111 protein-coding genes, 3 tRNA genes and 2 pseudogenes (2 of these 116 only partly in view) are annotated in these 110456 nt (G+C 67.4%); 42 read left to right on the forward strand and 74 right to left on the reverse strand.

What is annotated here, in order from left to right; translation table 11 throughout:
• The 6 genes from cydB to exaC all read left to right on the forward strand — a co-directional run.
• Positions 1-328, forward strand: the final stretch of a protein-coding gene (gene cydB / locus HF680_RS03915) for a cytochrome d ubiquinol oxidase subunit II (protein ID WP_185224116.1). 821 nt of this gene lie to the left of the window's left edge; 328 of the gene's 1149 nt are visible here — the last part of the coding sequence; its start codon lies off the left edge, out of view; its stop codon occupies positions 326-328.
• Between the two features lie 19 nt (positions 329-347).
• Complete coding sequence (gene cydX, locus HF680_RS03920; RefSeq protein WP_017504187.1) at positions 348-497, forward strand: cytochrome bd-I oxidase subunit CydX; 150 nt, start codon at positions 348-350, stop codon at positions 495-497.
• A complete protein-coding gene (gene hemN, locus HF680_RS03925) occupies positions 484-1860 on the forward strand; it encodes an oxygen-independent coproporphyrinogen III oxidase (protein ID WP_185224117.1) in 1377 nt (458 codons plus the stop codon). Before cydX ends, hemN begins: the two co-directional genes overlap by 14 nt.
• A gap of 129 nt (positions 1861-1989) precedes the next feature.
• On the forward strand, positions 1990-2646 hold the full coding sequence (locus HF680_RS03930) for an OmpW/AlkL family protein (RefSeq protein WP_185224118.1): 657 nt from the start codon (positions 1990-1992) through the stop codon (positions 2644-2646).
• Positions 2647-2840: 194 nt separating this feature from the next.
• Positions 2841-3707: a helix-turn-helix domain-containing protein gene (locus tag HF680_RS03935; protein ID WP_235968820.1), complete on the forward strand. Its 867-nt coding sequence runs from the start codon at positions 2841-2843 to the stop codon at positions 3705-3707.
• Positions 3708-3844: 137 nt separating this feature from the next.
• Positions 3845-5362 (forward strand): acetaldehyde dehydrogenase ExaC, encoded by a 1518-nt coding sequence (exaC, locus tag HF680_RS03940; protein WP_185224120.1) that lies wholly within the window; start codon positions 3845-3847, stop codon positions 5360-5362.
• A 418-nt stretch (positions 5363-5780) separates the two neighbouring features.
• Here the strand turns inward: exaC and HF680_RS15940 are convergent, their stop codons facing one another.
• On the reverse strand, positions 5781-5945 hold the full coding sequence (locus tag HF680_RS15940) for a methyltransferase family protein (protein WP_231576625.1): 165 nt from the start codon (positions 5943-5945) through the stop codon (positions 5781-5783).
• Positions 5946-6024: 79 nt separating this feature from the next.
• A pseudogene (locus tag HF680_RS15945) lies at positions 6025-6213 on the reverse strand (MBL fold metallo-hydrolase); the annotation flags it as partial.
• Between the two features lie 56 nt (positions 6214-6269).
• On the opposite strand from HF680_RS15945, the gene HF680_RS15950 reads away from it, so the two are divergent.
• The gene (locus HF680_RS15950) at positions 6270-6782 is read left to right on the forward strand and encodes an ArsR/SmtB family transcription factor (protein WP_231576626.1); all 513 of its coding nucleotides are present in this window, start codon (positions 6270-6272) and stop codon (positions 6780-6782) included.
• Between the two features lie 566 nt (positions 6783-7348).
• Here HF680_RS15950 and HF680_RS03960 read toward each other — a convergent pair.
• Both HF680_RS03960 and HF680_RS03965 read right to left on the reverse strand, forming a co-directional pair.
• The gene (locus tag HF680_RS03960) at positions 7349-8071 is read right to left on the reverse strand and encodes a DUF1365 domain-containing protein (protein WP_205195909.1); all 723 of its coding nucleotides are present in this window, start codon (positions 8069-8071) and stop codon (positions 7349-7351) included.
• Between the two features lie 32 nt (positions 8072-8103).
• A complete protein-coding gene (locus tag HF680_RS03965; protein WP_185224122.1) occupies positions 8104-9441 on the reverse strand; it encodes an NAD(P)/FAD-dependent oxidoreductase in 1338 nt (445 codons plus the stop codon).
• A gap of 166 nt (positions 9442-9607) precedes the next feature.
• Between HF680_RS03965 and HF680_RS03970 the strand changes: the two genes are divergently transcribed.
• Genes HF680_RS03970 through HF680_RS03980 form a run of 3 tightly spaced genes read left to right on the forward strand, consistent with a single transcriptional unit; the run spans position 9608 to position 11624 of the window.
• Positions 9608-10186 carry a sigma-70 family RNA polymerase sigma factor gene (locus HF680_RS03970; protein ID WP_039245158.1) on the forward strand — a complete coding sequence of 193 codons (579 nt, stop codon included), beginning with the start codon at positions 9608-9610 and terminating at the stop codon, positions 10184-10186.
• Positions 10183-10821 (forward strand): cadmium/peroxide/UV radiation responsive anti-sigma factor ChrR, encoded by a 639-nt coding sequence (gene chrR / locus HF680_RS03975; RefSeq protein WP_045811717.1) that lies wholly within the window; start codon positions 10183-10185, stop codon positions 10819-10821. The genes HF680_RS03970 and chrR overlap by 4 nt, the downstream gene beginning before the upstream one ends.
• 50 nt (positions 10822-10871) lie before the next feature.
• Entirely contained in the window at positions 10872-11624 is a 753-nt protein-coding gene (locus HF680_RS03980) for a DUF1295 domain-containing protein (protein ID WP_045811763.1), read from the forward strand.
• 7 nt (positions 11625-11631) lie between these two features.
• Here the strand turns inward: HF680_RS03980 and trhO are convergent, their stop codons facing one another.
• The 9 genes from trhO to HF680_RS04025 all read right to left on the reverse strand — a co-directional run bounded on the left by trhO (position 11632) and on the right by HF680_RS04025 (position 16935).
• On the reverse strand, positions 11632-12594 hold the full coding sequence (trhO, locus tag HF680_RS03985) for an oxygen-dependent tRNA uridine(34) hydroxylase TrhO (protein WP_185224123.1): 963 nt from the start codon (positions 12592-12594) through the stop codon (positions 11632-11634).
• A gap of 27 nt (positions 12595-12621) precedes the next feature.
• Positions 12622-12698: transfer RNA gene (locus tag HF680_RS03990), tRNA-Arg, on the reverse strand.
• A gap of 19 nt (positions 12699-12717) precedes the next feature.
• The gene (locus HF680_RS03995; protein WP_082064508.1) at positions 12718-13080 is read right to left on the reverse strand and encodes an ETC complex I subunit; all 363 of its coding nucleotides are present in this window, start codon (positions 13078-13080) and stop codon (positions 12718-12720) included.
• A gap of 20 nt (positions 13081-13100) precedes the next feature.
• Positions 13101-13177 (reverse strand) — tRNA-Pro (locus tag HF680_RS04000).
• A gap of 45 nt (positions 13178-13222) precedes the next feature.
• Positions 13223-13702, reverse strand: coding sequence for a DUF192 domain-containing protein (locus tag HF680_RS04005; RefSeq protein WP_052689615.1), 480 nt, complete (start codon positions 13700-13702; stop codon positions 13223-13225).
• A 21-nt stretch (positions 13703-13723) separates the two neighbouring features.
• Positions 13724-14263 (reverse strand): cold-shock protein, encoded by a 540-nt coding sequence (locus HF680_RS04010; protein ID WP_045811719.1) that lies wholly within the window; start codon positions 14261-14263, stop codon positions 13724-13726.
• Between the two features lie 218 nt (positions 14264-14481).
• Positions 14482-14556: transfer RNA gene (locus HF680_RS04015), tRNA-Glu, on the reverse strand.
• 78 nt (positions 14557-14634) lie between these two features.
• Positions 14635-16446, reverse strand: coding sequence for a single-stranded-DNA-specific exonuclease RecJ (gene recJ / locus HF680_RS04020; RefSeq protein WP_045811720.1), 1812 nt, complete (start codon positions 16444-16446; stop codon positions 14635-14637).
• 39 nt (positions 16447-16485) lie between these two features.
• Positions 16486-16935: a hypothetical protein gene (locus HF680_RS04025; RefSeq protein ID WP_045811721.1), complete on the reverse strand. Its 450-nt coding sequence runs from the start codon at positions 16933-16935 to the stop codon at positions 16486-16488.
• Positions 16936-17019: 84 nt separating this feature from the next.
• Between HF680_RS04025 and phaC the strand changes: the two genes are divergently transcribed.
• On the forward strand, positions 17020-18960 hold the full coding sequence (gene phaC / locus HF680_RS04030) for a class I poly(R)-hydroxyalkanoic acid synthase (protein ID WP_156146848.1): 1941 nt from the start codon (positions 17020-17022) through the stop codon (positions 18958-18960).
• Entirely contained in the window at positions 18957-19334 is a 378-nt protein-coding gene (locus HF680_RS04035) for a hypothetical protein (protein WP_045811722.1), read from the forward strand. The genes phaC and HF680_RS04035 overlap by 4 nt, the downstream gene beginning before the upstream one ends.
• On the opposite strand, the gene msrB is transcribed toward HF680_RS04035, so the two are convergent.
• From msrB to rplM, 4 genes are all read right to left on the reverse strand, one after another.
• Positions 19331-19834 carry a peptide-methionine (R)-S-oxide reductase MsrB gene (msrB, locus tag HF680_RS04040; RefSeq protein WP_045811723.1) on the reverse strand — a complete coding sequence of 168 codons (504 nt, stop codon included), beginning with the start codon at positions 19832-19834 and terminating at the stop codon, positions 19331-19333. The genes HF680_RS04035 and msrB overlap by 4 nt on opposite strands.
• A gap of 39 nt (positions 19835-19873) precedes the next feature.
• A complete protein-coding gene (gene argC / locus HF680_RS04045) occupies positions 19874-20824 on the reverse strand; it encodes an N-acetyl-gamma-glutamyl-phosphate reductase (protein WP_185224124.1) in 951 nt (316 codons plus the stop codon).
• 102 nt (positions 20825-20926) lie between these two features.
• Positions 20927-21421, reverse strand: coding sequence for a 30S ribosomal protein S9 (gene rpsI, locus HF680_RS04050; protein WP_017503896.1), 495 nt, complete (start codon positions 21419-21421; stop codon positions 20927-20929).
• Between the two features lie 2 nt (positions 21422-21423).
• Positions 21424-21900, reverse strand: coding sequence for a 50S ribosomal protein L13 (gene rplM / locus HF680_RS04055; protein WP_017503897.1), 477 nt, complete (start codon positions 21898-21900; stop codon positions 21424-21426).
• Between the two features lie 262 nt (positions 21901-22162).
• Between rplM and HF680_RS04060 the strand changes: the two genes are divergently transcribed.
• The gene (locus HF680_RS04060) at positions 22163-23548 is read left to right on the forward strand and encodes an alkaline phosphatase PhoX (RefSeq protein WP_185224125.1); all 1386 of its coding nucleotides are present in this window, start codon (positions 22163-22165) and stop codon (positions 23546-23548) included.
• Here HF680_RS04060 and HF680_RS04065 read toward each other — a convergent pair.
• On the reverse strand, positions 23517-24617 hold the full coding sequence (locus HF680_RS04065; protein WP_045811726.1) for a COX15/CtaA family protein: 1101 nt from the start codon (positions 24615-24617) through the stop codon (positions 23517-23519). The genes HF680_RS04060 and HF680_RS04065 overlap by 32 nt on opposite strands.
• 134 nt (positions 24618-24751) lie before the next feature.
• On the opposite strand from HF680_RS04065, the gene HF680_RS04070 reads away from it, so the two are divergent.
• The 4 genes from HF680_RS04070 to HF680_RS04085 all read left to right on the forward strand — a co-directional run bounded on the left by HF680_RS04070 (position 24752) and on the right by HF680_RS04085 (position 28479).
• Positions 24752-25003, forward strand: coding sequence for a hypothetical protein (locus tag HF680_RS04070; protein ID WP_017503900.1), 252 nt, complete (start codon positions 24752-24754; stop codon positions 25001-25003).
• Positions 25003-25197: a DUF2842 domain-containing protein gene (locus HF680_RS04075; RefSeq protein WP_045811727.1), complete on the forward strand. Its 195-nt coding sequence runs from the start codon at positions 25003-25005 to the stop codon at positions 25195-25197. Before HF680_RS04070 ends, HF680_RS04075 begins: the two co-directional genes overlap by 1 nt.
• Positions 25198-25476: 279 nt before the next feature.
• Positions 25477-26880, forward strand: coding sequence for a tyrosine-type recombinase/integrase (locus tag HF680_RS04080; RefSeq protein ID WP_185224126.1), 1404 nt, complete (start codon positions 25477-25479; stop codon positions 26878-26880).
• A gap of 228 nt (positions 26881-27108) precedes the next feature.
• A complete protein-coding gene (locus tag HF680_RS04085; RefSeq protein WP_185224127.1) occupies positions 27109-28479 on the forward strand; it encodes a hypothetical protein in 1371 nt (456 codons plus the stop codon).
• A gap of 47 nt (positions 28480-28526) precedes the next feature.
• On the opposite strand, the gene HF680_RS04090 is transcribed toward HF680_RS04085, so the two are convergent.
• Positions 28527-30989, reverse strand: a complete 2463-nt coding sequence (locus HF680_RS04090; RefSeq protein WP_185224128.1) for an ATP-binding protein — start codon at positions 30987-30989, stop codon at positions 28527-28529.
• Positions 30986-31189: a hypothetical protein gene (locus tag HF680_RS04095; RefSeq protein WP_156146849.1), complete on the reverse strand. Its 204-nt coding sequence runs from the start codon at positions 31187-31189 to the stop codon at positions 30986-30988. Before HF680_RS04095 ends, HF680_RS04090 begins: the two co-directional genes overlap by 4 nt.
• A gap of 250 nt (positions 31190-31439) precedes the next feature.
• On the opposite strand from HF680_RS04095, the gene HF680_RS04100 reads away from it, so the two are divergent.
• Entirely contained in the window at positions 31440-32126 is a 687-nt protein-coding gene (locus HF680_RS04100) for a Fic family protein (protein WP_045811734.1), read from the forward strand.
• 392 nt (positions 32127-32518) lie between these two features.
• Here the strand turns inward: HF680_RS04100 and HF680_RS04105 are convergent, their stop codons facing one another.
• From HF680_RS04105 to HF680_RS04150, 11 genes are all read right to left on the reverse strand, one after another.
• A complete protein-coding gene (locus HF680_RS04105) occupies positions 32519-33643 on the reverse strand; it encodes an acyltransferase family protein (RefSeq protein WP_045811735.1) in 1125 nt (374 codons plus the stop codon).
• The gene (locus HF680_RS04110) at positions 33640-33918 is read right to left on the reverse strand and encodes a hypothetical protein (RefSeq protein WP_156146850.1); all 279 of its coding nucleotides are present in this window, start codon (positions 33916-33918) and stop codon (positions 33640-33642) included. The genes HF680_RS04105 and HF680_RS04110 overlap by 4 nt, the downstream gene beginning before the upstream one ends.
• Positions 33919-34069: 151 nt before the next feature.
• A complete protein-coding gene (gene copM, locus HF680_RS04115) occupies positions 34070-34495 on the reverse strand; it encodes a CopM family metallochaperone (protein ID WP_185224129.1) in 426 nt (141 codons plus the stop codon).
• A gap of 31 nt (positions 34496-34526) precedes the next feature.
• Positions 34527-37082, reverse strand: coding sequence for a heavy metal translocating P-type ATPase (locus tag HF680_RS04120; RefSeq protein ID WP_185224130.1), 2556 nt, complete (start codon positions 37080-37082; stop codon positions 34527-34529).
• Between the two features lie 9 nt (positions 37083-37091).
• Positions 37092-37223 carry a hypothetical protein gene (locus HF680_RS16145; protein WP_255360440.1) on the reverse strand — a complete coding sequence of 44 codons (132 nt, stop codon included), beginning with the start codon at positions 37221-37223 and terminating at the stop codon, positions 37092-37094.
• Positions 37224-37234: 11 nt separating this feature from the next.
• Positions 37235-37846: a methyltransferase gene (locus tag HF680_RS04125; protein ID WP_185224131.1), complete on the reverse strand. Its 612-nt coding sequence runs from the start codon at positions 37844-37846 to the stop codon at positions 37235-37237.
• Entirely contained in the window at positions 37843-38448 is a 606-nt protein-coding gene (locus HF680_RS04130) for a cation transporter (RefSeq protein ID WP_185224132.1), read from the reverse strand. The genes HF680_RS04125 and HF680_RS04130 overlap by 4 nt, the downstream gene beginning before the upstream one ends.
• Positions 38445-41669, reverse strand: a complete 3225-nt coding sequence (locus HF680_RS04135; protein WP_185224133.1) for an efflux RND transporter permease subunit — start codon at positions 41667-41669, stop codon at positions 38445-38447. Before HF680_RS04135 ends, HF680_RS04130 begins: the two co-directional genes overlap by 4 nt.
• 12 nt (positions 41670-41681) lie before the next feature.
• Positions 41682-42902 (reverse strand): efflux RND transporter periplasmic adaptor subunit, encoded by a 1221-nt coding sequence (locus HF680_RS04140; RefSeq protein WP_185224134.1) that lies wholly within the window; start codon positions 42900-42902, stop codon positions 41682-41684.
• Entirely contained in the window at positions 42902-44155 is a 1254-nt protein-coding gene (locus HF680_RS04145) for a TolC family protein (protein WP_185224135.1), read from the reverse strand. The genes HF680_RS04140 and HF680_RS04145 overlap by 1 nt, the downstream gene beginning before the upstream one ends.
• A 57-nt stretch (positions 44156-44212) precedes the next feature.
• Positions 44213-44557: a hypothetical protein gene (locus tag HF680_RS04150; RefSeq protein ID WP_185224136.1), complete on the reverse strand. Its 345-nt coding sequence runs from the start codon at positions 44555-44557 to the stop codon at positions 44213-44215.
• 140 nt (positions 44558-44697) lie between these two features.
• Here HF680_RS04150 and HF680_RS04155 point away from each other — a divergent pair, with 140 nt between their 5' ends.
• Positions 44698-45174, forward strand: a complete 477-nt coding sequence (locus HF680_RS04155) for a DUF411 domain-containing protein (protein WP_185224137.1) — start codon at positions 44698-44700, stop codon at positions 45172-45174.
• A gap of 44 nt (positions 45175-45218) precedes the next feature.
• On the opposite strand, the gene HF680_RS04160 is transcribed toward HF680_RS04155, so the two are convergent.
• A complete protein-coding gene (locus HF680_RS04160; RefSeq protein WP_185224335.1) occupies positions 45219-45662 on the reverse strand; it encodes a MerR family transcriptional regulator in 444 nt (147 codons plus the stop codon).
• Positions 45663-45732: 70 nt separating this feature from the next.
• Here HF680_RS04160 and HF680_RS04165 point away from each other — a divergent pair, with 70 nt between their 5' ends.
• Positions 45733-46560 (forward strand): cation transporter, encoded by an 828-nt coding sequence (locus HF680_RS04165; RefSeq protein ID WP_185224138.1) that lies wholly within the window; start codon positions 45733-45735, stop codon positions 46558-46560.
• 73 nt (positions 46561-46633) lie between these two features.
• Here HF680_RS04165 and HF680_RS04170 read toward each other — a convergent pair whose 3' ends face one another.
• The 19 genes from HF680_RS04170 to HF680_RS04260 form a co-directional block, all read right to left on the reverse strand.
• Positions 46634-48607: an ATP-binding protein gene (locus HF680_RS04170; protein WP_185224139.1), complete on the reverse strand. Its 1974-nt coding sequence runs from the start codon at positions 48605-48607 to the stop codon at positions 46634-46636.
• Positions 48607-49662 carry a type II toxin-antitoxin system antitoxin DNA ADP-ribosyl glycohydrolase DarG gene (gene darG, locus HF680_RS04175; RefSeq protein ID WP_185224140.1) on the reverse strand — a complete coding sequence of 352 codons (1056 nt, stop codon included), beginning with the start codon at positions 49660-49662 and terminating at the stop codon, positions 48607-48609. The genes HF680_RS04170 and darG overlap by 1 nt, the downstream gene beginning before the upstream one ends.
• A 9-nt stretch (positions 49663-49671) precedes the next feature.
• Positions 49672-50316, reverse strand: coding sequence for a type II toxin-antitoxin system toxin DNA ADP-ribosyl transferase DarT (gene darT, locus HF680_RS04180; protein WP_185224141.1), 645 nt, complete (start codon positions 50314-50316; stop codon positions 49672-49674).
• Between the two features lie 183 nt (positions 50317-50499).
• Entirely contained in the window at positions 50500-50901 is a 402-nt protein-coding gene (locus tag HF680_RS04185; protein WP_045811749.1) for a helix-turn-helix transcriptional regulator, read from the reverse strand.
• Between the two features lie 170 nt (positions 50902-51071).
• Positions 51072-51353, reverse strand: coding sequence for a hypothetical protein (locus HF680_RS04190; RefSeq protein ID WP_045811751.1), 282 nt, complete (start codon positions 51351-51353; stop codon positions 51072-51074).
• Positions 51350-51955: a lytic transglycosylase domain-containing protein gene (locus HF680_RS04195; RefSeq protein WP_185224142.1), complete on the reverse strand. Its 606-nt coding sequence runs from the start codon at positions 51953-51955 to the stop codon at positions 51350-51352. The genes HF680_RS04190 and HF680_RS04195 overlap by 4 nt, the downstream gene beginning before the upstream one ends.
• Positions 51949-52458, reverse strand: coding sequence for a S26 family signal peptidase (locus tag HF680_RS04200; protein WP_185224143.1), 510 nt, complete (start codon positions 52456-52458; stop codon positions 51949-51951). The genes HF680_RS04195 and HF680_RS04200 overlap by 7 nt, the downstream gene beginning before the upstream one ends.
• On the reverse strand, positions 52455-53636 hold the full coding sequence (locus HF680_RS04205; protein WP_185224144.1) for a TrbI/VirB10 family protein: 1182 nt from the start codon (positions 53634-53636) through the stop codon (positions 52455-52457). Before HF680_RS04205 ends, HF680_RS04200 begins: the two co-directional genes overlap by 4 nt.
• Entirely contained in the window at positions 53633-54691 is a 1059-nt protein-coding gene (locus tag HF680_RS04210) for a TrbG/VirB9 family P-type conjugative transfer protein (protein WP_185224145.1), read from the reverse strand. Before HF680_RS04210 ends, HF680_RS04205 begins: the two co-directional genes overlap by 4 nt.
• Entirely contained in the window at positions 54670-55353 is a 684-nt protein-coding gene (gene trbF, locus HF680_RS04215; protein ID WP_185224146.1) for a conjugal transfer protein TrbF, read from the reverse strand. Before trbF ends, HF680_RS04210 begins: the two co-directional genes overlap by 22 nt.
• A gap of 1 nt (position 55354) precedes the next feature.
• Entirely contained in the window at positions 55355-56779 is a 1425-nt protein-coding gene (gene trbL / locus HF680_RS04220; RefSeq protein WP_235968821.1) for a P-type conjugative transfer protein TrbL, read from the reverse strand.
• A 5-nt stretch (positions 56780-56784) separates the two neighbouring features.
• Positions 56785-57525, reverse strand: coding sequence for a conjugal transfer protein TrbJ (locus tag HF680_RS04225; protein ID WP_185224147.1), 741 nt, complete (start codon positions 57523-57525; stop codon positions 56785-56787).
• Positions 57476-59899, reverse strand: a complete 2424-nt coding sequence (gene trbE / locus HF680_RS04230; protein ID WP_185224148.1) for a conjugal transfer protein TrbE — start codon at positions 59897-59899, stop codon at positions 57476-57478. Before trbE ends, HF680_RS04225 begins: the two co-directional genes overlap by 50 nt.
• Before the next feature lie 6 nt (positions 59900-59905).
• Positions 59906-60181 carry a VirB3 family type IV secretion system protein gene (locus tag HF680_RS04235; RefSeq protein ID WP_045811757.1) on the reverse strand — a complete coding sequence of 92 codons (276 nt, stop codon included), beginning with the start codon at positions 60179-60181 and terminating at the stop codon, positions 59906-59908.
• On the reverse strand, positions 60181-60501 hold the full coding sequence (locus HF680_RS04240; protein ID WP_185224149.1) for a TrbC/VirB2 family protein: 321 nt from the start codon (positions 60499-60501) through the stop codon (positions 60181-60183). Before HF680_RS04240 ends, HF680_RS04235 begins: the two co-directional genes overlap by 1 nt.
• A 269-nt stretch (positions 60502-60770) precedes the next feature.
• Positions 60771-61727, reverse strand: a complete 957-nt coding sequence (gene trbB, locus HF680_RS04245; protein ID WP_185224150.1) for a P-type conjugative transfer ATPase TrbB — start codon at positions 61725-61727, stop codon at positions 60771-60773.
• A gap of 1 nt (position 61728) precedes the next feature.
• The gene (locus HF680_RS04250) at positions 61729-62160 is read right to left on the reverse strand and encodes a hypothetical protein (protein WP_235968822.1); all 432 of its coding nucleotides are present in this window, start codon (positions 62158-62160) and stop codon (positions 61729-61731) included.
• Between the two features lie 10 nt (positions 62161-62170).
• Complete coding sequence (locus HF680_RS04255; protein ID WP_185224151.1) at positions 62171-64045, reverse strand: type IV secretory system conjugative DNA transfer family protein; 1875 nt, start codon at positions 64043-64045, stop codon at positions 62171-62173.
• Positions 64042-64677, reverse strand: a complete 636-nt coding sequence (locus HF680_RS04260; protein WP_185224152.1) for a GntR family transcriptional regulator — start codon at positions 64675-64677, stop codon at positions 64042-64044. The genes HF680_RS04255 and HF680_RS04260 overlap by 4 nt, the downstream gene beginning before the upstream one ends.
• A 197-nt stretch (positions 64678-64874) precedes the next feature.
• Between HF680_RS04260 and HF680_RS04265 the strand changes: the two genes are divergently transcribed.
• The 3 genes from HF680_RS04265 to HF680_RS04275 all read left to right on the forward strand — a co-directional run bounded on the left by HF680_RS04265 (position 64875) and on the right by HF680_RS04275 (position 68026).
• Positions 64875-65360, forward strand: a complete 486-nt coding sequence (locus tag HF680_RS04265; protein ID WP_205195915.1) for a helix-turn-helix domain-containing protein — start codon at positions 64875-64877, stop codon at positions 65358-65360.
• A 214-nt stretch (positions 65361-65574) separates the two neighbouring features.
• Complete coding sequence (locus HF680_RS04270; protein ID WP_185224153.1) at positions 65575-66273, forward strand: lasso peptide biosynthesis B2 protein; 699 nt, start codon at positions 65575-65577, stop codon at positions 66271-66273.
• A gap of 1 nt (position 66274) precedes the next feature.
• On the forward strand, positions 66275-68026 hold the full coding sequence (locus HF680_RS04275; protein ID WP_185224154.1) for an asparagine synthase C-terminal domain-containing protein: 1752 nt from the start codon (positions 66275-66277) through the stop codon (positions 68024-68026).
• Here HF680_RS04275 and HF680_RS04280 read toward each other — a convergent pair.
• The 4 genes from HF680_RS04280 to HF680_RS04295 form a co-directional block, all read right to left on the reverse strand.
• Positions 67959-70436: an alpha/beta hydrolase family protein gene (locus tag HF680_RS04280; RefSeq protein ID WP_185224155.1), complete on the reverse strand. Its 2478-nt coding sequence runs from the start codon at positions 70434-70436 to the stop codon at positions 67959-67961. The two genes, HF680_RS04275 and HF680_RS04280, sit on opposite strands and share 68 nt — an antisense overlap.
• Before the next feature lie 9 nt (positions 70437-70445).
• A complete protein-coding gene (locus tag HF680_RS04285) occupies positions 70446-73379 on the reverse strand; it encodes a TonB-dependent receptor (protein WP_185224156.1) in 2934 nt (977 codons plus the stop codon).
• 82 nt (positions 73380-73461) lie between these two features.
• Complete coding sequence (locus tag HF680_RS04290) at positions 73462-74436, reverse strand: FecR family protein (protein WP_185224157.1); 975 nt, start codon at positions 74434-74436, stop codon at positions 73462-73464.
• Positions 74437-74449: 13 nt separating this feature from the next.
• A complete protein-coding gene (locus tag HF680_RS04295) occupies positions 74450-74941 on the reverse strand; it encodes an RNA polymerase sigma factor (RefSeq protein WP_185224158.1) in 492 nt (163 codons plus the stop codon).
• Between the two features lie 100 nt (positions 74942-75041).
• Between HF680_RS04295 and HF680_RS04300 the strand changes: the two genes are divergently transcribed.
• The 4 genes from HF680_RS04300 (at position 75042) to HF680_RS04320 (ending at position 77589) form a co-directional block, all read left to right on the forward strand.
• Positions 75042-75248: a helix-turn-helix domain-containing protein gene (locus HF680_RS04300; protein ID WP_185224159.1), complete on the forward strand. Its 207-nt coding sequence runs from the start codon at positions 75042-75044 to the stop codon at positions 75246-75248.
• Positions 75249-75354: 106 nt separating this feature from the next.
• Positions 75355-75558 carry a helix-turn-helix domain-containing protein gene (locus tag HF680_RS04305; protein ID WP_185224160.1) on the forward strand — a complete coding sequence of 68 codons (204 nt, stop codon included), beginning with the start codon at positions 75355-75357 and terminating at the stop codon, positions 75556-75558.
• Positions 75559-75597: 39 nt separating this feature from the next.
• Entirely contained in the window at positions 75598-76299 is a 702-nt protein-coding gene (locus HF680_RS04310; RefSeq protein ID WP_185224161.1) for a DUF5710 domain-containing protein, read from the forward strand.
• Between the two features lie 345 nt (positions 76300-76644).
• Positions 76645-77589 carry a hypothetical protein gene (locus HF680_RS04320; RefSeq protein WP_185224163.1) on the forward strand — a complete coding sequence of 315 codons (945 nt, stop codon included), beginning with the start codon at positions 76645-76647 and terminating at the stop codon, positions 77587-77589.
• A gap of 150 nt (positions 77590-77739) precedes the next feature.
• Here HF680_RS04320 and HF680_RS04325 read toward each other — a convergent pair whose 3' ends face one another.
• The 10 genes from HF680_RS04325 to HF680_RS04370 all read right to left on the reverse strand — a co-directional run bounded on the left by HF680_RS04325 (position 77740) and on the right by HF680_RS04370 (position 91148).
• Positions 77740-78981 carry a DUF3363 domain-containing protein gene (locus HF680_RS04325; RefSeq protein ID WP_185224164.1) on the reverse strand — a complete coding sequence of 414 codons (1242 nt, stop codon included), beginning with the start codon at positions 78979-78981 and terminating at the stop codon, positions 77740-77742.
• Between the two features lie 281 nt (positions 78982-79262).
• Positions 79263-80207 carry a DUF2493 domain-containing protein gene (locus HF680_RS04330; protein WP_394353517.1) on the reverse strand — a complete coding sequence of 315 codons (945 nt, stop codon included), beginning with the start codon at positions 80205-80207 and terminating at the stop codon, positions 79263-79265.
• Between the two features lie 300 nt (positions 80208-80507).
• Positions 80508-80984: a GcrA family cell cycle regulator gene (locus tag HF680_RS04335; protein ID WP_185224166.1), complete on the reverse strand. Its 477-nt coding sequence runs from the start codon at positions 80982-80984 to the stop codon at positions 80508-80510.
• A gap of 131 nt (positions 80985-81115) precedes the next feature.
• Positions 81116-81535 (reverse strand): single-stranded DNA-binding protein, encoded by a 420-nt coding sequence (locus HF680_RS04340; protein ID WP_185224167.1) that lies wholly within the window; start codon positions 81533-81535, stop codon positions 81116-81118.
• A gap of 43 nt (positions 81536-81578) precedes the next feature.
• A complete protein-coding gene (locus HF680_RS04345) occupies positions 81579-81932 on the reverse strand; it encodes a single-stranded DNA-binding protein (RefSeq protein ID WP_185224168.1) in 354 nt (117 codons plus the stop codon).
• 119 nt (positions 81933-82051) lie between these two features.
• Positions 82052-86314 (reverse strand): strawberry notch-like NTP hydrolase domain-containing protein, encoded by a 4263-nt coding sequence (locus tag HF680_RS04350; protein ID WP_185224169.1) that lies wholly within the window; start codon positions 86312-86314, stop codon positions 82052-82054.
• 152 nt (positions 86315-86466) lie between these two features.
• Positions 86467-88566 carry a ParB/RepB/Spo0J family partition protein gene (locus HF680_RS04355; RefSeq protein ID WP_185224170.1) on the reverse strand — a complete coding sequence of 700 codons (2100 nt, stop codon included), beginning with the start codon at positions 88564-88566 and terminating at the stop codon, positions 86467-86469.
• 26 nt (positions 88567-88592) lie between these two features.
• Complete coding sequence (locus tag HF680_RS04360) at positions 88593-89522, reverse strand: toprim domain-containing protein (protein ID WP_185224171.1); 930 nt, start codon at positions 89520-89522, stop codon at positions 88593-88595.
• A complete protein-coding gene (locus tag HF680_RS04365; RefSeq protein ID WP_082064454.1) occupies positions 89519-90193 on the reverse strand; it encodes a JAB domain-containing protein in 675 nt (224 codons plus the stop codon). Before HF680_RS04365 ends, HF680_RS04360 begins: the two co-directional genes overlap by 4 nt.
• Before the next feature lie 202 nt (positions 90194-90395).
• The gene (locus HF680_RS04370; RefSeq protein WP_235968823.1) at positions 90396-91148 is read right to left on the reverse strand and encodes an SOS response-associated peptidase; all 753 of its coding nucleotides are present in this window, start codon (positions 91146-91148) and stop codon (positions 90396-90398) included.
• Here HF680_RS04370 and HF680_RS04375 point away from each other — a divergent pair.
• Together HF680_RS04375 and HF680_RS04380 are read left to right on the forward strand one after the other, a co-directional pair.
• The gene (locus tag HF680_RS04375; protein WP_185224172.1) at positions 91126-91884 is read left to right on the forward strand and encodes an ImuA family protein; all 759 of its coding nucleotides are present in this window, start codon (positions 91126-91128) and stop codon (positions 91882-91884) included. The two genes, HF680_RS04370 and HF680_RS04375, sit on opposite strands and share 23 nt — an antisense overlap.
• Positions 91799-93319, forward strand: a complete 1521-nt coding sequence (locus HF680_RS04380) for a Y-family DNA polymerase (protein ID WP_045811151.1) — start codon at positions 91799-91801, stop codon at positions 93317-93319. Before HF680_RS04375 ends, HF680_RS04380 begins: the two co-directional genes overlap by 86 nt.
• Positions 93320-93324: 5 nt before the next feature.
• On the opposite strand, the gene HF680_RS04385 is transcribed toward HF680_RS04380, so the two are convergent.
• Both HF680_RS04385 and HF680_RS04390 read right to left on the reverse strand, forming a co-directional pair.
• On the reverse strand, positions 93325-93534 hold the full coding sequence (locus tag HF680_RS04385) for a hypothetical protein (RefSeq protein ID WP_185224173.1): 210 nt from the start codon (positions 93532-93534) through the stop codon (positions 93325-93327).
• A 32-nt stretch (positions 93535-93566) separates the two neighbouring features.
• Positions 93567-93812, reverse strand: a complete 246-nt coding sequence (locus tag HF680_RS04390; RefSeq protein ID WP_185224174.1) for a hypothetical protein — start codon at positions 93810-93812, stop codon at positions 93567-93569.
• A gap of 259 nt (positions 93813-94071) precedes the next feature.
• Between HF680_RS04390 and HF680_RS04395 the strand changes: the two genes are divergently transcribed.
• Together HF680_RS04395 and HF680_RS04400 are read left to right on the forward strand one after the other, a co-directional pair.
• On the forward strand, positions 94072-94644 hold the full coding sequence (locus tag HF680_RS04395) for an alpha-ketoglutarate-dependent dioxygenase AlkB (RefSeq protein WP_185224175.1): 573 nt from the start codon (positions 94072-94074) through the stop codon (positions 94642-94644).
• A gap of 36 nt (positions 94645-94680) precedes the next feature.
• A pseudogene (locus HF680_RS04400) lies at positions 94681-97934 on the forward strand (error-prone DNA polymerase).
• A gap of 78 nt (positions 97935-98012) precedes the next feature.
• Here the strand turns inward: HF680_RS04400 and HF680_RS04405 are convergent.
• A complete protein-coding gene (locus HF680_RS04405; RefSeq protein ID WP_185224176.1) occupies positions 98013-98558 on the reverse strand; it encodes a hypothetical protein in 546 nt (181 codons plus the stop codon).
• Here HF680_RS04405 and HF680_RS04410 point away from each other — a divergent pair.
• A complete protein-coding gene (locus HF680_RS04410; protein ID WP_185224177.1) occupies positions 98508-100211 on the forward strand; it encodes a hypothetical protein in 1704 nt (567 codons plus the stop codon). The genes HF680_RS04405 and HF680_RS04410 overlap by 51 nt on opposite strands.
• Positions 100212-100813: 602 nt before the next feature.
• A complete protein-coding gene (locus HF680_RS04415; RefSeq protein WP_185224178.1) occupies positions 100814-101167 on the forward strand; it encodes a hypothetical protein in 354 nt (117 codons plus the stop codon).
• A gap of 183 nt (positions 101168-101350) precedes the next feature.
• Here HF680_RS04415 and HF680_RS04420 read toward each other — a convergent pair whose 3' ends face one another.
• Positions 101351-101680 (reverse strand): hypothetical protein, encoded by a 330-nt coding sequence (locus tag HF680_RS04420; protein ID WP_235968824.1) that lies wholly within the window; start codon positions 101678-101680, stop codon positions 101351-101353.
• Positions 101681-101748: 68 nt separating this feature from the next.
• On the opposite strand from HF680_RS04420, the gene HF680_RS04425 reads away from it, so the two are divergent.
• Complete coding sequence (locus HF680_RS04425; protein ID WP_185224179.1) at positions 101749-101937, forward strand: hypothetical protein; 189 nt, start codon at positions 101749-101751, stop codon at positions 101935-101937.
• Between the two features lie 268 nt (positions 101938-102205).
• On the opposite strand, the gene HF680_RS04430 is transcribed toward HF680_RS04425, so the two are convergent.
• Together HF680_RS04430 and HF680_RS04435 are read right to left on the reverse strand one after the other, a co-directional pair.
• Complete coding sequence (locus HF680_RS04430; protein ID WP_185224180.1) at positions 102206-102511, reverse strand: hypothetical protein; 306 nt, start codon at positions 102509-102511, stop codon at positions 102206-102208.
• Entirely contained in the window at positions 102508-103005 is a 498-nt protein-coding gene (locus HF680_RS04435; protein ID WP_317133988.1) for a response regulator, read from the reverse strand. The genes HF680_RS04430 and HF680_RS04435 overlap by 4 nt, the downstream gene beginning before the upstream one ends.
• 25 nt (positions 103006-103030) lie before the next feature.
• On the opposite strand from HF680_RS04435, the gene HF680_RS04440 reads away from it, so the two are divergent.
• Positions 103031-104071, forward strand: coding sequence for a PAS domain S-box protein (locus HF680_RS04440; protein ID WP_205195917.1), 1041 nt, complete (start codon positions 103031-103033; stop codon positions 104069-104071).
• Positions 104072-104121: 50 nt separating this feature from the next.
• Here HF680_RS04440 and HF680_RS04445 read toward each other — a convergent pair whose 3' ends face one another.
• On the reverse strand, positions 104122-104523 hold the full coding sequence (locus HF680_RS04445; RefSeq protein WP_185224181.1) for a hypothetical protein: 402 nt from the start codon (positions 104521-104523) through the stop codon (positions 104122-104124).
• 117 nt (positions 104524-104640) lie between these two features.
• On the opposite strand from HF680_RS04445, the gene HF680_RS04450 reads away from it, so the two are divergent.
• Genes HF680_RS04450 through HF680_RS04460 form a run of 3 tightly spaced genes read left to right on the forward strand, consistent with a single transcriptional unit; the run spans position 104641 to position 106571 of the window.
• The gene (locus HF680_RS04450) at positions 104641-104922 is read left to right on the forward strand and encodes a metalloregulator ArsR/SmtB family transcription factor (RefSeq protein ID WP_185224182.1); all 282 of its coding nucleotides are present in this window, start codon (positions 104641-104643) and stop codon (positions 104920-104922) included.
• Positions 104919-105602: an SdpI family protein gene (locus tag HF680_RS04455; protein ID WP_185224183.1), complete on the forward strand. Its 684-nt coding sequence runs from the start codon at positions 104919-104921 to the stop codon at positions 105600-105602. Before HF680_RS04450 ends, HF680_RS04455 begins: the two co-directional genes overlap by 4 nt.
• A 39-nt stretch (positions 105603-105641) precedes the next feature.
• Positions 105642-106571: an alpha/beta hydrolase gene (locus HF680_RS04460; RefSeq protein WP_185224184.1), complete on the forward strand. Its 930-nt coding sequence runs from the start codon at positions 105642-105644 to the stop codon at positions 106569-106571.
• A gap of 115 nt (positions 106572-106686) precedes the next feature.
• On the opposite strand, the gene HF680_RS04465 is transcribed toward HF680_RS04460, so the two are convergent.
• Positions 106687-107907, reverse strand: a complete 1221-nt coding sequence (locus HF680_RS04465) for a type II toxin-antitoxin system HipA family toxin (RefSeq protein ID WP_185224185.1) — start codon at positions 107905-107907, stop codon at positions 106687-106689.
• Positions 107908-107909: 2 nt separating this feature from the next.
• The gene (locus HF680_RS04470) at positions 107910-108500 is read right to left on the reverse strand and encodes a helix-turn-helix domain-containing protein (protein ID WP_205195919.1); all 591 of its coding nucleotides are present in this window, start codon (positions 108498-108500) and stop codon (positions 107910-107912) included.
• A 46-nt stretch (positions 108501-108546) separates the two neighbouring features.
• Between HF680_RS04470 and HF680_RS04475 the strand changes: the two genes are divergently transcribed.
• From HF680_RS04475 to HF680_RS04490, 4 genes are all read left to right on the forward strand, one after another.
• Positions 108547-108972 carry a hypothetical protein gene (locus HF680_RS04475; protein ID WP_185224187.1) on the forward strand — a complete coding sequence of 142 codons (426 nt, stop codon included), beginning with the start codon at positions 108547-108549 and terminating at the stop codon, positions 108970-108972.
• 2 nt (positions 108973-108974) lie between these two features.
• Positions 108975-109328 (forward strand): helix-turn-helix domain-containing protein, encoded by a 354-nt coding sequence (locus HF680_RS04480; RefSeq protein WP_235968825.1) that lies wholly within the window; start codon positions 108975-108977, stop codon positions 109326-109328.
• 114 nt (positions 109329-109442) lie between these two features.
• The gene (locus HF680_RS04485; protein WP_317133989.1) at positions 109443-110357 is read left to right on the forward strand and encodes an ImmA/IrrE family metallo-endopeptidase; all 915 of its coding nucleotides are present in this window, start codon (positions 109443-109445) and stop codon (positions 110355-110357) included.
• Positions 110354-110456: the 5' portion of a C1 family peptidase gene (locus HF680_RS04490; RefSeq protein ID WP_185224190.1), read on the forward strand. It continues 575 nt past the right edge of the window; 103 of the gene's 678 nt are visible here — the first part of the coding sequence; its start codon is at positions 110354-110356; its stop codon lies beyond the right edge, outside the window. Before HF680_RS04485 ends, HF680_RS04490 begins: the two co-directional genes overlap by 4 nt.

The raw sequence follows: 110456 nt of genomic DNA on the forward strand, positions 1-110456 counted from the left end.
CCTAGGCTTCCTGGGCGCGCTGGTGGGCCTGGTGGGGATGTGGCGGCGGTCCGCGACGCTGGCGTTCGGCGGATCGTCACTGTCGGCCGTGGGCATCATTTCCACCGTCGGCTTGTCGATGTTCCCGTTTATCCTGCCCAGCTCGGTCAATCCGCAGTCCAGCCTGACGGTGTGGAACGCCTCGTCCAGCCATTTGACCCTGTTCATCATGCTGATCTGCACGCTGATCTTCCTGCCTCTGGTGCTGCTCTACACCGCCTGGGTCTATCGCGTGCTGTGGGGCCGGACATCGACCGCCGCCCTCAAGACCAACCCCGACCTGTACTAACCCTTAGGAGCGCAGAACTATGTGGTATTTTTCCTGGATCCTGGGGCTTGGCCTGGCCGTCGGGTTCGGCGTGCTGAACGGCCTGTGGCACGAGTTCCATCTGTTTGACGAAGGGGACGCCGGCCTGTCCACGCCCGACGCATCGAAAGAGGGCGATGTCCCTCTCTAGCCCCGCGGGCCTGTCCGTTCGCGACCTGATCGCGCGCTATGACGCCCATGCGCCGCGTTATACCTCCTATCCGACGGCGGCCCAGTTCACGCCCGCCGTCGGACCTGGCGAATGGGCCGACTGGCTGGGGCGCTTGCCCTTCGATCAGCCGGTCTCGCTGTATCTGCATCTGCCGTTCTGCAAGCGGCTGTGCTGGTACTGCGGCTGCAACACCCGGGCGGTGAACCGGGCGGGCGTCATCTCCAGCTATGTCGATCTGCTGCTGCGCGAGGCCGATCTGGTTCTGGCCCAAATCGGTCGCCCGGTCCGAGTCGGTTCGATCCATCTGGGCGGCGGCACCCCGAACATGCTGTCGCCGGACGATCTGGAAAGACTGTTCGCCGGTCTGTCGGCGCGGTTCGATCTGGGCGACTGTTTCGAGGTCGCCGCCGAGTTGGATCCCGAAGTTCTGACGCAGGAGTGGGTTGAGGCGGCGGGCCGCATCGGCCTGAGCCGCGCCAGTCTGGGGGTGCAGGACCTGTCGCCACGCGTTCAGGCGGCGGTCAACCGGCCCGAACGGTTCGAGACCATCCGCTGGGCGGCCGAAGCCCTGCGGTGGCAGGACGTGACCTCCCTCAACCTGGATCTGATGTACGGCCTTCCGCTTCAGGCCGTCGAGAACGTCATCACCACCCTCGGCCAGGTCACGACGCTGAGGCCGGAACGGATCGCCCTGTTCGGCTATGCCCATGTGCCGTGGATGAAGCCGCATCAGCGGTTGATCAACGACGCCGACCTGCCGGACGCCGAGGCGCGCTTCGCCCAAAGCCAGGCGGCGGGGCGCTATCTGGTCGGCAAGGGATGGCAGGCGATCGGGCTGGATCATTTCGCCCTGCCGCACGACGGGCTGGCGGCGGCGGACCGGGCCGGACGGCTGCATCGCAACTTCCAGGGCTACACCACCGACGCCGCAGAGGTGCTGATCGGCCTCGGCGCCTCGTCGATCAGCCGCACGCCCAAGGGCTATGTTCAGAACCACGCGCAGGGACGCGACTGGCGCCGCGCTGTCGAGACCGGCGACCTGCCGGTCGCTCGAGGCGTCGCCCTGACCGAACGCGACACGTTCGTCAGCGAGATCATCGAGCGGCTGATGTGCGATTTCGTCGTTGATCTGGCGCCCATCGTTCGACGTCGCGGTCGGGACCTGTCGGACGTCGCTGGCGCTTGGTCGCTATTGGAGCGCTTCGTCAACGATGGTCTGGTGCGGATCGAGGGCAGCGTGGTGGCGGTGACGGACCTGGGCCGTCCGTTCGTCAGGGCGGTTTGCGCCGCCTTCGATCCCAATGCGGCGACTCTTCAGCAAAGGCATGCGCGGGTCGTGTGACTGGACAGATTGTCCACCCCCTGAGCGATTTGCGCTGGATCAAGGCCGAGGTTTCCGCCGCGGCGCACATCCCCGACCAGACGCCTGACGAAGGCCGCACGACGCGGCCAGGGTGTCGGGGATCAGAAGATGAAGACCAAGACCCTGCTGCTTGCCGCTGTCGCCTTCACCGCCTGCGCGGCGCCGGCCTTTGCACAGACATCCGTTGCCTGGGAGACCCCCAAAAAGGGCGACTTCCTGGTGAGCGGGCGCGTCACCGACGTCTTCTCCGAGGCCGATGACGCCATCACTACGGCGGCGGGCGCGGACACCGGCCTGAAGGTGGATGTGGGCGACAGCGTCATGCCGACCCTGGGCTTCACCTACTTCCTGACCAATCACCTCGCGGTCGAGGCGATCCTGGGCACGACCCAGCACGAGATTCGCGCCCAAGGCGGCGCGACGGACGTGGCCGTGCATGAGACCTGGGTCCTGCCGCCGGTGGTCACCTTGCAGTACCGTCCACTGAGCCAGGGGAGCTTCAGCCCCTATGTCGGCGCGGGCGTGAACTACATGCTGTTCTACAGCGGCAAGGACAAGAACGGCTTCACCGTCGATCTGGACGACGGTTTCGGCTACGCGCTTCAAGCGGGCGCGGACGTCGGGATTCAGGGGCCCTGGAGCCTGAACCTCGACGTCAAGAAGATCTGGTTCGAAACCGACGCCAAGATCAACGACGGCGCCCTGAAGTCCAGCGTGAACCTCGATCCATGGGTCGTGTCTCTGGGCGTCAGCCGCAAGTTCTAGCCGAAGCCTCTACGGGTCAGCGACCTTTGTCCCATTGACTGGAGCGCCGATGCGGCGCTTGTTTTCCGAAGGAGCGCCAGGGAAAATCAATGGTCGCGCAAACGGGAAACGGCCACGGCAAGCTGATCAAACAGGCGCTGGACGCCGCCGGAGGTGAGGCGCGTTCGGCCTTGGCGGCGTCATGGCGACGGTCGATGTCGCTTTATGGGCTCGATCCTGAGGATGAAGGCCGACCGAACACCCTGACAGACCAAGAGTTGCGCGAAGCCCGTGACGCCCTAGAGCCGATGACAACGGCGGCTCAGGACTCGCTTGACCGACTGTTCCTCGCCGTCGGCGACACCGGATGCTGTGTTCTTCTCACCAACGCTGAAGGGGTGACCCTGGAACGGCGAGGCGCAGCGGCGGATGATGAAATCTTCCGCCGCTGGGGCTTATGGCCCGGCGCGGTCTGGTCTGAGGCGGTTGAGGGTACAAACGGCATCGGCACGGCTTTGGCCGAGCGTCGGCCGCTGACCATCCATCGCGATCAGCATTTTCACACCCGTAACACGGCGCTGAGTTGCACCAGCCATCCCATCTACGGTCCAACCGGGCGGCTGGCGGGATTGTTGGACGTCTCGTCGTGCCGGGCCGATGCGACGCAGGGCGTATTGGGCTTGATCGCGGCGGCGGTGGCGGACGCTGCGAGAGCGATCGAGGCGCAAACCTTCCGGCACGCTTTTCCCCAAGCGCGCATCGTCCTGACTGGCGATACGGCCGGACGAAACACGGCGGCCCTGCTGGCGGTGGATCAGGACGATCTGGTGGTCGGAGCGACGCGCGCCGCACGCCTTGCGCTCGCGATCACCGACGACCGGATCGCGAACCAGCTAGCGGCGTCGGAGGTGCTGGGCGTCGGCGCAGTAGAAGCCGATCTTCTGAACGCCGAACGCGGCGCGGTGCGTCGCGCGCTAGCGTTGAGTGGCGGCAATGTCTCTGCGGCCGCGCGCGCGCTCGGGGTCAGCCGCGCGACCCTGCACCGCAAGCTGCACCGGCTCGGCCTTTCTAACGCACCTTAATAAGCGATCTGTCGCAGTTCTGCGACAGGTTTGCGCCGCAGCATGGCAGCGGCGTATGGCGCCACGCGATCCGCAGGATGACCTTCTGATCCAAAGACGTCGACAATCGACGCCAGAGGACAACGCAGGAGGCCTTCATGACCAAGCCCGAGTTCATTCGCGCCGTCACCCCTAAATTCAAGGCGCGCTACGACAACTTCATCGGCGGACAGTGGGTCCCGTCCGTAAACGGCCGCTATTTCGAGAACACCTCGCCGGTGAATGGCCGGGTCCTATGCGAGGTCGCACGATCGGACGCGGCCGACGTCGAATTGGCTCTGGACGCCGCCCACGCCGCCAAGGACGCCTGGGGGCGAACCAGCGTCGCCGAACGCGCCGTCATCCTGAACAAGATCGCCGACCGGATCGAAGCCAATCTGCAAGCCGTCGCAGAGGCGGAGACCTGGGACAACGGCAAGCCGGTGCGCGAGACCACGGCCGCCGACATCCCCCTGGCGATCGACCATTTCCGCTACTTCGCCGGCTGCATCCGGGCGCAGGAAGGCGGGATTTCGGAACTGGACCACGACACGGTCGCCTATCACTTCCACGAGCCGCTGGGCGTGGTGGGGCAGATCATCCCCTGGAACTTCCCGATTCTGATGGCGGCCTGGAAGATCGCTCCGGCCTTGGCGGCGGGAAACTGCATCGTGCTGAAGCCGGCGGAGCAGACCCCGGCGTCCATTCTCGTGGTGATCGAACTGATCCAGGATTTGCTGCCGGCCGGCGTACTGAACATCGTTTCGGGCACGGGGGCCGAGGTGGGCGAGCCGTTGGCCACCAATCCTCGCATCGCCAAGATCGCCTTCACCGGCTCGACCGCCGTCGGCCAAAAGATCATGGGCTATGCGACCCAGAACCTGATCCCGGTGACGCTGGAGCTCGGCGGGAAGTCGCCGAACATCTTCTTCAAGGACGTGATGGATCACGACGACGCCTATCTGGACAAGGCGTTGGAAGGCTTCGCCATGTTCGCGCTCAATCAGGGCGAGGTCTGCACCTGCCCCAGTCGGGCTCTGATCCATGAGGACATCTATGAGGCCTTCATCGAAAAGGCGATCGCCCGGGTAGAGTCCATCGTCCAAGGCGACCCTCTCGACCCCGCGACCATGGTGGGGGCGCAGGCCTCGACCCAGCAGCTCGACAAGATTCTGGGCTATTTGAAGCTCGGCAAGGAGGAGGGCGCCGAGGTTCTGACCGGCGGCGATCAGGCGGCACTCAAGGACGATTTGGCCGGCGGCTATTACATCAAGCCCACCGTGTTCAAAGGCGCCAACCACATGAGGATCTTCCAAGAGGAAATCTTCGGTCCGGTCCTGGCGGTGACGACTTTCAAGACCTTTGAAGAGGCCATGGCAATCGCAAATGACACGGACTACGGCCTGGGCGCCGGGGTCTGGTCACGCGACATGAATACCGCCTACCGCGCCGGTCGCGCCATCCAGGCGGGCCGCGTCTGGACCAACTGCTACCACCAATACCCGGCCCATGCGGCCTTCGGCGGCTACAAGAAGTCGGGCATCGGTCGGGAAAACCACCGCATGATGCTGGACCACTATCAGCAGACCAAGAACCTTCTTGTCAGCTACAGCCCCGACAAGTTGGGCTTCTTCTGAGCTGGGCGTAGGATGGCCGATCTAGGATTGGCCATCCTGCGTACGGTTCCTATCATTAGCCGCTCAGCTGGACGGGCCTGCAACTGATCACGGTGGCGCTGCTGCGAGCAGCCTGCACAGGGGACGGTTTTGAGCCGCTGAACGTCAGCTTTTGAGCTTTGAGGCAATGACCGCTCTTGGCGCATCTGCGACATCACAAATGACTTTGCCTGACTCAAAGCGGAGCTTTAAAAGGTCTGCCTTCGGATTGCGCTAATACAGAGCCTGCCGTCGTGTGATCACGACCGCACTCGACGCCCAAACCAGCGGCTCACACTGATAGCGTAGACGGACCACGCCGCGCCGAAGAGGGCCGCCAAGTGTCGTTCCTCGCGCCGGATGGCGACGCGGTCGGTGGCGAAGGCGGCGATGGCGGTGGCTACGAAGAACCAGGCGTTGTCGACAGGCCGCCGAGGCCGAGCAGCAGCAGGCCGTTGGCGAGATAGATCGGGTTACGGCTCCAGGCGAAGGGGCCGGTCGTGACCAAGGCGGTCGCGGCCCTGTGCGGCAGGATGTTGGCCCGCCGCCGCCGCATCTCGAGCATGGCCCAAAGATCAAGGCCAAGGGCGAGCGCGACAAGCAGGCCGCCGACGGCAGAGGCGCCGGGAAATAGCGCCGGAGCAGGCAAACTCGGTCCGGCCCGGGGGCGCCTTGTAATCGTGACACAGGAAGACCCGCGCCTCGTCCGGCAAAGAGGTCAGGCGATGGATCGAGCGGTACAGGGTCCGGGCGTCGCCGCCCGGGAAGTCGCAGCGCGCCGTGCCGTAGTCGGGCATGAACATGGTGTCGCCGGGGAATACGGCGTCGCCGATGCGGCCATCGCCGACGGCGAGGGCGACGCGCCCTTATACTATCGCGAGCGCCGCCCATGACCGACGACCAGGCCGCCGCCATGGAGCGGTTGAAGGAGAAAGCGCCCGAGGCCGCCGAGCTGTTGCGCCAGCTGGCCAATGCAAACCGGCTGCTGATCCTGTGTCATATCGCCGAAGAGGAGCGCTCGGTGGGCCAGCTCGAGGCGGACCTCGGCATCAAGCAGCCGGCGCTATCCCAACAACTGGCTGAGCTGCGCCAGTATGGCCTGGTCAAGACCCGCCGTCAGTCCCGCTCGATCTTCTATTCGATCGCCGACGATCGGGCCCAGGCCGTTATGGGCATGCTCTACGAAATCTTCTGCGGCGATGCGAAGGCGGTCGGCGCGCGGCGACACGGCGCAATTCGCACGCATCACCGCCGTTGCACGTCGATGACTGAAAACTCAACTGTGCAGCAGATGCCCAACGACGGCAGCACGGCCACTCAACTGGGTGCCCAGCGTTCTCGTGCTGGGTCGGAAAGTGGCTTGGTCGGGCGCCAGATAAGGCAATTGATCGAAGCATATTGAAGTCGTGTTTTCGGCGCAGAGTGAACGACTGCTTCTTGCGCTGGGCTGACGCAGAGGGCGTGAAATTGAAACGGCAGAAAGCTCACCTTCTGGGAGGTTGATCTTCTCCGGCGGATGGCATCTGCAAGGAGGAGAACTGAAAGGTTGCGCGACTGCAGTCAGCACAGCGGCCCCGAGCGGGAGCGCGAGCGCCGCGTCGGAAGCGTCGGAGCCTGCCGCGGTGTCGTCGCACTGGACGGCGTCGTACCAGGGCGTCGGCGGCGTACTGCGTCGATATTCGACGGGGGTGCGTCGGGTGCCATCGCCGCAATGAACACGCCAGGCCCGCTCGACCGCGTCGAACTGGTCCGAGGCGTCCAGACCCAAGTCCAGTCCAACCTTGCCGACGGGTTCCTCGAACCCGTTCTCCGGCTTTGAAAGCTGCGCAGCGGCGTTTTGAGCTCTGACAGGCTTCAGCTATGCAACGGAGAGCAACTGGTGTTTTCTGCCGATAATATATCTTAGGCGATAATATGAGTGCGCTGCTCAAGGCCGCAAACGGCTTTCCTGAGCTTGGTGTTGGACACTCACTGGCGTGTCTGCCGTTTGGGCTGCTGTGTCAGACCAACACCCTTGAGCCATAGCTTCAGCGCCTCCCAATGGATCGCCGCGACCACCTTGAACGTCATCAGCGGGATTGCTGCTGTCGCAGCGGCGATGTTGCGATCCTCCAGGCGTTCCCGCTTGGCCGCCATAGCGGCCGTGATCAGCACGCCTTCGGCATCTAGCCCATCGATGGTCATGTCCAGGCGATCGCCCGGCGTATGGCCACGGAACTGGTAATCCATCTCCATGCCCATGAATGGCGACACATAGAGCGCCTTGGCCGCGCCCTGACGAATGACGCCTGCGGCCTGATCCTCGATCGGGATCGGAATGACATAGGCGTGGCGGATGCCGAAGGTGCTGGTCACCTCGTACACCATGGCGGCCAACCGTCCGTTCGGCCAATGGCAATAGTAAATGCTGATCGGGTTGAAGACGTATCCAAGGACGCGCGGCATGGTTAACAGGCGGACAGGTCCGCCTGCGAGATCGATGCCGGCTTGAGCCATCCACGCATCCACCTGAGGACGCAGCGCGCCAGAACCGTCTCCGTAATCCTTGTCGTGGAAGGACAAGAGATTGAACCGATTGCGCGAAAACAGGCGCAGGCGCGCGTCCACATCATCGATTTCCGACAGGTCAAGCAGAAGCCAGAAGACGCGATAGTTCAGCCTATGGGTCTTGGGGCGAAGGCGTCGGTGCATGACCCGGCCGCGATAAAGGGCCGAGCTGAATATCACGCGGCACGTTCCAGCTGAGCGCTCGCCGGCGTCGTCAAATGAATGCGACCGCTTTCGTTGGCGACAGACCAAGGGCGACGTACGCCGCCGAGTTGCTCGGCGACGGCGAGGCCGGATTGCAGGCCATCCTCGTGGAAGCCGGCGCCGAAATGGGCCCCGCAGAACCAGACGCCCCCCTGCCCTTGCAGGCTCCACAACTGCTTTTGCGCCTTTATGGCCGCAGGATCGAAGATGGGGTGCTCGTACAGTTCGCTGCGTAAAATCGTGTCGGCGCGCGGTGGACGCGGTGGATTGAGCGTCACGAACAGATCGTCGCCCGGCAGGCCTTGCAGGCGGTTCATCCAATAAGTGACGCAAAGGCCGTCGTCCGCGCCAATATAGTTCCAGCTGGCCCAGGCGCGACGACGATGCGGCATCAGGCCGGCGTCGGTATGCAGGACGGTCAGATTTCGGCTGTACCGGAAAGCGCCGAGCAGCGCCTTCTCCTGCGCCGTCAGTTCGGCCAGCATCGCCAGAGCCTGGTCGGCATGGGACCCGATCACAACTTGGTCGTAGCGCTCGATCCCGCCTTGGCTGTCGTGAACGAAGACGCCCTGGTCGCTGCGCCGCACCGCAGTGACGCCATGGTCCAGCCGAATGTCCTGGATGGCGCGAGCGAGATGTTCGACATAGACGCGGCTGCCACCCTCGACAGTGCGCCACAGCGGGCGTCCCACCAGTTTCAGCAGACCGTGATTGCCGCAGAAACGGATGAAGGACTCGGCCGGATAGTCCATCAGCGTGTGCGCCGGCGATGACCAGATCGCGGCGGCCATGGGCAGCAGGTGATCGTCGCGGAACGCCTCGCTGAACCCTTCGCGCTTCAAATAGTCGCCGAGCGTCAGCGAAGAATCAGACATCGCAGCCAAATCCTTTGGCGCCTCGCGATAGAAGCGCAGAATTTCGCTCAGCATGGACCAGAAGCGAGGACGCAGGGCGTTGCGACGCTGAGCAAATAGGCCCGGCGCGGCATATTCGAACCGCCCATCATCCAGGGAGACGGCGAAGGACATATCCGTCGCCCGTGTCGCGATCCCCAAATGCTCGAACAGGGCTATAAGATTGGGATAGGTCGCGTCGTTAAAGCAGATGAAGCCGGTGTCGACGGCGATGTCGCCAGAAGGCACGCCGGCCATAACTGTATTGGAATGCCCGCCCAGCCGGTCGCCCTTTTCGTAAAGCGTCACGTCATGGCGTTTCGACAGAAGCCAGGCCGAAGACAGAGCGGCGACGCCAGATCCGACCACAGCGATCTTTTGACGTTCGGCAGAGGGCGTCGCGGACGACAGGGGCATGAAAACTCCGAAAGATACGCCGCAGCGCAATCGCTAGGGCATGAACGGATTACGGGTCGCCGTCATGTTCGGATCGCGATTGATCCAGACATTTCCGCTGAGCGTATTAGTGTTCATGCATGCCGAGCCGTTATCCTTCGCATCAACGCCATGTCGGTCAAACCGCATGAAGGCGCTCGACAGCTTGCCTGATCCGCTGCTGCATGATCGGCTGATCGAACAGATCGCCCTGAGACGCGATCGTGACGCGTTCGCTGCGCTCTTCGCCTATTTCGCGCCGCGGCTGAAGGCCTGGCTGATCAAGTCGGGCGCGACGCCTGGCGCGGCCGAGGACTTCGCGCAGGACGCCATGCTGACCGTGTGGCGCAAAGCCGATCTGTTTGATTCGTCCAAGGCGCGCGCCGCCACGTGGATTTTCACCATCGCTCGCAACCGTCGGCTGGACATGCTTCGTCGTGACGCGCGTCCCCTGCCGACGCCCGAAATCGAGCTGGCGGGGGACGACGTTCGCCGACCCGATGAACTGCTGTCGATGTCGCAAGACGCGGACCGCGTGCGCGACGCTCTGGCCCGGCTCAGCGCTGACCACGTCGAGGTCCTGCGTTTGGCCTTCTTCATGGACAACTCTCATTCCGAGATCGCCAAACATCTCGGCCTGCCGCTCGGCACCGTCAAATCCCGTATTCGTAACGCCATGACCAAGCTTCGTCTGATCCTCGCGCCGTCCGAGGAGGCTGCGCGATGAAACCTCAGCGCAATCCCTCCGAAGAACGTTTGCTGGCCTATGCGGCCGGCACGCTCAGCCCGCCCGAGGCTGTGGTGATGGCGGCCCATCTGGCGATGCGGCCGGCCAATGACGCCTGGGTGCGCGACCTGCAGTCGGTCGGCGGCGAGTTCTTAAACGAGACGCTCCCCTCCCCCTTGTCGAATGATGCGCTCGCCTTGGCGATGGCGCGGATCGAGACGGATGCCGGCAAGGCCAGACACAGCGCGCCCCTGAACGACATGCCCGAGCTGCCCGAGCCGCTGCGACGCTATGCGCTGGGTCCATGGCGCTGGGTCGGGCCCGGCATGCGCGTGCGCGATGTCCATGCGCCGCGGGATGGGGATTGCCGTGTCATTCTTCTGAAGATCGAATCGGGTCGTGAGACGCCAAAACACACGCATGGCGGCGTCGAGCTGACCTGCGTCATCTCCGGCGCCTATGCGACCGAAACCGAGCGGTTCGATGTGGGGGACTTTGAAGAGGCGGATCCGGAGGTGCTGCATCAACCCCGTGTCGTGTCGGACGAGCCGTGTCTGTGCGTCGTCGCGCTTGACGGTCAGATTCAGCTGGATGGGTGGGTCGGCAAGCTGATCCAGCCCTTCGTTCGCCTGTGACGGCTCTTGCGACCATTTGGGGTGTCGCGGCCCTATTTCTCGTTGTTGTCATGTCTACGGCCTGGCTGGTTCAGAAACGAACCGGTCAGGGCGGTTGGGCGGACGCCTTCTGGTCGCTCGGACTGGGAGCAGCCGGCGTCGGCGTCGCGCTGTTTCCGATCGACGGCGCCACTCCGTCGTTGCGCCAGTATCTCGCAGCGCTGCTGATTGGCCTTTGGGGCTTGCGGCTAGGATCTCACATCGCTGTTCGCGCCGCCCACGAGGAGCGCGAAGACGCTCGCTACGCGCGTCTGCGAGAGGACTGGGGCGCCGGTTTTCAGGTGAAGATGTTCGGCTTCCTCATGTTGCAAGCCGGAGCCGCAGCCTTCCTGGCGCTAAGCGTGATGGCGGCGGCGCGCAACCCAGCGCCGGGCCTGACGCTCCAGGATGTCTTAGCGACACTAATCTTTGTCGGAGCCCTGATTGGCGAAGCTGTTTCCGATCGCCAACTGGCGGCCTTTAAACGTAATCCGGCCAACAGGGGCGGAGTCTGCGATATCGGTCTGTGGGCCTGGTCACGCCACCCAAACTACTTTTTCGAATGGGTGAGTTGGTGCGCCTGGCCTGTGTTCGCCATCAATCTGAGCGGTGAATGGCCTTGGGGTTGGCTGGCGCTGACAGGGCCAGCGTATATGTACTGGCTTTTGACCAAGGTGTCCGGCGTGCCCTTGCTGGAAGAGCATATGCGACAGTCGCGACCCAAGGCGTTCGAGGCCTATGCCGCCCGCACCAGCGCGTTCTTCCCTCGCCCGCCCCGGCGATGAGGCGATATTAGTCTTTCTGAGCTGACCCCAGATGCGTTTCGCCCCGCTCGCGGGCTATCTGCATCTGCCTGTGCCGCTCGGCATATCGCTGCCGCTGGACCGCGTCGCGGGCGTCGTGACAGCGCTCGCAGCACACGCCTTCGATATAGTGCGGCGAAGCCCGACCGGCCTCATCCACGGGCAGACGACATCCCCGGCACAAGGTGTGGGGACCTTGCCTCAGGCCGTGCCCGACCGAGACGCGTTCGTCAAAGACGAAACACTCTCCACGCCATAGGCTCTGATCCTCGCCTACAGTCTCAAGATACCGAAGGATGCCGCCTTCCAGATGGTGGACGTTCTCCACGCCCTCGGCCTTCAGGAAGGCGGTCGATTTTTCGCAGCGAATGCCGCCGGTGCAGTACATGGCCACGCGCTTGGCGCCGGTCTGCTCAATCAGGGCGCGACCTTCGCTGCGAAACCAGTCTGGGAAATCGCGAAAGCTTCGAGTATTCGGCTGGACGGCCCGTTCGAACGCGCCGATCTCGCCCTCATAGTCGTTGCGCGTATCGATTACCAAGGTCTCGGGATCGGCGATCAGGGCGTTCCAGTCCGTGGGCGCAACGTAGACGCCCGCCTGGTTCGCAGGGTCCAGATCCGGCTGTCCCATGGTGACGATCTCGCGTTTGACGCGCACCTTCATCCGGTGGAAAAGCAGGGCGTCGGTCCAGGCGTATTTGAGTTCGAGCGTCTCGAAGCCTCGCATGGCATGGATCGCGGACAGCACCGCTGCGATGGCCGCCTCTGATCCGGCGATGGTGCCGTTCAGACCTTCCGGCGCGACAAGCAGGGTCCCCCTCACCTGCCCAGCGTCGCAGACCGCCTGAAGCGTCTTGCGTACGGCGTCGGGGTCGGGGTCGGCAACCGGCGCGAACCGGTAGAGCGCGGCGACAAGGACGGCTTGGCTGGACGAGGCCTGATGCTCGGTCATGGATCAGCCCCTCGAAGGCGCCGGAGATGGCGCGCCCAGCAGGACTCGAACCTGCAACATCCCGCTTAGAAGGCGGGTGCTCTATCCGGTTGAGCTATGGGCGCTCTGGCAAGACGTTAGACGTCAGTGCGTCCAGGACTGCTTGCGGTTGGTAGCGAAATTGTCGGCATAGGCCTTGATGATCACTGGCGGATCGTTCGGCTCGTGCAAGCGGAAGGCGATGCCATGACGTTCGGCGTATTCGATCGCTTCTTCCTTCGATTCGAAGCTCAGCCGAACCTGGCCGTTCATGTCGGTGGAGCTGGTCCAGCCCATTAGCGGATCGATGGTGCGCGCCGACGCGGGTTCGAATTCCAGCCGCCAGTCGCGGCTCTTGGCCTTGCCCGACTGCATCGCAGTTTTGGCCGGGCGGTAGATGCGAGCCAACATGGCGAAATCCTCAGTGACGGCGTGGTCTGTGACCCTGCCATAACGCGCGCCGGACATATGATCCAGCGGCCTTCCGTTGGTCGGGGCGAGAGGATTCGAACCTCCGACCCTCTGGTCCCAAACCAGATGCGCTACCAGGCTGCGCTACACCCCGGACCGAACGGAGCGCTCTATTGGCACTTCGCGACGCGATCCGCAATCAAGGCTTGAAATAAGGATGTAAAACTTTGTCGCCGGGCTTGGCGTTGATTTCGGCCGCCCGCCCTGCCCGCAGTTCCAGGACGCCGTTGGCGGCGCCATTGGAAGGTATCGGCGCCTCGGAGAACGGCGTGGCGTGCGAAGCGATGGAGACGATCCGGCCCTGCGGATCGATATACAGAATGTCCAGCGAACTCGGCGTGTTGCGCATCCAGAAGCTTTGCTCGCGCGGCGCTTCTCCCGGCCATTGGAACAGCATGCCGCGGTCGGCCTCCAGCGGTGGACGGAACATCAGCCCCCGTTGACGTTCGGGCTCTTCGTCCGCGATCTCGACCCAGAACTGATGCTCGCCCGACGTGGTCACGACGGCCAACTTTTGCAGCGGCTCGCCATTGGGACCGACCGGCGCCTTGGCCGCGCATCCGGCAAGCGCGAGCATAATAAGCCCGGCCATCGCAAAACGTCTCGTCGCCTTGATCATACGCCTCTCCTGAGCGCTGGATCAGTCGCCCGTTCTGATGTCCGCCACCACCAGACCCTTGGGCCCGTTGGCGAATCGCACCCGCACCGCATCGCCCGGAATCAGATCATCCAGGCCGCAGCGACGTAGGGTTTCGATGTGGACGAAGATATCGCCCGGCTCGCGATCACGCACGACGAATCCGTAGCCCTTGGTGCGATTGAACCATTTGACCAGGGCGGTCTCCAGCTGTTCGTCACTTTCGGCGACCGGCCGCGGCGGCGGCGAAGTCACAGGTCGACGCACGGCCGGCGTCGCTTCGCCCTCGCCCAGGTCATGGATCTCGATCGTCTGCCAACCCTTGGCGCGCTTGACGCAGTCGCAGGTGATGGTCGCGCCTTCATCGGCCGCGTCACGGCCGAGATCGCGCAGGCTGCTGATATGCAGCAGGACGTCTCTTGTTTCGGTCAGGGTCGGATCGTCAGGGACGATGAACCCATAGCCCTTGACGGCGTCGAACCACTTCACGCGCCCAGTGACGCGAACGGTCTGCGCCGTTTCCGTCTCTCTAAAGTCAGACACTTAAAAACCCCCGCCCGCGCCTCCAGCGGACTCGTTTTATATTTAACACCGTTCCGCGAAATTTTGAAAAGCGGAAAATGCGCGTCTATGCAGAAGCTTGCGTGTGGGAGTGCAAACGCGCGTTACGGATGCCGGCGAATGAGCGCCTGTTTCGTCTGCAATTTTGTTTAGGCTGTTTGGCGGGAGCCTCAAAAGGCTCAACCATAGTCCTGCCCGCGTGGCAGTCCCTAGGGGAATCGAACCCCTCTTTTCAGGTTGAAAACCTGACGTCCTAACCGATAGACGAAGGGACCGCTGCGCGGGAGAGCCGGCGATATAGCCGCGCCCTCGGGGCGGTGCAAGCGTGGATTTTCAGTTTTTTGGAGAGGTCGTCAGATCATTCGAGGATCGGCGACATCCTCGATCTCGAACTGCACGCCCTTGCGGCCATTCCAGTCGTCAGCCTTCAGCCGGCCCACGACACTCAGCCCGCCCTGCCCCGACAGCAAGGCCTGGCCCGTCGGCAGATCGGCGCAGCGCCAGGCGATGGCCTTGACCGACGCGCCATCCGGGCCGACCAGCCGGCACCGCACGTGACCGCCATTCATGGCGACGGGTTCGCGGGCTTGAACCCCGCTTAGGGCGAAGCTGGGTTCCGGGTTGGCAGGGCCGAATGGGGCCAGACGCTCGAACGATTCGAACAGATCGCGCGTCGCCGCCGCAGGGTCGATCAGGGCGTCGATCTCAAGCACGTCCTGTGCGACAGCTTCGACCCTTTCGGTGGCGAGTCTCTCGTTCAGGAAGACGGTCAGCTCGGACACGCGCGCACCGTCCATCGTCAGGCCTGCCGCCATGGCATGACCGCCGCCAGCGAGCAGGATCCCGCTCTCCCATGCCGCCTGGATCGCGCGTCCCAGGTTCATGCCTGGCTGTGACCGGCCCGAGCCCTTCCCGAGACCGGTGACGGGATCGACGCCAATGACGATCACCGGCTTGCGCCAGCGCTCGCGCAAACGGCCGGCGACGATCCCGACGACGCCCGGATGCCAGTCCTCGCCCGCGACCACGACGACGGCGCTCTCGTCGGCATGGGCGCCGGTCGCCTCGACTCGACGAACGGCGGCGTCGGTGACGGCTCGCTCGACATCGCGCCGTGACACGTTCAGGGCATCGAGCTCGATCGCCAGGGCCTCGGCCTCGGCCGGATCATCCGTCGACAACAACCGCGCGCCGAGGTCGGAGCGACCGATGCGTCCTCCCGCATTGATGCGCGGTCCCAGGATGAAACCGGCATGATTGCTCTTGGCCGGTCCCGGTTCGGCGCCGGCCGCCGCCAACAGCGCGCGCAGACCCGGATTGCGCCAGTCGCTCATGACCTTCAGACCAAGGCCGGTCAGCGCGCGATTGAAGCCGGTTAGCCCGGTCACGTCGCAGATGGCGCCTAGGGCCGCCAGATCCAGCCACTGACGAATGTCCGGCTCGATCCTCTCGGCGAACAGGCCCCGACGCCGCCCCTCCCGGTTCAGCGCCGCCAGAAGCACGAACACGACGCCCGCCGCCGCCAGATTTCCCTGACCCGAATTGCAGCCCGGCCGGTTCGGGTTGACGACCGCCAACGCCGTCGGCGGCTCGCTGCGCATCAGGTGGTGATCGATCACGACAACGTTCAGGGCGATGGCGGCCGCATGGGCCAGGGCTTCGTTCGCCGCCGCCCCGCAATCCACCGTAATGACCAGGTCCGCGCCCGACGCCTTCAGCGTGTCGAAGGCCCTGGCGCTGGGGCCGTACCCTTCAGTCATCCGGTCCGGAACATAGATCGGAAGCGGATGGCCCATCGCCCGAAACCAACGCACCAGCAGCGCCGCGCTGGAGGCCCCGTCCACGTCATAGTCGGCGAACACATGAATGTTCGCCTTGGCCTGTAATGCGTTCAGGATCGCATCGGCGGCCGTATCCATGTCCATGAAGCTTGAAGGATCGGGAAACAGGGCGCGCAGGGTCGGGGTGAGGAAATCTTGGCCCTGGTCTGCGCGAACACCCCGCGAGGCCAGCGCTCGGGCCAGCAGCTCTTCCAGATTCAGGGTCTGCATGTGCGCGCGCGTGGTTGCGGCATCGGCCGGACGTTGACGCCAGGCGCGCCCGGACAGGGATCGAGACACGCCGAGGAATGCGTTCAGTGTCTTTGCGCCGCCGTCGTCTGCCATCAGCACATTATCGCGGGATTCTGCCTCCCGCGCGACCGGTCATCGCGTCGGGCGACGGTCGAGCGGCGGTGGAGCCTTGGCCCTGTCACGCAGACTTTGGGCGAAGGCCTCGATATCCGCCTGGGTTCGGACGGCGTCGGGCGACACCGGAACGGCGTTCACGGCCGCGCGTGTTTCGGCGGCGAGCGCCTCGGCGTCGCCGAGCGTCCAGTCGATTCGTGCGATCTCGCTGGTCAGCGTCGCGCTGTCGCCTTGGAGACGCTGCACATTCGACGCGACCTGAGTGACCGGCGGCAGATCGGTCGGCGCTGCCGGAAAGTCCTCCCAGCGCGGATAGCGCCGATTGGCGTCGACCAGTTCCTGGATACGTGGCGCAAGCGGCGAGACAGCCTCCGTCTTGGAGGCGGATGCGCCGACACAGCCGCTCAATGGCGTCGCGATCGCGGCTGCGGCGATCAGGATCATCTTTTTCGAGTGCGACGCGTTCATTTCCTTGATGGTCTTATGCCATCATCGCGGTGCGCGGAAGGGCGGATGAACCGCCCTCTGGCGCAGGAAGCGCGAAGGACGATCATGGCCAAGACTCCCAGAACGCCGACAGACGCCCCCGACCGCCCCGCACGCAAGGCCGGACGTCCGACGTCCGCCAAGCCCCGCCCGCCTCGCCAGCCCAAATCGAAAACTGCCGAAACGCGGGAAGCGGCCGCCGAAGCCCATTCCGAACCGACTCCTGAACCGACCGCAGCGACGCCCAACCAGGCCGAGTTGATCGAAACCCTGTCGATGAATCTGGCCAAGGCGGCCATGATGGCCCAAAGCGCGATCGCCGAGGCGGCGCTGACCCAGGCCGATCGGCCGGCCGCCCTTTCCGCCGATCCCTTCAACGTCGCGCCGGCCATGACGTCAGTCATGACCAGCCTAGCCGCCCAGCCCGACAAGATGATTCAGGCACAGGCTGACCTGTTTGGCCGCTATATGCAGCTCTGGTCATCGACGGCGCGTCAGGCGGCCGGCGAGGCGCCCGATCCCGCACCGGTCGACAAGCGGTTCAAGGACCCGGCCTGGTCCGAAAACCCGATGTTCGACATGATGCGGCGATCCTATCTGCTGACATCAGACTGGATGAACGGCCTGATCGCCGGGGTCGAGGACGTCGATCCGACGCTCAAACGTCGCGCCCAGTTCTTCACCCGCCTGCTGACCGACGCCTTTTCGCCGTCGAACTTCCTGGCCTCCAACCCCGTCGCGCTGAAAGCCTTGGCGGAGACCAGCGGCGAATCACTGGTGAAGGGCATGCAGAACTTCGCCGCCGATCTGGAACGTGGCGGGGGATCGCTGCGCATCAGTCAGGCCGACTATGGCAAGTTCGTCGTTGGCGAGAACGTCGCCACCGCGCCGGGCCAGGTCGTCAGGCGCGACGAGTTGTTCGAACTGATCCAGTACGCACCCTTAACTGAGAGCCAGCACGAAATCCCGCTGCTGATCTTCCCGCCCTGGATCAACAAATTCTACATCATGGACCTGCAGCCGGCGAACTCGCTGATCCGCTGGCTGTCGGCTCAGGGCTTTACGGTCTTCGTCTGTTCCTGGGTCAATCCGGACAGGGACAAGGCTGGCTTCGGCTTCGACGACTATCTGGAAAAGGGCATCTATCGCGCGGTCGAGAAAACGCTGGAGCAGGCGGAAACCAAGCAACTGAACGCCGTGGGCTATTGCATCGGCGGCACCCTGCTTGGCGCTGGCCTGGCCCATATGGCGGCCAAGGGCGACAAGCGCATCGCCGCCGCTACCTTCTTCGCCGCTCAGCATGACTTCGCCGAGGCCGGCGACCTGCTGCTGTTCACCGACGAACACTGGATCGCCGAGATCGAGCGTCAGATGGATGCGGCGGGCGGCGTCCTGCCGGGCGCAGCCATGGCCGAAACGTTCAACGCCCTGCGGTCCAACGACCTGATCTGGTCCTTCTTCATCAGCAACTATTTGCTGGGCAAGGATCCGCCCGCCTTCGACCTGCTGTTCTGGAACGCCGATCAGACCCGCATGCCCAAGACCCTGCATCTCGACTATCTGCGTCAGATGTATGGAGCCAATGCCTTGGCCAAGGGGCAGTTCGAGATCGGCGGCCTGACGGCGGACCTGTCGAAGGTCGAGATCCCGCTCTATTTCCAGGCCAGCCGCGAGGATCACATCGCGCCGATGAACTCCGTCTATCGGTCCGCCAAGCTGTTTGGCGGCAAGGATGTGACCTTCACCCTGGCCGGGTCAGGTCATATCGCCGGCGTCATCAACGCCCCGGCCGCAAAGAAGTATCAGCACTGGACCAACCCTGCCCTTCCCGCGACCTTGGCCGAATGGCAGGCGGAAGCCATCGAACATCCCGGCAGCTGGTGGGAGCATTGGTCGGCCTGGCTCGGCGCGCGATCCGGGAAGCAAATCCCCGCCCGCGACCCGGCCATGGGCCCGCTCAAGCCCATCGAGCCGGCGCCGGGCAGCTATGTGAAAGTGAAGTCTTGAACCGTCTCGAACCCAACGCCCTGCTCGCCGTCAGCACAGGCGTCGCCTTGATCCTGCTGATCATGACAGCCAGCCTGTTCGGAGAACCGGGCAACACGGTCAAATATGTGATCTCGGCCGTCATCTGCGCGGCCGCCTTCGTTCTGCTCAACGAACGAATGGCGCGCGCGATGAAACGTCCGGTCGCTCAGCCGCTGATCCACGTCAGCACGCCGGGCACGGCGGTCTGGGCCGGACTGTTTCCATTGATCGTCATCGCCATGGCCTGCGCGCCCGTTTTCTTCGCCGGTCACGACTATGGTCTGCTGGTGATCATCGCCTCGGTCATCTTCGGCCTGACCGTCGATTCAGCCGTGCGCGCCCTTCGCGCCTAGGCCGAGACGAACTTCAGCGCCACGCCGTTGTTGCAGTAGCGTAGCCCCGTCGGACGCGGACCATCGTCGAACACATGCCCTTGGTGTCCCAGGCAGCGGGCGCAATGATATTCGGTGCGTGGAATGCCGATGGCCAGGTCACGCTTCTTGCCGACATTGGCGGCGATCACGTCATAGAAGCTGGGCCAGCCGGTGTGGGAATCGAACTTCCACTGCGATCGGAACAGCGGCAGATCGCAGCCCTTGCAGACGAAGGTCCCGCGAGCGTGCTGATCGTTCAGCGGGCTGGAATAGGGACGCTCCGTCCCCTCGTGCCGCATGACGCGCCAGGAGGCGTCGCCCAAGCGTCGTCGCCAATCCGCATCGGACACCCGACGATAGGGCGAGGCTGCATATTGCCCCTCCCCGGCTTCGGACGTCTCAGGCGAACAGGCGGACAGGGCGAGCGCGCCGGCGCTCATCAGAAGGCCCCGGCGATTCAGAATCAGGGACTGGGTCATGTCCCTGATACGACGCACGCCGCCGAATGGTTTCAGACCTCAGATCAGACCGGTCGCTTCATCCAGGCCCAGCATGATGTTCAGGTTCTGCACCGCCGCGCCCGACGCACCCTTGCCCAGGTTGTCGAGCAAAGCGACCAGCCGCGCCTGCTCGCCGTTGCGATCGCCGAAGACATGCAGACGCAGGCGATTGGTGCCGTTCAGGCCTTCGGGCGCGATGCCGGTCATGGCCTCGGTCTCCTCCAGGTCGGCGACCTCGACGAACCGCTGGCCGTCATAGGCCTCGACCAAGGCGCCGTGCAGCCGTTCGACAGAAGGGGTTTCCGGCAGGGCCCCCAGATGCAGCGGAACCTCGACCAGCATGCCTTGGCGATAGTTTCCGACCGCCGGCGTGAACAGCACGTCTCGGCTCAGACCTGTGTGTTTTGTCATTTCAGGCACATGCTTGTGCCTCAGCGTCAGACCATAGGCGCGATAGGCGGTCGCGGCGCCCCCGCTGTCTTTTGCGGCCGCCTCGAACGCGGCGATCATGGCCTTGCCGCCGCCGGAATAGCCCGACACCGCATTGACCGTGACCGGATAGTTGGCGGGCACCAGACCCGCCTTCACCAGCGGCCGCACCAAGGCAATGAAACCCGTGGGATAACAGCCGGGGTTCGAAACGAACTGAGAGCGCGCGATCAACGCACGCTGCCCGGCATCCATTTCAGCAAAGCCATAGGCCCAGCCTGGCGCGACGCGATAGGCGGTCGAGGCGTCGATCACCTTGACCGACGGGTTCTCGATCATGGACACGGCTTCCCGCGCCGCATCGTCGGGCAGACACAGGATCACCGCGTCAGCGCCGTTCAGGGCCTCACGCCGCGCATCCGCATCCCGACGACGCTCGCCCAGCAACAGCAGTTCCAAATCCGGGCGCGCTTCCAGCCGCTCGCGGATTTCCAGCCCCGTGGTGCCGGCCTCGCCGTCGATGAAGATGGTGTGGGTCATTTGTCTCTCCCGTTCCTTCTCCGCTTAAGGGAGCAAAGGCGCAAGAAAAAGGGCGCTCCGGGTCTCCCCGAAGCGCCCCAAATCCAAACCGCGTAAACGCGATCAGCGCTTCGAGAACTGGAAGCTGCGGCGAGCTTTGGCGCGGCCGTACTTCTTGCGCTCGACGACGCGGCTGTCGCGGGTCAGGAAGCCATGCGGCTTCAGAACCTTGCGCAGTTCCGGTTCGAAGTGCGTCAGGGCGTGCGACAGGCCGTGACGAATGGCGCCGGCCTGGCCCGACAGGCCCGAACCTTCGACGGTGCAGATCACGTCATACTGCGTGGCGCGATCCGAGACGGTCAGCGGCTGAGCGATCATCATGCGCAGCACGGGACGAGCGAAATACTGCTCCTGGTCCTTGCCGTTGATGGTGATCTTGCCGGTGCCGGGCTTCACCCAGACGCGAGCGATGGCGTTCTTGCGCTTGCCGGTCGAATAGGCGCGGCCCTGGGCGTCCAGCTTCTGGACATAGACGGGCGCGTCGTTCTCGACCGAAGAGCTCAGGCCCTTCAGGGCGTCGAAGCCGGTGGCGGTTTCGGTGTTGGTCACGTCGGTCATGCTCAGACGCTCCGGGTGTTCTTGGGCGACGCCGACTTGAAGTCGATCGTTTCCGGTTGCTGGGCTTCGTGGTCGTGCGCGGCGCCGGCGAACAGGCGCAGGTGCGTCATCTGCTTGCGGGCCAAGGGGCTTTCCTTGGGCAGCATGCGCTCGACGGCCTTTTCAAGCACGCGTTCGGGGAAGCGGCCGCCCAGAACCTTCTCAGGCGTGGTCGACTTGACGCCGCCCGGGTGACCGGTGTGGCGATAGTAGATCTTGTCGGTGTTCTTCTTGCCAGTGAACACCACCTTGTCGACGTTGGTGACGACGACATAGTCGCCGCAATCGACGTGCGGGGTGTAGTCGCCGCGGTGCTTGCCGCGCAGACGGTTGGCGATGAAGGTCGCAAGGCGGCCCACCACGACGCCTTCGGCGTCGATGTGGATCCACTTCTTCTCGACCTCGGCCGGCTTCAACGAAGCCGTAGTGCTCTTCAGCATGAGGGGGTTCCTGGAGACGAAAATCGGGTCCGGCCCCCGAGGGAACCGAATGAAGGCGCGCTGATACAGGAGACGATTGGTCGCGTCAACGCACTAAACAACATCACATTTGCCACAACGCATTGTTTCAACTAAGTTTTTAAAATACGGTATTAAAATACCCGACGCGAAGAGGCTAGGCAGCGTTACGGCGTAACATAAAACGTCATCAAAGGATGATTATAGGCGGGCATCGCAAAGACGACAGCTCTGGAGTCCCTTCATGATCCTTCATCGTCGCGGTCTGATCGCCACGGGCGCAGCCGCCGCCTTCTCGGGACTGGCTCGTCATGCCGCCGCTCAGACGGCGGGTGAAGAGACCTACGTCAACGAGGTCCATGGCTACGGCCCGCTGCTGCGCGATCCCAATCGCTTGCTCGATCTGCCCGAAGGCTTTTCCTATCAGGTCGTGGCCCAGAGCGGAGACACGATGGATGACGGCTTGTTAGCTCCGGGTCAGCCTGACGGCATGGCTTGTTTCCCGCTGGAAGGGTCTCGCGTGGCCCTGGTCGTCAATCACGAGCTGAAAGGCTCCAGCGGCCTGCATCGCAACCTCGGCCCCGGCGGCCTTCGTGAGGAACGGCTTGACCTGCTGGACGCCACCAAGGGCTACGACACCTATAAGAATGGCCGCCCCCTGCCCGGCGGCTGTTCCACCATCGTCTATGATCTGGCGACCCGCCGGATGGTCAGCCGACATCTGACGCTGGCCGGCACCTCGACCAACTGCTGCGGCGGCCCGACGCCGTGGGGCAGTTGGCTGACCTGCGAGGAAACGCTGGAGACGCCGGCCGACGCCGATGTGACCAAGGCTCACGGATGGGTCTTCGAAGTGCCGGCGACCGCAACCGCCCTGGTCGATCCGGTGCCGCTCAAGGCCATGGGTCGCTTCGATCACGAGGCCGTCTGCGTCGATCCCCGCACCGGCGTCGTCTATCTGACCGAAGACGACAACGCCGGCCTCTTCTATCGCTTCATTCCCAATGCGCCCGGCAGGCTGAGAGAGGGCGGCCGGCTTCAGGCGATGGCCTGGAAGGGCGCGCCCTCGGCCGACACCCGCAATCAGGACGCTCGCACCTGGGCTGTCGGGGATTGGAGGGAGATCGAATGGATTGATCTGGACGACGTCGAATCTCCCAATGGCGACCTAGCCAAGCGCGGTCATGCGTCCGGCGCGGCCTGGGTGGCGCGGGGCGAAGGCGTCTGGTGGGGCGATGACGAACTGTATTTCACCGCAACCTCGGGCGGGCCAATCCGCCGCGGTCAGGTCATGCGGCTGGTCCCCGGTCTGAACGGCGCGGCGGACCGGCTGCAGTTGTTCGTGGAAAGCACGGACCCGAAGACGATGAATATGGCCGACAACATTACCGTCGCGCCCTGGGGACACTTGATCCTGTGCGAGGACAACTATTCCTCGGACGTCCGCAATCACCTGAAAGGCGTCACGCTAGAGGGCAAGGTCTATACGATCGGCCGCAATGTCTTCACCGGCAACTCCGAGTTCGCCGGCGCCTGCTTCTCGCCGGATGGCGAGGTGCTGTTCGTCAACATCATGTACCCCGGCATGACTCTGGCGATCAGAGGCCCATGGTCCTCGGTCCGGACATGAAGATGCGCGGCTGAGCCCGCAGCACCAACCATAGGTTCACGGTGGCCGTCGCCAGCACGATTGCGGCGCCCGCCTGGTGCAGCACGCCCAGCCACACCGGAACCGCGTGCACCAGGGTCACGATCCCCAGCAGAGCCTGGAACCAGATCACACCCGCAAGCGCAAAGGCGCCGAAGCCCATTCCCTCCGCCACGCGCCAGCGCCAGGCCTGGAAGGCATAAATGCTGACGGCGATCAGCAGGCCATAGGCGACCAGTCGGTGATTGAACTGCGTCAGCGCCTGATCATGCAGAAAGGCGACCGCGCCCAGGCTCCAGTCGGCCGGCGGCAAAACGGCGCCGTTCATCAGCGGCCAGTCGGTATAGACCAGCCCCGCATGACCGCCCGCAACCAGGGCGCCCAGCAGACATTGCAGGAAGACCGCGCCGAGCAGCAGGCCGGCGCCCCTCGCCCAACCCGACGGCGGCCGGCCGTGATCCTCGCCGTTCCAGGCCTCCAGCCCCGTCCAGATCAGGGCGGCGAACAGCACGAACGCCAGACCCAGATGTGTGGCCAGACGCTCCGGCGCGACGCTGACACGCTCGGACAGGCCGCTAGACACCATCCACCATCCGATCAGCCCCTGAAGGCCGCCCAAGGCCAGGAGCAGGACACAGCGCCAGATCAGGCGATTGGGCATCGCCCACTGGTGGAATACCGACCGGGCCGGCCCAAGACGGCACAGCAGGAAGACGATCAGCGGCAGGGCGAACACCATACCCACCAGACGCCCGATCAGCCGGTGCAGCCACTCCCACCAGAAGATGCCCTGAAACTCGCCCAGGCTCATGCCGGCGTTGACCTGCGCGTACTGCGGGATCTGCTTGTACTTCTGGAAGGCCTCGGCCCACTGGGCGTCGTTCAGAGGCGGAATCGCGCCCATGATGGGCTTCCACTCCGTGATCGACAGGCCCGAGCCCGTCAGCCGCGTGATGCCGCCGATCACGACCATCAGGAAGACGACGGCGGCCGTAGTGAAGAGCCACACGGCGACGGCGCGGTTACGATCTGGATTTCCGAAACGGTTCATTCGACGCCTGACACTGACCCGGATATGGTGTCGCGTCGAACGAAGACCAGACGCGACCGGTGCGGTATGCCCGCCCCAAGCGACAAGATCGAGTCGGATTGAGTTAACGGCGCTGTTGCCGCAGGAGATCAGGGTTGCAATACGCCGATATCGCCGCCGCCGTCGCAGGCGGCCTGCTGCTGGCCTGGATCGCGGACCTTCTGACGGGCCGGCGCGGCTTTGGCGGCACAAGCCTTGTGTCCGGGATCGGCCTGGCCTGCGGATGGTTTCTGGCGGTGCGGGTCTTCGCGGTCAGCACGATGGACAGCTGGGTCTGGGTGCCGTGGGCGCTCGTCGGATCGGGCATCTGTCTCGTGGCCTTCTTCCTGTTCCGGAACAAGCGCTGATGCCGCCGCGTCTGCGTCGCTTCGTCGCCGCGATCGGCGTGCTGCTCTTTCTCGTTTTCTGGGTTTGGGGCCTGATCGCCCTGCGCGGACTGCTGCCGCCGTCGCAGTGGATCGACTTCCTGTTCTTCGGCATCGGCGGGACCGCCTGGGGCCTGCCGCTCATCCCGCTGCTGCGATGGGCCGAGCGCGGCTGAGCGCCGAACCTGCCTCCAGATACGGCGATGGGGCCGCCCGCAAGGACGACCCCACCATCATCATTCTTTTTCAAGAATGGTCGGAGCGACAGGATTCGAACCTGCGACCCCTTGACCCCCAGCGGCCTCCAATGCCTTTTCAGGACTGTTCAGGACTGTGCTAATGCACTGTGTTTAGAAAGTTTTTGAATTCACCCCTCTTCGTCGCTATGCTTCGAGTTGCTGCAATTTGCTCCCCATTTGCTCCCCAAAATCGGGGCGCTTCGGACGAGGATTCAGATGGGCGCGACACGACTGACAGACCGGAGCGTCGCGGCGCTCAGACCGACTGACGAACATCGTCTCGAGCTCTGGGATGCGGACCTGAAGGGTCTCTACCTGCGGGTTTCGGGGCACTCGAAAGTCTGGGGCTTTCGTTATCGGCGTCCGGATGGAAGTCAGCCGAGAGTTCGGCTCGGTCGCTATGTTCCGCCGGATCAAGCCCTGGGCGACGCCGCCGCGCTGACGGTCGCGGGGGCCCGCGCGAAGGCGAGGAAACTTCAAACCGAGATCGACGCCGGCCGCGATCCAGCGACCGAAATTCAGGTCATCAAGGCCGAAGCCAAGGCTCAGACGCTGAGGACGTTCGACGACATGGCCGAGGGCTACTTCAGGGCTACCGAGACCGGAGAGTATCGCCCGAGCAAAAAGCGCAAGCGCGCGCCCACCATCCTTTCCGAACGGAACCTCTACCGGAAGCATCTCCGCCAGATCGCGGGTTTGCGCATCGAAGCGGTGACCAAGGACGTGGTGCGCAAACGTCTTCGGGAGATCCTGCAAGAGGGCAAGGGAGTTACGTCCAATCGCGCCCGGAGCCTGATCAGCCAGATTTTCGCGTGGGGAATCTCCGAAGATCGGGTTCTCAGGAACCCCGCCCAGCAGCTCGACGATCTCGCGGAGGAAACCCCGCGGACGCGCGTCCTCAACGATGTCGAGTTGCGAGCGCTCTGGCGGGCCCTCGAAGACACGTCCGGTTACCGACGTCCGCTGCCGAAAGGCCGGGACGAGGCGCTAATGGTGGGGCGTCCGATCCGGATCGCGATCCAGCTGGCGGCCCTACTTCTGCAGCGACGCGCGGAGGTCGCGGAGATGCGAGTCGCCGAACTCGATTTCGCCGAGAAGACATGGACGATCCCCGCCGGCCGCACCAAGGCCGGACGCACCACCGTCGTTCCCTTGGGCGCGTTTTCGATCGTCCTGATCAAGGAAGCCCTGGCGCTTCGGCCAAAGCCGTCGGAGGGCGCGGAGCCGTCGCCGTTTGTCTTCGTCGGGCGCGGCGAGGCGCCGGGCGCCATTCATCCCTCGGCGATCAGCCACGCCATGCGCGACATCAGGGCCGCGATCGATATTCCGGACATCACGGTCCACGACCTGCGCCGCAGCGGAGCGACCAGGCTGGCGCGAGCCAGGACAAGCCCCTTCATTCTGTCCAAGCTTCTCAACCATGCGAACGAGCTAGGCGGCGGATCGTCCATCACCATGTCGGTCTATGTCCAGCACGACTATCTTGAGGAGAAGCGGGAGGCGATCGAATGCCTGGAGCGCTTGATCCTCGCGGCGGTTCGTCCCGGCACTGAACTCCAGCCGCCCCCTCCCCCCGCCTTGCCGGCTCCACCCAGATTGCTATTCCACGAGCCCGCTTGACGGTCGGGAGGTCAGAAAGACAATCCCCTCACCATAGGCCCTCGCTGCGGGTTTGGCCAATGTCAGATGCTTGCACTCCCCGCTCTCCCTCCACCCTCGCGCAGCGCATTCGAACGCGACAGGTGAAGCTCGCCATGGCCCACACCTGGGCAATGACTGAGCGCCGGCTTACGTCCCGCAAGGGGCATGGCTAAGGTCGGCGTTCCTTTTACTATCCGGTGCGATCCCGTGGATTCCAGTTTCGTAGACCTCGACATCCTGCTGACCAAGGTCCGCAACCCGCAATCCCGCACCTACTTCCTGGACGCCGTGCGGGCCTACAAGGCCGGGGCGCTGCGCGCCTCGCTCACGGCCGCCTGGGTCGCTATCGCCTATGATCTGATCGCCAAATATCGCGAGCTCAGCGCCATGGGCGATGCCGCGGCGACGGCCTTCCTACAGTCGTGGGACAATGCGACGGCCATCCGCGACATCCGGCAACTGCTTCAGCTAGAGGGCCGCATTCTCGAAGACGCCGCAGACAACACCCAGGCGATCAGCCAGATCGCGGGCCGGCAGCTCGAACGCCTGCGCGAGGATCGTCACCTCTGCGCCCATCCGGCCTTCTCCGCCGAAGCCCTCCTATTCGAACCGACCCCCGAACTGGTTCGGATGCATCTCGTCAACGCCGTCGACCTGGTTCTCGGTCAGGAAGCCCTCCAGGGCCGCGCCATCTTCGAGGTCTTCGACGCCGACGTCCAATCGTCCGGCTTCCCGACCGATCCCGCGCGGATCCTCGACTATGTCGAGCAGCGCTACCTCGCGCGGGTCCGGCCGCAGGCGATCCGCAACTTCGGCACCGTGCTGGCGAAGTCTCTGCTGAAGGGCGTTCCTGCCCATCTCGACGTCGTCCGCCCCAAGGTCGAAGCCGCGCTGGTCGCGGTTCGCGACCGGGCGGCTGCAGCCTGGCCTGACGTGGTGGCCAGCATCGTGCGTCTGCTCGACGCGCTCGACCCGGCCGACCGCGCGCGCGCCATCGCCTTCGTCGCAGCCTTCCCCGACTTCTGGCACCTCGTGCAGGAGCCGACCCGGACCTCCCTGCAGGAGACGGTCAACAACGCCGACGGCGCCACTCTGACGGACTACCTCCTCCTAAAGGGCGTCGCCTTCGCGCCATTCAGGGCGCCGATCCTCGCCCTTATCGCCGGGTTAGACCGCGAGCCTCTGGCTCAGGCGATCGCCGCCGCGCCCCTGCCGGAGCTTTGGCCCCATGCGGTTGAGCTCTACGCCCAGTCCGGAAGCTTCCGCGGCTCCGAAGCCAATTTCGACGCGTACATCACGCCCTACACGGGCCGGCTCGACACGGCGGCCCTCGATCAACTGCTCGACGCCGTCGCCGCCACCGGCCAGAACTACGCGGCGTCCGGCACCAGCGCGCTGCTCCTGAGCCTGGTTCGGAACGCGGGCGGCGGACGCCTGCCCTCGCCGGACGCCCGCAATCGCTTCTATCAGATGCTCCTACGGTCACTTCGGCGCGAGGCTTTCGGCGAAGTGGTCGCCCTGTTCGAAGCCGACGGCTGGACGCCCCCTCCGCGGGAACGCGAGGACGAAGACGACTGACGTCTTGGCGACGCCGGGGACTGAGCAGGGACCAGCGCGAATGCGGCCTACGCGGCGACTTTCGGTTTCGACATGAAGGCGAACTTGACCTTGCCGCACATGCACTGGAGGTACTCACGTCGGCCACGTCCCGGACTTACCTCGATCAGGACGCCGCAATGGTCACAGTTGAAGAGCACGAACAGCGCCTGAAACGCGTCGATGACCGCGATCATCTCCGCCTTCTGCAGGTCAGCCCATGCATTGTAGTGGACGGCCGGATTGATCTGCCATTGTTCGACCTTGGCGTCGGTCACGGCCTGGGCGAAGGCCGTTTCGCTCGCCTTCACCGCCGCCAACCGCTCCGTATCCGACCAGCTTTCCGCCGCCAGACGCGCGTCTTTGAGAAGAGACTTCATCTGTCCGATGGCCGGATCCAGCAGGTCGCCCAGGTCATGATGTCCATCGATGCTGAACTCGACCTTGGCGCGCAGCGCCTGGCAGGCTTCCGCGGATAGGTGCTCCAAAGATCGACGCAGAGCGCCAGCCGCGCCTGCGACATCGTCATTTCGCGCCTTCTCGCGCATTTCGTCCCACACGTCGCCCTTGCTCCAGGTCGTGGGACCTTCCTCCACCGTCCATTTGCGGAACTGGACCGTGTCCTTTGGGGCCACGAGGCCCGTGGTGCTCATGAACTTCAGCCAGGCGCGGTCGTGGGTGGTGAGAACGAACTGCGTGTCCGGGAACTCCGCCTTCAGCAGCTTCGACACCTCGCGCCGATGACCGGCGTCCACTGACATCAGCACGTCGTCAAGGACCGCGAAGGTGAAGCCCGTTCCCAGGAGATACCGCATCAGGGCGAGGTAGAGACACAGGCCCATGCTGTCCTGGTGTCCCTCGCTATGGTAGGCGCCCGGCGGAAAGAAGCCCCGTCCGTAGAAGTCCACCCCGAAGCCGAGCTTTCCCAGGGAGGGTTTCAGTTTGGCCTCGAAGTTCCCCTCGTCATCGGCGTTGATGCGGCGGTAGAGCTCGGCGAAATGACCTTGAACATCTTCGTAGACCTTCTCCAGCGCCGCGGTGGAGGTCGCAGAGTACAGGTCGAAGACCTTCTTCGCCCTGTCGGCGCGGGCGTTCGCCGTCCGGGCGGCCGCGCTGGCTGTCCGCAACGCCTCAAGGCGCAACTGACCCGTGATGAGGTAATCGCGCGCGGCGTCCTGGTCCGAAGGCTCCGGCAGTCCGCCGATGGCTCCCGAAAGCCGGGTCAACAGATCGACCAAACCTGCGGAGGGCGTCAGCTCGTCAAGCCGGGCCAGCGTCTTGTCGAGCGGCAGAAGCGCCGCAAGCGCAGCGCCGGCATCGACCAGAGCCTTGCCATGGTCGGCGATCTGATCGAGTTCATGGGCTTCGAGAAGCGACTTGCCTGTGAGGTAGACCGGCCGGGTCAAAGCCGCTTCCGCTTCGAGCGCGTCTCGAACCCCCATCAGCTTGTCTTCGGCCGCCGCGCGCAGGACCTTGACCGCCTCCAGTTTCGCCCGCTTGGCCTGAATGATCGCGGTGAGCTCGTCCAGGGTCTTGGGCGTGTCGCAGACGGGACAGACTTCACCCTCATAGAGATCGAGAGCCGTCTTGAGAAAATCGTCGCGCACGACGTCCTTCAGCAAAGATTCGTCAGCGATTAGCCGCTCGACCGCCGTCCTCGCCGCCGCGACCTGGGCGCGGACGTCTTCCCCCGATCGCCGATCGACTGAGTCCCGCAGCGCGGCGAGATCAGCGGCGGCGACCGCCTTGTTGACCGCGGCGACCGGGCCGCCCGCTTGTGAGCTCAACCCATCGCGTAGCGACCCCTCGGGCCCCAGCGTCGAAAGACCCTCCAGTCCAAGCACCCTCCGGCGCCGGTTGGCGGCTTCGAGGATTTCCGGTGCGGTCGCGTCAGCGATATCCATCGCGCGTACAAACTCAGCCTTCGCCGCATCACGGGTCGCGGCCGCGGCCTTCGCAGCGGCCTGACTGGCGTTAGAGATGCGCTGCAGCCGCGTTCTCAGGACTTCGAGGTCGTCCAGTTTGAGGAGAGCCTGGACGTCCTTGGCGCGTTGACCCGGCTCGGTCAGGACAAAGCGAATGATCTCCCGGCGAGACAGGGCGATCTCCGGATGGGCCTCCAGCTGGCGGAACACCGCCTGCACCTCCGGGCTGTCAGGATGGGCCTGAAGCACGGCGGGCGCCTTCACCGATCGCCGAACCTGGACGGATCGCCTGAGCGACGGGATCCACACTGTCGCTTCGACGAACGCCTTCTCCGGTTCCGTCTTCCTATCGACGTGAGGGCCATGATCCTTGATGGACAGGTCGCCGCGGCCTTTCCCGGTCAGGCGCGAGATTGTGCCCGTCAGAACGAACTCCAAGGCGTCCACGACGCCGCTCTTGCCGGTGCCGTTGGAGCCGCAGACGGCGAAGTTCCGCCGCTGAAGATTAAGCGACAGGCTGCGGATGCCGCGGAACTCCGCGATCGTGAGGCTCTCGACCTGGATCATGCCGGATCGCCTCCGAAGAGCGCCTGACTGATCGCGGCCTCGCTGAGATCCTTCTTCGTGATGAGCGTATCGACCAACCGCTGTGCGGTGTCAGCCAGCCCCTCTTCGGATTCAACAGCGGTCGTGAACGCCGTCAATACACGGTCGAGCACGGACAGGTCCGTGGCCGGTTCGTTCGATTGAGCGTCTTGGTCTGTCATGGTCGCCTCCCCGGTCAGGAGCCTAGAGCAACTGCGCGGCACAACCAACACGATTGACCGAGACGACTTTCCCGCTTGCTGGCGGGTAAGCCAAGCCCGCCGGCCCAATCCGTGATAAAGCCGATCAGCGCCCTGTCGCGCTCGCCATCCGCGCGCCTGCCAGGCTATCGGACTCCCGACTATTTCATTTCGACGCCGGAGCGTCGGCGCCGCTCGAGCAGACGGCTAGAGCCGCAGGTGAGGACAGTCGATGACGCTCCAACATCCCGAATGGCATCCACAGCGCCATCCCGAGTTCGACGACCGAATGGCCGTCGAAAGCGCGACGCTTCTCCAAAAGCTGCGAACGGACCCCGTCTATCGGAGGGCCTGCCTGGACGATCCGCGCGGTCTTCATCGAGACCTCTACTCCGCCTTCGTCCCGCCAGCCCATCCGGAATACGCCGGCGGCTATCGCGGCGTCCCCGGCACATCCCTCGCGCTGCGTGTCATGGGCGGTCCGAGCGTCATCGTCGAGGGTCAGACGTTCACCTTCATGGACCCGCCGGACGTCCCTTCGGCCATGCAAAGCCTCGTCGGGACCGTGCGCTTGCGGATCGACACCCTCGTCGAGCCGTGGGACCAGTTGGTGACGCTCTCTTATCTCTTCAGCCAGTTCGGCTTCATCCATCCCTTCCTGGATGGAAACGGGCATGTGCAACGGTCGCTCTTCGCGGCCGCGGCGGTGGAGATGAACCTGCCGCTCTCCAACCGGTTCGCGATCCATCCACGACCGTACGACTTCCTGCTGGCCCACACGCTTGAAAACTACAGTCGCCGCCCCGCCCAGCGACCGCAGTGGTTGAGCGCCGTGGCGGAGTATCTGGTTCAGTGGCTTGAGGGACCGTTCGACGCCCCGGGCATGGGCATGGCGCCTCTTGACCGGGAGGGTGGCTAACGGCGGGGATGGGCGCGCCAGCCCCCGCGCGGAGACCGGGCCCGACGTTCGATCCTCTGGCCGTGCGATAGGCCGGGATATCCAGAAGATGGGCGTCGCCGTAGGTTCGAGCGCCCGCGACGATCACCACGCCGTCGCCGAACTCGATCACGCAGTTCGATCCCTGCGGCGGATCGTCAATCACCGAGACAACCGCGCCCGGGTAGGGATGGCTCCTGGAGAAACGAAAGCGCATGCGCCGTCTGCGCCCGCCGCGTCGTGCGGTTCCCGAGCCCTGAACGTCGGGATATGGACGCGCGCTGGCGGCCTGAGCCCGACGATTGACCGATCAGGCATCCGATCGGCCAACAGCCGAGCCGCACCCGGTTGCACAGGGTTCGGTGATGCGCCCTTCAAGCCACCGGGCGGTCAGAACTCACGCCCGGCTGCGCCGGTGGTCGCCGCGGCGGATTGAGCCAGGCTTGCACCGGGCCGTCGAAACCGTATCGGAACACCGCCGCCGCCGCAAAGGCGGAGGCCAGACCCAGCCCCCAGACGCCCCAGCGAACGGTCGCCGGCCAGGCCGCCTGGCCAAGGGCGTCGAACGCGCCAAACCAGACGATCCGGGTCACTTCGTTGGTCAGGAACATAGCGAAGGACATAAGACCAAGCTGCTCGATCAGCCGTGACGGACGCGCCACGGGCAGGGCTCCGGCGGCCCAGATCATGACGGTGAGCAGGAGAAGCGAAATCAGGGCGAGATCGGACACGGCCTGGGCCGCGATCAGACCCGCGAAGGCGGCGAGCCCCATCCATGCCGCACGGACCGGCGGGACCCAGACGCGCGCGCCTAGGATCGCAGCCGCGACGCCCAGCAGGAACAGGGGCAGCGCCCGGATGAATCCGTGACGGAGCGGAAGCCGGTAGAGGGGGTCGCCCAACCATGCCCGGCTCGCACCATCCGCCACCAGAAGCAGCATTACGACGCCTGCAACCACGAGCCAAGGGCGCAGGCGCCAGAGCGCCCTGCAGATCCAGGGCAGGGCCAGGTAGCAGCCCAGCAGCGCCGATAGCGTCCAGGTCGGGGCGTTCCAGCCCTGCCCGCCCGGGACGCCGTAGGCCTGGACGAGGAAGACCTGGGCCGGAAGCTCGGGCCAGGCGAACCATTGCGGGTTGCTCGGACGGATTCCGACGGCGGCGGCGGTCGCGACGAGCAGCGCGAGCGCGGCGATGACGACGAGATGAGAGGGCGCGACGCGAAGAAGCCGTTGGCGCACATACAGGGAGAGCGAGAGGGTGCGATTGGCGAAGCCCTCCCCGTAGATGCGCGCGAGGACGTACCCCGAGTCGATGATGAAGAAGTTCGTCAACAGGTAGCCCCGGTCGAAGACGGGATGAACCTCGCCGAGCGCGACCGGGGCGGCCTCGCGGAAATGGTAAAGGACGATCAGGGCGGCCGCCACGAAACGCAGAATGTCGAGCCATCCCCCGCGCGTGATCCGGACGGGAACCCGCGCAGTGGCCTCTAGGGCCGTCATCGGCCGGGCCTGACGGAAGCGGCGGCGTCTGGGACGGCGTGCCTGTGGGGCGGCGCGAGATTGATCTGATCGCGTCCGACGTACAAGGCGGCGGTCCCGAGAACGCACACCAGCGCCAGGATCGCGGCCAACAGCCGGCCGGCCGGGTCCTTGGCCGCCATCCGGAAGGTCAAGGCGGTCAAAAGAAGCATCAGCCCGCCGAAGGCGCCGTACAGGGGAAACCGGTAAGTCGTCGCCATGGGCGCCGCCACGCAGAAGACGACGAAGGCGGCCACCAGGCCGGCCCCGACCGCGATCAGGGTGTCTCGGACCGGCCGAAACGGCGCCGGCGGACGGGGGCGCCGGGACCTACCGCGGGCGCGGTATTTGCCGGGACGCCAGCGGGGCGCCCGGCTGTGGATCGTGGACCGCTTTGAGCCCATCGGCCTAGTTCGACCGGCTCTCGCGGGTGGCCAGCCACACCCGCATGCGGACGATCTCCGCCTCCTGGGTCCGGATGACCTCTTGGGCGAGGCTGCGTACCTCCGGATCAGAGCCGTGCTCGAGCGCGATCCTGGCCATGGCGACCGCGCCCTCGTGGTGGGCGATCATGCCCCGCATGAAGTCGACGTCGGCGTCGCCGCTGTACTCGATCTCCATGGCCGAATGCATCCGGGCGTTCGCCTCCTTGTAGGACCGCGTCGCCGGGCTGTCGGCCGCCGCGTCGCTGTGGCCGGCGTGTTGATCGATCGGCCGGGCATCGACCGCCGGGGTCGCGGACGGTCTCGCGGCCTGGCGGGACAATACGCCGAAGCCGAACACCGAGACGAGAAGGAAGAGCGCGATCACGCTGACCCATCCGATGCGTTTCATAGGGGTTCTCCTGTGCTTGGGGTTTGCGAGTTCACGCGGCCTCTCGCGGGCCGCGCCAGGCGAGCAGACGCAGCGCGTTGAAGACGACCAGCAGCGTCGAACCCTCGTGCAGAGCCACCGCCGGACCGATGCCAAGCCCGAAGATCGTCGCCGGAACGAGGAAGGCCACCACGCCGAGGCTGACGAACAGGTTCTGACGGATGATGCGGCGGGTCTGCCGGCTGAGGCCGACGGTGAACGGCAGCTTTGACAGGTCGTCGGCCATCAGGGCGACGTCGGCCGTCTCCAGGGCGACGTCCGATCCGGCCGCCCCCATGGCGACGCCCACGGTCGCCGTCGCCATCGCCGGGGCGTCGTTGACCCCGTCTCCGACCATGGCGACCTTGGCCTCCGCCCGCAGTTTCTTGATGGCCTCGACCTTGTCCTCCGGCATCAGGTCGCCCCAGGCCTCGGTCAGGCCGACCTGCCCGGCGACCGCCTGAGCGGCTTTCTGATGATCGCCCGAGATCATGATCATCCGGCGGATGCCGAGCGCGCGCAGCGCCGTCAGTGTCTCGCGCGCCTTCGCCCGGGGCGTGTCCAGAAGTCCGATGACGCCGAGGTCCTTGTTCCCCTGCCGCACCACCATAAGGGTGCGGCCCTCGTTGCGCAGGGCGGCGACCGCGATCTCCGTATCGGGGCCCAGCGGCGCGATGCCGTCGGCGCCGAACATCTCCGGCTTGCCGATCCAGATCTCCCTCCCCTCCAACCGGGCGGTGACCCCCTTCCCCGTCAGGCTGCGCAGATCCGTCGCGGTTCGCGCGGGCGCGGTCGCCAGGCGCTGGCTTCCATCCCGGACGATCGCCTCCGCGAGCGGGTGGTCGCTGAGCCGTTCGACGGCGACGGCGATCTCCAGCAGTTCGTCTTCGGTCGTCTGGCCGAAGGGCACGACATCGGTGATCCGCGGCTTCCCTTCGGTGAGGGTTCCGGTCTTGTCGAAGGCGATGGCATCCAGCGCGCCGAGGTTCTCCAGCGGCGCCCCACCCTTCACCAAGACCCCGGCCCGGGCCGCCCGGGCCACGCCGGACAGCACCGCGCTGGGCGTGGCGATGGCCAGGGCGCAGGGGCTCGCCGCCACCAGCACCGCCATCGCGCGGTAGAAGCTGTCGCGGAAGGGCTCGTCGACGACCACCCAGGCGAACAGGAGAACGAAGGCCAGACCGAGGACCAGGGGGACGAAGACCCGTTCGAAGCGGTCGGTAAAGCGCTGCGTCGGCGATTTCTGGGTCTCGGCCTCGCTGACCATCCGGACGACCTTGGCCAGGGTCGTGTCGTTGGAGCGCCGCGTCGTCTCGATCTCGATCGCGCCGCCGCCGTTGATCGTGCCAGCGAAGACCACCGACGACGCCGCGACCGATGCGGGTCTGGCCCGCGCTTCCTCGGCGTCCGCGACCGGCTGCTTGTCGACCGGGATGCTCTCTCCGGTGACCGGCGCCTGGTTGACGCTGGACGTGCCCTTGATCACGAAGCCGTCGGCCGGCAACCGCTCGTTCGGCCGGACGACGACCAGGTCGCCGATCTCCAGCTGCTCCACGGGCAGTTCGACGACCTGATCGCCGCGCCGCACATGGGCGGTGCGCGGCGCCAGGGCCGCCAGCGCCTCGATCGCCTTCTTGGCGCGGCCCATGGCGTAGTGCTCGAGCGCGTGCCCCAGGCTGAACAGGAACAGCAGCAGCGCCCCCTCCGCCCAGGCGCCCAGCGCGGCCGCGCCCGCGGCCGCGACCAGCATCAGGGTGTCGATCTCGAACCGCTTGCGCCGCAGGTTTCCGATAGCTTCGCCGACCGTGAACCAGCCGCCCAAGGCGTAGGCGATCAGGAAGAGCGCGAACGGCAGCGCCGCCGGGAGGGCCGGAACGAATTTCTCGATCAGCCAGCCGACCGTCAGGGCGACGCCGCTCCCCACGGCGAAGATCAGCTCCGTGTTCGGCCCCAGCACCCCGCCATGGCTATGGTCATGACCGTCGCCTTCGGAATGGCCGTGGTCGTGTCCATCGCCCTCGGCGTGTCCGTGATCGTGGCCGTCGTCCGGACCATGACCCGACGCCGCGTTCCGGGCCGCTTGCGGCGCCGGACCCACAGCCGCCGATGGGCCGGCGACGTCCGACGTCTCCGTCAATTTGAGACCAAGAGACGCCAGGCGCTCGACCAATCTCTCGCGGCTCGTGGCCTGACGGTCGAACTCCAGACGCAAGGCGCCCGCCGGATCCAGCGCGGCTTCGATGACGCCGGCTTCCTCGCCCAGCTCGGCCGCGAGCGTGCGGGCGTGGCGCGCATGCCGGACGCCGTGCACCCGTCCCGTCAGGTGGCCGAACCGCTCGCTGACCTCGGCGCCGGCCTGCCGCGCCCGCCGTCTGACCTGGGCCAGCGACAGCAGGTCCGGATCATAGTGGATGCAGAGCTCCGCGCCGTCCGCGCCCTCGACCAGATGCGCCTCGGACACGCCCGCCTCGGCCCGCATGAGGGCGATCAGACGTCCCACGCAGCCGTCCTCGGCGTCAGGCGCGTGGGGAAGAAGGACGGGAATATTGAGCCGGAGGGTCTTGGGCATGGTCGGGCCTCAGGGGAAGTCGCGGGTAGGGTTGGAGCGTTCGGGGATGAGAAGACCGGCGCCGTGCATGGCTGCGCCCGCAGCGAAGGCGGCGAGGGCCAGGATCGCGCTGAGCAGGGTGACGAGACGTTTGCGGTTCACCTCGCACCTCCTCAGGGCAATGCGACGACGGCGTCGAGCCAGCCGATCGCCTGGAGGCGCTCCAGCCCCTCGAACACGGGCAGCGCCAGGAGAAAGACCAAGCCGTCGCGGACGGTCTTGAGAAAGAACGACGGGCGGACCGACAGCTCCGCCTCATCTCGCCAGAGGCGAGGATCGGGCAGGAAGCGCGGGGTCCGCTCGAAGTACGTCCGGTAGGTCTCGCCGAAGGCGGTCCCCAGGTAACTCTCCTCGCGTCTCGCGACGATCAGGAAGACCCCCCAGCAGGCCAGGGCGAACGCGAGGCCGACGCTGAGGCTGCCGGTCTGGGCGCCGACCCCGAAGGCCCCGATGACGCTGAAGACGTAGAGCGGATTGCGGCACAGCGAATAGGGTCCGCTGGCGACGATCTCCTGCTTCTTGCGCCCGCCGATATAGAGGGAGCACCAGGCGCGTCCGAGCACGCAGACCATGATCGCCACCATGCCAAGATGCTCGACCGGGTGTTCGAGCCCGGGCAGCGCTCGCACCAGAGCGGTCCAGGCCAGCAGGGCGAACAGGCCCGCGCCGATGAAGAGTTTCCGCCAACGCTGGACCGAGGCGATGTCGATCAGGGGCGGGCTCATGCGTCCGCCTCCGGTCCGTCGCGTCGCGCGGCCCGGGCGTCGCCGAGGATGTCGAGCCCCCCCTTGGCCGCGATGGCCGCGACCAGGACGCCGACCACCAAGTCGGGCCAGGCCTGGTCCAGCCACATCACCAGACCGCCGGCGACGAGGATACCGCCGTTGGACGCGAAATCGTTGAGGCTGAAGGTCTCGGCGGCCTTCATGTTGACGTCGCTGCTCTGCTGGCGGCGGATGAGCATGAGGCAGATCAGGTTGATGACCGCGGCGATGACGGCGAGGACCATCATGGTCGGGCCGACCGGTTCCGTCCCGGTCAGCGTCCTGCGCAGGGCGTCGAGCAGGACGAGGACCGCGAAGATCAGCAGCATCACGCCGGAGACCTGCGCCGCGCGGGTCTTCCAGATCAGGGCCCGGCCGACCGCGAGGAAGCTGATCAGATAGACGGCCGCGTCGGATCCGTTGTCCACGGCGTTGGCCAGCAGGGCGCTGGAGTCGGCGGCGAGGCCGCCGACTCCCAGGCCCACGAACAGCAGAGCGTTTAGGGCCAGAACCGCCAGCAGGATACGGCGCTGGACCTGCTCCGTGTCGTGGCCCCCGTTCATTCCTCCAGTCCTTCCGCGGCGCGGTGCTTCACAGCCTTGGCCGCGAAGGTGGGCAGGACCAGGAGGGTGAGGGCCGTGGCGGTCAGAAGACCGCCGATGACCACGGTCGCCAGAGGCTTCTGCACCTCAGCGCCCGCCCCGTGCGCGATCGCCATCGGAATGAAGCCAACGATCGCCACCAGTGCCGTGGTCAGAACCGCGCGAAGACGGCTGGAGGCGCCCTCAATGGCGGCGACCATGGGTTCCGCCCCGGCCTGGAGCCGTTCGCGGATCGCCTGCATCAGGACCAGCCCGTTCAATGTCGCCACGCCGGAGACGGCGATGAAACCGACCGCCGCGGACACCGAGAAGGGCATGCCCCTCAACAGCAGGGCCAACGCCCCGCCGACCAGGGCCAGAGGCACGCAGGCGAAGACCAGACCGGCCTCCGCGAACGAGCCCAGGGCCATGAACAGCAGGATGCCGATCAGGATGAAGACGACCGGGATCACCAGACCCAGCCGCTGCTCGGCCCGCTTCAGGTTCTCGAACTGGCCGCCCCAGGTCAGGGAGTAGCCCGCCGGAAGTTGAACCTGTTCCTGCACGCGCGCCTGGGCGTCCGTGACGAAGCCGCCCAGATCGCGCCCGCGCACATTGGCCTGGACCACCATGCGCCGGCTGCCGTCGTTGCGGCTGATCTGGTTCTGACCTTCCGCAACCTGGATACGGGCGACCGAGGACAGAGGCACCGTGATGCCGGTCGTCGTCGTGATCGGCAGCGCCGCGAGCGCCGCCGGATCGTTGCGGGCCTCATCCGCCAGACGAACCACCACATCGAAGCGACGGTCCCCCTCGAAGATCTGCCCCGCCTCGGCGCCACCGATGGCCGCGGAGACGGCGTTGGACACCTCCGCCGCCGACAGGCCGTAGTTGGCGGCCGCGAAGCGATCCACGCTGACCGTCAGGGTCGGCAGACCGGAGGCCTGCTCCACCCGCACGTCAGCCGAGCCTTGGGTGTTGCGCAGGACATTGGCCACCTGATCGGCGGTCGCCTGCAGCTGGGTGAAGTCATCGCCGTAGACCATGACCGCCAGATCGGTCCGGACGCCCGAGATCAGTTCGTTGAACCGAAGCTCAATGGGCTGACTGAACTCGAAGCTGTTGCCGAGCTGGGCCGAGGCCAGTTCCTCGAACCGGGCGATCAACTCCTCCTTCTCCAGCCGCGGATCCGGCCATTCCTTGCGGTCCTTCAGGATGATGACCGCGTCGGAGATGTTGGGCGGCATGGGGTCGACGGCCGCTTCGGCGGTGCCGGTCCGGGCGAAGATGGTCTTCACCTCGGGCTGGGCGGCGATGGCGCGCTCGATCGCCATCTGCATGGCGAGGGATTGTTCGAGCGAGGCCGACGGAACGCGCAGCGCCTGCATGGCGATGTCGCCTTCGTCCAGCGTCGGGATGAACTCCCGGCCCAGGGTGGTGAAGGCGACGCCGCCCACCGCCAGCGCGCCCAGCGCCGCGATCAGAACGATCTTGGGACGGCCGACCGCCGCCCGGATCGCCGGTTCGGCCCAGCGGCGGACCCAACGGATGATGAAGGTCTCGTGCTCGTGCGCGTGACCGTGCTCGTCCACATCGATCTTCTTCGGCTCGCGCACCAGCAGCGCCGTCATCGCCGGCACGAAGGTGAACGAGAAGATGAAGGCGCCGACCAGAGCCAGCATCACCGTCGCGCCCATCGGGATGAAGGTCTTCCCCTCGACCCCTTCGAGCATCAGCAGCGGGGTGAAGACCAGCAGGATGATCAGCTGACCGAACGCCGCCGGCTTGACCATCTTCATCGCTGCGGCCGCAGCGACGCTCAGGCGCTCTTTGCGCGTCAGCGCCCGACCGACCTCGATCCGCTTCTGCGACAGCATCAGCAAAGTGCTCTCGACGACGATGACCGCGCCATCGACCAGAAGGCCGAAGTCCAGCGCGCCCAGGCTCATCAGGTTACCGCTGATCCCGAACCGGTTCATGCCGATAATGGCGAACAGGAAGCTGATCGGAATCATCAGCGCGGTGATGCTGGCGGCGCGAATATTCCCGAGCAGCAGGAAAAGCACTACGATCACCAGCAGCGCGCCCTCGGTCAGGTTCCGAGCCACGGTCGCGATGGTCTTGTTGACCAGCGCGCTGCGGTTCAGGACCGGCTCGGCGACGATGCTCGGCGGCAGGCTGGCGCCGACTTCCTCAAGACGTTCGGCCGCAGCTTGGGCGACGGTGCGGCTGTTGCCGCCCGCCAGCATCAGGGCCGTGCCGATGACGGCTTCGTGGCCGTCGCGGCTTGCGCCGCCGAGACGCGGCGCCTGCCCCACCTCGACGGTGGCGACATCGGCGACGCGGACGACCAGACCGTTACGGTTGACGACAGGGGCCTGGGCCAGATCCGGAATGGTCTGTGCCAGGGCGTCGGTGCGGACGGTCAGGGCTTCACCCGAGCGCTGGACATAGCCGGCGCCCGCCTGGGTGTTGGCGTTCTCCAGCGCCAGGATCAGATCGCCGAGGCCGAGACCATAGCTGGCGAGACGCGCCGCGTCGGGGCGGACGGCGAACTCCTTCACATAGCCACCGTTGACATCGACACCGGCCAGGCCGGCCGCCGTGCGCATGCGCGGGGCGATAATCCAGTCCTGAACGGTGCGCAGATAGGTCGCCCGCGCCTGCGGCGTAGTCAGCAGCTCGCCTTCGGGCGTCAGATAGGCGCCGCCGGCCTGCCAGCCGGGCTGGCCCGGCTTGGCGAGGTTCTGGGAGTTGAACGGCTTGTAGTCGACCGTCCACATCAGCACCTCGCCGAGACCCGTGGTGATCGGAGCCAGACCCGGCTCGACCCCTTCGGGGAGGTTCTCGCGGGCCTGGGCCATCCGCTCGGCCACCTGCTGGCGGGCGAAATAGATGTCCGTCTGGTCGGTGAAGATGACAGTGACCTGGCTGAAGCCGTTGCGGCTCAGGGACCGGGTGCTCTGCAGGCCGGGGATGCCGGCCATGGCGGTTTCGATGGGATAGGTGACCTGTCGCTCCATCTGCTCGGGCGCGAGCGCCGGGGCGATGGTGTTGATCTGGACCTGCCGGTTGGTGATGTCCGGCACGGCGTCGATGGGCAGCTTGGTCAGCTGGAACAGACCCCAGGCCGAGACGAGGGCCGTGGCGAGGACCACGAACCATCGGAATTTGACCGAGGCCTCGATGATGAATTTGAACATGCGATCGCCCCCTTAGTGACCGTGCTCGGCCTCGCCCTTGGCCAGTTCGGCCTTGAGCAGGAAGGCGTTGGCGGACGCGATGCGCTCGGAGCCGGTCAGGCCGCGCAGGATTTCTGTGCGACCGGCGGCCTGACGGCCGGCGAGCACCTGAGTGGCCTGAAAGCCGCCCTGGACCTGCACGAAGACCACAGTGTTGCCGTCGACGGTCTGGACCGCTTCGGACGGCACGGTCATGCCGCCCGAGGTCGCCTGTCCGGTGACCACCGAGCCGGACACGGCGGACCCGGCGGGCGGCAGGGTTCCGGAAGACGGACGGGCGCGGATGACGGTCGCTCCGCTCTCGTTCAGACCGGCGTCCGCGGCCACCCCGGTGACGACCGCGTCGAACTCGCCGGACGGCCCGGTGACCCGCATCGCCGCGCCCGGGCGAACATTCGCCGCCAGGGCGGGAGGCGCGTTGAACACCATCTCGACGCGGGCCGGGTTGGACACTTCGGCGACCACGCCGCCCTGGGCGACGAAGCCGCCCGGTCCGACCTGCACATTGCTCACCACGCCCGAGATCGGGCTGGTCACGTTGAGCCGTCCTGACGCATTGGGCGAGCCCGCGGCTGCGGACCGCGCCCGAGCCGCACGGGTCGCTGCCTCGGCGCTGAGAAGCTGCGCCCGCGAGGCCTCGACCTCCTGGCGGGCGACCACGCCCTGTTCGGACAGGTTGCGGTTCCGCTGATAGGCCTGACGCGCGGCCTCGGCGGAGGCCGCCGCCGCATCGGCGTCGGCGCGGAAGGTGGCGGCTTCACCGCTGACCAGGCTGACGAGCGGCTGGCCGGCGCGAACCGACTGGCCGGGCGCCACAAGCACCCGCTCGACCCGGCCGCCAACCGCAGCGGCGACCGCAGCGCGGGAATCGACCATCGGCTCGACCCGCCCCGCCAGACGCGTCTCCGCCCCGCCGCCGGCGCTTACGCCGACGACGGAGATGCCGGCCGCCTGGATCTGCGCGGCGGTCAGTTCGACGCGGCCCTCTTCGGCCTCGCCCTCCTCGGCATGCCCGGCCTCGCCTTCCGCATGCCCGCCTTCCTCTTCGCCATGGCCGGCTTCGCCCTCCGCGGCCGCCGGGGCAGGCGGCGCGTCGGCGCCTCGCGTGGCGAGATAGAGCCCGCCGCCGCCAAGGACGACGAGGGCGGCGACGCCGCCGATCAACAGGGTCTTGTTGGATGTGCGCTTGCGCATCACTGGGCTCCTTGGAAGGGGGCGCGGCCGTCCAGGCGCGCGAGATCGATCTCGGCGCGGACGCGCGCGAGACGGGCGTCGACCGCGGCGGACCGCGCGTTGACGAGGGCGGTTCGGGTGACGCGCAGTTCGACCTGGGAGATGCGACCGGCCTCGAAGCCGATCCGCGACAGGCGGTAAGCTTCTTCGGCCGCGGTGACGCCGGCGTCGGCGGCCGCCACGCGGCTCACCGAGGCGGCCAGGCGCGCCACCGCGGCGGCCCGGTCGGCCTGGGCCTCCTGCCGCGCCGACATCAGGCGGGCGTCGGCCGCCCTGAACTCGGCCTGCGCCGCCTCGATGTTTCCCCGGTTCCGGTCGAACAGCGGCAGCGGCATGCTGATCCCGAAGGTAAGCGCGGTGGCGTCCTCCGCCTCGAAGCGGCGAATGCCCACGCTGGCGCTGATGTCCGGGCGGGCCTGGACACGTTGCACGTCGATCCGGCGTTCGGCGGCCGTGCGCTCGGCCTCGGCCACGCGCACGATGGGCGCGTCGTTGATCGCGGAGCCCACCCCGGACGGCGCCTCGTCCAGCAGACTGACGTCGATGCGCGTCACGGACGACGGGATCATCGCCACGGCGGTGAGGCGAGCGTAGGCGGCGTCCCGTTCGGCGACGGCTTCGTCAAGGGCGGCGCGGGCTGACGCGACCTCGGCCTCGCCCTGGATGCCGCGCAGGAGCGGCTCGCGCCCCTCCTCCACCAGCGCCAGGGCGGCGCGGGCGTCGGCCAGGGTCAGGGTCAGGACTTCGTCCGCCAAGGCCGCGCGGCGCTGCGCCGCCTCGGCTTCGGAATAGACCAGGGCCAGGCGACCGGCGGCGTCGATCACCGCAAGATCGCGCTGCAGGCCGACGGCGCCGGCCTCGGCGCGCGCGGCGGCGATGCGGCTCGCGCGACGTCCCCACAATTCGAGGTCCGTGCTCAACGCGAGGGTCGTATCGGCGTTGTCCATCCCCGAGAAGGGGCCGGAGCCGTACGCGTTCTCGACATCGAGCCCGAGCACGGGGTTGGGACGCACACGGGCCTGACGCACGCGGGCTTCTGCGGCGTCGAGGTTCGCGCCCGCCTCCAGGGTGGCGGGCGTCTGGCCGAGCTGCGCGAGCAGTTGGGCGTAGGTCGGGGCGGGGTCAGCCCAGGCGGGACTGACCAGAGTCGCTGCGATCGCAGCAAGCGCGCAGCCGACCGCGAGACCCGGTCGCCGGCGAGATGTGGGAGACATGTTCCATTTCCAGATTTCTGATCACGAAGAGGCGCCCGAAAGGGCGCAGGCCTTCGGTCAGACTCTGGGCGGTCGCTTCAGTCCGTCGGGCGTGACCGAGGCCAGGACGTCATCGTGGCGGCCGCTTTGCAGCAGCAGTTCGCCGAACGCGGGCGCAATGGCGTCGACGCCGTGAGTGCGCGCCGTGGAGGTATGGTGGCAGTGTCCGTGGGCGCAGATGCCATGGTTCCCGGACGGGTCGCCGTGGTCGCCGTCGTCGGGATTGTGATCGACGAACGCGTGGGCCGCGGGGGGCTCCGGCATGCAGGTCGCGGCGTCGACGGCGGGCGCGAAGAAGAAGGCGGCGAAGACGAGTGTCATCGCCGCGATCAGCTTCGCCCATGTCGTCATCGACGAGGTCATCGCGCGTTCGTTACTTCCGTTCTCCAGAGGTGGCAATCTGTTACAAAGTCCAGGGGCCTCCGAACACCCTGCCAGCGGCGACGTGTCGCGTGCGCGGAGCCGGCGCGCTGCTAGGATCAGGTCCGTCCGCAGGAGCCGTCATGTCCTCTCTTCGCCTCACCCGCCGCGCCGCGCTCGTCACCGGCTTGGCGACCGCCGCCCTCCCGCCGCTCGCCCAGGCTCAGACCCCCGGTCGGGTCGCGCGGCAGATCACGGTCTACAAGACGCCCTGGTGCGGCTGCTGCGGCGGCTGGGTCGCGCACATGCGCGGCGCCGGCTGGACGGCGCTCGTGGTCGATCTTGATGACCTCGCCCCGATCCGGGCCCGTCACGGGATACCGGACCGCCTCGCGTCGTGCCACACCGGCGTGGTCGGCCGCTACGCGATCGAAGGCCATGTGCCCGCGTCGGATGTCGAACGGCTTGTGCGTGAAGCGCCTGCCGCGCGCGCCCTGACCGCACCCGGCATGCCCGCCGGATCGCCCGGCATGGAGGCCGCCGGCCGAGAGCCCTATGTCACTCTCCTGATCCTCGCGGATGGCTCGACGCGCCCCTTCGGACGACACAACGGCGCTTAAGGCGGCCGCGCCACCCGATCCCATCCGACCAGGCGGGATCAGCTTCACGGGGCGGACAGGGAGACCCGGCTCGGGCCGTCACCTGGAGGCGCTCTCAGGGCGTCGAGGACGCAGCAGGCTTCGACCGTCGTCCGGCCACACTGGTCGAGCACCGAGACAAGGGTCTTTTCCAACCGCCGAAGATCCGAGATCTTGACCCGTACCGCGTCCAGATGCGCCGCCGCCACGTGATCGACCGCCTGGCACGGACCGGCGGCAGTCCCGGTGGACAGCGTCAGCAGGCTGCGGATGTCGTCATGCGAGAAGCCGAGATCGCGGGCGCGCCGGATGAAGAACAGCCGGTCCAGATGCGCCCGTTCATAGACCCGGTGGCCGCCCTCCCCGCGTTCCGGCGCGTCCAGCAGACCGATCTGCTCGTAGTAGCGGATGGTGACCACCTTGCAGCCGGTGCGCCGCCCCAACTCGCCGATAGAAAATCTCTCTGTCAAAGGCCTTGAACCTATAGGGACTATAGGTCGTATATCGGCGGCCGACACGTTTCCGGCAAGGCTCGCTCCGATGAAAGACTGCTGCTCCCCTCCGACGTCCGACGAGGTCGGCCCGACCTGTTCAAGCCGGAGCGTCCTGGAGCCGGCGTCCGCCCCGGCGGAGGCGGGGTGCTGCGCCGGACCGAGCCCCTGCGCCTCCAAGCCGTCCTTCGTCACGACCGCGCCCATCGTACCAGCCCATACCCACTTCGCGGGCGATGACTGCTGTTCCGCCAAGGGCGACGAGATCGCCGCGCTGGGTGAGCACGCCGACGTCCGGCGCGTGCTGATCATCGTACTGACGATCAATCTGCTGATGTTCTTCGCCGAGTTCGGGGCGGGTCTGTTTGCGCGGTCCACCGCTCTGATGGCCGATTCCATCGACATGCTCGGCGACGCCCTCGTCTACGGGCTGAGCCTTTACGCCCTGAAGCGCAGCCTGCGCTGGCGCGCCGGAGCGGCGCTCGTGAAGGCCGCCGTCATCGCCGCCTTCGGCGTCTGGGTCTTCCTCGAAGTGGTCCGCAAGCTGATGGGCGACATCACCCCGACCGCCGAGACCATGGGCGTGTTCGGCGCGATCGCACTGGTCGCGAACCTGGCCTGCCTCGCCATGCTCTACCGGTTCCGGAACCGCGACGTGAACCTGTCGAGCACCTTCGAGTGCTCCCGCAACGACGTCATCGCCAACACCGGCGTGTTGATCGCGGCGGGTGGGGTGGCCTGGTTCAACGCTGGCTGGCCCGACATCCTCGTCGGCGGCGTCATCGCCCTCCTGTTCTTCCGCTCGGCGATCAAGGTGCTCGGCGAAGCCTGGCCCCAGTTCCGCGCCGCGCGGCCGCAGGCCGTTGCGCTCGACTAGAGCGGATCGCGCGCGCAGCCGAGGCGGCGCGACGGAAACGACGAAACCGCTGTCTGTCAGCGCGACCCGAAGGTCAGGACCCCGGCGAGGTCTCGGGGTCGTCGCCGGCCTCCCGGCCGAAGCTTGTCTGCAAGGCCCGAAGCCGGGTGGCGATCTCCTCGTCGGAAACCTCCACCTTAAGATGGTCCTGGATGTACTGAAGCCGGGCGTCGCATTCGCGCAGGATTTCGCCCCAGCACCGCACCCACACCGTGTAGTTGGGCTGCCGCACGGCGATGCCGATCTCGCGTCCTTCCTGGGTGATCGCCTGTCCGACGATGTCGTCATATTCCCCCACGACCAGGAAGAAGTTCCACCGCGTGTCGGTGTGCCGGAAGTCTGGCGCGCCGGCCAGGGCCAGGGCGTAGTCGGAAATCTGGTTGAGCATCTTGCGATCGGCCTTGGCCGAGGGCCGCTTGAGCTCCACGATCAGATACTCCCGCTTCTCTTGATGGGGCCCGGGGATGCTGCGGCCGAGCAACTGGTCGACCCGGCCGGTGCGACCGTCCGGCTTGGTGACCCGCCCGCCGGCGCGCTTCCCGCCCAGGTCCTCCGAGACCCGTTGCATCACCTTGGTCAAGCCCGCTTCGGGAACCGCGAGGTGAAACTGCTCGCCGAAGATCCAGGTGTTGTCCCGCACCAGCAGGTCCAGGCCGCCGCGTTCGCGGATGACCTTCTTGCCGTCCGTGTCGAACACCGCCTGGCGCAGCGTCTGGAGGAAGGCGATCCGGTCCGCGATCAGGCTGGACGCCGCGATGATGTTGGACAGCTCGGTCTTCTTGAGCAGGGCCGAGAACTGGTTCTGCCGCTCCTTGGGGAGCCCCACCACGGCGTGCAGGATCTGGGTGAGCGAGTCCGGATTGTGCCGCAGCGCCTCACGCAGCAGGGTCAGGGTCATCCGCTTCAGGCCGGTGTCGGCTTTGCGGAACTCCTTGGAGTAGTTGGACACGGCGTAGGTCGCCATGTCGAACACGTCCCGCTCCCGCTGCTGAAGCGTATCGGTCGGGTCCCCCTCGTAAGGATAGGCTCCCGCGGCCTTGAGCTCCTCGATCAGGCGTCCGGCCCGCTCGTGGCCGCGCCGGCGGAAGTGCGCCTGCGACTGATCGCGGACCGCCTCGACGACCTTGGCGAAATCGCCATCGGTCAGCTCCAGTTCGAGCAAGTTGTCGGCGGCGAGCTCGACGAAGAAGCTGGAGGTCGCGTAGATCGAGAAGGCGAAGTCGGGTGCGTTGATCCGCGCCGGCTGCGAGCCGAGCACGATCCCGTTGTCGCCGCAGAAGTGGATCTTGCGGCTGTCGATCGGCGTCGACCATTCGACGATGTCGAGCTTCAAGTCGCGGATCGTCCGGTCCTTGCCGACGATGGGCGGCAGGACGACGGAGACGGCGTCGGCGATCGCCGTCGACGGATCGATCCGGGCGCCGTCGTACCAGAGCGCCAGCTGCGGATAGAGCTTCAGATATTGGGCGAAGATGGCGGTGAACTGCCGGCGCTGCTCGTCGGTGACGAGAGCGTCGAGGTTCTGCTTCAGCGGATGCAGTGACACCGAGACGCCCGGGGCGCCGACCGCCGGCTCCGGGTCGCCGATCTCGGCGGTCTCGATGGCCTCCGCGCGGATGTCGATCGACAGCTGCTTGAGACCGTCCTCGCCCGCGTAGCGCGAGGTCCAGCGGGCGCGGTCGGCCAAGGAGAAGAACCGCAGCCGGCCGCGTCCCTCCTTGCCATGATAGGCGCGGCCGCTCGGCGCGGCGGAGCGTTTCCAGGATTCGCCGAGTTGTCCGAAGTCCCGGTCCGCGCGGTCCGCGCTGATCCCCTCCCCGTCATCGCTGACGATGATTTCGTCGACGCCGCCCAGGGCCGTGCGCCGAAACTCGACATCGACGCGCGTGGCGCCAGCGTCGAAGCCGTTCCACACCAGTTCGGCGATCGCGCGCAGCGGCTCCGTCGTGCGGACGACGGTCTCGATATGGTCCTGCTTGGCCTGAAGCTGAACGCGATGGGTCGCCATCAGGCCGCCAGCGGCCGCGACGCCAACCAGCCCTTGTCCTGCAGGACGTCATAGGCCAGTCGCACCTGCTCGGGCGAGAACTGGCGCTTGCGCTCGCCCCAGGCGTAGGTCTCGGACACCGCCGCGTCCGCGCTCCCGGCGTCCAGACGGGTCGCGACCCAGTGCACCGTCGCCAGAAGCTCCAGGCCGAACGGCGTCTCGAAGCCCTCGACCAGATCGGTCACGCGCTCGAAGCGCGCCTGCGTCTCGGGGGCGTCCTTGAGCTTGGCCTGGGCGTCGACGACCGCGCCGGGCACGAGCTCCAGCCGCTTGGTGGGCGCGTCGCCGCCATCGGCGTAGCCCGACAGATAGTGACCCTCGACCTCGCGCAGCACATGTCGGAGGTTCTCGGCATAGGGACCGTAGAAGGCCTTGGCGTAGCGCAGGTTCAGCGGTTCGCCGGCTTCCTGCATGAAGTACATCAGCTTGTGGATCTCAAGCAGGCTGACGAAGGGGTCCAGCAGGCCGTTGAGGTATCGGTCGACCAGCCCAACCAGCGCCGCGCGGCCCGGCGACATCGCGGGCGCCGCGCGGGACTTCGACATCGCGTCGGCCGCCGGCGCGCCGCCCGGCTCATAGACGATGACCTCGACATCCGGGATCGCCTGCAGGGCTTGCTCGATGCGCGGGCGCACCTGACGCCAATCGAGACCGCCCAGACCGCTGCCGAGCGGCGGAATGGCGATCGACCGGATCTTCCGCTCTCGGATCACCCGCACCAAGTCGATCAGCCCGGCGTCGATGTCCTCCATCCGGCTCTTGCCGCGCCAGTGCCGCTTGGTCGGAAAATTGATGATGAAGCGCGGCGTGTCCAGACGATGACGCTCGTAGACGAACATCCGGCCCGGCTGGACCTCCTGCGCCTCGCACGCCCGCGCATAGGCCTCGTAGTTGTCCTGGAAGGCGTTCTTGAATTGCAGCGCGACGCCCCGGCCCATGACGCCGACGCAATTCACGGTGTTGACGAGCGCCTCGGCGCCCGACTTCAGGATGTCGCCGCTGGTGAATGTGATCATCGCTCCCCCCTAGTAATACCACGTCGGCTGCAGGTCGACGCGCGGCGCGTGGGCGGCGCCCCGCAATCGGGCCTCCACCTCCAGCTTGACGGGCTGGTTCACCACCCCGATCCGCTCCACCAGCTCCCACGGGACGCTGTCGTGCAGGAGGAACTCGGCCTGCTTGCCCTCCCGGACCTCGGCGGCGGACCAAGCGTTGGACATCACCGCGTCCCACCGGATTTCGTCGAGCGCCTCGAGGCTGTCGCGAAACTCCGCATAGTAGGCGCCTGCATTCGACAAGGTGAACGCCCAGCGCCGCCCGTGAGCCTGCGCCCAGTCCACCACCGTGCGGAGGTCGGCCTCCAGGTGGACGATCGGTTCCTGGCCGCCGCGGTAGTTGACCTCAGGATGATTGCCCCTGTGTAGCAGATAGAGCATCACCGATCTAGAACAAAAATAGAACGGGACATATTGGCCGACCATTTCGCCGGGATGGCAGCGCACCGGCAGCCCCATGCGCCTCGCCTTGATCGAGGCCATGCCGATGGCGGTGACCGGGCCGCCGGCGGCGATCATCCGGGCGTCGCTGAACAGTCCGCCCTGGCCGACAATCGTCGGCAGGTTGTCCATGTGGGTGATGTGATAGATTTTCGGGCGTGCCGGCGCAGGCATGGCGTGCGTGGTTCCCCCCGAGAAATGCGGCAAGTCCTTTGTCTGCCTGATTCGGACGATTGTCGTGCAGAAGCCGCCAGGGAGCAATGCGCGACCCCTTGCAAAACGCCGGCAAGCCTGCCGACCTGCCTGATCGGTCGCCCCCTCGACCGGACGGGCAGAGCGCTGCCGGTCAAGCGCGTCTCAGAACCCGAAGTCGATCTGGGCCCCGGGGTCAGCCGGCCGACGCCGTGGCTTCCTGGGCGCAAGCGCAGGGGCCGCGACCGGGAGGCTCGGCGTGGGCTCCGGTCCGGAACTCGGACGTGGCATGGAGCGCGGCATGCCCGGCAACCTCGGCGCGCGGGCGCCCTTGCGCGGCGGGGGCGGCGGGACCTCGCCTGACCGGCTCCGCTTCCACTGGGTCAGTTCGCTCTCCCACCAACCCACGCGGCCCGGCGACACGCGGACGCGGCGCGGGAACGCGCCATCGCGCTCCATGCGCCAGGCGGTCGACCGGCTGATGCTGGCGATCCGTTCCACCTGATCCCAGGACAAAAGACGGTCGTCCCTGCCGCCGACGTCCGGCGCGCCCTCATCCACGGTCATCACAGATCCCCGCAAGCCTCTGGTCCGCCTCGTCTTCCAGGAGATCCCGCAGCAAGCGGGCGTCGTTCGCCGCGTCGATCGGGTCCCGCTGTCGCCAGGCCCTCAGGACGGCTTTCAGGGCGAAACTCGCCGCAGGGTCGGCGAGAATCTGCGCCGCTGTGACATCGGCCCTAGCCACGACGCCGCCCCCGAGCGGCCGTCGGCGCCCCGGTTCGAACGTCGGTGATCTGGCTGCACGCCCAGTCGCGCAGCAGCCCGCGGGGATAAAACGGCTTGGAACGGATATGGCGGCATGGCGGTCCGTTCGACCCCGTCGACCAGAGCCGCGCGAGGCTCGCCGGCTTCAGCTGGATGCCGAGCTGCGACAGGAAGGCGGAGGCTTCAGCGCGCGTCAAAAGGTCGTCCGCGTCACCGGCGGCGCCCGCCTCCTGCCCGACCCCGAGCCCGATCATGGGTGTACACGCGGGCGGCAATGGCGGCTGTTGCGCGGGGCCTGCCCCGCCGTCAGCGCCAGGTAACAATCGATGACCGCGATCACATACGCCTGGGTCTCGGCGATGTCCGGAACCCGGCCGAGCCGCGCGACGCGGCCGGGCCCGGCGTTGTAGGCGCCGAGCGCGAGGCGCAGATCGCCGAAGCGCAGCAGTTGTCGGGCGAGGTAGTCCGCGCCCCCGCGAAGGTTCTGGATCGGGTCGAAGCGATCGTCCACCCCGAGCTCGCGCGCCGTATCGGGCATAAGCTGGGTCAGTCCGCCCGCGCCCGCCGGGGACAGGGCCGCGGGTTGGTAGGCGGACTCGGTCAGGACCAGGGCGTGCAGCAGCTTCTCGTCCAGTCCGTGCGCCGCCGCCGCTCGCGCGATCTCGGCCTGGAAGGGCTGGCTGAGCGCGGCCAGGCGGGGCACATCCCCCTCCCCGGCGTCGGCCGGCGCCGATCCGGCCTCCGCCGTCGCTCGGCCGAACAGATCGCCGCCCGCCGCGCGCCAGTCGACGGTTTGGGCGGAAGCCGGCGCGCCCAGGGCGAGGAGCGCCGCCGCCCAGAGGATCGATCTCACCATCTCAGCACCTCCTGATAGACGCCCAGAACCTCAGAGCGCGCCACGGGCCCGAAATACCGGCTGTCGAAACTCCCGGCCGTGTCGCCGAGCAAAAACAGTTCGTCCGGCGCGAGCCGTCGGCATCCGGACCAGCGCGGCAGGATTGCGCCGCCCCGATCACGGGAGCGGACCGTCCAGACGCCGTCTGGCGTCAGCACTTGCGCCCCTTCCACGCAGACGCGGTCGCCGCCCGCCGCGGCGACCCGTTTGATCAGCGCCACGTCCCCCGGCATGCCCAGATCCCCGAGATAGGCCCGCGCGGCGGCCGGTTGGGGGATGGCCACGACGACGCCGCGCTCGATCTCGGCGCCGAACCGCCGGGCGTACAGCCCCTCGGGCAGGCTCGGGCTTTCGTTGACGAGGGCCAGCGCCGGGACGTGTTGAGCGACCAGCGCCAGGCAGCCGAGGGCGAAGACGGCGACGCCTGTTACGCACCAGCGGTTTCCATTATCGAGCGGGCTCATGGCTGATACGGCTCAAGGATAAGGTCACGGGTGATCATAACCCGCACGGGCGCGCCCGCTCGCAGCCGGATGGACGGGCGGACCTCCAGCTCCCGGTCGATCAGCCGGCCGCCGACGCGGGCGCCCTCGATGGCCGCCGCGTCGCCCGCGTCGCCGAGAAGGCCGCCGCCGCCCTCATCGTCGCGGGCGATCTGCCCGAGCGTCGTGATGGCCCCGGCGAACAGCGTCCCGACCAGCAGGGGAAACAGACGACGATCGACCGAACCCCGAACGCCCACGGCGCCCTGGGCGTCGACGCCGGGCTCGCCGGTCAGGACCAGGCTCTTGCCGTTGGGCAGGATGAGCCGGTCCCACGTCAGGAAGGCGCGCCGGTCTCCGTAGGCGCTCTCGCCCTCATGCCGCCCGATCAGCCGCGTCCCCTGCGGGAGCACCAGGTGGCGGCCGCTGACCGTGTCGTAGACGTTCTGGGTGACCGTGGCGATCACCGGGCCCGCGCGGGCGGTGTCGACCGCGGTCAGCAGGGCGGCGGGGATGATCGCGCCGGCCTTCACCTCGTACGGCGACAGGGGCGCGGTCAGGACATGGCCGTTGTAGGTGGCGCCGTAGTCCGCGCTGGCCGGAGGAACGCCGGCCGGAGCCCGCCGCTCGGCGCCCGCCGGGACCGCGGCGGCCGCCGCACCGTCGCGAACCTCGGCGAAGAACAGGCCGGACCGGCGCGCCAGATCTTCGGGCGCGGGTCCCCGCGGTTCGGACATGGGGCGATAGACGGGCGGGGCCGCCCGAGGCGGCGGTTCGGAAAGCTCGGCCGGCGCGTCGTCGACCTCGCTCGGCTCCGCCGATGAACGCGGCTCCGGCAGGCGGTCATAGGTGGCCGGCTGCTCGGTGACGACCTCGGCCGGGCGGACCACGCCGCGGGCCTCGTCCTCGCGTGCGGCCTCGGCGCGGGCGCGGGCGCCCTGCCGCAGTTCCGGCTGCACGACGAACGCCCAGGCCAGAGACCCGGAGATCAGGACCACGCCGCCGATGACGAAGATCTGGACGACGGATTTGCGCAAACGCACCGCGCTCGGACGAGGCGCCCGGCTGGCGAGCTCCGGGGCCGGAGACTTGGGCGCGCGGGGCCCGGCGCCGTCGCCCGGCGTCAGACCGGGGGCGGGTTGCAGGGGCGTATCGATCATGGGCGGACTCCTTGAAGACGACGAATGCGGACCACCTGCGGCCTGCGATCGCCCAGTCGCAGTTCGGCGCGATCAAGCACGCGATCGACGATGAACAGGCCGCCGGCCTGCCGGTAGTTGACCAGCTGCGCCTCGCCGTCGGGCGCGATGGCGAACAGGGCGGGCGCCTCGTCGACCTGGAGGTCGGCGGGGAAGGCGATGAAGGTGCGCCGGCCGTCGTGGAACACGGCCGAGGGGGTCCATCTCGGACGCCGTCCCTGGGGTTCGAGACGGTATCGGGCGTCGAGCGGCCCTTCCGGCATTACGACCGGGTCAGGCACCCGCACGGCCGGTTGCAAGGCGACAGCGGCTGACCCTGCGTCGACGCCCCCGGTCGGCGCGCTGTCCCAGGCGACGGCGGCGTTGAAGGCGTCGGCGGCTCCGCTGCGCAGATCGACCAGGTAGACGCGCTGGTTGGTGGTCAGGACCAGGTTGGTCTCCAGGCCGCGTTCGAGCGGCTTGATCAGGACATGGACGCGACGGTCCGGCCCCTCCCCCGACGCGACCTCGCCGATCTGCCAGCGGACGGTGTCTCCCGCCGCCTTGGCGATCAGGCTTTCCCCCGCGCCGAGCGTCAGGGTCGTCACCCGGAGCGGCGCGGTCCACACCTCGAACACCCGGCCGGGCTCCCAGGCGAAGATCTGGACGCCGCCCTGGAAGCGGTCGGACCGGGACGGCGCGCTCGCCGCGCTGTTGGCTTCGGCGATCGCCCTGCGGCCGGTCAGCGCCGGGAGCGCCGGCGCGGCATCCGCGGCCGGTCGCGGCGCCGATTCCATGAGATAGGGCCGCGCCGCGTTCGCCTCCGGCGCCAACGCCGCCGGCTCCGGCTCCGGCTCCGGCTCGTCCGCCGTGGTCGGCGCCGGCCCGTCCAGAGCGATCGGAGCCAGCGGCCGGGCGGACGCCTGGCTCAGGCTTGCCGTGGACGCCGCATTGGGCGCGACCGCGTCTCGCAGGATCGCGCAGCCGGACAGCAGGGCGCTCGAAAGCGCCAGGATCAGGACGCGTCGGGGGTCCATGACACATCCTCGATCTTCAATCCCAAGGGATTGCGCAGGAGTTCGGCCTCCGTGCGCGGCGGTTGCAGGGTGGTGGTGATCAGCGCGCGCCAGCGCTCCGAGCCGGCGGCCTGGCCGTTGACGAAACGGGTTTCGCGCCATTGCAGATCGAAGGTGCGGCCGGAGCGGCGGACCACATTGAGGATCTCGACGTTGACGGCCTCGCGCCCCGCCTCGGCGAAGGGGTCATGGGTCTGCGCCCAGGCGTTCAGGAAGCCCGCCGCCTTCGGCGTCAGAAGATCGTAGGCCCGCAGCCAGTTCTGCCGGATGACGATCGGATCGATCGACTTGGAGCGGACGTCCCGGACCCAGCCGGCGAGGGCGTGGGCGATCTGCGCCTCGTTGGGCTCGTAGCGGCCGCCGATGGCGGTGATCCGCTGGGTCTCGCCATAGTCCGACACCTCCACCACGAACGGCTTTACCACGGCCCGCTCGGCCTGGACCCACCACCCCGCGCCGAGGAAGCCGGCCAGGGCCAGGTTGGCGACGGCGATCCGACGCCAGTTTCGGGCATGGGCCAGCGACAGGCCCATGCGGTCGTCCCACATCTGGCCGGCGCGACGCCACGGGGTCGCCTCCGGCGCGGCCGCCAGGGCCCGCTTCGGCCGGAAGAACGGATGCATCTCAGGTCTCCTCTGTGCGGAGGTTGGGGGACAGGACGCCGCTGGTCTCGCCCGCGGGCATCAAGGTTCGTCCGGCGTTGGCGACGAAGAAGGCCTGGAGCGCCGCCGCCCGCCCCGGCCGCCGCGCCTGTGCGGACGCGGAATCCGAGACGGCGATGGCGCGCTGGAAGTCCGACCGGGCGGCCCGGGTCTCGGCGTCGCGGACCGAGGCAGTCCGACCGGCTCCGCCGCCCGGCGTTGCATCGCCCGAAGCCGGATGGTCGGAGCCGGTCTCGGCTTCGGCGGCGCCCGGGTGATGGGACCACGCCCGGGCCGGCTCGGCGACCCCCGGACCGGACGACGGAGCCGGTTCCGCTGGACCGACCGCCCCGGCGCTGCGCCGCGTCGACCCGTTGTCGTTCGAGGCTGGCGGCGTCGACGGGCCGCCGCCGCCCGGATTCGGCCCGAACGGTGGCGACGACGGCGGCGCCCGTCCGCCGGTCGCCCCGGCGGCGGCGCGCGCCGGCCCCGCAAGCCGCGCCGCGCCTCCGCCGATCAGGGCGCCGGCGCCCGCGATCCCGGCCGCGCCCAGGGCTCCGGCGCCGCCCACGGCGAGCGCGCCGGTCAGAGCGCCGCCCGACCCCAGGGCCGGCCCGCCGGTGACGAGCGCGGACGCGAGGTTCGGGATGAACATCGCCAGCATCGCCAGGAGCATTGAGGCGACGAGGATGGTGAGGGCCTCGTAGATGTCCGGGTTGGTCGAGGGCTGAAGCTGATCGAACACGGTCCGCGCGCCCGAAACGACGATGGCGAGCGCCAGGACCTTGAGACCGGATGAGACGACGTAGCCGAGCGGCCTTTCGGCCAGGAAGGCGGACTTCGACCAGATGCCGAACGGCAGCAGGATGAAGCCGCCCAGGGTGACGATCTTGAACTCCAGCAGGGAGACGATGATCTGCAGCGCCAGGATGGCGAAGGCCAGCAGGATGCCGATCATGGCCAGGCCCAGGATCAGGGCGTCGGCCATGTTGCCGACCACGTCCAGGGGGTTGTCGACCGGCGCCGGGGTCTCGCCGAGGGCCTTGACGATCTCCCAGCCCTGCTGGAGCACGGCCCCGGGGTTGAGGAACTCGGCCCGAGACAGCGAACCGCCTCCGGCGACGAGGCCCAGCTCCAGGAAGCCGGCGTAGATCGTCTCCGACAAGGCCTGCCAGTCGTTGATCAGCCAGGCGAAGACGCCGATGAGCAGCACCTTGCCGAAGCCGGCGGCCAGCACCTCCCGGTTGGAGGAGAGCGCCCACTGGATTCCGGTTAGGGCCACGACCAGCACGATCAACAGGCCGAACACGCCGTTGACGGCGCCGGACAGGGCGTCGAAGCCCGCCGAGACGGTGTTCGAGAACACCACCATCAGGTCGTTGGGCGTGTCCATGCTGACCGGGGCCATGACGATCAGTCCCGGGCGCGGGCGAACGGATCGAAGGACGGCGCGACGGGGACCGCGCCCGCGCCGGCCCAGCGCTGGCGGCGGGCCGCGTCGCCGGAGGCGCGGTCGGCCGCCTCCCGCGCCGTGGCCTCCGCCATCAGCCGCGACTGGGCCAGCATCAGGGTCCGCAGGGCCGCCAGGTCCTCGGCCAGAACCGCGAGCAGCTGATTGGTCGACTGCACGGCCGCGGTCTGTCCCGCAGCCGACTGGCTGGCGCCGAGCGCACCGGCCACCCGGGCGTCGCGGGTCCCGCCCAGCCGTTCCAGTTCCGCCGCCGTCCGCGCCAGATCCTCGGCGGTCCGCCGGGCGTTCGCGGTGCGCGCCCCGCTCTGCTCCAGCAGGCGCAGAACGTCCGCGCCAGCCAGATCGTCGGGATAGTAGGTCTCGAACTGGCGCTCCAGACCGCTGACCGAGGTCGCCAGCCCGCGCGCCGTGCGCGCCAGCTCGGCCATATCCCGCAGCGACTGGCTGCTGCCCGCCAGATGGCTGTAGGGCGAGGCGGCCAGGCTGCGGGCCTCGTTGGCGAGGCTCTCCAGCTGGCGGGCGGCCTGCAGCGCGTTCTCCAGGTGATTGCGGGGGTCGAACACCACCTGCTGGGCGCCGGCCGGAACCGGCGCCGCCAGGGCGAGGAAACCGGCGACGGCCAGGCCGGTCGCCCTATTCCGCCGCGAGCGGCGGGTCGAAGGCGTCGAAAACGGAATCCACATTATGCACTCCCTTGGCTTTGAGGAATTCGCGGGCGAAGGCGGCCTCGCCGGATCGGGCCAGGACGTCGTCGATGAGGGTCTGGTCCTCGGGCGTCCCGGCGCCGCACAGAGCCAGGGCCACGCCCGTCAGGCGCAGGTCGAACAGCCGACGGCCCCGAGGCTGCCGCCAGTAGTAGGACCGCTTGGGCGGGGCGAAGGCGATCAGCTCCAGCTGGCGCCGGTTCAATCCGAAGCCCCGGTAGAGCGCGGCCGAAGACGGCTCCATCGCACGCGGGTTCGGCAGGAACACCTGGGTCGGGCAGCTCTCGATCAGGCTGGCGGCGATGGCGGAGGCGGCCACGTCGTCGAGGCTCTGGGTGGCGAACATCACCGCCACCCGCTTCTTCCGCAGGGTCTTCAGCCACTCCCGGATCTTCGCCGCGAAGGCCGTCTCGCCCAGGAACAGCCAGGCTTCGTCCAGGATCAGCAGGGTCGGCCGGCCGTCGAACCCCTGCTCCAGCTCGCGGAACAGGGCCGAGAGCACCGGGGCCACCGCTGACGGCGTGGCCATCAGCGTCTCGAGCTCGAAGGTGTCGAACCGGCTGGTTCCCAGCGCCGCCCCCTCCCCGTCCAGCAGGTCGCCGTGCGGTCCCTTCAGGGTGAGGGGTTCGAGGGCGGCGGCGACGGCGCGATCCTGCACCAGGGCGCAGAACACCGTCAGGGTCCGTTGAGACACCGGCGCCTCGGCCAGGGCCGCGAGGGCCGCCCAGATTTCCTCGCGCACCCGCGGGGTGGGCTCCAGCCCGGCCAGCCGCACCGTCTCGGCGAGCCATTCCGAGGCCCAGGCGCGCGCATCGTCGCGATCGATCCCCGCCAGCGGCTGCAGCGAGAGCCCCGCGCCCGGCTCCATCGCGCGCCAGCGCCCGCCGGCCGCCAGGGTGGCGGCTCGCGCGGAACGCCCCTTGTCGAAAAAGACCACGCGCGCGTCCGGATACCGGAACCATTGCAGGGCGAGGAAGGCCAGCAGCGCGGACTTTCCCGAGCCGGTCGGTCCCACGACCATCGCATGACCGACGTCGCCGACATGAAGCGCGAGGCGGAACGGCGTCGATCCGGTTGTGCGCGCCGTGGCCAAGGGTGGGCCGTCGAGGCAGGCGTCTTCCGACGGCCCCGCCCACACCGCCGAGATCGGCAGCAGGTCGGCCAGGTTTAGGGTGGACACCAGCGGCCGGCGGATGTCCGCATAGGGTTCGCCCGGCATCGATCCGAGCCAGGCCTCCACGGCGTTGAGGTCTTCGATGCGCGCCATCAGACCCTGGGCGTTGAGCGCGGCCTCGATCGCGCGGGCCTTGGCCGTCGCGCCCTCCTCGGTCGCATCGAGGACGGAGACCGTCAGCGTCAGATAGCCAAAGGCGCAGCTTTCCGCGCCCAGCGCGGCGAGCGCGCCGTCGCACTCTTCGGTCTTGGACGCGGCGTCGGTGTCGAGGAGCGGCACCTCCTCCTTGGTGATGGCCTCGCGCAGCAGCACGCCGACGCCCTTGCGCTTGGCGAACCAGCGCTTGCGCAGCTTGACGATCTCGCGCTCGGCCTCGGGCTTGTCGAGCCCGATCCAGCGCGCGGTCCAGCGGTAGTCGAACGGGAGGGCGCCCAAGGCGTCGAGCAGACCCGGCCGGGTGACGGACGGCAGCCCGCGCACCGAGACCACCTTGAGCCACCGATCGCCGAGCCTGGGCGCAATTCCCCCGGTCAGGTCCGCGTCCGCCAGCCAGCCGTCCAGGAACATCGGCGTCTCCGGCGGGCGGACCTCGAAGGACCGGGGGGACACGCAGTCATGGAGCCAGGAGAGAACACCGGCGTCGTCGAGCCGGCGGATCTCCGGCAGGCCGTCCGACAGCAGGTCGAACACCGCGTCCGCCTCCCGGGTGAAGGCGTCGAGCGCCACCCGCCAGTCGGCGCCGCTCCTGGCCAGACCGTCGAACAGCCAGCGCTCAAGGCGTCGGGTTTCATCGGCGGGCGGCAGCCAGGTCAGCGCCAGACGATGATCGGTCTCGAAGGCCGGATCGGCGGTTTCGAACCGGCTGCGGCGTTCCTCGTCGAGCAGCCAGGCAACGCCGAGGTCGAAGTCGCTTTGCGGATAGGGCGCTGCGGCCCGGCGGTGCGCCTCGACGTGAAGGCACCAGCCGGTGCCCAGCCGGCGCAGGGCGTTGTTCAGGCGCGCGCGGACCGCCATCAACTCCTCCTCGGTGGAGGATTCCAGGTCCGGCCCGCGGAAGCGGAAGCCCGCCAGGAAGGAGCCGTCCTTGTTCAGGACGACGCCGGGGGCGACGAGGGCCGCCCAGGGCAGGTGGTCCGCGAGGGCTGCGGGCCGGCGCCGGTATTCGTCGAGAAACCGCATCGCCCCTCACCCGTCCAGATGGCCCGGCAGGGCCAGATGGCGCCGCAGAACGTCGAAGAAGCGCCGATCCGACCGCGCGGCCCAGAGGCCGATGGCGTGGGCGACCGCCCACCACAGAAGACCGAGCCACCAGATGCGCAGCGCCAGACCCAGCACGACGGCGATGGTGCCCATGGCGATGGCGTAGTCCCGCGGCATGCCGGCCATCAGGACCGGCTCCGCCAGCGCCTGGGCCACGGGCAGGTCCCAACCCTCGGGCCGGTCTTCGGACCGCGACGCCATCAGGCGATCTCCACCCCTCCGGCGAAGCCGAAGAAGTCGAGGAAGAAGGTGGAGGCGGCGAAGGCGATCGACAGGCCGAACATGATGCCCAGCCCCCGGCGCATCGAGGAGCCGTTCTCGCTCATGGCGATGCCGGCGCCGAAAATCACCACGGCGACGATGGCCGCCGCCTGGACCACGGGTCCGGTGATCGACTGGACCACCTGCTGGAGCGGCCCTTCCCAAGGCATGCCCGACCCGCCGGCCAGCGCCGGTCCGGCGACCGCCAGGCCAAGCATCATCGTCGCGCCGAACAGGCGGCGCCCAAGTCTCCGTCGCATGATTTGCTTTCCTTGTGTTCAGCGCGTGTCACCGCGCTTCGACTCATTGCAAGCAAAACTATCCAGCGACTGTCAACAGTAAAATACACAAATAATTCATGACTCAACAATGACTACACATTAACTCAGACTGACTTAAACAGTAACTTGGAACGACTTACTGTGCTGACGCCGCGACGACTTGGTTTGACTTGAGACAAGTCGTCACAACGCGCTGAATTATCCTGACTTTTCTCGATTCGGGATTTGGGACGCCGTTCGAGGCGTCGTCAGGCCAGGGTCTCGACCGCGTAGCCCGTGTCGGATGCGCCGTTCACCGCGATTACGGCCTCAAGCCGCCGCCCCGCCGTCGAGCGACGGATATGGGCGATGACGTCCACCGCCTGACCGATGGTGCGACGCGGCGGCGCCGCGGCGATCTCGAGCGTCAGGTCCTCGATCCGGCGCAACGCCTCCTGGGCGGAATTGGCGTGAAGGGTCGACAGTCCGCCCGGATGGCCCGTGTTCCAGCTCTTCAACGTCTCCAGGGCGGCCGCGCCGTCGCGCATCTCCCCGACCACGATCCGGTCCGGACGCATCCGCAAGGCGTCCCGCACCAGGTCGGCGACGCCGATGGCGATGGGGGCCCGGCGGGTCAGGACCGAGACCGTGTCCCACGCGGAGCATTGCAGCTCGGCGGTGTCCTCGATGAGGAAGACCCGGTCGTCGGCGAAGGCCGGCTCGGCCAGGATCGCGTTGGCCAGGGTGGTCTTTCCCGATCCCGTGCCGCCGGAGATGAGGATGTTGCGCCGCTCGCGGGCGGCCTGGGCGAGGACATCGGCCTGCCGGGCCGTCATGACGCCGTCGCGCACATAATCCCCCAAAGTCCAGATCACCGCCGGGCGCTTGCGGATGGAGAAGGCCGGCGCCGGCGATACCGGCGGAAGCAGGCCCTGGAACCGCTCGCCGGTGGCGGGCAGCACGCCCGACAGGCGCGGATTGTCCCGGGTGACCACCTCACCGACATAGTCCGCTATCAGACGAATGGCGCGTTCGCGCCCTTCCACGGACAGGCGAGTCCCGGTGTCGGCGCGGCCTCGCCCGGCGCGATCCAGGACGATCCGGCCGTCGGGGTTGGCGAGAATCTCCACCACCTCCGGGTCGATCAGCGCCGCCAGCACCACCTCGCCCAGGGCGTGACGCAGGGCCTCCAGTTTGCGTTCCGCGATCAGGGGATGAGCCGTCATGTCAGTTCGCCGCCCCGAACGACCGCTCCTCAGCCTCCCGGCCGTGAGGGTCATGCTCGGCCCGGCCCGAGACGATCCGCGCCGCGGTGTCGTCGAGCATCCGCTCGATGCGCCGGTCGACGGCGGCCTGCACCGTGGGATCCTGGTCGCCGACGCCGTCCGGGAGCCGGACGAACAGCGCCCGCGCGACCTCCACCACCAACTCCTGAATGATCTGCATGTCCTGTCGAGTGGACCGCATATGGCCCTTGAGGGATTGCTCGAGCGCCAGGAGCCGGTCGTCGGGGTCAGCTTTCGGGTTTCCCTGAAGACCCCGCGCGATGGCGTGTCCGGCGGCCTGACTGATCGACACGCGGCCGGATCGCGCCTCACGGCTGAGACCGGCGATGATCTTGGGATCGCTGAGATAGACCTGAACGCGGCAGGTCTGCACCGGCGCGCGCCTAACCATCGCCCTGCCCTTTCAGATGATCGAGGACGGCGTCCTGCGCCGCCATCTCCTGAGCCACGCGTCCGTAGATGTCCGCGGCGCGCGCGGCGACCTTCTTGTCGTCCATCGCCGCCACGATCTCCTTGAACAGGGGAAGGGCGGCTTCGGCGTCCACGCCGAGGCTGCGACGGCCGGCCCACGGATGGGGCGCGGGCGTCGGCGCGTCGACGCCGACGGCCTGGTCGGGCGGCGGCAGAGCGGCTCTCGCCTGGAACGGCCGGCGGCGATCGTACTGGAGCTTGCGGGCGCGCAGAGGGCGCTGGCCCGCGGCGAAGATGAGCTGGACATCGTCGGGCAGAGCGCGCACCTCGCCCGGCTCGAGCAACGGGCGGTCGATCTGGGACCGGGACACGGTGCTGCGTCCCGCCGCCAGGCCGGCGGGCGCGCTGCGGCTTTCACGCGTCTCTCCGATCGTGCCGGTGAGTTTGGAGACCTTGTCCTGGGTCAGCGGATCCAGCGCCGAGAAGGCGGTGTAAATGGCGCAATTGTCGAGGATCGTGTTGTTGGCGCCGTAGGTTTCGATGATGTCGTTCAGAGACTGGGCGACGAACATCACCTTCACCCCGTAGCCGCTCAGCAGCCGCAGGGATTTCTCGAAGAAGCTGACCCGCCCCAGCAGGGGAAACTCGTCCATCAGCATCAGGAGCCGGCGCCGCTTCGGCCGCCCCGCCGCATCCCGGGCCTCGTCCACGGTGAGAGCCTGGGCGGCGGCGTAGAACAGGAGCCGCACCAGCGGCCGAAGCGCCGCCGCGTCCGCCGGCGCGACCTGGATGTAGAGCGAAACCGGCGCCTCGGCGCACATCAGGTCACCCAGGCTGAAGTCGGAGGCCGAAAGCGCGCGCTCCACATCGTCGCCGGCGAGCCATTTCAGGTAGGACCGGGCCGTGCCCTGGACCGAGGTCCGGAATCGATCGTGCATGGCGGCATAGCCCCGCACGGCTGTTCGGATGAAGGGGTGGGTTTCAGGCTCGCGGTTCGGACCCGACCGGTGCAGCGCCTTGACCATCACCTCGGCCGTGTCGTCGAGGTCGGCGAGCAGTTCGCGCACCTTTAGCAGAGTCTTGTCGGCATCCTCGGCCGTGTAGAGGACATGCAGGATCACCGCCTCCAGGATTTCGGAGGCCGCCTTGTCCCAGATGGCCTCGTCATCCCGGACGCCCCCGGGGTCGGCGAGGATCGAAACCAGCCGCTGGACCTGGGCCAGTTCTCCCGGGCCGGGTTGAATTTCCGCGAGGGGATTCCAGCGGGCTGACGCAGGATCGCGCGGGTCGAAATAGAGCGCGTGGGAGAAGCCCGACCGCCAGCCGGCCGTCTCGCGCCAGAGCTCCCGCTTGGGATCGTGGACCAGCACGCTCTCGCTCCACAGCAGCAGCGTCGGCGTGACATGCCCCCTCCCCTTGCCCGACCGCGTGCCGCCCGTCACCAGGGTCGGCCGCATGTCGACGGTGGCGAGGAGCCGCCCCTTCAGCTCCCCGAGGGCGCACCCCGCGCCGGCGAGCAGGCCGGCGGCCCGGGCCTCGGCCAGGCCGCCCCATCCACGGATGCGCCGGCGGGATTCCTCTCCGCGCGTGAGCAGGCCTGCGCCCAAGCCGCCCATCACCCCCAGCAGGATCAGGAAGGCGCTGGACGAGAAGGCCTCCGGTTCGGCCCCGCCGAACTGCCTGCGCCAGCTGAGGATGCGCCACGGCGGATAGATGCGAACCTCTTCCGACACCGTCCAGCCGTCGCCCAGCACGGGATCGTGGCGATAGGTCCAGGCGAAGGTCTGGGTGGCCAGCTGCAGGCCGGCCGCCAACCCCGCCCCGAGCAGGATCAGCCGAAGGATCATGGCCCCTCGTCCTCCCCGCCCTCCCCGCCCGGACGACCCGCGACGTCCATCGACAGGAGCGCCGCGGAGCGGCCGCGACGATAATGATACGCCCGCAGGCCTTCGCGGAGTTCGCCATTGGCCCGCGTCGCCGCCAGCTCAAGAAGATCGTCAGCTTCGGCGTCGAGGTCCGCGAAAATCCGGCGCTCCGCGCTCCGGAACGGGGTCAGCTGGCCATCAACGCGGTGATAGGCGTCAAGCAGGGCGCCGTTCCCGGTCCGTCGCACCAGGCTCTCGAACAAGTCCTGCAGGTCGGTCACGGCGGCGCCGTCGCGCGCGGGTGATCGCCCGTAGCCGGGCAACCCCGCGGTCAGGTCGAGCGCGGCTGACAGATAGGCCAGGCGCAGATCGTAGCGATCCCGCACCGCGCCGGCGTCCAGACGGGCCGCCAGAAACCCGCCCGCCGGTCCCCGCTCGATCAATCCCTCCCCGCAGAGCCAGGCCAGCGCTTCCCGAACCGGCGTCGTCGACAGGTCGAGACGACGCGCCTCCTCGACGATGACGATCGACTGACCCGGCGCATAGCCGCCGGCCCGCGCTCGCTCCCGAATTTGGTCGAGGGCCTTGAAGAAGGGGTCGCGACTTTTCGCCATGACGGTCTCCGGCTCCCGCGCGCCCGACGCACGCGGCATATAACCGCTCGCCAACAAGTTGCGTGGTGTCCGGATGCAGACTCGCCGCATATCGGCGTTGGGGCCGCCGCTATGTGGCGGGAATCGATTTGAAACGGAGAGGTGATCGCCGATAAGTCGGCGAACCGAAAATCATCAGCTAACGGAGGGAGCAAGCTTTGACGTCCAGACGAATGCAGCCGCAGCGCGATAGCGATGTGCTCTCCAAGGCCCTGAAGCTGGTGCGCCGTCACCGCCGCATGACGCGCGCGGTCGTGGCCCGCGGCATGCAGATGGCGCTGCGAACCTATGATCGCTTCGAAGCGGGCGGCCGAAGTCTGAACCTTGATTACATCCACCGTTTCGCGGCGGCCACGCGAAGCGACCCTCATGCCATCGTCATGGCGGTCGCGGTCGGTTCGCCCGAGCTGGCGCTGCGATGCGCCGACAACAAGCTGGTCACCGCCCTGACCATCGGCGGTCAGCGCTTCAACGCCCTGCTCGGCGACGACCTCGCCCGGCTCGAGGCCCGGCCGATCATCTTGGCGGTCTGCGCCATGTACGACGCCCTGCTGGCCGAGAGCGACCGGCAGCAGGCCGCCAAACGCTGGCTCGAAAACGGCGTTACCGATCTCGCGCAAGTCCGCCCCGAACCAGGCCGGTAGAAATATATTTCGAATATAGTTTTGAGACTTCGACATCCGGGCGCTGACTGTGTTCGCCACGCTCGTGGCGAACACTTGAAGGAGAACCGCGATGAAGACGACCACACTGCGCCTCATCCGTTTCGGCGCCGCTTCGGCGCTGACGCGTGATCTCGAAACCGGTCTCGAAATGGAGATCCAGGTCTTCGACAGCCGCCATCCGGCGGGTTGAGTCATGAAGGTGGACGACGGTCGCCGACCGTCGTCCACTTACCTGCAGGTCGAGGACATGGCTTCAGAACTCTTCTTGTCGGACGGAGTTTTCATCGCTCAGATCGAAGACGATATCGTCGTTCTTGATGTCGAGGCCGACGCCTACCATTGCCTTTTGGATGCGACCCAATGGATGGTGGTCCATCAAGACGGTCGTGTGATCGTCGGCGACCCTGGCGTCGAGCACGATCTCACCGCGGCAGGCTTCTGTGTCCGAACCACTTCACCGCGCACAGGGAGGATTGGACTTCACCCGCCCCGCCGCGAACTCGCTATTCCGAGCCAAGCGCCGAGGTTGTTATCGCTGGTTGCCGCCGCCTCCCTAGTTCGGTCCACTTGGGCCTTCCAAAATCGTCCTCTTGCACAACTTATTGCGCCGCCTTCCGTACGTGGTCGCGATCGTGCGCTACCTGAGGATGGCCTCGAACGGGCGGTCGCCGCGGCTAAGGCGGCGTTGCCCTGGGTCCCCGGAGAAGGCGAATGTTTGCAACGGGCATTCGAACTTCGTCGCTTCCTTGCTGAGAAAGGGTTCGGCACTACCTGGATGTTCGGCGTCAAGACTTGGCCCTTCGCAGCACATTGCTGGCTGCAGATCGACGACATGGTGGTGGGAGACACCGTCGAGCGGGTCAGCCGCTACACTCCGATCATGGCTGTCTGACATGGGCGATTATCTCCTTGTTCAGGCAGACCACGACAATGAGGAGACGCGGACTCTCTCGTCGGAACTGAAAGCGCGTGCACAGGCGCAAGGTCTGTCCATCAGCGTGCTCGGCCCAGCGCTTTGGCTTGGGTTGGGCGGACCGCATAGACCGCGGCTGTCGGAGTTCGGACACTGGCGCCTGATCGGGGACGTGATCGAGCGCAGGAATCCGTCCTTGGATGCACTGAGCGATACGGATGACTACGCCGGCGAGCGCGAACTCCTCAGGCACGTCTGGGGGCGCTTCGTCGGGATCCGGCTGGACCGCGGCCGGCTGTCTCACCTGCTGCGGGATCCTTCCGGCGCGCTTGAATGCCTGACGTGGTCGCAAAGCGACCTGACCTTTGTCGCGTCCGACGCGCCTGACTGGCTGGTTCGAACGCTGCGGCCGGGATGGACGATCAACGTCTCCCGGCTGGACGCCGCTCTAAGAGATCCTGTGATGGCGTCTGGGCCGCTCTTGCTCAACGGGCCTGTCGCGGTTGCCCCAGGTGCGGTCCAACCAATGCCGACACATCGAGGAGAGGCCGTCGCCCTTTGGCGACCGGTCGACGTGGCGCGTCGCAGCCTTGGCTCCGCACCCGACCTGCAAACTGCCGCGCGATCCATCAGAGCTGCTGTGTGTGAAGCCGTGGAAGGCCTCGGCCGCCTGTGTCAACCTATCGCCGCAGAGGTGTCCGGAGGGCTCGACTCCAGCGTCGTCGCCGCGTGTCTGACGCAGGCTGATATCGACGTGAGGCTCTGGCTCAATGCGTATGGAGCAACCGCAGAGGCGGATGAAAGGGCCTACCTGGCGACGCTGGCGAGGCAGCTCGATATTCAGCCTCAGTCGGTTCCTCATGCCACCAGCCCGCTGTCCGAAGACATTTTGGAGGCGATATCGCAGGGTCTTAGGCCGGGCCTTGCCGCGCTCGATCCACACCACGATTTGGATTGGGCGGAGCGGATATCGGCCGCTGGCGCCGTCGCGGTCCTAACGGGCAAAGGCGGAGACTCGATCTTCGTTCAGGCGACCGAGGATGTCTTTGCCGATCTTTGGGCTAGCCGTGGTTGGCTTTCTTTCTGCCACCCGGACGCCGTGCGCCTGGCCGCCGCGACCGAAAAGTCGGTCTGGTCGCTTGCTCAAGGCGCTCGGCGACGCCTTCGCGCGGACCCGTCCCCGCCTCTGCGGGACGAAGGTCTGCTCGCGCCGACCTCATCGCAGCGGGAAACTCATCCGTGGCTCATCGGCACGGAGATCTTCGGCCCTGCCAAGCGGCTGCAAATCGTTGGGGTGGCGAACGTCGTGGCCCGCCATGGGCCGTCGCTCCTGACGCAGACCATCGACGTCAGACACCCCCTCTGCTCCCAACCCGTGCTTGAGGCCTGTCTTGCCCTACCGGCTCCGCTGCTCACGACTGGCGGACGGGATCGCGGGTTGGCCCGTCTCGCCTTCAAGGATCGTCTGCCATCAGAGATTTTCGGGCGTCGAACCAAAGGCAATATGACCCGCATCTATGCACGAATGATTTTCGAAAATCTCGACGTGCTCCGCCCTTGGCTGATCGAGGGCCGGCTCGCTGCCTTGGGTGTCATCGATCCGGTCGCCGCCGACCGCCGTCTCACGCGCGAAAATCTGATCTGGCATGGCCGATATTCTGCGATCATTGTCGCGGCGGCGTTTGAGGGCTGGGTTCGGGTCTGGGAGCGTCGCCTTTCAGCGAGGGAATGACGTCTGGGCTTCGGGGCATCGTTCTCTCGAGCCAGCCGAAAATCTCGGCGTATCGGTCACGGATGTTCGCGGGACTCGTCAAATGGTGATGCTCGCCCCAGTAAGTGACCAGTCTCGCGTCCCGACCGAGTCGAAAGAGAGCGCTGAAGACGCGTTCCATCTGTGACATCGGCACATAGTCGCGATCGGCGGTCATCAGCAGGACCGGCGCGGTAATCCTATCCACCGTGAGGTAGGGGTTACGGTCGATATAGGCCTGGGGGTCTTCCCAAGGCGGCGCTCCGATAGCGCCCTGACCGACCTCGACCCATCCCTGCTGATTGACCATCATCAACCCGTCTTCCGGGAGTGATCGAGTGGCGGGGACGAACTCGCCCCATTCGCCGAACTGGTCCACGGCTGCGGAACTGATGATATACGACCGATACCTGTCAGACCGTGCTGCGACGCCAAGCGCGGCGTGGCCGCCAAAGCTGTGACCAAGAACCGCCATGCGGTCACGGGGCAGACCATCGTAAGCGTCGAGCATGGCGTCTACCGCGAGATCCACGCTCCGCGTGTAGTATTCGGCGCCAACCGCCGAAGGCTTGTCGACCGGTATTGCAGGCGTGAGCACCGCGTAACCCGCCCCGGCGGCGACGGCTGCACGGAACCCGTAAGCGAGCCTCGCAGGCCCGTACCACCCTCCGTCATCGACTGCCCCCGGATAAACCTCAACAATCACACCACGCGCGGCGTCGGCGCCGCCTTCAGGCAAGAAAAGCCAGCTGGTGACGGGTCGCCCGAAGACGTCAAGATGTGGAACTGCGGCCGGCTGCGTGAGGGTTACGTCGGAAAGCTGGCTGTTCACTTCGCCTACTATTGTGGTGGTGTTGACGGTATGAAGCTGCAGGGTCTCAGACAGCCCCGAACGGACCAGCGCCAACGCGCCTTCTGGTGCAGCGGCTACCACGCGTTGGCTGTCGCTTCCGCCGGCATTGAAACTGCGGACCCTTCCGTCAGGCCACACGATCACCGCTCGTCCAAACTCATCCAAGGCTGTGACCCAAGGCATCCTCGATGCGTCATTGGCTTTGAGCCGCATCACCTTGTGGGCGTCTGGATCGATCCAAGCCCTGAGCGACAAATCGGAGGTAAGGCGCCGCGTGTTCGACATGGTCGCCGACCACAGCGCGCCGTCAGCGACGAACAGAAGTCCGCCAGCGTGGGTACCCGCAACCTGGCTGGGCGGGCTGGACATCTCTGCTGTCAGAACCTTTGGCTCACCGTCATCGAGGCCCCACCAATCCCACCGGCCGCCGCTCGATTGTTGGGCCCTCAGCACCGGCGTCGATCCGGACCAGTCAGCCCGCACGCCTCTGAGAATCTGCGCTCCCTCACCCGCACTCAGACCCGGGGCCGGCAGCTTAGACGCTCCGCCGAATCCCACCCGGTACAAGCCGCCCTCTTCCCAACGCGCCTCATCTTCTCGCGCCCAGACCAGGACCTCCGTCGAATCTGGCGACCATCTCAGTAGGTGAGGCGCGATGTCGACCGCGTCGATCATGCGGTTGGAAGCCCTACCTTCGATATCTAGCAAGGTCAGACGTTGCCTGAACGCGCTCTGCGCTTGCAGCAACGCCGCTTGATCTACTGGCACAGGCTCGTTCGCCGACACAATCGCGATTCGACGACAATCTGGGGAGACCGCAAAGTCACGAAGCCGGCCTTTAACGAGGATTTCCGCCTGACCGCTGCGAACGTCGATCCGAACCAGCGCCGACGCCGGTTCCGGTGTTTCCGGCGTGGCGACCCCTCCGCGGGTATTCAGGACCGTGCGCGACGGCTCGCGCCCGGCTCGACTGCGGTCCCAAGCTTCGACTAGTCGAAGCTGACTCCCGCCGTAGTAACGTAGAATGCCCGGCAGGCTGCGGTCCGGGCGGGTCATCACGATGAGCTCGTCTTCGGACAGCCATGCGATGTCGGCGCCTGTGAGGGGAATCTCGGGCGTCAGTCCCGTCCATCGCACAGAGCGGTCCGACATCGACATGACTCCGACCTCGAGCTCGCCGTCCTGAAACCGCCAGAGGGCGAGGCGGCTACCCGCAGGCGACCAAGTCGGTCGCAGTAGGCCTGGCCCTGTATCGGGAAGGAGCTGACTGGCGGCGGCTTCCGGGCGTGATAGGTCAACCAGCCAGAGCGTGGTGACGGCCCAACCCGACCGGTTTCCAAAATCGAAGCGAGGGGCGGTCCCGTATGCGACCTGCCGCTCATAAACTGCCCATTGTCCGGATGGAGATATCGCCGCTCGTCCGATCGCCTCCAAACCGATGACATCGTCGACGGCCAACGGGCGAGGCTGGGCCCAAGCTGATGATGCGCTCAGCGCGAGCACAATCACCGCCACAAAGGCCTGATGCAGGGAGGACATGGGACGCCCTCACCAACGCCGCGTAAGTTGCAAGGCCACCTGGCGGCCAAGGAGGCTCCCTTGGCCTGGATCAAAACCGAACCCGGACGGCGCGTCGTAGAATGGCGGATCGGCATCAAGAATGTTCTGGATGCTGAATGTCAGACTTGTGTCGGAAAACGGCCCGTCGCTCGGACGCCAAGTCGCCGAGGCGTCGAAGGTGTTCCAGTCGCTGATGGATCGCCCGGCACGATCCGCGTAGTTGTCAACGTACGACCAGTGCAGCGACGTGCTGACGTCTCTCCATCCCCAAGTGGCTCCAGCCCGTGCGCGCACCCGAACGGGATACCCCGTCAGGCCCATTACGTGGCGGTCGGCTGCAGTCGGCGTCAGGCGACTTTCGTAATCGAAAACATACGAGGCAGTCCCGTCGAACGCGAGCAAGTGTTCGCCCAAGTCGATCGGCCGCCGGAGCGTGAGATCGACGCCCCGAACCCGGACGGCGCCGGTATTCAGCCACCGGGAATCCACGATGGCACCGTAGGTGTTGGTCGGGTACAGAGCCGGGAACCAGGGGAAGGTCGCGTAGCTCTCGATGATCGCCAAATCTGTCGGATTAGCGCCTGGGTTTATCAGGGTGACGAAGGAAGAAAGGTCCGGATCCGAAAGCGCTCCGACGATATTCTCCGTGACTGGTAGCGCGATGCGGTCCTCGAAGCGGGTTTCGAAGTAGTTCAGGTCTACGTCGAATCCGCCCTCCGGCCGGTGGCTGATACCCGCCGTGAATGTCTCAGAAGTCTCTGGACGCAAGTCCGGATTTCCGCCGGTCAGCAGAAGAGTCAACGTGCGCGTGCCGTCGGCCCTGTTCAAAAAGGTCGCCGACGCACCCGGGCCGTCGAACACCTGCGGCAAAGACGCCGCCCGGAATGACGTTCCCCACGAGGCTCGCAGCTTAACGTCCGGGATCGGCGACCAGACAACGCCGACCTTCGGATTGGTCGTCGTTCCGAAGTCGTCGTATTCCTCATAACGGCCCGCCAGAGACAGCTCCAAGCTATGAAGGCCAGGACGGGCGTTGTGATCGCCGACCAAAGGAACGCGGAGCTCTGCGAATACGGCGGCGATGTCCCGCTCCCGACGCGGGCGGACTGTGTTGGTTGGGGTCGCCGTGGAGCCAAGGAAGCTTGAGCGTCCTTCCAGGCTCTCCGACCGAAACTGTGCGCCGAGCGCGATCTGGAGATTTCCCCCGGGCAGGCTGGCGAGGGGTCCTTGAAGCAGAAGGTTGGCGGACTGGGCGCGGCTGAAGTCGTGTCCCCGCGAATAGCCGCTGGAAATGAAGTCAAGCACGGTCCTGCTGTTGGCCGTTCCCGCGCCGAAGAGGTTCAAATAGCCATCAGCACGGACGCTGAACGATGTCGCGGGATCGTCCGGAAGAGAGCCCAGCGCTTCGTTCACGAACCGGCTGTTGACCCTGTTGTCGGACCGGATGTCGGCCCGCTCCTGAGCATAGGTCAGATACCCCTCGACCGACCATCCGTCTCCGATTGCGTAATCAAAGCCAGTCGTAACACCAAGGCTTTCCGATGATCCGGTTTGTCGGATCGGTCCGAGTTCACGCAGAAACGAATATCCGATCGTGTGAGATGCAGCTCCTGTCGGCGACACAAAATAAGGGTTGGCACGCGTCACCGTGAAGATGCCGGAGTTGGCGAGTCCGGCGATTTCGTAGTCACGGTTATTGAAGCGAATATCCCCCGTGAGGACCAGCCTTTCCCCGACGGTCTGACGAACTCGAGCGTAGGCGCTGAGCCTCTCCACAGCAGGGAGAAGGTCGGTGCCAGCGCTGAGAAACTGCAAATTTGCGTCGCCGGCGATGAAGTCCGCAGATGTCTGCGCTGTGCCGCTCGCGTTGGGACGGATGGCGAACAACGACGCATAGGCGCCGGCCGCAGCGTTGAACCCGAGTATATTGCCAGGCGCGCTGTTGAGGCCTCGCCAATCTGTTCCCCCGAATGGCCGAAGGTCGCCAGTCCGCGTGTACGCGCGGTCATAGGCGTTCAGCGCGTTCGATGTCTGATATTCAACTGAAGCATAGGCGGCCCCGCCCGACCAAGTCGTGCCTGCGAGGTGGGACAAGCTAATGTCTTCCGCGCCGCCCCGCGCGGCCGCCAATCTCACGCGGGTCTCATGGCCATCGAACTCCCTTTTCATGACCACATTGACGACGCCGGCCACGGCGTCGGCTCCGTATAGAGCAGAGGCGCCGTCCAAAAGGACATCGACCCGGTCTACGGCGCCCGTCGGAAGGGTCGAAATGTCCGCGAACTCCGCACGCGAGCCCGTCCCGGCGAGCCGTCGGCCATTCACCAACACCAAGGTCGCCGATGGTCCTAGGCCTCGCAGATTCACGCCCGTGGCGTAGACGGAATTCGATCCGCCCCGGTTCGCGCCGCTCAGTTGGACGACTGGCGTTGCCGAACCCGCATAGTTCTGAGGTAGATCGTTAAGGGCGTTGGCGACGTTGCCATATCCCCGTTGATCAATGGCGTCCCGATCGACGACAACCACAGGCGAGGCCAAATCCCCAGACGACCGCAACAGCGTTCCCGTAACGATGACCTCGTCGATCTCGACCGCCTCGTCGACACTCGCCATGCCGACCCGCTGGACCGCGAACACACCCGGCCGGCTCTGCGTCCAGGTCAGGCCGGACCCAGCCAGAAGCCGGTCCAAGGCCGCGCCCGTCTCCAGCCGACCGCTGACGCCGGGCGACCGCAGGCCCGCCACCGTGTCAGAGGTGAAGAAGATCTGGTGACCGGATTGCCGCCCGAAGGCCGTCAATGCCTCGCTCATGGGTCCGGGCGGAATTCGAAACTCCCGCACGGACTGGGCGCACGCCGGTGCGCTGGCGGCGACGATGCAGGCGACCGCGGCGGCGCCGGACAGCAGATAGGAACGGCTCATAGACTGGTTTCCCCTCGACGCCCCCAGTGGCGCTGAAGAGAGAGACCATCGAGACCGGGGCTAACCCTCTCGGCGTCCCGAATTAATTTCTGCGCCGCGAGAGCCCGACCGATCCGTCCGCCTTTGGAACAGCCCGTAATCCCATGACATCCGAAGACGCGGCCACGAAGGCGTCGCGGTCGCCGGTGCGGAAAACGCCGTTGACGGCCACCGACCGGATGGCGGGGTCGTCGATCTCGATCTTTTCGGTCAGGTAGCGGTTCATCTCCGCCACCGCCTGCGCCAGCGGGATGTCGGTGAAGACCAGTTGGCCTGTCGCCCAGCTGGTCTCCGCCTCGACGTCGACCGCGCGCGTATCGATCCTCGCACCGGAGACTCGCGCCTGCTGCCCGGCGGCGATGCGACGGGGCGGCGACGGCGCCTGGTCGGACTGGACGTCGATCGCGCCAGACACAAGCGTGACGCGAACCCCCTCCCCTGCCCTGCGCACGTCGAAAACGGTTCCCACGGCCGTGACCCGGGTATCGCCGGCGTAGACCACGAAGGGACGCCCGCCGTCATGCGCCACATTGAAGAGCGCCTGACCTTCCACAAGGTCGATCCGACGCTGACGGTCCGTGAAGCGGACGCGCACCCGTGAATCCGTGTCGAGGCTCAGACTCGATCCGTCGGCGAGCGGGATCACTCGCTGCTCGCCAACCCGTGTGGCGAACGCATTCCTGTCGGTCCAGACCCAGGACCCGCCCACCATCAAGGCCACCGCCGTTGCCACGGCCAGACCGCCAAACAGAACGGACCGTCGACCGGACGCCGGGCTCACCCGGCTTCGGCGACGGGCTCCCTCCAGGGCGTCGGCGAGCGCGGGATCGGGTCCAAGACCTTGGCTCTCGCGCCAGACCCGGTCGACCCGGCTGTACGCGTCGGCGTTGCCGGGCTTGGCCCGCCATTCGAAGAATTCCTCGATGGTGCGTGTTTCGATCGAAGTCGTGCCGAGGCGGACGTGCCATGCCGCCGCCTCCTTCTCCGCCGCTTCAACCCGCATCGTCGGGTTGGCCATGTCGCGCCCCATCCTAGCGCCGGAGCTGGGCGGCGCAGTGGGCCAAGGCCCGGGTCATGCGCCCTTCCACAGTCTTGGGGGAAATCCCAAGTCTGTCGGCGATCTGGGCGTTCGTCAGACCGTCGATCCGGGACAATAAAAAGACATCTCTCACGGATTCTGGCAAGCTGAGAACGATCTGAGCGAGCATCACATGATCGGTTTGATTGGCGTCGATGCGATCTTGGCTTGCCGCAGCTGCAGTTTCGGCCCTCATCGCCAGTTCACGCCGCCGGCGTCGATTAGACACAAGGTTCATCGCGATCTTCAGGAGGAAGGCCTTCGGATGACGAACCTCGCCGAGGGACTTTGTCGATGTCATCCGTAGCCACGTGTCTTGAACTATATCCTCGGCATCTTCACGACCGTACCGACGCTCGATGCGCTCTTTGAGCCATCCAGCATGTTCGTCGTAGAACAGATCCAAGCTAGGCAGTTGGATGAGATCATCGGTCTTGTTGGACAACTGAGACGCCCGCCTGCGAAATCACCTAGCAAATCACCGCCAAGAAAAATGACACGTCTAGGGGACAGCGAAAAGTTCGCGAGGGCGGCTTTGTGCTGCGATGGACATTGTCGTTCGTCTCGGAAAACGTGTGCGAGAGCTTCGGATTGCAGCCGGCTTTTCCCAGGAAGAACTCGCGTTCCGAGCTGACATGAAGCGTAGCTACGTCAGCGACTTAGAGCGAGGAACGAGAAATCCGAGTGTCCGAGCGCTCGAACGATTGGCGATCGCGCTCGGCGTCGCCGCATCGGCGCTTCTCGAAGATTAGCTGCCCCCTCGACCGGCTCCCCGACGTCAACAAAATCCGCGACCACGGCAAAAATGACACGATTGGGGGGCGGTCATTTGCGCCGATATGTCCGTCTTAGAGGGGGATGGACGTTGTCATCCTCTTTGGAAAGAACGTACGCGCGTTGCGTGACGAAGCGGACCTCTCTCAAGAGGAGCTCGCGTTTCGCGCTGGTATGAAACGGGGATACTTGAGCGACTTGGAACGCGGCACGCGAAATCCGACTGTTCGCTGCCTCGGTCGACTGGCGAAGGCGTTGAACGTGCCGCCGGGCCGCCTTCTGGAATAGGCACTCGGCCCAACTGGACGTGTCGCGTGATCAGTTGCCATGGACCTGAACGTCCCGTTCTCCGATAAGGATGAGGCCAAGCGACTTGGCGCTGGATGGAATCCGTCCCGGCGGACCTGGTACATCCCGCCGGGTCGCGACCCCCAGCCCTTCGCTAAATGGCTGCCCGCAGGCGAGGTCCAGCGCCCCTACGGCGTGTTCGCCTATGAAGCCTACCTCGTAACCGCAACGGAGTTTTGCTGGCGGTGCGGCGATCGATTCACCGCCATCGGCTTCCTGTTGGCCCCCGGTCTTGTTGTCGCCGACGGCCCGGAGCGGCGGCGGGAAACCCTGAAGGACTGGGCGTTCATCGAATACGCCACGCGGCTGGCTCCGGACGTTGCGCGAGTCGCCCAGAAGGTCCAGCCCGCTTACCGCGAGGGCTACAGCCGCACCACGAACAATCGCTACTGGGCCAACCACTGCCCGTCATGCCAAGCGCTCCAGGGCGATTTCCATCTCTATTCGGAGCCGGACGGGGCCTTCTGGCTCGGAGACCGCAACGATGCGGCGCGCATGCGCGCCGAGCGTCTTCCCTTCGCCTTCGGCGCGGATGCGGGACTCGCTCTGGGCTCGGGGCCGGCATGGAGCATCCCGGGCGTCCGCACGTCGACCGTTCAGCCCATGAGCGCCCCATCGACGACGACGACACCGCCAAGACGTCGGCTTCTCGCTTGGCTGGGATGGCACGGCGGCCGATGACGCTGGCGTTCGGCTTATAGTTTAAAGGCGCGCGGCCGGGTTTTGGTCGTCCAGGCCCCTCGGCACCGCAGCCCTCCGCCAGCCCGGGCCGCTGGGACAGTTGCGCTCGACAGGCAGCCGCGTGATCGCCTGTCTTGGCGAACACGGCGAAACCGCCCATATTGACGCCATGAAGGTCAACTCGCCCGAATCGCTCCAAACCGCCGAGAACCTGGTAAGGTCGCACGGCAGCTGGTCCAATGTCCGTGACCGGTCGCGCGTCACGCGGGATGGCGTCTTTGTCGTCGATGTCGATGAGAAGGCGGTAGACGAAGCGATCCAGAGACTGCGGCGAGACCGCGCGGCTTGAACGCCGGGCTCAATCTTCTCACCGCTCTTTTCCTGCTGGCGCCGGGCTTCGGAACCTTTGCCGGCGTCTACTTCACGAGCTTGCGGCGTCCATTTCGCCCCGCGCCGGCCGCGCCGGGCTCCTTGCTCGCCCTGGCCCTCATCACGGTCGGCGCCCTCGCTGCCCACGGACTCTCGTCCGTGCCCTACGCCGCGCAGGAGGTGTTCTGCGCCGTCGCGACCTGCATCCCCGTAACGTTTCAGCCCAATCCCTATGTCACCCTGATCGACCCGCGCCATGCAGGGGGCGCACCCGGCATCTCATTGAGCATCGCGCTGCTCCACCTGGTCGCAGTGGCCGCGTTGGGGTTCGGGCTGGGATGGGCGGCGGTGAAGATCGCCTCCGGCAACTCCGGCTTCCAGGCCCTGTTCTACGGATGGACCGACAAGCTCACGCGGCGCGCGCCCACCCGCTACCACGCCATCAACGCCTTCGTTGTGACGGACATCGCCCATGACGAGCTTTCTCTCGGTTATGAGGGCACTCTGCTGGATCTGCGCCAGGAGGCGTCTGGAAAACTGTTGTCAGCGACGCTGCGCGACGTCCAAGCGTTCGTTATCGAACTGGATCCGACAGGGATCAAACGCACCAAGGTCCCGCGTCGCGACCCGATACCGTTCATGGTGCTCGAAGCCGAGAACGTGAAGAACGTCGCCTTGGCGCTGTACTTCGACGCCAAGGCGGCAGCGGCGATCACGCAAGAGGAGATCGACGCAATGACGGAGGATGAGCGGAAGGCGCTGGAAGCCGCGCTCATCGCCGCGCGCGAGTCCGAGCGGCGTGAGAGCGCAGAAGAGGCCTCAGCGGCGACGCCTGACGCGCGAGCTGCGCCGAAGCCACAGGCGGCGGCCGCAAAACCGCGACAACCGTCCGGGACGGTCAAGCCGAAGCCGCGCCGCTGAGCTGTCCCAGGCGGACGGCGCGTGGGCCGTCCTGACCTGCAATCCAGACGCCGTTGCAGCCGGACGAGCGCATCAGGACACCACGGGCCGCGCGCGCCATTAGACGGTCTGGCCCGCCGCTGCGGCTCCCGCCGCGAAATGGCCGCGCGTTCAACGCTCCAGATGATCGCCGCGTCCCCGCATGACTTGCGCCAAACCCGCGCCCGTCGACGACAGGGCGATGGTCTGTCCGAGCGACAACCTCGGACTGCCGGCGCACAGCCGCGCGTAGTGTTCGACGCCGTCGCCGTCCCGCACGATCACAAACGGATGGGCACCCAGCTCGTCATGGAACCCGGTCTTGACCACCCGTCCCTTCACCGACGACGCCCCCATCGGCCGCACGTCCCGCCCCGCTTCAAGACGCCTCTGGTTCAGGGTGCGGATGATGTCGCGGCGGGCCTGGAGCGTCCGCAGTTTCGTCTCCATCTCGGGATCGAGCCGATAACGCCGCCCGGTGCGGACCGCGAGACCCAAACCTTCCAGATGACGGAGGCGGCCTCGGGTCAGCGCGTTCCAGGCATCGCTCCGCCCCACGCCGTCTTCGACGATCCCGCCCAACTCCGCCGCCGCCAGGAGCCGGCGATCAAGTCCAGTGAAGCGATCCGCCGACGTCTCGCGCCAAACCCGCTTCTCGGCATCGACCCGGGCCAAGTCGCCGAGCCTCTCCTGCGCGACCTCCTGGGCCCGGGCGCGAAAGCCGTAGGCGATGTAGTCGCGCGGGATCACAAGGTCCCGTCCGTCCTGCCGGCGACCGCGCACCAGGACATGGGCGTGCGGCTGATCCGTGTCGTAGTGGCAGGTTGCAATCCACGTCAGCGTCGGCTCGCCCAGATCCGCCGAGACCCGCGCCATGACCTCGCGGACATAGCCGCGCAGGTCGTCGATCCGGTCGCCGTGCTCGGGCGAGATGATGAAGCGGAAATGGTGTCGGTCGTCGGTCCAGCCCCTCGTTTCGACGGCCGCCTGAACGCCGTCCTGATCCCGATCAAAGAACTCGGGTCGGGCGCCGTCCGCACCGGCGCCGGAGCGACCGAGATAGGCGACGTGCGCCGCGAGCGCCGCGCCGCGCTCGGCGCCCTTGCCGGCGTGGCGGGACACCAGAGCCTTGACGATGACGCGCTGCCGCACATCGAGGCGGAAGGCTCGTCCCGACCGGTTCTGCGCCGCGCGAAGAACGCCAGACCGATTTCCGAGGGCGAACATCCGGGAGCTGGCGAGGCGCTTCATCATGCCGAGACGGACCGGATCGCGGTCGGTCTTCAGTCGCGTCGGAAGCCTGACGCCGACCGTGGCGTCCTCGATGCCGCCGCGTGTCGACAGCCTGGTTTGAATAGCCTGGTGAACAGACATGATCCGCGCTCCGGCCCCGGAAGATCCGCCGAAGAACGACAACTCAAAGCAAGTCGTCGATCCGGGTCGACCTCTCCTGCAAGACGCTGAAAGCATAGAGAAAGCCGACCAAGGCCAACACTCCCTTTTATCTTGCCCTCAGCCGAAATTCGAAGATTTCCGGACAGTCGCATCATACTTGATCCAACCCGATCAACAGTCGCCAAAGGTCGGAAGGCCGGCCGGGCGACAGAATAAATCCCGCCCGGCCGAAGCCGAGCGGGTCGAATGTGCAACGGGTCTCAGGCGGCGCGGGCGCGAATGGCGACGTGTCGGACGCCGTGCTCCATCGCCTTCTGCCCGAGGTTCATCGCGGGGCCGAACGGACGGTCGCCCGAGCCCCTGCCCTCGCCCAGGGAATGGGCCAGGGTGAGGCAGATTTCCGGCTCCAGCGCGATCAGGTCGTCGTTCGCCCGGAAGGGAGCCGCCTTGCCGTGGGCGTCGAAATCCGCCCGCGCCAGGATCAGCTTCACCCCCTTCTGCTGAGACCATTTGATCGCCAACTTCTCGGAGCCCTTCGCCCCGGTCGTGGCGAGCGCCATGTCCGGCCATTCCGTCAGCGCCCAGTTCAGGGCGTCGAAAATCCGTCCGGCGTCTTCGGCCGTATCGGCCGAGGGCGCGCCCCGGAAGGCGATCACCGGTCCGCCCGGATCCGCCTCGCCGGACTTCCGCGCGCGGAGGCTGCGGATCGCCTGCTTCGCCTCCAGCTGGGCCGCCGTCAGGAAGTTGCCCCGGCGGCTGCCGCGCCAGGCCGTCCAGACCTCGCCGGTGGAGACCGTCCAGCAGTGGGCCGCCGCGTCGCGCACCAGCTCCGTCGCCAGGGCGGCGGCGTCTCCCGCGCGGGCCTTGGCCGTCGCCTCCTGAAGCTCGACGTCGGCCGCCTCGGAGCCGTCGAAGTCGCGGTCCAGGGCCCGCATCGTGTCCCGGGCCCGGTCGGCGTCGCGCTCGATCCGCCCCGCCGCCGAGTGGAAGGCGCCGATGAGCGCCTCGCCCAGGATGGTCTGGTAGTCTTCCAGTGCGGTGTCGGCGATCACGTCGAGCAGCTCGGTCATCAGGGCGTGCCCCAGCTGGAGCAGCGCCTCTTCCGTCGGGTGCGGGCGGACCTCGCCGAGGGCGGCCGTCTGGTCGTCGAAGGCGGAGGCGGACTTGATGAAGGAAGAAGAAGTGAAGGGTTGCATCGGGAACATCCTTGAAGATGTCGAAGCGCCCCATGCGCAACGACCCCGGTCTTGGCCACGTCGGGGTCCCCGATAGTCACCGGAGCGGAGGACCGCTTGTCCTGCGCGGAGGGGAACGGCGAAGCCGTTGACTTCCGGGGTGACGTGACAAGATCGGAGGGCGTTGTGTGGGGGCATGTCCTCGCCCCCTTCGGGCGAGGACCCCGTTCGGCGCCGTCGCGCCGAGACCGCCCGAAGAGACGGTCGCCGCCCGTCCCGTCGTCGTCGGCGGAGCCGGCGACGGTCTCGGACGTCGTGTCCAGCCGGTCGTCAGGCCAGACCGGCGAGCTGCATCAGCGCCTCGGCCGACTGCGGCCTGCGCTGGTAGGCGATCTCCGCGTGCGCGGCGCAGAAGACGCCGCGCGCGACCGGACGGCCACAGAGGCGGAACGCCGGCGCGCCGGGTTCGCCGTAAGGGAAACGGCAGTCGCAACGGCGGACGCTCAGGATGGTGGCGAGGCCGAACGCCGGCGCCTCTGGCGCGACGCCGGACCGGGCGCTGGTCCGCACGGGCGCCGGCCGGCCAGAACGTCCCGGCGCGCGGCGCGGTCCTTTCGGCGCGGTAACAGGCGAAATCACCGGCGGGGCTGGCGAGCGGCCGAGGGACAATTTCATCCGATGAACCTTGCCGAGCACGGCGCTGCGGGTCACGTCCTCGCCCAGGGTGTCGGCGATCCGCTGGGCGCTCCACCCCAGAGACCAGAGCGTCTTGAGTCTCGCGATACGGTCTTCGGTCCAGACAGACATGGTCAGGCTCCCTCGCCTTTCGAGCCCCATCGGCTCGCCTGTCCGTCCCCGCCTTCTCCTCCCGGTCTCAGCACAAGAAGGGCCCGGCGTGCGAAGCGTCCGGGCCCTCCCGCCTGTCGCGACCTCCCCGCTCAGAACGGGATGTCGTCGTTCAGATCGTAGCCGCCGTCGCCTTCCGGCGACCCGTCCGCCACACCGCCGACGGACGCCTCCATCGCGGCGCGGCGGTTCTTCAACCGGATGTCGCTGACGACCAGGCGCAGGTCGTAGTGTTCGACGCCGTCCTTGCCCGTCCAGGTGTCGTTCTCGACATGGCCTTGAATCACGACGCGGCTGCCCTTGCGCGCGTAGGGCTGCAGGTAGTTCTCGGTCGTGGCCTCGTTGAAGCAGATGCAGTTGAAGCCGGTCGTCCGTTCGCCGGGCGTGCCGTCGGCGCGCCGGAAGCGCGTGGTCTCCAGCACGCGGAAGCTCGCGCGCTTCTTGCCGCTGCCCTGGGCCGACAGGATCGAGGGATCGGCGGCCAGATAGCCTTCGAGGGTCAGGGTCTGCATGGGGTTCAGTCTCCTAGGAATGAGGGGTTGATGAATGTGCGGATCAGGCCGCGACGCGGTCTTCGGTGACCTGGTCCTGCCGGTCTTCCGCCCAGTCGAGAACGGTCAGCCGGTTCACCACCAGCTCCTTGGCGGTGCGCTCCTGGCCGTCCCGTGTGGCGTAGGCGGTGTCGATGAACGCGCCGACGACCACGGCCTCGCAGCCCTGCGCCAGGCCGCGGGCGATGACCCTCTCGTTCAGGCCCTTCGACCAGCTGACGCAGTTGACGCCGACCAGCCGGGGCTTGCCGGCGCTGTCGGTCCCGCGTTGCTCGAGCAGCCGGAAGACGGCCTTGCCGAAATCGTCGCTGATCTGGGGATCGGCCGCGAGGCGGCCCGTGAACACCATGGTCTGCATGTCAGTCTCCTGTTGATCCGAAGCCGTCCGGGGAGACGATCTCCCCGATCCCGCTTCATCCGAGACCTCCCTTCCTCCCGACTTCCTCCGGTCGGGCCTCCGCCCGACCGGGACGCGGATCACGCAGCCGCGCCGTCGAGGACGGACTGCACGGGGTGACGCCGCAGCACCGCCTCCACCACATCGGGCCGATCCACCGGCACGAAGAGCCTCGGGGTATAGGCGATGATCTCGACGAAGCAGCCGAGCGCCACGAGCGCGTCCCGGTCCATCCGTCCGCCCACCACCTCCAGCCGCCAGCGATCCATCACCCGGGCGCGCTTCAGCCACAGTCCCCCCGCCAGCGAGAGTTGCACGTTGCGGTCCAGGAGCGCGGCCGCCGATCGCGCGCCGTCGGCCCAGGCGTCGCCTAGGGACGTGAGGCCGAGCGCGGCTTTCAGGGACGACGCCTGGACCTCGTCCAGCACCCGGCCCAGCCAGCGCCGACCGTCCGGCGCGCGGACACGGCGCACGGCGCAACCCTTGGCCGGCAGCCGTCCCCAGATCGGCAGGAGAAGTCCGGTGGCGAGCGTCAGCCGGCGCGTCCGCCACGGATCCGCCGCGGCCACCTCGGCGTCCCAGATCGTGCGCCATGTCGCCGCGTCGGCCTCGGCCCAGGCGGATTCCGCGAACGCCTTTTCCGGCATGACTCCCCGTTGGTCGGGCCGCACCAGCCGCACGGCGGGCACGAGACGATCGTCGTCGGTCGTCGTGGTCAGGCCGAGTTCCGCCACCGCCGCCCGGCCCGACCGCGCATTGACGACGAACTTGCAGGCTCCCGCCTTCGCTTCAGCGGACGCCGCATCGGCTGGAAGCAGGTCTCGCGCGACCTTCAGCTCGAAAGTGACGAGCGCCGTCTCGGCGCCGGTGGCGAGGTCGGTGCGGATGGTCTCGGCGTCGATCACCTCCAGCGCCTCCGCCTCTATGTCTTCCAGTCCGCGATCGAGCTCCCCCGAGGCCGCGGCCCGCTCCAGAATCCCCGAGAGGATCGCGTCGAAGTCCGCGAACAGGGCGTTCTGGTCGGCGATCCGCAGGGCCAGAAGCCGGTTCAGGAAGGTGTGGATCGGCGGCAGGTCGTCCGACGGCTTCAGGCCGCCGTCGGCGTCGCGCAACTTCAGCCCGGTCTTGCCTTCGAAGGTCTCCAGGTCCATCGCCGCCAGCTCCCCGAAGCCGAGCGCGCCGTAGAACACCAGCAGCGCCCGACGCGCCCACGGACTTTCCAGATTGTCCTCGGCCCGGAAAAGGCCGGCGCCGGCCGTGCGGCGTTCACCGCGCGTCAGGGCGCCCAGGGAGTCGAGCCGTCGGGCGATGGTGGAGGTGAAGCGTTTCTCGCCATGGATGTCGGTGACCACGGGCCGGAACAGGGGCGCCGAGGCCTGGTGCGTCCGGTGGCTCCGCCCCAGCCCTTGGATGGCGGCGTCGGCGCGCCAGCCCGGCTCGACGAGATAGTGAACGCGACGCTGCCGGTTCGGGGCCGAGAGGTCGGCGTGGTAGCTGCGCCCCGTGCCGCCGGCCTCGGAGAAGACGAGCACCCGTTTGCGGCCCGCCATAAAGGCGTCCGTCTCGGCGCGCGCGGCCGACGCACCGCGGCGCTCAACGACGCGACGGCCCTCCCGTCGCACCACGCGGCGCGACCGTCCGGTGATCTCCGCCACATGGTCGGTCCCGAACGCGTCCAGCAACGCGTCCAGCGCACCGGGGACCGCGGGCAGGCCGGCCAATCGGGCGATCAGGAAGGCGCGGCGCTGGAGCGCCTCTTGGCTGACGGCAGGCCGCCCATCGACCAGGACGGGAACAAGCGTCACGCCGCCGTCCGCGTCCTCGATCGCTTCCATCAGATGAACGGGAAAGGCCTCGCGCAGATAGTCCAGGACGTATTCGCGCGGCGTCAGGTCGATCGAGAGGTTGTTCCACTCCTCCGGCGGAACGGAGGCCAAGCGGCGTTCCATCACCGCCTCGTTGGTCGACACGATCTGGACGACGGCGGAGCGTCCTTCGGCGAGGTCCGCCCGGATGGCGGCGATCAGGGTGGGCGCCTTCAGCCCGGCCAGCAGATGGCCGAAGAAGCGCAGCTTTGCCCCCTCGAACGCCGAATGAACCGCGGAGGCGGCCATCGGGCTTTTGGGTTTGCCGTCCGCGCCCGCCAGGCCGGTCGCCTTCAGGGCTTCGGCGAGATGGGCGTGGATCATCTGGAACGCGTCGGCCCAGGCGTCCCAGATGGCGACGTCGTCCTCGGTCAGGGCATGGGCGAGCGGCGCATATTCGACGCCCTCGAACGACAGGCTGCGCGCCACATAGAGGCCGAGCGCCTTGAGCTCGCGCGCGACCAACTCCATGGCCGCGACGCCGCCCTTGTCCATGGCGTCGAGGAAGTCCTCGCGGGTCGTGAACGGCGCCTCCGGTCCGCCCCACAGGCCTAGCCGCGAGGCGTAGGCGAGGTTCTCGGCCGTCGTCGCGCCGGTCGCCGAAACGTAGAGGATGCGGGCGTTCGGAAGGCGGTTCTGCAGGGCCAGGCCCGCCATGCCTTGCAACGACGCCTTCTTCGCGCCCCGGGCGCCCTTGCCGCCCCCGGCGGCGTTGGCCATGGCGTGAGCCTCGTCGAAGGCGATCACCCCGTCGAAATCCTCGCCCAGCCAGGCGACGATCTGGTCGAGGCGGGACATCTTGGGGCCGCGCGCGGGCTGCCGCAGCGTCGCATAGGTGGTGAAGACCACGCCCCGATCGAGCCGTACGGTCTCGCCGAGCTTCCAGCTGTTCAGCGGGGTAAGGTCCGACGCGGCCCCGCCGATGGCCGCCCAGTCCCGCCGGGCGTCCTCCAGCAGGGCGTCGCTGCGGGACAGCCAGAGCGCGCGCGTGCGGCCCTGGGCCATGTTGTCGGCGATGACGGCGGCGATCTGACGGCCCTTGCCGCAGCCGGTGCCGTCGCCGAGGAAGAAGCCCCGGCGGAGCTGGACGGCGCCGGGCGCGTCGTCACGGGACAGGACCAGCCGATGGGCCGCCTCGCCCGGCGTCCACCAGGCCGGCAACAGGCCGGAGTGGGCCTCGCCGGCGTAGATGACGGTTTCGGTTTGGGCGTCGGAGATCCGCCCTTCGTCGCGCAGCGCCCGCGGCAACACCGGCCGGTAGGTCGGCGCGGGCGGGGCCACGGAGGCCATCGGCCCGGACTCCACCAGCGGCGACGGGTGCGGCCGAGGGTCCGGCAGGACGATGCGCGCCAGCCCGTGGGCCTGATAGAGGCCGATGTCGCGTCCCTCGCCCGTCCAGGCGCGCGTCTCGTAGTCCACGGCGGACGCGCCCGCTAGGAAGGCGAGGCGCGCGGACGCGCGCGCGCCGGCGCGGCCTCCGGGTGCCAGAAGCGAAGCGGGAGACGCTTCGAGCCGGGCGCGCGGCCGGGCGCCCGCGCGCCCCGGCACGGCGGCGGCCAGGATCGCGGCGGTCGCCAGGTCGTCCGCCACGGCGAGCGGTGCGACCTCCGCACCGGTCTCGTCCCGCTCCAGCACCAGCAGACCGGTCTCCACCGACGTGCCGTGCCGGGCGAAAGCGCGCGGCGGAAAGAGTATCCGGGCGACGATGCGGCCCCCATCCGACAGCCGGCGCAGGCCGCGCTCGTCCGACAGGGCCGAAGCCGGCGCGACCGCCGCGAGACGTCCGCCGTCGGCGAGCGCGCCCAGCGCCGCCTTCAGATGGCGGTCAAGGTCCGTGAACGGAGGATTGCAAACCGCGACGTCGAACCGGCCCGCGGCGTCCAGCAGGTCGTGGATGTGGCGGCCGTCGAGGCGCGAGCGCCGCGCCGCCGGAAACAGGCCGTCGAGCAGGGCGGCGCGGCCGTCCGCCGGCTCGTTGAGCCACAGGACGCCGCCGCAGGCCTCCGCCACAGCCGCGATCAGACCCGTGCCGGCCGAGGGTTCCAGCACCCGGTCGCCGGGGCGCACCTGGGCCGCGAGCACCGCGATCGCCGCCAGCTCCGGTGGTGTGGAGAACTGATCCAGGGCGACCTGGTCCTCGCTGCGCCGGCTGTGCGTCAGGCCGAGCGCGGAGACCGCAGCCAGCAGGGCGGCGATCTCCGCTGGCGCGTCCTCGAGGCGGGCGACCTGGGGGGCTAGGCGCCGGATCTGAAGCACCGTGGCGGCCTCGATCGCCTCGTAGGCGTCGCGCCAGAGCCATTTGCTTTCTGTGTCGGCGCCGCCGAAGAGGGTCGTCATCACCTCCGAGACCAGACGGCGATCCAGCGGGCGCGATCGCGCGAGATGGCCTGCCAGCGCCCGGGCGGCCGCCAGCACATTGGCGGCGTGGGGCGTGTCGGTCGCGGGAGGAAAGAGGGACAGGGTCGAGGTCGAGGACATGGTCGCGGCTCCGCTCGCCGGGAGCGGAGGGCGCATCCCCCACGGTCCTCCAGGCTCGCCGCGCCTGGCCCTCTTCTTCCCTTTCAACAGGAACGGCGCGCACAAAACCCGCCCCGCCGGACGGCGGAGCGGGTTCTTGGGCGGCAGGGGTCTCAGGCGGTCTGCTGGAGGGCCGCCTCCCCCGCCTCGGTGACGACGAAGGCGCCGGCGCCGTCCGCCTCGGGCGAGGCGGCCCCTTCGGCCGCGGCGTCCGACGGGTCGGGCCCGTCCATCACCGCCGCCTCCGGATCGCCGTCCGGCATGTCGGTCGTCCACGACAGACTGGCCGGCGCCCAGGTGCGTTCGGCCGCCCGTTCCGCCACCCAGTCGACCAGGTCCGTCTTCTTAAGCACGCCGACGCGGGGATCGCTCGGCTCTCCCATCGCCTCCAGCATGCCGAGCAGGAGCGCCTTGGAATGCGGCTTGAGGAAGTCGGCGTCCGGCGTCCAGTGCAAGGTGATGTCCGCGCCGCAGAGAGCAGCCAGTTCCGCCGCCTCGGCGCGCGCGGCCCGCCGGATCAGGCTGGTCCGCTCTTCGCGCAGATCGAGCGTCAGGGCCGTCAGCTCGGCGAGCAGGCTCATCTTGTCGCCATGCGCGAGCGCGTGAACCCAGGCGATCACCGTCTGGTCCGACCCCTCCCAAGCCGCGCGCCGTTCATCGAGCCGTTGGCGAGCGTCGCCGTCCAGAGGCTCGATGATCCGTCCGCCGGCGGGATTGAAGGCCGTCGCGGTCAGGGCGAAGGCGGATTCGGATCGTGCGCCGGACCCGCGGACCGCGACCTGGACGAACAGGCGCGCGATCAGCGCCGTGAGCGCCGCTCCCGGATCGTCGGCCAGCGCCCGGATCAGGCCGCGTGTTGCGACATCGGTGCGCACCGCGTGCAGGGCGTGATTGATCCCCTCAGTCTCGGGCTCCGGCGCCTCGACCTCCGGCGCCCGATAGAATCGCCCGTTCGCCGGCGACAGATCGCCGTCGTCGTCGACCTCATCGCGAGCGTCGCTGAGTTCCTCGTTGTCCTGGATCTCCGGCTCGACCGGGGTGAAGCAGCGGATGTCGAGGCCCGCCCGGACGGACGGGAAGAAGACCAGTGTCGTGGCGACGCGACCGCCCCAGCTGATCTGGTCCATCGCGAGGCGCGCCTTCGCCATCGCGATCAGCAGGGGATCGACGACGGCCGGGTCCGTGGTTTCGGCAAGCCGTTCCCCGACCGCCTCGGCGGCGGCGTTGAAGACCTCGCGCGCCTCGCGATAGGCGTCCAGCTCGGCGGCGGGCAGCATGCCGCCATAGGCGTAGCGGGCCGGTTCCAGATCGTCGGGCAGCTCGAGAGCGTCGCCCGCCGACACATGGACGGCAAGGCCTTCCGCCTCGAAGACCAGGGCGATCTCTCGCGCGCGCCGCGTCCAGACGTCGGTCAGGATCGCCGGGTCGAGAAGCACCGGCGCGCGCTCTCCGAACAGATCGACGACGGTGCGGCCGCCGGCCGCCGCATAGCGCTCCGCGCCGACCAGGGCGCAGCGCGCGTCGCCCGCCGTGACCTGGTCTTCGTCCAGCTTCTCGGTGATGCGCCAGTCCTGGAAGCCGTGCCCGTCGAGCGTCATTTGCGCATATTCGGCCTGCTCGGCCTTGTCCGGCAGCCGGGCGAGCAGCCGGGCCTGCCGCAGATTGAGCCGACCGCGCCGCAAGGCTTCGAGGGCCACGGGTGGCAGGGCCGACAGGGCGGCGAGCCGCTTCACGTCGATCTCGGCGTACCCCAAGGCCTTCGCGATCCCGGGCACGGCGAGTTTGCCCTTGAGCATCCGGCCGATCGCGGCGATGACGTCGGCGACGTGAACCGGGGCGGCGGTGTTGGTGAGCAGGACAGCGGCCGCCTGGCGCGCGGGATCCGTCTCCACCACCACGTCCACGAGGAAGCCGTCGTCGATGCGGCCGCCTTCCAGCAGATAGCGCAAGGCGAGGAGGCGACGACGGCCGTCCAGGGCCATGTTCGCCCGCTCCTTTCGCCGTCCCGGGCGCACGGTCAGCGGCTCCAGCTGGCCCGCCGCGAACAGGGTTTCCGCCAGCAGCGGAATGTCGTCGTCCGGCGGTTCGCCGAAGCGCAGGTTCTCAGGGGCGATATCCACATCGCGGAGGGGAACCCGCAGCCGGGCACGGGCTGCGGCGATGTCGAACGGCGTCTCGACGACCGTGAGGGCGGCGGAGGCGGATCTGGGCATGGTGGAACTCCTGCCGGCGACGGGGCCTATCCCCGCCTTTCCGGCGCCCCACCGCGCCCTTCCTTTTCCCTTTCGGCGGTCGTGCGGATGGCGTCGTTCCAATCGCCACAGCCGGGCGGCGGCAGACGCATCTCCACCGCAAGGCCGAGCGCCGTAAGGCGATGCTTCAAACGGCGGGCGGCGGCCTCGCCGGCGAGACCGCGGTCAGCGGCGATCACAACGCTGCGGACATCGGGCGGCGGCGTCCAGGCCGCCAGATTGCCGGCGGAGAGCAGCGCCCAGCCGGGCAGGTCGAACCCGCGCACGGCCGAAAGGGTCGTGACGACCCCTTCGGCCACCAGCATCCTGCGGCCGACGACGGACAAACGGACGGCGGCGCCGGGCGGAACACAGCCCACGGTCTTGCGTGACACCGCCAATCGGACCGCCTGACGCGCCGCAGCGTCCAGATAGGTCAGTTCCACCCCGGTCGTGCGCCCGTCGGGATCGCTGATGCGGGCCATCAGAGCCCGCAGGGTCGGCCCGCCGGTCCGATAGACCGAGACCGGCGCGGCGGGATGTTCGAGAAGGTCGCGAACGCCAATGGACCAAGGAACGGCGCGACGCTGCAGATGACGGGCGGCCAGGCCGGACGGGCCGATCCTCACGCCCTGCGACCAGAGCCGCTCGGCCGTCTGCCGACGAACGCGCGTATCCGGACGTGCGACCGATGCGGCGCCGGACAGCGGCGCGCCCGCCGGCCGGCCCGCCGCGTCCACGAGGCCGCGACGGCGCAGATCCGCCATCACGGCGCGCCAGTCCGACCCTCCGAACGAATGGGCCACGACGCGCCCCTCCGTCAGCCACAGGGACACAGAGCGGTCTTCGCCAGAATGGCCGGGCCCAGGCACGTTGGCGCGCGCGCCGTTGTGATAGAGATCGCCGCCGAGGGCGGCGACAATGCCGCGCAGGCTCATGGGAGCAACCCCATCTGCCGAAAGCTCGCCGTGCCCTCCCGACCCACCACGAGATGGTCGTGCACCGGGATGTCGAACACCCGCGCCGCCTCGACCACCTTGCGCGTCATGGCGATGTCGGCCTGCGACGGCTGGGGATCGCCGGACGGGTGGTTGTGGATGAGGATAAGGGCGGATGCGCCAGCCTCGAGCGCCCGCCGCACCACTTCGCGCGGATAAACCGGAGCATGATCCACCGTGCCATCCGCCGCCGCTTCGTCGCAGAGCAGGCGGTTCTTCTTGTCGAGATACAGGACGCGGAACTGTTCCCTTGGCCGATGACCGACGGACACACGGGCGTAGGCGACGAGGCTCGACCATGAGGTGATCACAGGCCGGCGGCTGGCGGTTTCGCGGGCGAGATGTTCGGTCAGTCCCGCCAAGCGTTTGACGCGGTCTACCGTCTTCTGGTCGAGACCGTGGCGCTTCAACTCCGCAGTGTCGGCGTGAACGAAGGCGCCGACTGTGTCGAACCGGCGCTGGAGCGCGCCGACCAGGGCTCCGTCGGCCGCGAGGTCGAGATCGATGAGGAGACGGTGAAGCCAGGCGCAGCCGCCGTCGGCGGTGGTGACAGCGCGACCGGAAGTGGACAGCCGCCCCGGGTCGGGCGGCGCAATGAGGGCGAGAGACATGATGAGCTCCGTACCGCTCCGAAGCGGAGCGCCCCTCCCCGCCCTTCCCTTCCCTCCGGTCCTGGCCCGGGGGACGGTCTTGAGACCTGTTCAGCGGCCGCAGGAGTTCCGCGACGACTTGGCCGCTCCCCTCAGACGCGCGTTGGCCTCGCGGCGCATGACCCGGCGCCACATTCGTTCAGACGCCTTCTCGGATTCAGGCTCAGGCCGAGACCGGAAAGACCTTCTCGGCATCGAGGCTCCCGGCGGGCAATGCCCGCAACAGGTCGTCGTGCGGTGTCTGCAGATTGAGCCAGGCCGCACCGTCTTGGGGGCGCAAGACTACGATCTGGCGGTCGTGATAGGGGGCGATGTCCACCCCCGGCTCGGTGGTCAACATGGCGAAGGCGCCGTCCTTGATCAGACCCGCCACCCAGAAGAGCCGCTGGCCGGCGAGGGTGAAACGCCACTTCGTCTTCCGCTTCTGGCCCGGTTCCGCGTCGGTGAACTCGAAAAAGCCATCCGCCGGAATGAGGCACCGGTGCGATCCCTGGAACGACCGGCCATCGGAGCGGAAGTTGAACACCGGCCGTCCCCCCGGCCCCTTCCAGGCCCATGGCGTCATGAGCACCTCGGGCCCCGACGCTCCCATGTGAATGACAGGCGCGCGATCCCCGATGCGGATCGACGCCATCGGTCCGAAATTCGGCATGCCTCCTGGAAAGACCAGCCGGTCGCCCGTCTGGTTGAACGCCGCGATGATGTCATCAAACGGCAGGATGAGCTGATATTCGTTGCACATAGGACCTTCCGGGGGCCGTCCGGCGCAGGATTTCACGGCTCCGGCCTCGCCGCAAATCGGCGGGGATAAGCGCACCACCGGATTGACTCCCCCCCCGGCGCCAAACCAGAACGTTTCGAGAACATTTATCGTGACGAAGAGGAGTTCGTCGATGCCGGCCGCCCGCTCGGCCAAACTTGAAGATCTGCGTGCTCAGGTCCTTGCCCTGGAGCAGGCCGACCGAAGACCGGTCGGTGTGTTGCCATTCGGCGTGGAGCCGGTGGATGCCGCCCTGCCGGGCGGGGGGCTGACGCTGGGCGCGCTCCACGAGGTGGCCGGGGGTGGTGACGACGCCGTCGGCGGCGCGGCGGCCGCGCTGTTCGCTGCCGGGGTGGTCGCCCGCCTCCCCGGTCCCGTGCTCTGGTGCATCACGCGACCGGACCTGTTCGCCCCCGCGCTCAGCCAGGCCGGACTGGAGCCGGATCGGGTCATCTATGTCGAGGCCGGAGACGAGAAGGCGTTGATGGCCTGTTTCGAGGAAGGCTTGCGTCATCGCGGTCTCGCCGGTGTCGTGTGCGAGACGTCCCGCCTCAGCATGACCGCCTCGCGCCGGCTTCAACTCGCCGCCGAAGCCTCGGGTGTGATCGGTCTGGCGGTCCGCCGATGGCGTCGCGCGGCCGAGGCTGCAGACTTCGGTCAACCGACCGCGGCCGCGACCCGCTGGCGCGTCAGCGCCGAGCCGTCGGCGCCCTTGCCGGTTCCAGGCATCGGGCGAGCGCGATGGCGGATCGAACTCATGCGCTGCCGCGGCGCCGACGCGGCGGACTTCATTCTGGACGCTTGCGATGAGACGGGTCGTCTCGCTCTTCCTGCCGAACTGGCCCGTCGATCGGCTTCGCCGACGGCTCGGCGCGGACGCGCCGCCGCCTGATCGGCCTCTCGTGCTCACCGGCCGGGTGGGCCGCAGGCGCGTCGTGACTGCCTGCAGCGCCGCCGCCGCCGCCGGCGGCGCGCGCGTGGGCATGGCGACGACCCAGGCGCAGGTCCTGATCCCTGATCTGGACGTGAGAGACGCCGATCCGCGCGGAGACGCCGACGCGCTGGATCGTCTCGCCGTATGGGCGATGCGCCGCTACGCGCCCGTCTGCCAGGCTGATCCGCCTGACGGGCTGGCCATCGACATCACCGGGGCCGCGCATCTCAAGGGCGGCGAAACGGCGCTTCTGGGCGATCTGACGGCGCGCCTCGAGCGGGTCGGCGTCCGCGCCCGCGCAGCCGTGGCTCCGACCTATGGAGCCGCCCATGCGGTCGCCCGCTTCCGCCGCGACCTGGACGTCGTCGGCGAGTTCGCGATCGACGCGGCCCTGGCCCCGCTCCCGCTCGAGGCCTTGCGCCTCGCGGCGGAACTGCCCGCCGCCCTGCGCCGAATGGGCTTCGAGCGGATCGGCGACCTCGCCCACCGGCCCCGCGCGCCGCTGCAGCTACGGTTCGGCGCGGAACTGGGGCGACGGTTGGATCAGGCCTACGGGCGGGCGGCCGAGCCTCTGATCCCTGTCGAGGCGCCGGAGACACCACGCGTCGAACAGGTCTTCGCCGAACCGATCGGCGCCCCCGAGACGCTGGCCCGCTATGCGGGCGTTCTTGCCGCCGCCCTGTGCGGCCTTCTGGAAGCGCGCGGTCTTGGCGTCCGCCGCCTCGACTGGCTCTGCCACCGCGTCGACAACCGGATCGAAGCGGTCCGCGTCGGGCTGGCCGGGCCGGTACGGGATACGCGTCGCCTGACGCGCCTGTTGACCGACCGGATCGAGACCATCGAGCCTGGGTTCGGCATCGAGCGCATGACGCTCGCGGCCAGTGCGGCCGAACCGCTGGATTGGCGTCCGGCCGCAGGCCGCCTCGGCGAGCCGGCGATGCCCGATGTCTCCGGGCTGATCGATACGCTCTCGAACCGGATCGGCGCCGAGCGGCTCTATCGCCTGGCGCCCGTCGAGAGCGATGTTCCCGAGCGGTCGATGCGCAAGCTCGCGCCGTTGGCCGCGCCCACCGGTAAGGCCTGGTCGCCGGACTGGCCCCGCCCTGCCAGGCTGTTCCGCCGACCGGAGCCGATCGAAACCCTCGCGCTCCTCCCCGACAACCCGCCGACCCACTTCACCTGGCGCGGGGTCCGGCGCCGTATCCGCCGGGCCGACGGCCCGGAACGGATCTTCGGCGAATGGGGCCGCCGCGATGCCGAGATGTGGGCGGTCAGGGACTATTTCCAGGTCGAGGACGAGGCGGGCGAGCGGTTCTGGCTGTTCCGGGCCGGCGACGGCGAGGACGCCGCGACGGGGTCCCAGGCCTGGTTCATCCACGGCCAGTTCGGCTAGGGCCGTCAGGGTTGAGCGTCGCCCCGCCCGTCGTCGTCCACCGCGTCCTCGCGCTCGACGTCGTGTTCGGCGTCGTCCTGAGGTCTCTGGTCGCTCTCGCCTGGTCCGACGGCGTCGGGGCTCTCGATGCCGGGCGACCGGTCGCTGTCCGACTTCCGCTCTACGTCGTCTGGGCCGGAGTCAGGACTGGAACGCGGGTCTGGTGTATGGCTCATGAGGGTTCTCCTTTGCCCCATGAACCTCAGCGCTACCCGCGAGGTTCCTCTCGTCGATGCTCGTCGCGCTGCAGTTCAGGATCCGAAAGGACGGCGATGACCTCTAGGTCGAACGCGTCGTGCGCCTCGCGCTCCTCGGCGATCCGCTGGGCCTCGACGAACCGGCGGCTGGACAGTTCGAAGCCGCTGAGGTGCGCGGCGCCGCGCGCGCTCAGGCGCTCGATCCGTTCGAGCGTCACGCCGGCTTCCGACCGCACCAAGGTCTTGCGCGTCCCCATAGGCCTATTCTGCCATGAAGCGGCGTGGCGTTGAAGATCGGCGGTCAGCTAAGTCGTCTCAACGACCCGGCCCGTTCGCTTTTGCCCAAGCCCGGTGCCGACTCGGCGCGGACGGCGTCGCTGCGTCGTGGCCTGATTAGCTGATTATCGTGCGAGGACCGCAGTCGCGGAAGCGGCGGAATGAGCCGCGCTTCGGTCGAAGGCACGGCCGTCCGCACAGCCCCGGCCACCGTTCGCGGCGCCCAGGCGTTGTCGCCGGATGACGTCCCAGACCGATCTCTTCGGCGCGCCGGCGATGGAGCCGGCAGGCCTTCGGCTTGATCCGGCGCTGAACGACGCCGACGAACAGTCTGCACTGGCCGCCGCCTTCGCCGAACTGCCCTTCGCACCCTTCGAATTTCATGGCTGGCAGGGCACCCGTCGCGTCGTCTCCTACGGCTCCCGCTATGACTTCACGCGCGGGCGTCTCGAGGCCGCCGAGCCCATCCCGCCGTTTCTCCATCCGCTGGCGGACCGCGCCGCCGGCTTCGCCGGCCTCAAGCGGGACGCCGTCGCCCAGGCGCTGGTCACCGAATATCAGCCGGGCGCCGGCATCGGCTGGCATCGGGACCGACCGCAGTACGGCCAGATCATCGGGATCTCCTTCGGCGCACCAGCGCGGATGCAGTTCCGCCGCCGGACCGGGTCGGGTTGGGAACGGCGGTCGCTCGACCTGCCATCGGGGTCCGCCTATCTGCTGGACGAGCCGGCGCGTTGGGACTGGGAGCACAGCATCGCCCCCATGGCCGCGCTGCGATATTCGGTGACCTTCCGCACCTTGCGCGAGACCTGAGTTGACGAGCGGCGCCAGAAAGAACAAAGCACGAACATGTCCGCGCGCTATGTCGAACTGGAATGCGCTTCCCACTTCTCCTTCCTGAGGGGGGCGAGCTCCTGCGAGGAACTCTTCAGTCAGGCGGCGGTCTGCGGCGTCGAGGCCTTGGCGGTCACCGATCGCAACAGCGTGGCGGGGATCGTCCGCGCCCACGAGGCGGCCAAGGCCACGGGCGTGAGGCTCATCGTCGGCTGTCGCCTGGTTCTGACCGATGGCGCCGAGATTCTCGTCTATCCGACCGATCGGGCGGCCTATGCCCGGCTCTGCCGTCTGCTGACGCTCGGCAAGAGCCGCGCCGGCAAGGGCGGCTGCGATCTGTCCTGGGACGACCTCGCGCTCTGGAGCCAGGGCCTGATCGCCGTCCTCGCCCCGGATCGGGCCGATGCCGTCTGCGCGCGTCGGCTCGATCGGCTGGCCGAACTGTTCGGCCGCGATGCCTTCGTCGCCCTGACCTTGCGTCGACGGCCGCGCGATCAGCTGCGGCTGCATGCTCTGTGCGAGATGGCCGAGGCCGCCGGCGTCCGGCCCGTGGTCACCAACGACGTTCTCTTCCATCACCCGGATCGACGTATCCTGCAGGACGTCGTCACCTGCATCCGCAACGGCTGCACCATCGACGATGTCGGCTTCCGCCGCCAGCGGTCCGCCGACCGGCATCTGAAGCGGGCCGAGGAGATGCACCGCCTCTTTGCCCGCCATCCCGAAGCGCTGGCGCGGACTCTGGAGATCGCCGACCGCTGCCGCTTCAATCTGGACGAGCTGGCCTATCAGTATCCCGAGGAGGCGACGCCGGGCGCGACGCCGCAACAGGAGTTGACGCGGCTGACCTGGGCCGGCGCCGCCGAGCGCTACCCGGAAGGTCTCCCGGACGCGGTCCGCGCGACGCTCGAGCACGAACTCGGACTGATCGAAAGCCTCGACTACGCGCCCTATTTTCTGACGGTCAACGCCATCGTCGCTTCGCCCGCAGCCAGAGTATCCTTTGTCAGGGCCGGGGCTCGGCCGCCAACTCGGCGGTCTGTTACGTCCTCGGCATCACCTCGATCGACCCCGGCCGTAACGACCTTCTGTTCGAGCGCTTCGTCAGCCAGGAGCGCAAGGAGCCCCCGGACATCGACGTCGATTTCGAGCACGAACGGCGCGAGGAGGTCATCCAGTGGGTCTATGACACCTATGGCCGCAGCCGCGCCGCCCTGTGCGCGACCGTCATCCGCTACCGCTCGCGCGGGGCCCTGCGGGATGTCGGCAAGGCCCTGGGCCTGTCCGAAGACCTGCTCAAGTCCCTGTCGTCCCAGGTCTGGAGCTACTCCAGCGAGGGCGTCGAGGACCGGCACATCGAGGAACTGAACCTAAACCTTCAGGACCGCCGTCTGCGGCTGGCGCTGGACCTGTCGCGCCAGCTGATCGGCTTCCCGCGCCATCTCAGCCAGCACCCCGGCGGCTTCGTCCTGACCCAGGACCGGCTCGACGATCTCGTCCCCATCGAGCCGGCGGCGATGACGGATCGCCAGGTGATCGAATGGGACAAGGACGACATCGACGCCCTGAAGTTCATGAAGGTCGATGTGCTGGCGCTCGGTATGCTCAGCTGCATGCGGCGCGGTCTGGACCTGCTGTCCGAACACAAGGGGCTTGATCTGGACCTGGCCTCCATCCCGGCGGAGGATCCCAAGACCTACGCCATGATCCGCAAGGCGGACACCCTGGGGGTGTTTCAGATCGAAAGCCGGGCGCAGATGGCCATGCTGCCCCGCATCAATCCACGCACATTCTACGATCTGGTCATCGAGGTCGCCATCGTCCGCCCCGGCCCAATCCAGGGCGACATGGTCCACCCCTATCTGCGCCGGCGCGAAGGCCGGGAGCCGGTCGTCTACCCCAAGCCCGAGCTGGAAAAGGTGCTCGGCAAGACGCTCGGCGTGCCGCTGTTCCAGGAACAGGCTATGCGCGTCGCCATCGAATGCGCCGGGTTCACGGCGTCGGAGGCCGACCAGCTCCGCCGCGCCATGGCCACCTTCAAGTTCACCGGCGGCGTCAGCCACTTCAAGGACAAGCTCGTCTCCGGCATGGTCGAGCGCGGCTATACCGCCGAGTTCGCCGAGAAGACCTTCAGTCAACTGGAGGGCTTCGGCTCCTATGGCTTCCCTGAAAGTCACGCGGCCTCCTTCGCCCTGATCGCCTACGCCTCCTCCTGGCTCAAATGCCATCATCCCGATGTCTTCTGCGCCGCCCTGCTCAACGCTCAGCCGATGGGCTTCTACGCCCCGGCCCAGATCGTGCGGGACGCGCGCGAGCACGGGGTCGAGATCCGGCCGGTCTGCGTCAACGCGAGTCGTTGGGACTGCACCCTCGAGCCGACCGACCGCGAAGACCGGTTCGCCGTCCGTCTCGGCCTGCGCATGGTGCGCGGTCTAGCCAACGCGGATGCCGGTCGTCTCCTCGTTCACCGGCAGACCGGCGCCTTCACCTCTATGGAGGACGTATGGCGGCGATCTTCGACGCCCGTCGGCGCCCTGACCCGCCTCGCCGAGGCGGATGCGTTCCTGCCGGGTCTCGGCCTGCAACGACGCGAGGCGCTATGGGCGATCAAAGCGCTTCGCGACGACCCTCTGCCGCTCTTCGCGGTCACCCAGGAGGACGGCGCGACCAGGTCGGAGGTCTCCGAACCGCGGTCGATACTCCCGGCCATGCCGGCCGGCCAGGAGGTGGTCGAGGACTACAGCCATGTCGGTCTGACGCTGCGGGACCATCCGGTGACCTTCCTGCGCGACACCCTTCGATCACGCCACGTCATGACATGCGCCGACGCCGCCGCCCTGCGCGATCGACGCCTGACGCGCGTCGCGGGTCTGGTGCTCGTCCGGCAGAAGCCGGGATCGGCCAAGGGGGTGATGTTCATCACCATCGAGGACGAAACAGGGGTCGCCAACCTCGTGATCTGGCCAAGCCTCTACGAGCAGCAGCGCCGGATCGTGCTCAGCGCAAGCCTTCTGATCGTCGACGGCAAGGTCCAGCGCGAGGGCGAGGTGGTCCATGTCGTGGCGACCAAGCTGCATGATGGGTCGGATCTGCTCGCCTCGGTCGGCGATCGCGAGACCTTTCCCCTGCCCCACGGCCGCGGCGACGAGGTCTACCATGGCAGCCTGCCGGATCCGCGCGGGTCGCCGCGCCGCCACAAGGCCCGCGACATTTACATCCCCGATCTGTCGCTCGACGCCATCCGGGTCAGGACACGGGACTTCCGATAAACCTCTACGAACTCGAGCACACCGTGATCGAGATCCGCTAAGGTCTCGCGTTTCTCCCTTCGATACCGCCTGGCTGCGTCAGCGTGTCCGTGTCCGTGTCAACAGAGCCGCCAGCCCGCAATGAATCGCAAAGCCTTCGCCCGCGCCGTCGATCGCCTCTCGCTCACGGCCGCCGTCGCCGCTCTGGGGCCGGCGAATGAGGCGCTCGACGTCGAGGAGATGGCGGGCCTTCTCCAACGCGCCGGCCGCCTGGTGTTCCGGATGGCCAATGCGGATCGCGAAAGAGAACGGGACGCCTTCATTGACACCCTGGCGGCGGCGGTCGCCGCCCGCGTCGGGACGGCGGCCGGGGATCGGATCGCCGCCGTCGGCGATTTGATGCGGGGACTGGAAGCGGGCTACCGAGACGTCGCGCACGGTCTCGCGACCGCCGCCGTCTCGGCCCTGCCCCTCGACCGCCAAATCCTCGCGGTCCTTCACCGGACGGCGCTGGAAGTCGACGACATCCGGCGGCACGTCGACGTCGCGCTGGCGAAGGCGGAGTCCATCGTCCCCGGTCAGCCGCTGCACGTCATGACCGAGGACGGCGTCGTCTACGAGGCCAACGCCGGCTTGCAGTTCCACGTCTCGAACCTCGGCTCCTGCCTGAAGCTCCTCGTCGGGCGCCTGGACGAGGATCGCGCTCGCGGTCCCGTCGTCCTTCCCCCGCTCGGGGAAACAACGGAAGAGGAGCGGTTCAAGGCGGGGACCAGCGGCTTGCTGGCGACGGCCATTCGCCGCTGGCGCCGCCTCGAGGAACGGCGCCGGTTCTGGGGTGGCGAACTCATCGTCCACCGTCCGCCAGATCTCCCTGCTGACGTCGCCCCGACGTTCGAGGTCATTCGCGAGCATCGTCGGCCGGTCGATGACCTTTGGGACATCATCGCCAACGAACGCCAGAAGGATGTCTTTCAACGGCAGGCCGACGACGTGGCGCTCAAACTCGCCGACTTCGACTACGGCGGTCTGGATCGGCCGACAGGGCTGGGCCCCGGGGAGCTGTTCTCCCTGGGAGAGGCCGCCGCCTTGCAGGCGCTCTCGGGGCTGCTGTTCGCCCCGGCCTTCGAAGCGGACCAACGGTTTCAGGGGCTGACGCTACGGGAATGGGTCCGCGGATATGCGGTTCTGCAAGCGCTCGGCGAGCGTGCGATCGAGAGGGAGACGACCGCCTATGGTCGAAGCCTCGCGCCTTTCCGGCCCGGCCAGCTGGACGCGACGCTCGTCGCCGCGGGGCTGAATGCGTCGACGGCGGCCCAGTTCATCGCCTTCGCAACGTTGTCGGATCATTCGGACGACATCTTCGACTGCCCGCTGTTGCGCATGTCTGACGGCGGCAACCTGCTGTTCACGCCGGCTGTCACCACGGCCGTCATCGCGCGTGTGGTCCTCTCAAACCTGGCGACCCTCGGAGAGCGCTTCGAGAACAAGGGCGATTGGTTCGAAGCCGAGGTGCTGGCCTTCTTCAAGAGCCACGGCTTTTCCGCCTTCACGATCAAGACGAGCCTGATCGCCGGCGAGCCCTATCAACTCGACGTCCTAGTCCCTTGGGACGATCACCTCTTCGTTTTCGAGTGCAAAAACGAAGCCCTGTCGGGAGGCGATCCAGTCGCGGCCTACAACTTCGAGCGCGGTCGGCAAGGTCACGTCGCCCAGATCCGGCGGCAGGTCGACGGCCTCACGGCCCACCCGGAGCTCGCCCTGAAGGCTGGCGGGCTCGACCCCCGCACATCGACGATCATCCCCGTCGTTCTCTACGCCTTCCCCTACGCCCGCCCGTCCGACGACGACGAAGTTGCGATCGCCGACTGGTCCGGCGTCACGCGCTTCTTCCGCGGTCCGACGCTCGGCTTCACCACCCGCCACACGGTCGGAGACGGCGAGACGCTCCTCCGCCGCCACGAAACCACGAGGCTCTGGCAGGACGATACCCCGACGGTGGATGACTTCATCGCTCACCTTCGCGCACCCCGCCAGATGACATTGAAGGCTGAGGCGCTGGAGATCACGCCCGGCGACTTCTACCTCTGTGACCACCGGGGCGCACGAACCACGGAGGTTGTGGCGGGAAACCCGCGGTCCGCGGCGACGCCACGCGCCGAGCGGGCGCTTCGGACGAGCATCCAGCGGGCCCAACGGGAGGCGGCCGCCATCATCCGGCGAAAGCTTGAGCGCGAGCTGCGTCAGAGCGCCCGACGGGCCCGCAAGTTGCGGCAGGGCGGCCTCCCGCCGTCGGCTTGATACCGTACACTGTTGGCTCGATCAGCTGCGGGCCATGTTCTGCGCAGTTCGAACGCCATGATGCGGTCAGCGACGGGTCGCGGCTAAGCGGGCCAGGCATTCCCACAGCTTTCGCGCAGCCCGGCGTACTGCGGAGCCGTGCTGACGCGCCGCCTGCCTCGGCGAACAGTGCGCCTCGGGGCGTATATGCGGACGTGGCCATGCTGCCATTCATCAAACGACTTCTGTGCCGGCATCAGTGGGCGTGGCGCGAGCGAACCCAAGATGAGGTCTGCTATCGCTGTGGAGCGCACCGACCTGGAAGCGGCCATGGCGGATCCATGGGGCGTCAGTGATGCGCGCCACACTGAAGGTCGATCGAAAGCTTTGGCGGGCCGCCGCAGAGGCGGGCGGGGCGCTTCTTTCCTGCCGACGAACATCCCGCCGAACCCGCGCGGGCGCCACGCGATCTCATGGGGCGCAGTGGCTTCGGTTTGGACCCGAGATGCGCCGGCGAGCGGGACCTCGGCGCTCCGCGCTGGCGTAGCTGACAAAGGCGAGATAGCGTTCTCGACACCACGCGCGGGGAGCGGCGAGCTATGCGACACTCTGTTTTGATCGGCTTGGCCGCGGCGACCCTGGCGGCATCGCCAGCGCTTTGTCAGTCGCCGCCGACCCTCGATGAGTTCGTGACGCGGGCCAACCGCATTCCCCTGAATGCTACCGCGATGCTACGGCCCGACGCCCACCGCCTGAAGGCGGAGGCCGAGAGAAGCATCTCCGCCGTCGTCACGGAAATCCGCCAAGCGCGAGCCGCAGGCCGCGCGCCCGTAGCCTGCCCGCCCGACCGCATTTCCATGAACCCCCGGCAATTTCTCGGCTTCCTCAACAGCATCCCCGCCGCCCGGCGACAGAGGATGTCCGTCACAGACGGCGCAAGGGCCTGGTTCGCCGATCGCTATCCCTGCCAGACCTGAGTCCGGGCGTCCGCCGGAACCCCGAACGCTATGTATCCAAACGAAGCCCTTCCAAGGACATCGTCCTTCGACAGCCTTGATGGACCACCACCGGCATTCGACAGCGGACCCGCACATCACGCCAGCGGTCCAGTCCATGAGGACGAGGCCACGAGCGGATGCCTGAAGGCCTCGCCGCCCTCGCTACTTATCGTAGACCACCCGGCAATCGCCATCGATCGTGGTGTACCGACCGTTGGCCGCGTCGACGAAGCCGATGCGCCCTTCGGACCGGCCATCGAGCTTTCCGGTCGATCGCCCTTGGTAAATCTGTTGGCCGTAGGACCAGCAGGTGATGTCCGCCGGTTTGTCCGACAGCGTCGTGCCCGCACGTTCACGACGCGCTTCGGTGCAGGCGGTGATGCTGGCCGCGACCAGAACCACCACGAGGCAGGTTTTCATCTTGGACATGATCTCGGGCTCCGGCGTGGCGATTGCCAGATGCCGATAGCCGCGCTCCGGGAGAGTCGGCAACGGTGGGATCCGATTTCCACGGTGATGCAGAGAAGGGTATGCCGCCCTGCTTGTCGCTGGAGGCTCCAATGGTCGCGTACACCCTGATCTATGATGACGCGCGCAGCACGGAACTGATGGAGGAATCCATCGAAGCGGCGAATGTCAGCGAGGCGCGGAGCTTCGCTGCGTCTCGCCTGTCCGAGTTGCCGGATGTCACTCGTATCATTGTCATGCAGCGATCGATCGAGGTTGGCGCCGTCTGGCGTCGCCAGTGACGTCCCGGGACATGTCCGGGCTTGGATTGCCAACGGGTTGAAGAGTCCGCCCTGTCCTCCGCTGCACAGTGACGGCTCACGGCGGATGAAGGCCGAACCGACGTTCGAGCTAACTCTCACCCCGATGGCGGATGGTTCAGAAAGGGGGCGTCCTTCGAAACGGCCCCTTCTCTCCCGCGAGACGCGACGGATGACGACCTTATGTTCCGAGGCAGAGGACATCTACACGAAGCGACCCCCCACCCGTCGCTGCGCGACGCCTCCGGCGTCAGCTGGGGTCGCGTGGATCCGCGGTCACATAGGATTCCAGCCAGGTCAGCATCTCCTGGGCTGCGCCGAGCTCCTCGCCGGAATAATCGCGCTCTATGCGTGGCCGCAATCCCTCCACGAGCGCTCTGTGCATGAAGGCGTCCTGGCGGTCGGGGTCCATCACGGATTCCAGGGCAACTAGGGTGATGTGCAGGCTCTCCGACAGAACGCCCACACATCCGTGCAGCCGCGCGACCTCCCGCTCCAGCGCCATGAGGCGATCCGGGGAGTTGTCCTCCGGCATCTGTGTGCCGTCTCCGGTCATAGGGCGTCCAGGGCTGGCGGCCGTCGGTGGGGCGGAAGCGTTCGGCGGAGATGGTCGTGAATGATCTCCGCGCTGAAGGGCTTGCTGAGAAACGTCGCCCTCGGGGGCATGTCGTCCGCCCCCGGCGTTACCCGGCCGCTCGCGATGACGATCTCGATATGCGGCCAGCGTCGCGCGACGTCCCGGGCCAGGTCGAAACCGTTGCGCTCGCCTGGCATCTCGACATCGGTGAAGAGCAGACCGACCTCGGACCCCTCTGTTTCGAGCACAGCGAGAGCCTCGCTGACGGTGGTGGCTTCGAACGGTCGAAAGCCGGCGTCCTGCAGGATGGTCGAGGACACCAGGAGCAAGAGGGCGTCGTCGTCGACGACGAGCGCGCAATGCGTCTGATCAGTCATGGCCCATGAAACTACGAGCGCCGCCTTCGGTTTCTTTCGCCGGTCTTCTTGAGCGAAAATCTCGATTTCAACGAGGATTTCAGAGGCCTCTCCCACATTCGGCTCGCGCTATTCCTTTGACGTGACCCCACGGTTTTGTGACACAGCAAGGATGGACAGCGACCCTGAGCTCCCCCCAGCGATCGCCGATCCTTCGGCCTGGCTGAAGGCGGTCATCGACAATCTCGACGATGCGATCGTCACCAAGACGCTGGACGGCGTGATCCGGAGCTGGAACGGCGGGGCCGAGCGGCTGTTCGGGTTCCGCGCTGACGAGATCATCGGCCGGCCAGTCACCCTCCTGATCCCTGACGATCGTCTGCACGAAGAGGCCTCGATCCTGGCCCGGTTGAAGGACGGTCATCGCGTCGAGCGGTTCGAGACCGTGCGACGGCGCAAGGACGGAAGCCTCGTGGATGTGGCGGTGACCATTTCCCCCGTTCGCGACCCGGACGGGCGCGTCGTCGGCGCCTCCAAGCTTGCCCGCGACATTTCGGAGGAGAAGCGGGCCGCCGAGCGTCAGTCCCTGCTGCTGCGGGAGATGCACCATCGCATCAAGAACCTGTTCGCGATGACGGCGGGCCTGGTCCTGGCGAGCGCCAAGGAGGCGCAGTCGGTCGACGCCCTGGCGTCCGACCTGTCCGCGCGAGTGCTCGCCCTGTCCAAGGCGCACGCCCTCACCATGCCGGACCTCTCCGCCGCAGGCTTGGAGCAGCCCGCGACCAGCTTCAAGGCCCTGCTCTCCGCTCTCGTCGCGCCGCACAAGCGCGACGGCGGAAATGTCTCGATCGAAGGCGCTGATCTGAAGATCGGCGCGCAAGCCCTCCCGATGGTCGCCTTGCTGCTCCACGAGCTCACGACCAATGCGGTCAAGTATGGCGCGCTGTCGAATGGAAAAGGATGTCTCCACATCCATATCGCGCCGACTCATGACAGCGTGTTTGAACTGGTTTGGGATGAGGCGGGCGACGAGATCGCGCCCCAGGGCGACAGCACCGGCTTTGGCAGCCTGCTTGAACGCGCCACGCTCAAAAGCCTCGATGCCTCCCTCGAACGCGCGTGGCGGCCGGAGGGACTGCGGATCGTGTTCCGGGCTCCGGCACCTCGACTTCAAGGTGGTTGATCCGAGGCGCCTCGATAGAGCCGAACCCTGAGATCTCGCCGCGAAGGGATCTAAGGCCGCGGCGTCTCAGGCAAGGCCATCATCTGTTCCCGGCTCCGTGAGCCTTGCAGATCTCGATCGTCTCCCCGCTGAACGACCGTCAGCCCGTCCAGCGGCAGGGTGACGTATCGGTCGGGTTGGCTGTCTTCGACCTCGACAAGCAGGCCGGTTACGCCCGTCGGTCCGGTGAGAACCCGTTCAACCTCGCCGACCTCCGACCCTCCCGGGCCGAGGATGTCCGCGTCCTCGAGCTGGCGGGCGGTCAGACCCAGGGCGACAACCGGCTCTGCAGCCGACTCCGGCGCGGATGTTACAGCCGCCACGGACGGCGCGACCGGTGCGCGGTCATCCCTGTCGGAACAGGCGCCCAGGGCGAGGATGGAAAGCGCGGCGGGAATGGCGATGCGGATCATCTTGCAGCTCCTGTTTCGTGTGCAGCGCCTTCCAATACGTCCGGGTTCCCTAGAGCTGGCGGCCACCACACCGACCGATGGTTGACATTAGCCACTTTCCTAATTAGTCACCTCCCTATGAACCTCCTGTTCAAGGCACTCTCCCATCCCGTCCGGCGTCGCATCATCGACATGCTGCGCAAGGGACCGATGACGTCCGGAGACATCGCCGCCGCCTTCGACATGAGCTGGCCGACCATCACCGGCCATCTGACCGCGCTGAAGGACGCCCAGCTCGTGATCGCCGAAAAAGAGGGCACGACCGTTCGCTATCGCCTCGAGATTTCGGCGGTGGAGGAGGCGCTCGCCTTCCTGATGGACATGACCCGCACCACTTCGCCCGAGGGAGACTCCCGATGACCCGCCGCCTCAATCTCGCCGATGCCGTCACGGCTCTGTCGGTCGTCCTGTTGGCTGCCCTGGCCACTGCAGTCGCGATCAAGGGACCGGCCGGACCGGTGCCGATGCATTTCGACCTGCAAGGGCGGCCCGACCGGTGGGGCGATCGCTTGGAGCTGGCCATTCTGCTCGCCGGGCTCGCCGGTCTCGCAGCCCTGCTTGGCTGGGGCATGGGATGGGCCGCCGCCCGGAGCGAGGATCCCGCCCGGACCCGGGGCCTCCGTCTCGGGCAGTGGATCACCGCGCCGCTCGTCGCCGCTGTCGGCGCCTTCCTGACCTGGATCATGCTGCGTGGCGCCGATGGCGCCGGGCCGTTGGAGCCGGAACTCGGCTGGGTCATGGCGGGAACCGGGCTCCTGTTCGCGGTCATCGGCTCCGTCCTCGGACGGGTGCCGCCCAACATCGTCGCGGGCGTCCGGACGCCCTGGGCCTTCAAGAGCCGGCTGGCGTGGGATCGATCCAAACGCCTGGCCGGCCGGTTGATGTTCTGGATCGGACTGGCCTCCCTCCTCGCGGCTCCGGTCTCGCCTCAGCCCGCCGGGCTCTTCGTACAGATGGCCGCCGTGCTGATCGCCGCCTTCTGGTCGGTCGTCGAAAGCTGGCGTGTCTGGCGGGCCGATCCCGACCGCCAGCCTTTTTGAACCCTGTCGAATCTGAAAACCCCTAGCGGAGCCGCCGCCATGATCTCGCTCGCCCTGACCGCCGCCCTCGCCCTGCAATCCGCCAGCGAGCCCGTAACCCTCCCGGCGTCGCCCGCACCGCTTCACGGCACACTCCTGGCCCCGGAACATCCGCGCGCGGTCGCCGTGATACTCCCCGGCTCGGGGCCAACCGACCGGGACGGCAACAGCGCTCCCTTCAACATCCGCGCCCGATCGCTGGCGCTGCTGGCGGAGGCGCTCTCAGAAGAAGGCGTCGCAACCATCCGGATCGACAAGCGCGGCGTCGGCGAAAGCGCGGCCGCCGGCGTCCGGGAGGAGGAACTCCGGTTCGACATGCTGGCGGTCGACGCCCGCGCCTGGGCGGCTGAGGCGGCCGCCCGGACGGGCCAGCCCTGCGCCTGGCTGATCGGTCACAGCGAGGGCGCCCTGGTCGCGCTCGACGCCGCCCGCCAAGACGAGGCGATCTGCGGACTTGTTCTGATCTCCGGCGCGGGCAGGCCCGCTGCGGACGCCATCAGGGACCAGCTCCGGCCGCAGTTGCCGCCGGCCATGATGGCGGACGCCGAGCGGGCGCTCTCGGACCTGGAAGCCGGCCGGACCACCGCATCGGTTCCCGGTCTGGAGATGCTGCTGCGGCCGTCGGTCCAGCCCTACCTGATTTCGTGGTTCGCGCTCGATCCCGCCGGTCTCGCCGCGGCCTATGAAGGACCGGTTCTGATCGTGTCCGGGTCCAATGACCTGCAGATTCCGCCCGCCGAGGCGGACGCCCTGCAGGCGCGACAACCGCGCGCCAGACGTCTGGATGTGGACGGCATGAACCACGTGATGAAGATCGCGCCAACAGGCACGGCGGAGAACCTCGCCACCTATGCGAATCCGTCGCTTCCCCTAGCGCCCCGGCTCGCCACCACCATCGTTGAGGTCATACAGAAGCCTGACGGCCGGTGAGGCCCCGACTGGACGAATACCGGGCGCAACCGGCGCTCACAGATCACCGAGTGGTTCTCCCTATGGCTGGATCGCCTGTGACGCCCCCTCTTCGGACGGTCCTGGCCTTGCCCGGCTATCGGCCCTGCACGAGCGGTATGCTCCGCAACAGCCGGTCGACCTCGGCTCGGACATCGCCGTGCATCGGCAGATGGGCGGCTTCAGCCGCCCAGACGGTCTGGAAACGATCCACAGTCGCGCGCGCGCTGTCATAAACCAAGGCCGGCGGAATTTCCGCCCGGGCGGCAAGCCTAGACAACTCGTCAAGGCTCAGATCCGTCATTCGACGCCCCGTTTCGAACCGCAACGCCATGTTCTCGTCTGGCAGATACGGCGTCGTTGACAGGAAGTCATATCCAGGCGCCAAAGCCGGCGTGCGACCATCCGGATAGATCACCGACCAGTTCTTCAAATGCATGTCGGCGTTGCCGATCAGCGTATTGAACACTAGTCGAGCGACGAACTCCCGCACGGCTGCCTCACCCGCTTCGAGCCAGAGGACACGCGCTATGGAGCGATAGCGGGCCTTGGCGTACTTCTCTTCGGGATAAACGCCGAAAATCTGGGCGAAATCCTCGATATGGACCTTGCCGCCTTCCGCGCGGCGATCAAACCGGCGGACAGCGAAGGCCGCGCCCTCCCCCCGCACGACATCATCCGGCAATCCGTCAAGCGCCGCCAATGGCGTGAGCCGCACCTCTGGGACATCCAGACCGACCGCCGCCGCGAGCGTCATCATCGAGAATTCGTTTTCGGCCACGCCACGCCAGCGCGGAGACGGCAGTTTGACGATCCAGTCTCCGCCGGCTCCCCCCGCCGGGATCGTCAAGCCGCCATGCTCGCGGGCGAGAGCAGAGAACTTCAGCTGCACGCCCGCCAAGGAGAAACGAAACGGGCTTTCCGGGTCGGTCAGGGCTGTCACGAGACTGGCCGCTTCGTCGTCCCGGCGCCCCGCGCCCGACGGGCGAAGCTCGACCGCGCCGGGAAGGTCCGCGCCAAGCACCTCCAGCAGGGCGTAGTCCCGCATCGGCTTCACGCCGGCCCGGCCCGCCAGATAGTCCCGCATGCCGCCTTCGGGGAGCAGGTTCGAGAAAAAGGTCTGCACACGGGTCTGGACCGGCGGATGGTCGGTGATCAGATCGCCCCGCGCGTCCCTAAACGACAGGCTGAGCGTTGGCCGGTTCGGATCCGCCACATAGGCGTCGGCGAAGCTCAATATTGAGCGATCGCCGCCGAGCGACGTCAGCGCTCCGACGCGGGTTCCGTGGATGAAGATGTCGAGGGAGTCGGCGACCATGCTCAATCCTCGTCATCCAGCGCATAGGCTGGGCGGGACGCGGGACGGTGGACGCTGCGCAGGGCGAGCAGGCTGGCTTCCAATTGCGCCAGTTCGCGAGGGTCGAGCATGTCGCCCAGGTGGCGGCGCATCACACCCAGCCGCTCGCGCGCCTGGTCCAGGACGAAACGGGCCACTCTTGTGTCCATCGTCTCGGCGTCCGTTCTCAGATCGCCGACGATCGCCAACAAGCGATCCCGAGCGGTTTCGACAATCCTTTCGACAGGCGCTTCAAGCAGGGTCTCGATCTCCGCCAACTGGTTGAGAAGGCTCCGCGTCTCGGCGCGAGTCTGCAAATCCCTGACGACAGCGCCGACGGCGACCACCGCCGAGCGCGGCACGAGCTTCAGTTCCAGGTCCAGGGCCTGGGCGAGTTCGATCAGAGTCGTAAGCTGGGGATCCACCTCAGCGTTCTCGACCTTCGAGATTTGGGACTGGGCAAGCCCCGACGCCTGGGCCAACGCGCGCTGACTCAATCCCTTTTGTCGCCGGGCGTCCCGCAGCGGTTCGGAGAACCGCTTCAAGACGGCCTTGGTTGATATATCATTCATCATCGAAGCCGATCTTTGATATACATAAGATTATCATACGGCTGAATGAATGAAAAATGATAGCGAATTCATTATCTCACCCTCGCAAATCCGCCCTTCACTTGCATGTCTGAAAATCCGACATTATGATGTTCTCATGTTGGATGTATTCGCCCCGGCGCCTGTCGCTGAAAAGAAACCCTTTCCCCTGCAGGCCGTGATGGATTGCCTCCTCGCGGAACTGACCGTCGCTGCGCGCGACGAAGCAGAGATGGAAGGTTTCACCCTGCCAACGGCGCCTGCGGCGCTTCGCTCTGTGAAGGTCCGTCTGGATTCTCTGATCGTGGTCGAGATCACGTGCGCCTTGGAACCGATCTTGGGATTCGGTCCCAAGAACATCGTGCGGACAGGGGGCTACGACTCCATCGGTGAGGCGCTCGATCACATGATTCCGCGGGTAGAGGCCGCCTGGCGCAAGAAGCAACCCGGGGGTTAATGATGGCGGGCGACGAGGAGGCGGATCGCAAACGGCTCGGGGAGCGGCTCAAGGAGGCGCGGGAATATCTTGGCCTCAAGCAAGATGAAGTGGCGGCGCATCTGCGCCTGACACGCACCGCCCTGACGGGGATCGAGAGCGGCCAACGTCGTGTAGAGGCGACGGAGCTCGTTCGCCTGGCCCGCCTCTATCGCCAGACCGTGGGCTACCTGACCGGCGAGGAGCAGGCTAGCGAACTGCCGCCCGATGTGGTTCACCTCGCCCGCCAGGCAGCCGATATGTCCGAGGAGGACCGGTCTGAACTCGCCCGCTTCGCCCAATACCTGCGGTCGAAGTCGACCGCCCCGGGATCCTAGGTGGGCGCCGCCAGCTATACCGAAGCGGTTCGCAACGGCGTCCGGGCGGCCGGACGGCTGCAGCGTCAGATCGGCCTGCGCGACCAGCTCCAGGCCGCCCCTGGCGCTGTCGATGTGTTCGCCATCATCGCCGCCCTCGACCTGCCCCTCATGGTCCGCCCCCTGAAGGGTTTGCTCGGCGCCTATATCGACACCCCGTCTCCCGGCATTCTCGTAACCACGGAGCGCCCGCTCAGCATCCAGCGATTCACCGCAGCGCATGAACTCGGCCACAGGCTGATGGCCCATCGACCCAGTCTGGATGACGAGGAACAGATTCTGCGGCGGGGGTCGGTGGAAACACTGAGACAGCGAGACCGGCTGGATAACTATCAGGAAGCCGAGGCTGACGCCTTCGCTGCAGCGTTGATGATGCCCAAATGGCTTATCCAGCTGCATTGCACGCGTCAGGGGTGGCGGCTGCATGATCTGAATCGCCCTCACGTCATCTACCAGCTGTCGCTAAGGCTGGGGGCGAGTTACGAGGCGACGGCGCGCACTCTCGAGCGCCACGCCATGATCTCGAGCGACACGCGCGAGGCCTTGGTCGCCGTACCCCGCAAATCCCTGAAAGCAGCTCTCCTCGGCGAGTTCGCGCCCAAGAACTACAAGGCCGACGTCTGGCTCGTCACCGAACGCGACCAAGGTGGCCGGATCGAAGGAAGCCGGAACGATCATCTTCTGTTCGCCCTGACGGAAAAAGCGACGTCCGGATACCTCTGGGACCTATCTCCGATCGAGGCCGCCGGCTTCAGGACGATCTCCGACGACCGGGTCGCGATCGAAACCGACACAGTCGGCGGGGTCTGTTCACGTCGTCTGCTGGCGGCGGCCGCCGAGCAGGCCCTTGGGACCTTGACCCTCGATCACGCTCGTCCCTGGGTTCCGAGGGAACCACTCGACAGCCTGTCGATCCGCATGGACTTCACCGGACCGGAGGCAAAGGGTCTATCTCGCGCCGAGCGGCGCCTCCGGCTGGACGCCGCATGAGCGTCCGGCTGGCGAACGACCTTCGGCCAGGGCTGGGCCCGGCGCGCGACCAGGGCGCAAGGCCGACCTGCCTGGCCTTCGCCGCGAGTGATGCGCACG

Origin of the sequence: Brevundimonas huaxiensis (assembly GCF_014218725.1) — a bacterium.
GTDB lineage: Bacteria > Pseudomonadota > Alphaproteobacteria > Caulobacterales > Caulobacteraceae > Brevundimonas > Brevundimonas huaxiensis.

What these genes read in the sequence shown, in the direction of transcription:
- cydX (WP_017504187.1), top strand. Translation starts at nt 348, where the DNA reads ATGTGGTATTTTTCCTGGATCCTGGGGCTTGGCCTGGCCGTCGGGTTC.
- hemN (WP_185224117.1), top strand. Translation starts at nt 484, where the DNA reads ATGTCCCTCTCTAGCCCCGCGGGCCTGTCCGTTCGCGACCTGATCGCG.
- HF680_RS03930 (WP_185224118.1), top strand. Translation starts at nt 1,990, where the DNA reads ATGAAGACCAAGACCCTGCTGCTTGCCGCTGTCGCCTTCACCGCCTGC.
- HF680_RS03935 (WP_235968820.1), top strand. Translation starts at nt 2,841, where the DNA reads ATGTCGCTTTATGGGCTCGATCCTGAGGATGAAGGCCGACCGAACACC.
- exaC (WP_185224120.1), top strand. Translation starts at nt 3,845, where the DNA reads ATGACCAAGCCCGAGTTCATTCGCGCCGTCACCCCTAAATTCAAGGCG.
- HF680_RS15940 (WP_231576625.1), bottom strand. Translation starts at nt 5,945, where the DNA reads ATGCTCGAGATGCGGCGGCGGCGGGCCAACATCCTGCCGCACAGGGCC.
- HF680_RS15950 (WP_231576626.1), top strand. Translation starts at nt 6,270, where the DNA reads ATGACCGACGACCAGGCCGCCGCCATGGAGCGGTTGAAGGAGAAAGCG.
- HF680_RS03960 (WP_205195909.1), bottom strand. Translation starts at nt 8,071, where the DNA reads ATGCACCGACGCCTTCGCCCCAAGACCCATAGGCTGAACTATCGCGTC.
- HF680_RS03965 (WP_185224122.1), bottom strand. Translation starts at nt 9,441, where the DNA reads ATGCCCCTGTCGTCCGCGACGCCCTCTGCCGAACGTCAAAAGATCGCT.
- HF680_RS03970 (WP_039245158.1), top strand. Translation starts at nt 9,608, where the DNA reads ATGAAGGCGCTCGACAGCTTGCCTGATCCGCTGCTGCATGATCGGCTG.
- chrR (WP_045811717.1), top strand. Translation starts at nt 10,183, where the DNA reads ATGAAACCTCAGCGCAATCCCTCCGAAGAACGTTTGCTGGCCTATGCG.
- HF680_RS03980 (WP_045811763.1), top strand. Translation starts at nt 10,872, where the DNA reads ATGTCTACGGCCTGGCTGGTTCAGAAACGAACCGGTCAGGGCGGTTGG.
- trhO (WP_185224123.1), bottom strand. Translation starts at nt 12,594, where the DNA reads ATGACCGAGCATCAGGCCTCGTCCAGCCAAGCCGTCCTTGTCGCCGCG.
- HF680_RS03995 (WP_082064508.1), bottom strand. Translation starts at nt 13,080, where the DNA reads ATGTCCGGCGCGCGTTATGGCAGGGTCACAGACCACGCCGTCACTGAG.
- HF680_RS04005 (WP_052689615.1), bottom strand. Translation starts at nt 13,702, where the DNA reads ATGATCAAGGCGACGAGACGTTTTGCGATGGCCGGGCTTATTATGCTC.
- recJ (WP_045811720.1), bottom strand. Translation starts at nt 16,446, where the DNA reads ATGGCAGACGACGGCGGCGCAAAGACACTGAACGCATTCCTCGGCGTG.
- HF680_RS04025 (WP_045811721.1), bottom strand. Translation starts at nt 16,935, where the DNA reads ATGAACGCGTCGCACTCGAAAAAGATGATCCTGATCGCCGCAGCCGCG.
- phaC (WP_156146848.1), top strand. Translation starts at nt 17,020, where the DNA reads ATGGCCAAGACTCCCAGAACGCCGACAGACGCCCCCGACCGCCCCGCA.
- msrB (WP_045811723.1), bottom strand. Translation starts at nt 19,834, where the DNA reads ATGACCCAGTCCCTGATTCTGAATCGCCGGGGCCTTCTGATGAGCGCC.
- argC (WP_185224124.1), bottom strand. Translation starts at nt 20,824, where the DNA reads ATGACCCACACCATCTTCATCGACGGCGAGGCCGGCACCACGGGGCTG.
- rpsI (WP_017503896.1), bottom strand. Translation starts at nt 21,421, where the DNA reads ATGACCGACGTGACCAACACCGAAACCGCCACCGGCTTCGACGCCCTG.
- rplM (WP_017503897.1), bottom strand. Translation starts at nt 21,900, where the DNA reads ATGCTGAAGAGCACTACGGCTTCGTTGAAGCCGGCCGAGGTCGAGAAG.
- HF680_RS04060 (WP_185224125.1), top strand. Translation starts at nt 22,163, where the DNA reads ATGATCCTTCATCGTCGCGGTCTGATCGCCACGGGCGCAGCCGCCGCC.
- HF680_RS04065 (WP_045811726.1), bottom strand. Translation starts at nt 24,617, where the DNA reads ATGAACCGTTTCGGAAATCCAGATCGTAACCGCGCCGTCGCCGTGTGG.
- HF680_RS04075 (WP_045811727.1), top strand. Translation starts at nt 25,003, where the DNA reads ATGCCGCCGCGTCTGCGTCGCTTCGTCGCCGCGATCGGCGTGCTGCTC.
- HF680_RS04080 (WP_185224126.1), top strand. Translation starts at nt 25,477, where the DNA reads ATGGGCGCGACACGACTGACAGACCGGAGCGTCGCGGCGCTCAGACCG.
- HF680_RS04090 (WP_185224128.1), bottom strand. Translation starts at nt 30,989, where the DNA reads ATGATCCAGGTCGAGAGCCTCACGATCGCGGAGTTCCGCGGCATCCGC.
- HF680_RS04095 (WP_156146849.1), bottom strand. Translation starts at nt 31,189, where the DNA reads ATGACAGACCAAGACGCTCAATCGAACGAACCGGCCACGGACCTGTCC.
- HF680_RS04100 (WP_045811734.1), top strand. Translation starts at nt 31,440, where the DNA reads ATGACGCTCCAACATCCCGAATGGCATCCACAGCGCCATCCCGAGTTC.
- HF680_RS04105 (WP_045811735.1), bottom strand. Translation starts at nt 33,643, where the DNA reads ATGACGGCCCTAGAGGCCACTGCGCGGGTTCCCGTCCGGATCACGCGC.
- copM (WP_185224129.1), bottom strand. Translation starts at nt 34,495, where the DNA reads ATGAAACGCATCGGATGGGTCAGCGTGATCGCGCTCTTCCTTCTCGTC.
- HF680_RS04120 (WP_185224130.1), bottom strand. Translation starts at nt 37,082, where the DNA reads ATGCCCAAGACCCTCCGGCTCAATATTCCCGTCCTTCTTCCCCACGCG.
- HF680_RS04125 (WP_185224131.1), bottom strand. Translation starts at nt 37,846, where the DNA reads ATGAGCCCGCCCCTGATCGACATCGCCTCGGTCCAGCGTTGGCGGAAA.
- HF680_RS04130 (WP_185224132.1), bottom strand. Translation starts at nt 38,448, where the DNA reads ATGAACGGGGGCCACGACACGGAGCAGGTCCAGCGCCGTATCCTGCTG.
- HF680_RS04135 (WP_185224133.1), bottom strand. Translation starts at nt 41,669, where the DNA reads ATGTTCAAATTCATCATCGAGGCCTCGGTCAAATTCCGATGGTTCGTG.
- HF680_RS04140 (WP_185224134.1), bottom strand. Translation starts at nt 42,902, where the DNA reads ATGCGCAAGCGCACATCCAACAAGACCCTGTTGATCGGCGGCGTCGCC.
- HF680_RS04145 (WP_185224135.1), bottom strand. Translation starts at nt 44,155, where the DNA reads ATGTCTCCCACATCTCGCCGGCGACCGGGTCTCGCGGTCGGCTGCGCG.
- HF680_RS04150 (WP_185224136.1), bottom strand. Translation starts at nt 44,557, where the DNA reads ATGACCTCGTCGATGACGACATGGGCGAAGCTGATCGCGGCGATGACA.
- HF680_RS04155 (WP_185224137.1), top strand. Translation starts at nt 44,698, where the DNA reads ATGTCCTCTCTTCGCCTCACCCGCCGCGCCGCGCTCGTCACCGGCTTG.
- HF680_RS04165 (WP_185224138.1), top strand. Translation starts at nt 45,733, where the DNA reads ATGAAAGACTGCTGCTCCCCTCCGACGTCCGACGAGGTCGGCCCGACC.
- HF680_RS04170 (WP_185224139.1), bottom strand. Translation starts at nt 48,607, where the DNA reads ATGGCGACCCATCGCGTTCAGCTTCAGGCCAAGCAGGACCATATCGAG.
- darG (WP_185224140.1), bottom strand. Translation starts at nt 49,662, where the DNA reads ATGATCACATTCACCAGCGGCGACATCCTGAAGTCGGGCGCCGAGGCG.
- darT (WP_185224141.1), bottom strand. Translation starts at nt 50,316, where the DNA reads ATGCCTGCGCCGGCACGCCCGAAAATCTATCACATCACCCACATGGAC.
- HF680_RS04185 (WP_045811749.1), bottom strand. Translation starts at nt 50,901, where the DNA reads ATGACCGTGGATGAGGGCGCGCCGGACGTCGGCGGCAGGGACGACCGT.
- HF680_RS04190 (WP_045811751.1), bottom strand. Translation starts at nt 51,353, where the DNA reads ATGATCGGGCTCGGGGTCGGGCAGGAGGCGGGCGCCGCCGGTGACGCG.
- HF680_RS04195 (WP_185224142.1), bottom strand. Translation starts at nt 51,955, where the DNA reads ATGGTGAGATCGATCCTCTGGGCGGCGGCGCTCCTCGCCCTGGGCGCG.
- HF680_RS04200 (WP_185224143.1), bottom strand. Translation starts at nt 52,458, where the DNA reads ATGAGCCCGCTCGATAATGGAAACCGCTGGTGCGTAACAGGCGTCGCC.
- HF680_RS04205 (WP_185224144.1), bottom strand. Translation starts at nt 53,636, where the DNA reads ATGATCGATACGCCCCTGCAACCCGCCCCCGGTCTGACGCCGGGCGAC.
- HF680_RS04210 (WP_185224145.1), bottom strand. Translation starts at nt 54,691, where the DNA reads ATGGACCCCCGACGCGTCCTGATCCTGGCGCTTTCGAGCGCCCTGCTG.
- trbF (WP_185224146.1), bottom strand. Translation starts at nt 55,353, where the DNA reads ATGCATCCGTTCTTCCGGCCGAAGCGGGCCCTGGCGGCCGCGCCGGAG.
- trbL (WP_235968821.1), bottom strand. Translation starts at nt 56,779, where the DNA reads ATGGCCCCGGTCAGCATGGACACGCCCAACGACCTGATGGTGGTGTTC.
- HF680_RS04225 (WP_185224147.1), bottom strand. Translation starts at nt 57,525, where the DNA reads ATGTGGATTCCGTTTTCGACGCCTTCGACCCGCCGCTCGCGGCGGAAT.
- trbE (WP_185224148.1), bottom strand. Translation starts at nt 59,899, where the DNA reads ATGCGGTTTCTCGACGAATACCGGCGCCGGCCCGCAGCCCTCGCGGAC.
- HF680_RS04235 (WP_045811757.1), bottom strand. Translation starts at nt 60,181, where the DNA reads ATGGCGTCGCGGTCCGAAGACCGGCCCGAGGGTTGGGACCTGCCCGTG.
- HF680_RS04240 (WP_185224149.1), bottom strand. Translation starts at nt 60,501, where the DNA reads ATGCGACGGAGACTTGGGCGCCGCCTGTTCGGCGCGACGATGATGCTT.
- trbB (WP_185224150.1), bottom strand. Translation starts at nt 61,727, where the DNA reads ATGACGGCTCATCCCCTGATCGCGGAACGCAAACTGGAGGCCCTGCGT.
- HF680_RS04255 (WP_185224151.1), bottom strand. Translation starts at nt 64,045, where the DNA reads ATGATCCTTCGGCTGATCCTGCTCGGGGCGGGGTTGGCGGCCGGCCTG.
- HF680_RS04260 (WP_185224152.1), bottom strand. Translation starts at nt 64,677, where the DNA reads ATGGCGAAAAGTCGCGACCCCTTCTTCAAGGCCCTCGACCAAATTCGG.
- HF680_RS04270 (WP_185224153.1), top strand. Translation starts at nt 65,575, where the DNA reads ATGAAGGTGGACGACGGTCGCCGACCGTCGTCCACTTACCTGCAGGTC.
- HF680_RS04275 (WP_185224154.1), top strand. Translation starts at nt 66,275, where the DNA reads ATGGGCGATTATCTCCTTGTTCAGGCAGACCACGACAATGAGGAGACG.
- HF680_RS04280 (WP_185224155.1), bottom strand. Translation starts at nt 70,436, where the DNA reads ATGTCCTCCCTGCATCAGGCCTTTGTGGCGGTGATTGTGCTCGCGCTG.
- HF680_RS04285 (WP_185224156.1), bottom strand. Translation starts at nt 73,379, where the DNA reads ATGAGCCGTTCCTATCTGCTGTCCGGCGCCGCCGCGGTCGCCTGCATC.
- HF680_RS04290 (WP_185224157.1), bottom strand. Translation starts at nt 74,436, where the DNA reads ATGGCCAACCCGACGATGCGGGTTGAAGCGGCGGAGAAGGAGGCGGCG.
- HF680_RS04300 (WP_185224159.1), top strand. Translation starts at nt 75,042, where the DNA reads ATGGACATTGTCGTTCGTCTCGGAAAACGTGTGCGAGAGCTTCGGATT.
- HF680_RS04305 (WP_185224160.1), top strand. Translation starts at nt 75,355, where the DNA reads ATGGACGTTGTCATCCTCTTTGGAAAGAACGTACGCGCGTTGCGTGAC.
- HF680_RS04310 (WP_185224161.1), top strand. Translation starts at nt 75,598, where the DNA reads ATGGACCTGAACGTCCCGTTCTCCGATAAGGATGAGGCCAAGCGACTT.
- HF680_RS04325 (WP_185224164.1), bottom strand. Translation starts at nt 78,981, where the DNA reads ATGTCTGTTCACCAGGCTATTCAAACCAGGCTGTCGACACGCGGCGGC.
- HF680_RS04330 (WP_394353517.1), bottom strand. Translation starts at nt 80,207, where the DNA reads ATGTTCCCGATGCAACCCTTCACTTCTTCTTCCTTCATCAAGTCCGCC.
- HF680_RS04335 (WP_185224166.1), bottom strand. Translation starts at nt 80,984, where the DNA reads ATGTCTGTCTGGACCGAAGACCGTATCGCGAGACTCAAGACGCTCTGG.
- HF680_RS04340 (WP_185224167.1), bottom strand. Translation starts at nt 81,535, where the DNA reads ATGCAGACCCTGACCCTCGAAGGCTATCTGGCCGCCGATCCCTCGATC.
- HF680_RS04345 (WP_185224168.1), bottom strand. Translation starts at nt 81,932, where the DNA reads ATGCAGACCATGGTGTTCACGGGCCGCCTCGCGGCCGATCCCCAGATC.
- HF680_RS04350 (WP_185224169.1), bottom strand. Translation starts at nt 86,314, where the DNA reads ATGTCCTCGACCTCGACCCTGTCCCTCTTTCCTCCCGCGACCGACACG.
- HF680_RS04355 (WP_185224170.1), bottom strand. Translation starts at nt 88,566, where the DNA reads ATGCCCAGATCCGCCTCCGCCGCCCTCACGGTCGTCGAGACGCCGTTC.
- HF680_RS04360 (WP_185224171.1), bottom strand. Translation starts at nt 89,522, where the DNA reads ATGAGCCTGCGCGGCATTGTCGCCGCCCTCGGCGGCGATCTCTATCAC.
- HF680_RS04365 (WP_082064454.1), bottom strand. Translation starts at nt 90,193, where the DNA reads ATGTCTCTCGCCCTCATTGCGCCGCCCGACCCGGGGCGGCTGTCCACT.
- HF680_RS04375 (WP_185224172.1), top strand. Translation starts at nt 91,126, where the DNA reads ATGCCGGCCGCCCGCTCGGCCAAACTTGAAGATCTGCGTGCTCAGGTC.
- HF680_RS04380 (WP_045811151.1), top strand. Translation starts at nt 91,799, where the DNA reads ATGAGACGGGTCGTCTCGCTCTTCCTGCCGAACTGGCCCGTCGATCGG.
- HF680_RS04385 (WP_185224173.1), bottom strand. Translation starts at nt 93,534, where the DNA reads ATGAGCCATACACCAGACCCGCGTTCCAGTCCTGACTCCGGCCCAGAC.
- HF680_RS04390 (WP_185224174.1), bottom strand. Translation starts at nt 93,812, where the DNA reads ATGGGGACGCGCAAGACCTTGGTGCGGTCGGAAGCCGGCGTGACGCTC.
- HF680_RS04395 (WP_185224175.1), top strand. Translation starts at nt 94,072, where the DNA reads ATGACGTCCCAGACCGATCTCTTCGGCGCGCCGGCGATGGAGCCGGCA.
- HF680_RS04410 (WP_185224177.1), top strand. Translation starts at nt 98,508, where the DNA reads ATGACCGAGGACGGCGTCGTCTACGAGGCCAACGCCGGCTTGCAGTTC.
- HF680_RS04425 (WP_185224179.1), top strand. Translation starts at nt 101,749, where the DNA reads ATGGTCGCGTACACCCTGATCTATGATGACGCGCGCAGCACGGAACTG.
- HF680_RS04430 (WP_185224180.1), bottom strand. Translation starts at nt 102,511, where the DNA reads ATGACCGGAGACGGCACACAGATGCCGGAGGACAACTCCCCGGATCGC.
- HF680_RS04445 (WP_185224181.1), bottom strand. Translation starts at nt 104,523, where the DNA reads ATGATCCGCATCGCCATTCCCGCCGCGCTTTCCATCCTCGCCCTGGGC.
- HF680_RS04450 (WP_185224182.1), top strand. Translation starts at nt 104,641, where the DNA reads ATGAACCTCCTGTTCAAGGCACTCTCCCATCCCGTCCGGCGTCGCATC.
- HF680_RS04455 (WP_185224183.1), top strand. Translation starts at nt 104,919, where the DNA reads ATGACCCGCCGCCTCAATCTCGCCGATGCCGTCACGGCTCTGTCGGTC.
- HF680_RS04460 (WP_185224184.1), top strand. Translation starts at nt 105,642, where the DNA reads ATGATCTCGCTCGCCCTGACCGCCGCCCTCGCCCTGCAATCCGCCAGC.
- HF680_RS04465 (WP_185224185.1), bottom strand. Translation starts at nt 107,907, where the DNA reads ATGGTCGCCGACTCCCTCGACATCTTCATCCACGGAACCCGCGTCGGA.
- HF680_RS04470 (WP_205195919.1), bottom strand. Translation starts at nt 108,500, where the DNA reads ATGATGAATGATATATCAACCAAGGCCGTCTTGAAGCGGTTCTCCGAA.
- HF680_RS04475 (WP_185224187.1), top strand. Translation starts at nt 108,547, where the DNA reads ATGAAAAATGATAGCGAATTCATTATCTCACCCTCGCAAATCCGCCCT.
- HF680_RS04480 (WP_235968825.1), top strand. Translation starts at nt 108,975, where the DNA reads ATGGCGGGCGACGAGGAGGCGGATCGCAAACGGCTCGGGGAGCGGCTC.